Raw genomic sequence first — 82,115 nt, forward strand, 5'->3', positions numbered from 1 at the left:
TTCTTCACGTGTATTTTGGTGGGTTGCGTTTTTTTTGTATTTGTGACTGCTTGTGGGGTGGTGGCGTGGGAGGGGGGCCAGCCCCCCGTCGCCTGCGGCGCCTCCCCCCGGGATATTTGTGAACAGGTGAGGGGGCGGCTATGGGCGTTTTGAGCAGCCGGATCGAGGCAGGGGAGTTCGCGGAGAATGCGGCGCGGATGGCCGAGGCGGTGGCCGGTTTTCGCGCCGTCGAGGCGCAGGTGGAGGCGGCGGCCGAGGCGCAGCGCGAACGGTATGCCAGGCGCAAGATGTTGTTGCCACGCGAGCGGCTGGCGCTGTTGCTGGACCCGGGCGCGCCTTTTCTGGAGCTGTGCGCTCTGGCCGGATACATGCGCTATGGCGACAAGGACGGCACCGGGGCGGGGGCGGGGGCGATTGCCGGGATTGGCTGGGTGAGCGGGGTGCGCTGCGTGGTGGTGGTGGATAACTTCGCCGTCAAGGGTGGCACGGTAACGCCCGACGGGCTGGCCAAGAAGCTGCGGTTGCAGGAGGTTGCGCGGGAAAACCGCTTGCCGCTGGTCTCGCTCAGCCAGTCCGGGGGCGCGAATCTGAGCTATGCGCATGAGGTGTTCATTCCCGGCGGGCGGGGCTTTGCCAATCAGGCGCGGCTGTCGGCGCTGGGGATTCCGCAGATCACGGTGGTGCATGGCTCGGCCACGGCGGGGGGCGCGTATCAGCCGGGCCTGTCGGATTACGTGATCATGGTGCGGGGGCAGGCGACGATGTATCTCGCCGGCCCGCCGCTTCTGAAGGCCGCGACCGGGGAGGTGGCCACCGACGAGGAACTGGGCGGGGCAGAGATGCATTGTGCGGTGGCCGGGACCGGGGATTATCTGGCGGAGGATGATGCCGACGGGATCCGGCTGGCGCGCGAGGTGATGGCCGCGCTGCCCTGGCGTGATGCCGTCCCGCCCGCGCTGGTGCGCGATTTTGCGCCGCCGCTTTACCCGCGCGATGATCTGATGGGTATTGTGCCGGTGGACCCCCGCCAGCCCTATGATTGCCATGAGATCATCGCGCGGCTGGCGGATGGGTCGGCGTTTCTGGCCTTCAAGCCTGAGTATGACGCGCAAACCGTTTGCGGGCATATGAAGGTTGAGGGGATGGCCTGCGCCGTGATCGGCAATAATGGCCCGATCACCGCCGAGGGCGCGGCCAAGGCGGGGCAGTTCATTCAGTTGTGTGATCAGGGGGGCGTGCCGATCCTGTTTCTGCACAACACCACCGGTTTTCTGGTCGGCACCGAGCCCGAGCGCGCCGGGATCATCAAGCATGGCTCCAAGATGATTCAGGCGGTGGCGAATGCGCGGGTGCCGAAGATTTCCATCGTGGTGGGCGGGTCTTATGGCGCCGGGAACTATGCGATGTGTGGGCGCGGGTTCGATCCGCGGTTCATCTTTGCCTGGCCGAACAGCCGCACCTCGGTGATGGGCGGTGCGCAGGCGGGGAAGGTGATGCGCATTGTCTCCGAGGCCAAGATGCGCGCCGCCGGTGCGGTGGATGAGGCGAAGCTGGAGGCGCTGGAGGCGGGCACCGCGCAGATGCTGGAGGCGCAGACCACGGCACTGATGTCCTCGGCCCGGCTGGAGGATGACGGCATCATCGACCCGCGCGACACGCGCGATGTGCTGGCGATGGTGCTGGATATCTGCCGCGAGGGTGAGCCGCGGGCGTTGCGAGGCAATACATTCGGGGTGGCGCGGCTATGAGTTTTGATACGATCCTGATTGCCAACCGGGGTGAGATTGCCTGCCGGATCATCCGCACGGCGCGGGCGATGGGGTATCGCACGGTGGCGGTGTTTACGGACCCGGACGCGGGCGCGCCCCATGTGTTGGCGGCGGACGCGGCGGTGCAGATCGGCCCGGCGCGGGCCTATCTGGAGGGCGCGCGGATCATTGCGGCGGCGAAGCGCATGGGCGCGGGAGCGGTGCATCCGGGCTATGGGTTCCTGTCGGAAAACGCGGGTTTTGCGCGGGCTTGTCAGGAGGCGGGGCTGGTGTTCATCGGCCCCGGCCCGGAGGCGATTGCGCTGATGGGATCAAAGGCCGAAGCAAAGCAGGCGATGGCGCGGGCCGGGGTGCCTTGCCTGCCGGGCTATGCCGGGCGGGACCAGTCGGATGCCGTGCTGTTGGCGGAAGGCGCGCGGCTTGGCTTTCCCCTCATGGTCAAGGCCGCGATGGGCGGCGGCGGCAAGGGGATGCGGCTGGTGCGCGAGGCGGGTGCGCTGGCGGAGGCGCTGGCGCGCGCGCGGTCCGAGGCCGAAAAGGCCTTTGGCGACGGCACACTGATACTTGAGCGCGCGCTGAAGGCGCCGCGCCATGTGGAGATTCAGGTACTGGCTGATGGGCAGGGGAATGTCGTGCATCTGGGGGAGCGCGATTGCTCGGTGCAGCGGCGTCATCAGAAGGTGGTGGAGGAAGCACCCTCGCCCGCCGTGGATGCCGAGCTGCGCGCGGCCATGGGGGCGGCGGCGGTGCAGGCGGCGCGTGCCTGCCGCTATGTCGGGGCGGGAACGGTCGAGTTTTTGCTGGAGGGGGGCGCATTTCATTTTCTGGAGATGAACACGCGCCTTCAGGTGGAGCATCCGGTCACCGAGGCGGTGACGGGGATTGATCTGGTTGAATGGCAGATCAGGGTGGCGCGGGGCGAGGCTTTGCCCTGGCGGCAGGAAGAGATTGCGCTGGAAGGTCATGCCATCGAGGTGCGGCTTTATGCCGAAGACCCGGCGCAGGGGTTCCTGCCACAGGCCGGGCGGCTGCTGCGCTGGCGGCCTGCGCCCGGTTTGCGGGTGGATCATGGGCTGGCCGAGGGGCAGGAGGTCAGCGCTGATTACGACCCGTTGCTGGCCAAGCTGATCGCCCATGGCCCTGACCGTGACACCGCGCGGCGGCGGCTGATCAGGGGGTTGGAAGAGACCGGGGTTCTGGGGCTGCGCACAAACAAGGCGTTCCTGATCAACCTGTTGCGCGATGAGCGTTTCGCGCGGGGAGAGGCGACCACGGCCTTTCTTGAGCGCGAGTTTGCGGGCGATGCGAGCCTGGCGCCTGCGGTGCCCGGGGCGGCGGTGCTGGCGCTGGCCGCACTGGTGTTTGCCGCGCGGCGGGGTGGGGCGAGTGACCCGGCCCACCCGCGTTTCGGCTGGGGCAATGGCTCGCGCCCTAGGGTCCGGTTCAGGCTGGCGGAGGGGGCAGTGGTGCATGAGGTTGGTGTGAGCTTCCGGCGCGGCGCAGCGGGGTTGGCGCTTGATTATGAGGGCGGGGTTCTGGAGGCTGTCACGCTTGAGCCGGGTCTGTGCCGGTATCTCAGCGACGGGCAGGCGGGGCGGCTGATCTGGGCCTTTGAGGGCGATGTACTGCATCTGGAGGGCTTCGCCCTGCGCGATGTCACCCACGCGCCGGCGGAGGCCGCAGATACCCGAGGTGACGGGGTATTGCGGGCGCCAATGGCGGGGACGGTGATTTCGGTTGCTGTCGCGCCCGGTGATGCGGTGGAAAAGGGGCAGGTGCTGGCGGTGCTGGAGGCGATGAAAATGGAGCATCCGTTGCGCGCAGGCCTGTCGGGCCGGGTGGATGTGGTCTCGGTCACTACGGGCAGTCAGGTCAAGGCGCGGCAGGTTTTGCTGGAAATTGAGGGGGATGGGAAATGATCGAACTGTGGCATTGCAAGGATTCGCGCTCGCTCAGGGCGCTTTGGGCGCTGGAGGAACTGGGGCTGCCCCATACCCTTCATCTGTTGAAGTTTCCGCCGCGCCTTGCCGATCCGTCCTATGTTGAGAAGAACCCTCTCGGCACCGTGCCCTTGCTGGTCGATGGCGAGACGCGGATGACGGAATCGAGCGCGATCTGTCACTATCTGGGACAACGCTACGGCGACGGGGCGCTGGCGATTGCCCCGGACCATCCGGAATACGGCGGTTTCCTGAACTGGCTTTACCATTCGGATGCGACGCTGACTTTTCCACAGACGCTGGTGCTGCGCTATGGTCGGTTTGAGTCGAAGGAGCGCCGCCAGCCGAAGGTGGTGGAGGATTACACCCACTGGTTTCTGGCGCGCCTGAAGTTGGTGAATGCGCGTGTCGAGGGGCATGACTGGCTGTGTGACGACCGCTTCACCGTGGCCGATATCGCGGTGGGCTATGCGCTGTATCTGGGCGAGGTGATCGGCCTTGCGCAACATTACAAGCCGCAGACCGCCGCTTATCTGGAACGGCTGAAGGCGCGCCCGGCGTTCGGGCGGGCCAATGCCCATGGCTCCCCCTTGCCCGGAGTGTGACATGCAGTTTGACCTGACCGAGGACCAGCGCGCCATTTACGATGCGGCCTTTCGCTACGGCGAGGCCGAGCTGCATCCGCTGCTGGCGCGGATGGATGACGACGACTGGTATCCGGACCATCTGATCGCCAGGCTGGGGGCGGATGGCTATTGCGGCCTGACCGCACCGCCGGAACAGGGCGGGGCGGGGATGGACCTGATGGCGGCAGGACTGGTGGCGGAGGCGTTCGGTTACTGGAACCTGAACGCCAGCTTCATCTGGGGCCCGCATGAAAACCTGTGCCTGAATAACATTCTGCGCAACGGCAGCGACGAGCAGATCGCGCGTTATGTCCCCGATCTGTGTGCGGGGCGGAAGGTGGGTGCGCTGGCGCTGACTGAACCCGGCGCGGGTTCGGACGCGCTGGGCTCGATGGCGCTAAAGGCGGTGCGCGACGGGGATGACTATGTGCTCAACGGGCGCAAGATGTTCATCTCGAACGGGCCGGTGGCCGATGTGGTGCTGACCTATGCCAAGACCGCGCCTGAGCGTGGTGCCAAGGGGATATCGGCGTTCATTGTCGATACCGACACGCCGGGGTTCACGGTGGCGCAGGTGTTGCGCAAGATGGGCTGGCGCGGCTGCCCGACGGGCGAGCTGGTGTTTGACGACGTGCGCGTGCCCGCGCGCAACCTTCTGGGTGCCGAGAATGGCGGCGTGGGGATCGTCATGAGCGGGCTGGATATCGAGCGGGCGTTTCTGGGCCTGCCTTATATCGGTACGGCGCAGCGGTGCCTTGATCTGTCGCTGGACTATGCCGCCACGCGCAAGCAGTTCGGTCGCCCGATTGGTTCGTTTCAGATGATACAGGCGCAACTAGCGGATATGTATACGGAAATCGAGGCGGCACGGACACTTGCCTATCGCGCTCTGGCGGCTTGCGATGCGATGGCGCGTGGCGAGGGCGGGCGCGGCGAGATCCATAAGCTGTGCGCCGCGACGGTGCTGTTCGGGGCCGAGATGATCGCCTCGGTCACCGACAAGGCGGTGCAGATTCATGGCGGCAGCGGTTTTATCTGGGAGACCGAGGTGAACCGCCATTACCGCAATGCCAAGATTGCCTCGATCGGGGGGGGCACCAGCGAGGTGCGGCGGCTGATCATTGCCGAAGAACTGTTTCGCAGCAGGGGGTTGCGGCTGACCTGATCTGACGGCGCAGCACCAGCGTATCAGGAGGATAGAGAACGGGGAGGATGCAATGCCGCGTACCGTGTCTGTCTTGCTGTTGTCAGGTCTCTTATTGCTGGCCGCGCCGGTTTCCCAGGCGCAGGACGGCGCGCTGATTGAAGGGGTGATCAGTGAGCAGATCACCGCCTTTCAGGCCGATGACATGGAGGCCGCCTTTGCCCTTGCCAGCCCCGCGCTTCGCCGCCTGTTCCGGACGTCTGAGCGCTTCGGTCAGATGGTGCAGCAGGGATATCCGATGGTGCACCGCCCGCAATCGCTGCGCTTTCTCGGGCGCCGTGAGGTGGGCGGATTTGTGCTGCAACGGGTGATGGTTTCGGATGCTGAGGGGCGGTTGCATCTGCTGGAATACCAGATGCTGCAAAGCGGCCCGGGCTTTGTGATCAACGGCGTGCGGCTGATTCCCGCAGCGGGTGCAGGTGTCTGACCGGGCCTGCGAACGCTGCCGCCAAACCCTTTTAACCCTTGGTTGATACCTCTTGTGGCCTGCGCAGGACCGGCAGTTGCCCGGTTACTCTGCTGCGCTTTCAGAAGTTTCATAGACAGGGGTCTTTCATGAACAAGGCAGTCACCGAGGGCTTGATCCTGATGCCGCCACCTTTCGAGGACGGGCTTGATGTCTGGTCCAGCGGCAATGGCACGCCCGGCTCGCCGACCTATGCCGGGGCGGCCAACGCCGCTTTCGTGCCCTCCGATCCCGACTTTGGCGGCTGTCTGGAGCTGATCAAGAACGATGCCACGCAACGGCTGCGCTGGATGGGGCAGGTGCCGGTGCTGCCGGGGTTGTATGTGCGGGTAACGGCGCGGATCAAGGTTCTGAGCGGGGCGCTGCCTGCCGTGCGCATCGCCGGTTTCGCAGCGAACAGCGGCGGCGGGGCGGTGGCGGGTGTCACCACGCAGGGGCCGAGTGTCGCGCTGGACCAGTTCGGCAAGGTGTTCACCATCAGCGCCATCATCGGCACCGGGCCGCGTGGCGGGGTGAACATGAACTGGGCCGGGGTGGCGTATGGTTATCTGGGGCTGGACCTGACCGGGCCCAATGGCGGTGTTGTGCGCATCGACGATCTTCAGATCGAGGATGTGACCGCGTTTTACCTGCGCGACATGATGGACTGGGTGGATGTGCGCGACCATGGCGCGGTGGGCGACGGGGCGCGCGATGACCGCCCGGCTTTTGTGGCCGCGGCAAATGAAGCCGCGCAGAAAGGGTGTTCGCTGCTGGTGCCTGAGGGCGTGTTCTTTATCGGCGCGACCCTGACGATCGAGGTGCCGGTGCGGTTTCAGGGGCGGCTGGTGATGGCTGAATCCAGTCGGTTGCAACTGACGAAATCGTATGACTTTCCGACCTATGCGGCAGCCTTTGGCGACGACGATCTGGGCTTTCGCAAGGGCGTACAGGCGTTGTTCCATTTCACCGAGCATGCCAGCTTTGATCTGCGCGGGCGGCGGGTTCAGATCAACGCGCCAGTCGATGTTTCAGCGCTGTCAGGTCTGACGGCCTATGCGCAGCGTCGCCAGATCTGCAATGGCCAGATTGATGTGGTGACAGGTCCGGCCTGGAACACGCAGGTGGTGACATCGCAGGCAAGCTACAGCACCGGTCAGGCAACCCGGCTGAGCAATGTCACCAATATCGCCAATGTGCCCCCGGGCGCGCGGGTGTCGGGCACCGGCGTGGGGCGCGAAGTTTATGTGCGCTCCAGGAACGTCTCGGCGGGCACGCTGACCCTGAGCCAGCCGTTGCATGGCGGATCAGGCACCCAGAGCTATACCTTCACCAAGTTCCAGCATGTGCTTGACCTGTCCGGCTTTGCCACGCTGCAGCGCTTCGAGGTCGATCAGATCGAATTCCTGTGCAAGGGTGCGGCAAGCACCATCAGCTTGCCCACCGAGGGCGCGATCTTTACCGCCACCTCCTGCACGTTCAACAGCCCGCGCGACAAGGCCATCACCTCAACCGGCGGCGGTTGTCAGGGGATGCTGGTGGACAACTGCCAGTTCCTGTCGAGCGAGATGGCGCTGCCCGCCCAGAACCGCAGCTCGATTGCGATCAACGCCAATGCAAACGATGTTAAGCTGCGCAACAACCGCGTGGTGCGCTTTGCGCATTTCGCCGTGCTGGGCGGAACGGGCAACCTGATCATGGGCAACCACTTCTTTCAGGGCGACAGCGAGCAGAACGCCCCACGCACCGCCGGGCTGGTCTTTACCCGCGTTAACCTGCTGAGCACGGTGACCGGCAATTATGTGGACAACTGCTTCATCGAGCTGACCAACGAGCATACCGCCAATCCGGCGTGGAGCGGGCAGTTCTCGTTCGGCGGGCTGACGGTGACGGGGAACTTCTTTCTGTGTTCCAACGTCGGCACAGGGTTCCGGTTCTTCGTGGTCAAGCCCTATGGTCCGGGCCATTTCCTGCAGGGCCTGCAGGTCAGCGGCAATGTCTTTCGCACCATCAATGGTGGCATCGAGCGGGCGGAGGGGGTTGATACAACCCATGCCGCGCTGGATTTCGCGCGGTTCCGCAATGTGATCTGGGAGAATAACGCCTACAACGGCATCACCAACACCGCCGAAAGTCCGCTGGTGCAGCGCCATGATCAGAACACGGCCTCCAGCAACTGGACCATCTCGACCGGCAACCGGCTGCCGTTTCAGGGCTGGGCGCGCACGGTTCAATCCTTCGTCATGGAGGGTGCGCCGAACGGGCCGGGCAACGAGGTGCGCACCGGCATGCCCTATGCCAACATCCAGCAGGGCACCAACCGTGATCAGGTCAGGCTGACCTGGCCCAGTGCCACCCGGGGGCGGGTGGTGATGACGATCAGGGTGGATAACCCGCTGTGACCGGGCGGCAGCAAGGGTGACGCGGCAGGGCCGGCGCGATGCGCCGGCCCTGTGCGTTCCGCGGGGCGAATCACCTCTGTGGGCGGGATGTCTGGGGCAGGGCCGGCCCCTCTGCGCCAGACTGTCGCGGGCAAGCCGTGCTGAATATTTCTGGTGCCTGCGCGGCGGATGTGACGCAGCGTCAGCAGACTTGACGGTTCCGTGATCGGCATGGGTCTGAAAAGCATGGAGTATTCATCCGCATTGTCACGATATTTACAAAATGCGGCAGTGTAGCGAAAAACATTTACAAAAAAATCCTTTGTAAAAAAAGAGTTACCAAAAAATTGACGAATGCGTTACACTCGCCGCAGGATGGAGGAGGGTGACGCGGGAATGCGCCGTTTGGCAGCGTTCTTCCTGCGCGCCGCACGACAGGAGGAGCAGTCATGTCCGATCAGGCCAATTCCCAGCTTTACAGCGCATCGGCGGAATTCATCGCGAGGGCGCATGTCGATGCGGCGGGTTATGAAAAGCTGTATGCGGAATCGATCAGTGACCCTGACGGTTTCTGGCGTGCTCATGGCAAGCGGATCGACTGGATTAAGCCCTATACCACGGTAAAGAACACCAGCTTTGATTTCGGCAAAGTCGATATCAAATGGTTCGAGGACGGCACGCTGAATGTCTCGGCCAACTGCATCGACCGCCATGTGGTGACGCGCGGCGATCAGACCGCGATCATCTTTGAGCCTGATGACCCCAATGAGCCCGCGCGCCACATCAGCTACAAGGAACTGCTGGAGCAGACCAGCCGCATGGCCAATGTGCTGAAAGAGCACGGCATCGGCAAGGGTGACCGGGTGGTGCTGTATTTGCCGATGATCCCCGAAGCCGCCTATGCGATGCTGGCTTGCGCGCGGATCGGCGCGGTGCATTCGGTGGTCTTTGGCGGCTTCTCGCCCGATGCACTGGCCAACCGGATCAATGACAGCGAGGCCAAGGCCGTCATCACCGCCGATACCGCCCCGCGCGGCGGCAAGCGTACCAAGCTGAAATCCAACACCGACAAGGCGCTGTTCGACTGTTCCGACAAGGTGAAGTGCTTTGTCGTCAAGCACACCGGCGACCAGACCACCTGGGTCGATGGCCGCGATATCGACCTTAAGGCCGAGATGGCCGAGGCGAACGCCTATTGCCCCTATACCGAAGTGGGCGCCGAAGACCCGCTGTTCATCCTTTACACCTCAGGCTCTACCGGGCGGCCCAAGGGCGTGGTGCATACCTCGGGCGGTTATCTGGTCTATGCGGCGATGACGCATCAGTACACGTTTGATTACCATGATGGCGATGTGTTCTGGTGCACCGCTGACGTAGGCTGGGTAACCGGCCACAGCTATATCGTCTATGGCCCGCTGGCCAATGGCGCGACGACGCTGATGTTTGAAGGGGTGCCGACCTGGCCGGATGCCGGGCGCTTCTGGGCGGTCTGCGAGAAGCACAAGGTCAACCAGTTCTATACCGCCCCCACCGCCATCCGCGCGTTGATGGCCTTTGGCCCTGAGCCGGTGCAGAAATATGATCTGTCCAGCCTGCGCCTGCTGGGCACGGTCGGCGAGCCGATCAACCCCGAGGCCTGGACCTGGTATAACGAGCATGTCGGCAAGGGCAGATGCCCGATCGTCGATACATGGTGGCAGACCGAGACCGGCGGCCATCTGATCACGCCTTTGCCCGGCGCCATCGCGGCCAAGCCCGGCAGCGCCTCCAAGCCCTTCTTCGGTGTCAAACCCGTTATTCTGGAGCCCGAAAGCGGCAAGCTGATCGACAGCACCGAGGCCGAGGGGGTGTTGTGCATCGCCGACAGCTGGCCGGGCCAGATGCGCACCGTCTGGCGCGATCATGAGCGCTTTCAGGAAACCTATTTCCAGCAATACAAGGGCTACTACTTCTCGGGCGACGGCTGCCGCCGGGATGCGGATGGGTATTACTGGATCACCGGGCGGGTAGATGACGTGATCAACGTCTCAGGCCACCGGATGGGCACTGCCGAGGTGGAATCGGCGCTCGTGGCCCATGAGGTTGTCGCCGAGGCCGCCGTGGTGGGCTACCCGCATGCCGTGAAGGGGCAGGGCATCTATGCCTATGTCACGCTGATGAACGGGGTGGAGCCCTCGGACGAGCTGCGCAAGGAGCTGGTGAAATGGGTCCGCACCGAGATTGGCCCCATTGCCAGCCCTGACCTGATCCAGTGGGCGCCGGGCCTGCCGAAAACCCGCTCGGGCAAGATCATGCGCCGCATCCTGCGCAAGATCGCCGAGAATGATTACGGCGCGCTGGGCGATACCTCGACACTGGCTGACCCGTCGGTGGTGGAAGACCTGATCGAAAACCGCATGCACCGGGGTTGATCGGATGGATGACCGGATGTCGGAAACAACCACCCGCCCCGCCGTTCTGATCCTGCTGGGCCCGCCGGGCGCGGGCAAGGGCACACAGGCGCGCAAGCTGGAGGAAAGCTTTGGCATGGTCCAGCTTTCAACCGGCGACCTGCTGCGCGCCGCTGTCGCTGCGGGCACCCCTGCCGGAATGGCCGCCAAGGCGGTGATGGAGGCCGGGGGGCTGGTTTCGGACGAGATTGTGCTTGCCATCCTGAAAGACCGGATGGCCGAGCCCGACACCGCGCGCGGCGTCATTCTGGACGGATTTCCGCGCACACCCGGCCAGGCCGAGGCGCTGGATGCGCTGCTCGCTGAGCAGGACCTTGCCATTGGCGCCGCCGTCTCGATGGAGGTCGATGACGCGGCGATGATTCAGCGCGTGTCGGGCCGTTACACCTGCGCGGGCTGTGGCGAAGGCTACCATGACGCGTTCAAGCAACCCCTTGAGGAGGGGGTTTGCGACAAATGTGGCGGCACGGCGTTCAACCGCCGCGCCGACGACAATGCCGAAACTGTCGGGGCCAGACTGAAGGCCTATCACGAACAGACGGCACCGCTGATCGCCTATTACGCCGGGCGCGACGTTCTGAAGACGGTGGACGGGATGGGCCCCATCGCTGCCATCGCGGATGATCTTGGCGCCATCGTGAAACAGGTGACAGCCTGAAAGCGGCCGTCCCGTCTTGCACACGGGACGACCGTACCAAGAAGCAGGCATCCCCTTTGGGGTGCCAGCAGGAGGCAATCCGGGAGGATACACATGTCTGACAAATCCGCCAGCGCCTACTGGGCGGCGAATGTTCGGATCATCACCATCTGCATGGTGATCTGGGCACTCGTCTCGTTCGGTTTCGGCATCATTTTTCGCCCGCTTCTTTCGGGCATTCCCATCGGAGGAACTGATCTTGGCTTCTGGTTCGCCCAGCAAGGCTCGATCCTGACCTTCATTGTTCTGATTTTCTTCTACGCCGCACGCATGAACCGCCTCGACCGCGAGTTCAGCGTCGACGAACAATAAGAGGACGCGGGGACAGATGGATCAATTTACCCTCAACCTGCTGGTGGTGGGCGCGACCTTCGCGCTCTACATCGGCATCGCGATCTGGGCGCGTGCCGGTTCGACGGCGGAGTTCTACGCCGCCAACCGGGGCGTTCACCCGGTTCTCAACGGCATGGCGACGGCGGCTGACTGGATGTCGGCGGCCTCGTTCATCTCGATGGCTGGTCTGATTGCCTTTGTCGGCTATGGCAACTCCACCTACCTCATGGGCTGGACCGGCGGCTATGTGCTGCTGGCGCTGCTGCTTGCACCCTATCTGCGCAAGTTCGGCCGCTTCACCGTGCCCGATTTCATCGGCGACCGCTTCTACAGCCAGACCGCGCGGATCGTTGCCGTGATCGCGCTTCTGGTGATGTCGATCACCTATGTGATCGGCCAGATGACCGGCGCAGGCGTTGCCTTCTCGCGCTTTCTTGAGGTCGAATCCTCGACCGGGCTCTATATCGCGTCAGCAGTGGTTTTCTGCTATGCGGTTCTGGGCGGCATGAAGGGCATCACCTATACGCAGGTCGCGCAGTATATCGTGCTGATCATCGCCTATACTATTCCGGCGGTCTTCATCTCGCTGCAACTGACCGGCCAGTTCCTGCCGCAGATGGGGCTGTTCAGCACCCATACCGAATCCGGCATGCCGCTTCTGGCGCGTCTGGATCAGGTGCTGACCGAGCTGGGTTTCCGTGACTATACGGGCAACCATGGTTCGACCCTGAACATGGTGCTCTTCACCATGTCGCTGATGATCGGCACCGCGGGCCTGCCGCATGTCATCATCCGCTTCTTCACCGTGCCGAAAGTGTCCGATGCCCGCGCCTCGGCTGGCTGGGCGCTGGTGTTCATTGCGCTGCTCTACACCGTGGCTCCGGCTGTGGGTGCCATGGCGCGCCTGAACATCATCACCACGATCTATCCCAACGGCACCGCTGAGGCTCCGATCGCGTATGACGACCGGCCGCAGTGGATGCATAACTGGGAGCAGACGGGCCTTCTGCGCTTTGACGACGTGAACAACGACGGCCTGATCCAGTACTACAACGCCACCCCCGAATTTGCGGCAATCGCCGAAGAGCGGGGCTGGGCCGGCAACGAGATCGTCACCTTCAACCAGGACATTCTGGTGCTGGCGAACCCGGAAATCGCACAGCTTCCGGGCTGGGTGATCGCACTGATCGCCGCAGGTGGTCTGGCGGCTGCATTGTCCACGGCGGCGGGTCTGCTACTGGCCATCTCGTCAGCGGTCAGTCATGACCTGATCAAGTCGGTGTTCAATCCGGGCATCTCGGAAAAAGGGGAGTTGCTGGCGGCGCGGATCTCGATGGGCTTTGCCATTGTGCTGGCGACGTATCTGGGCCTCAACCCGCCGGGATTTGCCGCGCAGGTGGTGGCGCTGGCCTTTGGTCTGGCTGCATCCTCGCTGTTCCCGGCGATCATGATGGGGATCTTCTCGAAGCGCATGAACTCGACCGGCGCTATCGTGGGGATGCTGGTGGGGCTTGGCACGACGGTGTTGTATATCTTCACCTATCTGGGCTGGTTCTTCATCCCGGGCACCAACATGCTGCCCAACACCGCCGACAACTGGCTGTTCGGTATCTCGCCGCTCAGCTTCGGCACGGTAGGCGCGGTCCTGAACTTTGCTGCGGCCTATATCACGCTGTCGATGACCAAGGAGGCCCCTGCAGAAATTCAGGAGCTGGTCGAGTCGATCCGCGTGCCGCGCGGCGCAGCGGGCGCTCAGCTGCACTGACACTGACAATGGGGGAGGGCGCGGTTGCGCCCCCCTCACCCCCAGCAACGGGGTTCGCAAGAGGGCTGGTTTCATGGATATCCCGACCGAGACGGTCAAGGCCTTTCTGGAAAGCGTTCATCCCTATGACAGCCTGCCGCAGGACGAGCTGGTGCGCGTCGCCACCTCCTTCAGCCGCAGGGAATATCCCGCCGGTTCCGGCGTCTATGAGGCCGGAGAGCCGATACGCGGCCTGTTCCTGATCAAGCGCGGCGCGGTCGAGGTGATCGACCGCAACGGCGAGCTGGTCTCGCTTCTGGGGCCGCGCAATTCGTTCGGTGAGCGTGGCCTGCTGCGCGACGGTCTCGCCGTCACCTCGGCCCGCACGACTGAGGACAGCGTGATCCTGATGCTGCCCGAGACCGAACTGCGCCGCCTGATCGAGGGCTCGCCTGCCTTCGCGCGGTTCTTCAACCGCAACCGGGGGGCGGAAACGCGCGGCTCGGATCTGAGCGCGGTCAAGGTCAGCGAACTGATGGCGCGCAGCCCCGTCACCATCAGCCCCGGGGCCAGCGTGACCGAGGCCGCGAAGCTGATGCGCGACAAGCATATCTCAAGCCTTGCGGTGACCGAGGATGGCGCGCTGCGCGGTATCCTCACCACCCGCGATCTGACAGCCCGGGTGCTGGCCGAGGGGTTGCCGGGGGACACGAAAGTATCCGAGGTGATGACCGCCGACCCGCTGGTTCTGACGCCGGATTCCCTTGGCTCCGACATTCTGCACACCATGCTGGAATGCCGCATCGGCCATCTGCCGGTGGTTCAGGACGGGCAGGTCAAGGGCATCATCACCCAGACCGATCTGACCCGCTTTCAGGCCGTCAGCTCGGCGCAACTGGTGCGCGATGCCGCCAGCTGCGAAACGCCCGAGGAAATGGCCGGCGTCACCGCCCGCATCCCGCGCCTGCTGATGCAGCTTGTCGCGGCCAACAACGCCCATGAGGTGGTCACGCGGCTGATCACCGATGTGGCCGATACCGTCACCCGGCGGCTTCTGAAACTGGCCGAGGCCGAACTTGGCCCCGCGCCCGTGCCATGGATGTGGCTGGCCTGCGGCAGTCAGGGGCGGCAGGAACAGACCGGCATTTCCGATCAGGACAACTGCCTGATCCTCGATGACAGCGCCACCGACGATGATCTGGCCTATTTCGCCCGCTTCGCCCGCTATGTTTCTGACGGGCTGAACACCGCCGGTTACTATTACTGCCCCGGCGACATGATGGCGACGAACCCGCGCTGGTGTCAGCCGGTGCGCGTCTGGCGGCGTTATTTCCGTGGCTGGATCGAAGCGCCGGTGCCTGAGGCGCAGATGCTGGCCTCGGTCATGTTCGACCTGCGCCCGATCGGCGGCACGCCCGCCCTGTTCCGTGACCTGCAGGCCGAAACGCTGGCGGCGGCGGCGAAGGATTCGATCTTCGTGGCCCATATGATCGCCAATTCGCTCAAACATCAGCCGCCGCTGGGCCTGTTGCGCGGCTTTGCCACCATCCGCTCGGGCGAGCACAAGAACCATATCGACATGAAGCTGAACGGTGTGGTGCCGGTGGCCGATCTGGCGCGGGTCTATGCGCTTCAGGGCAAGCTGACGCCGGTCAACACCCGCGCGCGGCTTGAGGCGGCGGAACATGCCGGTGTCATCTCGATTTCGGGAGCGCGTGATCTGACCGAGGCTTATGACCTGATCGCCCGTCTGCGGCTGGAAAACCAGGCCGCACTGGTCCGCGCGGGGCGCAAGCCCGACAACTTTCTGGCGCCCTCGGATCTGTCGGATTTCGAACGCAGCCATCTGCGCGACGCCTTCGTGGTGGTGCGTACCATGCAATCGGCGCTCGGCCACAGCCGTGGCGCCCTCGGTTAAGGCGGCGCTGCCGTGAAACAGCGCGTTAACAGGAATACAGAATGATTTTGGAATTCATCGCTGCGCTGACCTCGGGTGTCGCCCTGATGGGCGTGCTGATCATCGCCAACCGCATGACCGGGCGGCGCATGGGGTCATGGGTGTTTCCCGCGGCTGTGGGGCTGGGGATGCTCGCCTATTCGGTCTGGTCGGAATATTCGTGGGCGGGCCGCGCGATCATGCCGGGCTCTCCCTATGTCGAGGTGTCGCGCAACCATAACAGCGTGTGGTTCCGGCCCTGGACCTATCTCTGGCCGCAGGTGAACCGGATCATCGCGCTGGACCGCCGCCATGAACGCACCCACCCCGATCAGCCACAACTGGTGCAGGCGCGCGTGGTCCGGATGGAACGCTGGATACCGGAATCGGCTTTCATGGCCGTGTTCGATTGTGACGCAGCCGCGCTCGCGCCGCTGATCGAGGGGGTGGAACTGATGCCCGACGGCACGCTTTCGGGCGCGGAATGGGTGCCGATGCCCGCCGATGACCCCATCTTGCGGGGCGCCTGCGCATTGAGGGAGGGGTGAATGAACGCTGACACGCCAGACCGCAAGCGGATACTGGTGGTCGAGGACGAGGACAATATCGCCATCGCCCTTGACTATCTGATGACCCGCGAGGGCTATGAACAACACCGCATCGCCACCGGCGCGGGCGCGGTTGAGCTGATCCGCAAGATGCGCCCCGATCTGGTGCTGCTTGATGTCATGCTGCCCGAGGTTTCCGGCTATGAGATCTGTCAGAATGTGCGCATGGACCCGGAACTTGCCGGGGTCAGGATTCTGATGATGACCGCGCGCGGTTCGGCAATGGAGCGGCGCAAGGGGCTGGCGATGGGGGCCGATGGCTTCATCTCCAAACCGTTCGAGCTGAAGGCCCTGCGCGCCGAGGTCCGCCGCATCCTGTCCGGCACGCACGAGGCGCAGCCTGACACCGGAAATGGCACCGGGCCCGGAAACGGCGCCGGCAGCAGCACGGGGCCGGGGACCGCCCGGCATGGCTGAACGCCTCAGCCTGCGGCTGCGCATCCTGCTGTTCTTTGCCGCGCTGGCGGTGGGGGCGGTGATGGCGCTGGGGCTTGGGCTGTGGTTCGCTGTGCGGCGCGTTGATGATCCGGCACTGCTGGCGGGGCTGCGCCCCGTGGTGATGCAGGGCGCCATCATCGGTGCCTTCCTGATCACCGCGCTGGTGGTCTGGGTCTGGTATCTGTTCGACGCCAATGTGGCCCGCGCCATCGACCGGCTGGCAGGCGCGATCCGGGCGCGCACCCATGCCTGGATCGACCGTGATCTGACGCGCGAAGCCGAGGGCGCGCGCTATCTCGGCGATCTGGCCCCCGCGGCGCAGGAGGTGACGCGCTCGCTGGCGCAGACCCGCAACGCGCTGGCCGAGTCGGTGGCGCGCGAAACCACGCGGCTGGCGGCGGAAAAGGCGCGGCTGGAAACGCTGCTGGCCGATGTGCCGGTGGCGGTTCTGTTGTGCACGGCCGAGCATCAGCTGGTGTTTTACAACGGGCAGGCGGTCGATCTGCTGGGCTCAGGCCAGGCACCGGGGCTGGACCGCAATCTGCTGGATTACCTGCGCGAAGGGCCGGTGCGCCACGCCTATCAGCGCCTTTCCGAAGCGGGGGATGCCGATATGGCCTCGGACCTGCTTTGCGCCACGGCCAATGGCGCGCGCATCTTTGCCGGGCGCATGCGGGTGCTGCGGCGGCGCGAAGCGGGGGGCGCGCCGGGCTATGTGCTGACGCTGCGCGATGTCACGCAGGATATCGCCGCCCATACCAGCCGCGACGCGCTGCTGGCCGAGATATTCGAGCGCGTACGCCGCCCGGCGGCGAACCTTCAGACCGTGATCGGCGTGCTGTCGGAACTGCCGGATCACCCCGCCGACAAGCCTGACCTGACGGATGCGATGCTTGACGAGGTTCAGGCGCTGACGCAGGCCATTACTGATCTGGGCGCGCGCTATGACGCCATCCAGACCGACTGGCGCCCGCTCGCACAGACCCGCAGCGCCGATCTGATGGACAGCCTGAAAGCGCGGTTCGGTGCCGCGGGGCTGGAACTGACGGTGGCCGAAGGGCCCGAACTGATCGTGCAGATCGACGGGTTCGAGATTGTCGCGCTGCTGGGCTGGCTGGCCGGGCGCCTTGCGGATGAGAGCGGCGCCCGCGATTTCCACATCGCGCTGATGGAAGAGGACGGGCCGGGCGCGCTGTTGCGGCTGGAATGGACGGGGCCTGCGCTGCCGGTGGGGCGGCTGGACGCATGGCTGACCGGGCAACTGGGCCGCGATACGGGCGAGCTGACGGCGCGCGCGGTGCTGCTGACCCATGGGACCGAGGCCTGGCCGGAACCCGCCGGGCCGGGCCGGGGCGCGCTGGCCATGCCGATCCGCGCCGCGCGCCGCGCCGGGCGCCGCCCTTCGCCCATCGCGCGCGCGGTGGTCTATGATTTTGACCTTCTCTCAAAGGCCCGCAATGCCGCCGTCGCGGATGCGCGGCTGGAAGACCTGACCTATGTGGTCTTTGATACCGAAACCACCGGCCTGTCGCCCGCCAGCGACGCCATCGTGCAGATTGCGGCCGTGCGGCTGGTGAACGGCAGGCGGCTTGAAAGCGAGGTCTTCGATACGCTGGTCGATCCCGGCAGGCCGATTCCGCCGCTGTCGACCGATGTGCACGGCATCACCGATTCCATGGTGCGCGGCGCCCCACGGATCGACGCGGTCGGCGCGCAGTTCCACCGCTTTGCGCGGGGCGCGGTTCTGGTGGCCCATAACGCGCCTTTCGACATGGAATTCCTGCGCCGCAACGAGGCCGGCATCGGCGCGCGTTTTGATCATCCTGTGCTGGATACGGTGCTGCTTTCGGCGGTCGTCTTCGGGCAGCAGGAAGAACATTCGCTCGATGCGCTGACCACGCGGCTGGGCATCACCATCCCCGAAGACGCCCGCCACACCGCCATCGGCGATACGATCGCGACGGCCGATGCCTTCCTCAAGCTGGTGCCGATGCTGAAAGCGCGCGGGCTGAACACCTTTGGCGAGGTGCTGGCTGAGGTGCGCAGGCACGGGCGGCTGCTGAAGGATATTAACGCGGTAGAGACCATCGGCACATCCAGGGGCTGAAAGCGCGCTTCGTGACCTGATTGCCTGCTGGCGCAGAAGCCTTTTGGTTCAGAAAAGGGGGCGCTGCCCCCGCCGCCCTTCGGGCGACTCCCCCGGGATATTTCTGAACAGGTGAAGCAAGGGCCGGGCGTCCCCCATTCATCTTGCCGGAAATACGCTGGGGGTGAATGGGCCGCAGGCCCAGAGGGGGCAACGCCCCCTTTTTCCTGTCAGGGATTTGCGCCGTGCTTTGCCTCAGGGGCCGGGCAGCGTTTTTGCCCGGCCCCTGAGAGGGTGCTGCGCCTGCGTCAGATCAGCGGCTTTCTTCCTCTGCGATCAGCGCCTCGGCGGCGGCGATCAGGGCTGCGCCGTCGATGCCGCGCCCCGCCATTTCTTCGGCCCAGCCGTCGCGCACCGATTGTGCGGCGTCGCGCCAGCGGGTCAGTTCCTCGCCCTCGATGGTGATGATCGTGTTGCCACGTTCAACCGCCGCTGCGCGGCCCGGGGCGTCGCCTGCTTCCTGGATACGCCCGGCCCAGGCCGAGGCCTCGATCCCGGAATTGGCGTCGATCACCGCGCGCAGGTCATCGGGCAGCGCTTCGTAGGAATCGCGGTTCATCGCGAAGAAGAAGAAGGTGGAATAGAGGCCCCGGTCGCCGCCGAATTCGGTATGGGTATCCACCAGCTCCGGCACGCGCAGCACCTGCGTCACCTCCCAGGGGATCACCGCGCCCTCGATCACGTTGCGGGACAGGGATTCGGGCACCTGCGGCACCGGCATGCCCACCGCCGTGGCGCCCAGCGTTTCCAGAAGCCGGGTGGTGATGCGGGTGGGGCCGCGCACGGTGCGCCCTTGCAGGTCTTCGATCCGTTCGACCGCCGGGGCGCGCATGTGGAAAACGCCGGGACCATGGACATGCACGGCCAGCATGTGCACATCGGCGGTCTCTTCCTGCATGTATTCCTCATAGAACCGCCATGCCGCGCGCGAGGTTGCTTCCGCATCGGCCATCATGAAGGGCAGCTCAAAGGTTTCCGATACGGGGAAGCGCCCCGGCGTGTAGCCTGCCACCGTCCAGATGATATCGACCACGCCTTCGCGCGCCTGATCATAGAGCGCGGCCGGGGTGCCACCCAGCGACATGGCCGAATACACCTCGACATTCATCCGCCCGTCCGATTCTGCGCTGACCTTTTCGGCCCAGGGAATGATGAAATCGGCCGGTACAGTGCCGTTAGGCCCGAGGAACTGGTGCACGCGTAGCGTGACGTCCTGCGCCTGTGCGCCCAGAGGTGCCATCAAGGCGCCCAGTGCCACGCTGCCGGCGAGGCCAGCGGTCAGGAATGCTCTTCTCAACATGATTCTTCCTCCCTGAAGATCATAGATGCGACCCGGTGACGGGAGTGTATCACGCTCTCCGGTGCCGGTTGTTCTTTCTGCGACGGCTCGGACAGCGGCTGCCGCCGGGCCTTGGCCTGCCCCTCCTCGGGCCGGGCAGTGATGCAGGGCGAATGTTACGAAATTTTTGCGAATGGGGCAGAATATGTCATGTCTGGCCTGTTCAGCCGAAGGGATCTTCCGGATAGCGCACCCCGGTCAGATAGAGGCCCTGCGGCGGGCTGACCGGGCCGCAGGCCGCGCGCTCGCGGGCCGCAAGCGCCTGCCCGACGCGTTCCGGCGGCCAGGCCCCGGCGCCGACGCGTTCCAGCGTTCCCACCATTGAGCGGACCTGATTGTGCAGGAACGACCGCGCCCTGAGGGTGAAGCGAAACTCGGTGCCGCCTGAAAGCGGGGCCTGCGTGATGCTCAGCTCATCCAGTGTCTTTATGGGTGAGTTCGCCTGACAGAGGCTGGCGCGGAAGGTGGTGAAATCATGTCGCCCGACCAGGGCGCGCGCGGCCTCCTGCATCGGTTCAAGCGTGAGCGGGTTGCGCACCTGCCAGACAAGCCCGGCCTCCAGCACCAGCGGTGCGCGGCGGCTGACGAGGCGGAAAAGATACTGCCGCTCGATCGCGCTGAAGCGGGCGTGGAAATCATCCGCGACTAGCGCGCAGGCGGTGACGGCTACCGGGGCGGGGCGCAGGTGGAAGTTGATCGCCTCAATCAGGCGCCCCGGCGCCCAGTCGCGGGACAGATCGGTATGCGCAACCTGACCCGTCGCATGAACCCCGGTATCGGTGCGCCCGGCCGCCGTGACCGTGGGTTGCGCGGGGTCAAGGCGGGCCAGCGCCACTTCCAGCGCGGCCTGAACCGTGGCATGGCCGGGCTGGCGCTGCCAGCCGCAGAACGGCGCGCCGTGGTATTCGATGCGAAAGGCGTAGCGGGGCATGCGGAGGCGTGACCTTAAAGGGGGGAGTCGTCAGCTTCGGCGGCCAGTATGGCGGCCAGACCGGCGCGGTAGTCAGGATAACGGAGTGTCACACCCAGTTCAGGCCCAACGCGGACCGAGCGCAGGCGCTTGTTCTCTGAATAGAAGCTGCGCGCCATCGGGCTGAGCTTTTGCGGATCAAAGGGCACCTCGGGCGGTGGCGCGATGCCGGTCAGTTCGGCCGCATGGTTTACAACATCCTGCGGGGGGCAGGGCGCGCCATCGCACAGGTTGAAGGGACCCGATGCCCGCGCCTGTGCCGCTGCTGCCACAATCCGCCCCAGATCGGTGACATGAATGCGGTTGAAAACCTGCCCCGGCTTGATCAGCCGATGTGCCCGCCCCTCACGCAGTGCCTCGATGGAAGAGCGTCCGGGGCCATAGATACCGGCGATCCGCAGCCGTGCCACGGTCACGCCGCGCGCCGCGCCCAGTGCCTGCCAGGCCTCTTCGGCCTCAAGGCGCCCTTTTCCGCGCTCCGAGCCCGGCGCCGGGGGCGTGCTCTCGTCAACCCAGCCGCCGCCTGCATCGCCATAGACGCTGGGGGCGGAGAGATAGCCGATCCATTGCAGACGCGGCGTCGCCATCCCCTGCAGGGCGGCCAGCACCGGGTCGCCCGCGCCTGGCGGGACCGAGGTGATCAGATGCGTGGCCTCAGCCGCCGCAGCCGCCAGCGCCGCCTCTGGCCCGCCGGAGTGCCACAGCACGGGGGTCACCCCCCCGCGCGCAAAACCCGCAGCGCGTTCAGGGCTGCGGGTGGTGGCAAAGACGCGCCACCCCGCGCCAAGCGCCTCGATGACCGCGGCGGCGCTGTAACCATGTCCGATGCTGAGGAATGTCGGTTGCATGCGGCTCAATATGCCCTTTCGCCCCGGTTGGGCAAGCCCGCCACCATATGCGCGCGGGCAAAAAGCGCCCGGAAAAACCGCGCTGAGCGCGATTGCCTGAGCATGGTCCTCAAGCGCCTTTTGCCTCAGCGCCGCCAAAGCGCCAGAAGCGGCTTTAATCCTCCTCCTGCCGTGCTTATTCTCTGTGCCTGAGTAACAGGAGGTTCCATGGCGCTTACGGCCTTTACCGACCGGATCGGACAGACGGTCGAGGCCGTGTCGGCGACCGTCTCGGAAGCCTTCTTCGAGCCGGTTCTGCGGTTGGGTGTCACCGGCCTCAGCCGTGCGGGCAAGACGGTGTTCATCACCTCGCTCGTGACCAATCTGATGGAGACCGGGCGCATGACCCAGCTGCGCGCCGCGCAGTCGGGCGGTATTCTGGGTGCGTATCTGCAACCGCAACCGGACCTGATGCTGCCGCGCTTTGACTATGAGGCCCATCTTGCCGCACTGACCGCCGCGCAGCCCCGCTGGCCCGAGGGCACACGCGCGGTGTCGGAGCTGCGGCTGTCATTCCGGCTGGCGCCCTCGGGGCTGTTCGGGGCGCTGGCCGGGCCAAGGCGGATGCATCTGGATATCGTCGATTATCCGGGCGAGTGGCTGCTGGATCTGGCGCTGATGCGCAAAAGCTTTGCGCAATGGTCTCAGGCTACGCTGGAACGGCTGAACACGCGCCCGCAGGCGCAGGGCTTTCTGGCCGCGCTCCGGCAGGTTGACCCCGCTGCGGCGCATGACGAGGGGGTGGCGCGCGCGCTGGCCGATGAATTTGCGGCCTGCCTTGCGGCAGGAAGGGCGGCGGGCTGGTCGGATTGCACGCCGGGCCGTTTCCTGTTGCCCGGCGATCTGGCGGGCTCGCCGGTGCTGACCTTCGCGCCCATGCCGCGCCCTGAAACGCCGCGCCGCGCCAGCCTCTGGACCCAGATGGAGCGCCGGTTCGAAGGGTACAAGCGGCAGGTCGTGCGGCCCTTTTTCGAGAACCATTTCGCGCGGATCGACCGGCAGGTCGTGTTGCTTGACGTGCTGGAGGCCGTGCACCGCGGCCCCGCCGCACTGGAAGAGCAGCGCGCGGCGATGGCCGAGGTGCTGGCGGCCTTCCGCCCGGGCGCGAACAGCTTCCTTTCGGGTATCCTGCGCGGCAAACGGGTGGAGAAAATCCTCTTCGCCGCCACCAAGGCCGACCACCTGCATCACAGCCAGCACCCCCAGCTTACCGCCCTGACCGAGGCCATGCTGCGCGAGGCCCGCGACCGTGCGCGCTTTTCGGGTGCTGAGACCGCCGCCCTGTCCATCGCCGCCCTGCGCGCAACCGTGGAAGAGCGCCACCAGCATCAGGGCGCGCCGCTCGATCTGGTGCGCGGCACCCTGCAGGACGGGCGGCAGGCGGCCTTCCACGCGGGCGCGCTGCCGCAAGATCCCGCGCGCCTGCTGGGCCCGGCGCGCGAAGGGGCGGGGGGCTGGTTGCAGGGTGATTATGGCGTGATGCATTTCGCCCCGCCGGTGCTGGACCGCCGCCCGGGCGACGGCCTGCCGCATATCCGGCTGGACCGCGCGGCGGAGTTCCTTCTGGGCGACAGGCTGTCCTGACCATGATGCATTTTCTGTCCATAAATATCCCGGGGGGAGGCGCGGCACGCGCCGGGGGGCTGGCCCCCCTTCCACTGCGCGCCAGACAACAAAGGGCAGCGCCATGAGCGAGACTGATCAACCGGGCGACCCCGGTCCCCGCCCGCGTCCGTCCGGCCCCGTCCTGATCGAACTGGGCCATGAAACCGCCGCCCCCGATGTCGGCGCGGCGCCGCCCGTTGACCCGGACGAATTTCCGCAGGGCCGCGCCATGCAGGGCGCGATTGCCCGGCTGGGTGGCGGCTTCAGTGCGCGCGCCAAAGCGTTCTGGGGCGCGGCACTGGGTTTTCTGGCGCTGGTTCTGGGGCTGGCGGCATGGGATTTCACGCTGGCACTGCTGGCACGGGTGCCCGCGCTCGGCTGGCTGGCGCTGGTTCTGCTGGCGGTTCTGGCGGTGCTTCTGCTGGGCGCGGCACTGGGGGAGGTGATGGGCTATCGCCGTCTGCGCAGGCTGGACCGGCTGCGCGACCGCGCCGAAGCCATTCTTGCCACACCGGGTCTGGCACCGGATCTGACAGAGCATCTGGCGGCGGCGCGCGCGCTGGCCGGTGATCTGGCCGCGCTCTACGGCGGCACCGGCGCGCGCGACTGGGCCGCCGCGCAGGAAGATCTGGATGCCGATGCCGTCCTTGATGCCGCCGAAACCCACTTCCTGATTGCCCGCGATGCGCGCGCCGTGGCCGAGATTGAACGCGCCGCGCGGCAGGTGGCGCTGGTCACCGCATTGGTGCCGATGGCGCTGGCCGATGTCGCTGCGGCGCTGCTGACAAACCTGCGCATGATCCGCGCCATTGCCGAAATCTACGGCGGGCGCGCCGGCTATTTCGGCAACTGGCGGCTGGCAAAGTCGGTCGTGCTGCATCTGCTGGCCACCGGCGTGGTGGCGGTGGGGGATGACATGATCGGCTCAATGGCCGGGGGCGGGATGGTGTCAAAGGTCTCGCGTCGCTTTGGCGAGGGCGTGGTGAACGGGGCGCTGACCGCCCGTGTGGGGATCAGCGCGACGGAGCTGTGCCGCCCGCTTCCCTTCCGCATGGGCCGCAGGCCTGCGGTGAGTGCGCTGGTGGGCCGGGCGCTGAAAGGGGCGTTCGCGCGCGGCTGAACCCGCGCTTGCGTTGCACAAAAGCAAGGATACCACGGTGTACTGCGCCTGCGGCCCCCATTGCGGCACGCGGGGCTTTTCAGGGCGGGGCGCGACTGGCTAAGCAGGGATATCCTCATAGGTTCGCCCATGCCGCCCCTGACCGATCATCCGCTTCGCTATTCGCTGACCAACGAATTGCACGCCCGCCCCGCGCCCCTCATCCCGGTGCCGGGCACGGCCGTGTTTCTGGCCCTCAAGCCCGAGCAGGACGCCGTGGCCCGTGACCGGGGGCAGGACCGCGCGCATCTGCTGGATCTGCTGGGCCGCACCGGCGCGACCCATCCGCCCCCGGAGGCCACGCATCACGGCTGCCAGATCGGACGGCACGGGCTGAAATGGGAAAACCACACCGAATTCACCACCTTCACTGCCTTTTCCCCCGGCCTGCCGCTGCGCCCCTTTGACCCGGCGCTGTTCGATGTCTTCCCCGCCGACTGGCTAGAGGCCGCGCCGGGGGTGCGGGTGACCTCGGTCCTGCTGATGGTCGATCATCTGCCGGTGGATGAGAACGGGAAGCTGGATGAGGAGGCGGTCGCCGCGCGGCTGGGCGCATGGTTCGTCGCCGAAAGCCTTGCGGTGTCGCTGGTGCTGGACGGCGCCGGGATCGTGGCGTCGGATTTCCGCATCGATCCGGCGGGGCATGTGCGGCTGGCGGTTTTCGTGCACCCTGCCACTGGGCCGCAGCGTGTGGGCCGGATCGTGCAGCGCCTGTGCGAGATCGAAACCTACAAGACCATGTCGATGCTGGGGCTGGCGCGGGCGCGGCAGGTATCAGAGGGGATGGGCGCGCTGGACCGGCGACTGGCGGCGCTGGTGGCGGATATGGCAGCAGGCCTGCCGCGCCCGGAAGAGGCGCTGGAAGCGCTGATGGCGGTCTCGGCTCAGCTTGAACAGCTGGAAATGTCGGCCTCGTTCCGCTTTGGCGCAACGCGGGCCTATGAGGCGCTGGTCCATGCCCGCATCTCGGTGCTGCGCGAGGTGCGGTTTCAGGGCCGCCAGACCCTGGCCGAATTCATGCAGCGCCGGTTTGACCCGGCAATGCGCACGGTCAAGGCCGCCGAGGGGCGGCTGGCAACCCTGTCGGAACGCGCGATGCGGGCCGGGCGGCTTTTGAGCACGCAGGTAGAGGTGGCGCGGTCTGCGCAGAATCAGGCGGTTCTGAAAAGCATGGACCGCCGCGCCGATCTGCAACTGCGGCTGCAACATACGGTTGAGGGGCTGTCGGTTGTGGCGATCAGCTATTACGCGGTGGGGCTGGGGGCCAATCTGGCCTTGCCCCTTGCTGAGCCGCTGGGGATGGGCAAGACCGGACTGATGGCGGTGCTGACGCCGCTGGTGGTGCTGGCGGTCTGGCTGGCGCTGCGCCGCATCCGGCGTGGGCTGGAGTGAGCCGGCGTTCATGAGGAGGCGGCGCGAAGGGGGCGTTGCCCCCTCTGGGCCTGCGGCCCATTCACCCCCAGGATATTTTTGAACAGGTGAATGGCGCGCTAGCTGTTCAATTTTCAATCAATTTTATACGAGATTGGGCGTATCCGGCGCGGATAATGTCACTTTTGCAACAACGCGGCGAGGGCGGCGGCGCGGGCACGGTCGGTGCTATCCTCGGGGCCCTTGTGGCCGGGGCGGAAGCGCAGGCGGAAGGCGGCAAGGCGCAGGTCGGGTGCAACCGCCGGGTAGCCGATCTGTGTCAGGGAGGGGGCGAGCGGGGCGTCGCGGTCACCATCCGGCCCCGGCCAGACCGAGAGGCCGAGGCGGGCGAGTCGGTGCCAGTCAAAGCGCGGGCCCGGGTCGGACTTGCGCTCAGGGGCCATGTCGGAATGCGCAATGACACCTGCGGGCGGGATGGACCAGCGCGCGAGAACGCCGGAGAGAAGCTGTTCAAGCGTCAGCATCTGGGCTGCCGCAAAAGGGCTGTCGCCGTCATTGTCCAGCTCGATCCCGATGGAGCGCGAGTTGATATCCTCCTGCCCGCGCCAGCTTCCCGCCCCCGCATGCCAGGCGCGCATCGCTTCGCTGACCATCTGCCAGACCTGACCATCGGCGCCGATCAGGTAGTGCGCGGAGACCTGTGCCTCAGGCGCACAAAGCCGGGTGAGCGCGGGCAACGCGCCTTGCATCTGGGTGTAATGCAGCACCACCAGTTCAGGGCGCAGACCGTCGCGGCGCGGGCCGGTGTTGGGCGAGGGGTGCCAGAGGGCGCCCGCAGCGTCAGGCCGGGTCATTGTCAGGCCCGGTCATTGTCTGGCGCGCATTGCCTGACGGTATGGCGTGGGGTCCCACCAGCAGGCGAAGCCGTCGCCATCAGGGTCAAGATGGTTGGAGTCGCGTTCGGGGCCGCCTGCAGCGAGGAAGGCTTCCTGCGCGGCGTCCTGATTGTGGTAGCGCAGGCAGTTGTTTTCCCACCGGCTCCAGCGCAGCGGGTTCAGGCGGCGGTATTGCTGCTCGCCGACGCGGTGGGTGGTTCTGAGCGCATAGTCGATGACATTCGGCCCTGAGCTGACCGAGCGGTCCGGCACCGTATCGACCGCGACGATCTGATACTGCGCGCGCTGCTGGTCAAGGCGGGCGCGGTCGCTTTCGATCGTTTCGCGGGCGGCGACGGCCTCAAAATCCTGTTCATCGGAAAGGCCCGGGCGCACGCCCGGCCCGGCGTTGAACGTGGGCGTGGTGCCGAAGGCGGGAGCGTTGCCAGTGGGCGGCTGGGATGACACTGCCGAACCGGCAGCCATCGGCGCGGCCATCGGAGTGCCGGAGGCGGGCATCTGCTGCTGAAGCGGGGCCTGCTGGATGGGCGCCTGCTGGAACCCGGACTGGGGCACGAACGGGGCCGGTGCGCCCCCCTGTGGCGGGACGGAATAGGGCGCGTTGGTGCCCGCACTCTCCCGCTCATGCAGGTAGCGCTGATAATCGCCAAAGCCCACGCCCGCAGAGACGCCGCCATAAGTTGCCACGCCAGTGTCGCCCATGCAGGCAGGCAGGCCAAGAAGGGCGACGGCGCCCGCCAGTGTCAAAAACCGCATTCCAATGCCTCTGCTCGCTTTTTTTCGCGAGATTACCACCATTGGGCGGGTTTGGAAACAAAACCGGCCGCTTTCTCCAAAACGTGAGCGGTGTTCAGAAGCTCCGCCTCACCCCAGGGCTGGCCGATCAGTTGCAGACCCAGCGGCAGGCCCTTGCCGTCCAGCCCGGTGGGCAGGGCAATGCCAGGCAGCCCGGCGAGGTTCACGGTCACCGTAAACACATCGTTGAGATACATTGCCACCGGGTCGGCATGGGCCATTTCGCCCAGCCCGAAGGCCGCCGAGGGGGTGGTCGGGGTAAGAATGGCGTCAATTCCCTGCGCGAAAGCCTCTTCGAAGTCTCGCTTGATCAGGGCGCGGACCTTGCGGGCGCGGTTGTAATAGGCGTCATAAAAGCCCGCCGACAGCACATAGGTGCCGATCATCACCCGGCGCTGAACCTCAGGCCCGAAGCCTTCGGCGCGGGTTTTCTCATACATCTCGGTGATGCCGTCGCCTGCCGCCAGCGTGGCGCGGTGGCCGTAGCGCACCCCGTCATAGCGCGCGAGGTTGCTTGATGCCTCGGCGGGGGCGATGACGTAATAGGTGGGGAGCGCGTATTTGGTGTGCGGCAGCGAGATATCGACGATCTGCGCGCCTGCATCCTTCAGCATGGCCGCCCCGTCAGACCAGAGCTTTTCAATCTCGGCGGGCATGCCCTCCATCCGGTATTCGCGCGGGATGCCGATTTTCTTGCCCCGGATATCGCCGTTCAGTGCGGCCTCGAAATCAGGCACCGGCAGGTCGGCGGAGGTGCTGTCTTTTGCGTCATGCCCGCACATCGCGCCCAGCATGATCGCGGCGTCGCGCACGGTTTTCGTCATCGGCCCGGCCTGATCGAGCGAGCTTGCGAAGGCCACGATCCCCCAGCGCGAACAGCGCCCGTAGGTCGGTTTGATCCCCACGATGCCGGTAAAGGCCGCAGGCTGGCGGATGGAGCCGCCGGTATCGGTGCCGGTTGCACCAAGGCACAGATCGGCCGCCACCGCTGCGGCTGACCCACCAGAGGAGCCACCGGGGGTCAGTTGCCGCTCGTCCACCTTCCAGGGGTTGATCACATCACCATAGCAAGAGGTCTCGTTCGACGAGCCCATGGCGAATTCGTCCATGTTCAGCTTGCCCAGCATCACCGCGCCCGCATCGCGCAGCTGCGCGGAAACGGTCGATTCATACTCGGGCCGGAAGCCTTGCAGGATGCGGCTAGCGGCCTGACTGGGCACGCCCTCGGTGCAGAAGAGGTCCTTGATGCCGACGGGAATGCCGCACATCGCGGGTGCATCGCCCGCTTTCAGGCGCTCATCAGCAGCTTTGGCGCGGTCCATCGCCAGATCGGGCGTTTTGTGCACGAAGGCATTCAGCGCGCCCGCACCCTCGATGGCGTTCAGGCAGGCGCCGGTCAGTTCCACGGCGGTGACATCGCCCTTGCGCAGGGCGTCGCGGGCATCGGCGATTGTCAGGGCGTTCAGCTTGCTCATTCCACCACCTTCGGCACGGCAAAGAAGCCCTCGCGGGCATCGGGGGCGTTGGACAGGATTTTCGCCTGCATATTGCCATCGGTGACGCCATCCTGACGGCGCTTCAGCCGCATCGGCGTGACCGAGGTCATCGGCTCTACCCCGTCCACATTCACCTCGTTGAGCTGTTCCATGAAGTTGATGATATTCGACAGCTCACCGGCAAGGGCGGGCAGGTTTTCTTCCGGCACGGCAATGCGCGCCAGCTTGGCCACACGGCGCGCGGTTTCCAGATCGATGGTGGACATGGGGCTTCCCTTTGCGGGTGTCATCGGACGGTTGCGCCCGGGTTTAGCCGCGCCGGGGCCAAGGTGCAAGCGATGGGCGCGGCGGAAAGCGCGCACTCTTCACCTGCGGCGCGGATTGTTGCATAGGAGGGGCCAGACCATTGCAGGAGTTCCCATGCACGACATCCGCACCATCCGCGAAAACCCTGAACAGTTCGACGCCGCTCTGGCCCGTCGCGGGTTGCCCGGGCTGTCGTCGCAGCTTCTGGCGGTTGATGAGGCGCGGCGCACAAAGATCAACGCCGCCGAGACCGCGCAGGCAGAACAGAACCGCGCCTCCAAAGAGGTGGGGGCGGCAAAGGCGCGCGGCGATGACGCCGAGTTTGAACGCCTGCGCGCGCTGGTGGCCGAGAAGAAGGCCGAGGTTGCGCGCCTGAACGACGAGGCCGGGGCCGAGGATGCGCGCCTGCGCGCCATGCTGGCCGAGATCCCCAACCTGCCGCTCGATGAAGTGCCCGAGGGGCGCGATGAGGGTGACAATGTCGAAATCCGCCGCTGGGGCAACCCGCGCAATTTCGCCTTCACCCCGAAAGAGCATTTCGACATCGGCGGCGTGAAGCCGGTGCTGGACCTTGCGACGGCGGCCAAGCTGTCAGGCTCGCGCTTCATGGTGCTGAAAGGCGCGCTGACCCGGGTGCACCGCGCGCTGGCACAGTTCATGCTGGACACCCACACCACTGAGCATGATCTGACCGAAGTCTGGACCCCGGTTCTGGTGCGCGATGAGGCGATGTATGGCACCGGCAACCTGCCCAAATTCGCCGAAGACAGCTATCAGACCACCAACGGCTGGTGGCTGATCCCCACATCCGAGGTGACGCTGACCAATATTGTCGCCGGTGAGATTGTCGAGGAAAGCACGCTGCCCCTGCGCATGACCGCGCACAGCCAGTGCTTCAGGTCTGAGGCCGGGTCGGCGGGCAAGGATACCACCGGCATTCTGCGCCAGCACCAGTTCGAGAAGGTCGAGATGGTGACGATCTGTGCGCCTGATCAGGCTTTGGCCGAGCATGAGCGCATGACGGGCTGCGCCGAAGCCATTCTGCAAAAGCTGGAGCTGCCCTATCGCACTGTGGTTCTGTGCACAGGCGACATGGGTTTTGGCAGCCAGAAGACCCATGATATCGAGGTCTGGTTGCCGGGGCAGGGCAAATATCGCGAGATCAGCTCATGCTCCACCTGCGGCACCTTTCAGGCGCGGCGGATGAATGCGCGCTACCGGCCTGGCGGCGGCAAGCCTGAGTTTGTCGCCACGCTGAACGGCTCCGGGCTGGCCGTGGGGCGCACGCTGATTGCGGTGCTGGAGAACGGGCAGCAGGAAGATGGCTCGGTTGATCTGCCCAAGGCGCTGCATCCCTGGCTGGGCGGTAAGACCCGCATCTCGCCCGAGGGTGTGCTGGTTTAGCGGCGCCTTACAGCACCAGCGCATCAAGGGTTTGGGCCAGCAGGCTCAGGCATTCAGGGTCGGAAAAGCGGTGATCGGCGCCCTTGGCCAGCGTCAGGCGCAGATCGGGGCTGGTGGCGTGGTCAAACAGACGCAGCGCAACTGCGACCGGCACATCGGTATCCTCTGATCCCTGAAGCAGCCGCACCGGGAAGGGCAGGTTGAGGGGCGCGCGCAGCACCAGCTGGTCGCGCCCGTCCTCGATCAGGCGGCGGGTGATGATATAGGGCTCATCCGCATAGTCCGACGGCAGCGCAACCTGACCGTCGCGCAGCAACGCCGCCTGCTGCGCCGCGTCAAAGCTGCCCCACATGCTGTCTTCGGTGAAGTCGGGCGCGGCGGCAATGCCCACCAGCGCCGCCACCCGCTCAGGCAGGGCGCGGGCTACCAGAAGGGATATCCAGCCCCCCATGCTGGAGCCGACGAGCACCTGCGGCCCCTTGGTCAGGGTGCTGATCGCACTCATGGCATCCCCGGCCCAGTCGCCGATGCAGCCGTCCAGAAAATCACCGCTGCTTTCGCCATGGCCCGAGTAATCGAAGCGCAGAAAGGCTCGGCCGCGCTGTTCGGCCCAGTCCTGCAGGAAGACTGCCTTGGTGCCGCCCATGTCTGACTTGAAACCGCCCAGAAACACCACGCCGGGGCCTTTGCCCGCGCTCTGGTGATAGGCGATGGTCCGGCCATGCGGCGTGATCAGGTGCTGTGCTGCGCTCATGGTGCTTCCTTCCTTTTGCGGCAGGGATAGCAGCCCGCGCCACCCGCGTCACGCCCCGCAGCCGCTTGACACGCCCGCCGCCCACGCGCAGAAGAAGCGCCGACATACCCGCAACCGGGCGTTCCGTGGGCGCCAAAACGACGAGGAGAGGCCTATGAGCCAGATTTCCCTGACATTCCCCGATGGCAATAAACGTGCGTTCAACGCGGGCGTGACACCCGCCGAGGTGGCGAGCGCCCTTTCAACCTCGCTGGGCAAGAAGGCGATCTCCGCCAGCATCGACGGCCAGCACTGGGACCTGCAATGGCCCATCGGGCGTGATGCAGCCATCGCCATTCACACCATGAATGATGATGCGCAGGCGCTGGAACTGATCCGCCATGACCTTGCGCATATCATGGCCCGCGCCGTGCAGGAGATCTGGCCTGAGGTGAAGGTCACGATCGGCCCGGTGATCAAGGACGGCTGGTATTACGATTTCGACCGCGCTGAACCCTTCACACCCGAAGACCTTGGCATCATCGAAAAAAAGATGAGGGAAATCATCAATCTGCGCGACCCGGTGAAAACCGAGGTCTGGGACCGTGCGCGCGCGATTGCACATTACCAACAATCCGGCGAAAACTATAAGATCGAGCTGATTGAGGGTATTCCCGGTGACCAGCCGCTGCGGATGTACTGGCACGGGCACTGGCAGGACCTGTGCCGCGGCCCGCATCTGCAACATACGGGCCAGGTGCCCGCCGATGCCTTCAAGCTGATGTCGGTGGCCGGTGCCTATTGGCGCGGCGACAGCAACCGGCCCATGCTGCAACGGATCTACGGCCTTGCCTTCAAGAACCGCGATGATCTGAAGGCCCATCTGACCATGCTGGAAGAGGCTGCCAAGCGCGACCACCGCCGCCTTGGCCGCGAAATGGACCTGTTCCATTTTCAGGAAGAGGCCCCCGGGCAGGTGTTCTGGCATCCCGCCGGCTGGACGATCTATACGACGCTGCAGGATTACATGCGCCGCCAGCAGCGCCGCGATGGCTATGACGAGGTGAATACCCCGCAGGTTGTTAACCGGGTTTTGTGGGAAAAATCAGGGCATTGGGAGAATTATCAGGAGAATATGTTCATCGTCGAGGTCGAGGAAGACCATGCGCGCGAAAAGACGGTGAACGCGCTCAAGCCGATGAACTGCCCCTGCCATGTGCAGATCTTCAATGTCGGGCTGAAAAGCTACCGTGACCTGCCGTTGCGGCTGGCGGAATTCGGCAGCTGCAACCGCTATGAGCCTTCGGGCGCGTTGCACGGCATCATGCGGGTGCGCGGCTTCACGCAGGATGACGCGCATATTTTCTGCACCGAAGAGCAGATCGAAGCGGAATCGCGCAAGTTCATCAACCTGCTGTCGCGCATCTATGACGATCTGGGCTTCACGAAATGGCGAATCAAACTGTCGACGCGCCCCGAAAAACGCATCGGCACCGAGGAAAGCTGGGACTACGCCGAGGCCGCGCTGGCCAGCGCCGTAAAGGCGGCAGGTTATAGCTATGAGATATTCGAGGGCGAGGGCGCATTCTACGGCCCCAAGCTGGAATTTGTGCTCACCGATGCGATTGGCCGCGACTGGCAATGCGGCACCCTGCAGGTGGACCCCAACCTGCCCGAGCGGCTGGACGCCAGCTATATTGGCGCTGACGGCGCGAAACATCGCCCTATCATGCTGCATCGCGCGGTGCTGGGCTCGTTCGAGCGCTTCATCGGTATGCTGATCGAAAACTATGCAGGCAAGCTGCCGCTGTGGCTGGCCCCCCGTCAGGTGGTGGTGGCCTCGATCGTGTCGGATGCCGATGATTTCGTGCATGAAGTGGTGACGGCGCTGCGTGCCGCCGGTATCCGCGCCGAGGGCGATCTGCGCAATGAGAAGATCAACTACAAGGTCCGCGAGCATTCGCTGGCCAAGGTGCCGGTGATTCTGGCGCTGGGCGCGCGCGAAGTGGCCGAGCGCACGGTGTCGGTGCGCCGTCTGGGCGAAAACCGCACGGAAACCGTGGCGCTTGAGGCGCTGGTGGCTGCGCTGGCCGCCGAGGCCGCCCCGCCCGATCTGCGCTGAGCGGGGAAGGGGGGCTTTGCCCCCCGCCTTCGGCTCCCCCCAGCGTATTTTTGGCAAGATGAAGCGGCGGGCAGGGCAGGTGCCGGAAAACCGGCAAACATTGTCGAGGGCCTGCGGCGCCAAGGCCCTTTCCTCGCCGCCAATTGCGCCGTAAGTCTGCGCCATGCGGATTCTTTTTCTGGGTGATGTAATGGGCCGGTCAGGCCGCAAGGCGGTAGCCGAGCGGCTGGCCGCGCTCAGGCGCGACTGGGGCCTCGATTTCGTGGTGATCAACGGCGAAAACGCGACCTCGGGTGCGGGGCTTTCGCCGGACCATGCGAAGGACCTGTTCGAGGCGGGCGCGGATTGCGTGACGCTGGGGGATCATGCCTTTGATCAGAAGGCGATGATCTCGCATATTGACAAGGAACAGCGCCTGCTGCGCCCGATCAACTTTTCCAAGGTTGCGCCGGGGCAGGGCGCGCGGCTGTTCAATCTGGCAGACGGGCGGCGGGTGCTGGTGGCGCAGGTGCTGGGGCAGGTGTTCATGAAACGCCCCTTCGATGACCCGTTTTCGGCCATTGAGCCGGTGTTGCGCGCCCATCCGCTGGGCGCGCGCGCGCAGGCCGTGCTGGTGGATGTGCATTGCGAGGCGACATCCGAGAAAATGGCCATCGGCCACTGGTGCGACGGGCGCGCGAGCCTTGTGGTGGGCACGCATACCCATGTACCCACGGCCGATACGATGATCCTGCCCGGCGGCACCGCCTATCAGACGGATGCCGGGATGTGCGGCGATTATGACAGCGTGATCGGCATGCAGAAGGATGAACCCCTGCGCCGTTTCATCACTGGCATGCCCTCAAAACGGTTTGAGCCGGCGGTGGGCGAGGCCACGCTGAGCGGGGTGTTCGTGCAGACCGATGACAAGACCGGCAAGGCGCTGAGCGTGACCCCGGTGCGCGTGGGCGGGCGCCTGCAGCCGATCGGGCCGCAGGCGTGATGCGCGCGGCGCTGCCCTATCTGGCCTTGCTGGCCATTGGCGGCGCCTGGGGGATCACGACACCTCTGGTCAAGACCGCGACCCTTGCCGGGCATGGGGCGCTGGGTGTTGCGCTGTGGTCAGGCAGCCTGAGCATTCTTGTGCTTGGCTCCTACCTTGGCCTGCGCGGGCAGTTGCGCCGCCTGCCGCTTGATCCGGCCTCGTTGCGGCTTTACGCGGTGGTGGGCCTGCTGGGGATCGCGCTGCCGCAATGGGCCTCGTTCACCGGCACCACGCATCTGCCCGCCGGGATCATGTCGATCGTGATCTCGTTGGTGCCGGTCTTTTCCTTGCCGCTGGCGCTGGTGGTCCGGGCTGAGGGGTTCAGTGCCGTGCGTCTGGCGGGCGTGATGCTGGGTGCGCTGGCCATCGTGCTGCTGATCGCGCCCGGGGCGGACAGCCTGCCCGCGCCGGGCCTTTGGGTCTGGGTGCTGGTGGGCGCGCTGGCGCCGCTGTTCTATGCGTTCGAGGGAATGTATGTGGCCTCATCACCGGCGCGCGGGGCCAACCCGGTTCAGGTGCTCTGGGCGGGGTCGGTGGTGGCGGTTCTGTTCCTGCTGCCGCTGGCCGGAGTGTTCGGTGGTCTGCGCTCACCGCTGGCGGGTATCGGGCGCGGCGAGATGGCCGTGATTGCCGCCGGGCTTTTGTCGATGGGGGCCTTTGTGGGCTACATCGCCCTTCTGCGCCATGCCGGGGCGGTTTTCGGCGCGCAGGTGGCCTATGTTGTGACCGGCAGCGGGGTGGTCTGGGCCATGCTGTTGCTGGGGGAACGGTATTCGGTATCGGTATGGGCCGCGCTTGCGGCGCTTTTTGTCGGATTGTTCCTGGTGCAGCCGCGGCGCGCGCTGGCACAGACAGAGGTGATCGATGCTCGGATTTGAACTCTGGCCGGGGGCGCAGGCGTTTGCGGCGATCCTGATCGTGGCAGGCATGTTTACGATGTTCATGCGCGAAACCTTCCCGGTGGAGGTTGTGGCGCTGATGGGCGCGGCGCTGATGCTGGTGTTGGGCATCGTGCCCTATGATTCGGCGATGGCGGTCTTTGCCAACCCTGCCCCCTGGACCATTGCGGCGCTGTTCATTGTCGTCGGCGGGCTGGTGCGCACCGGGGCGCTGGACGGCATCTCGCAATTCGCCGCGCGCCACGCCACGCGGCGCCCGCTGGCGACGCTTGCGGCGCTTACCTTCACGGTACTGGGCCTTTCGGCTTTCGTGAACAACACGCCGATTGTGGTGGTGATGATTCCGATCTTCATGCAACTGGCCAAGTCGCTGGGTGTTTCACCCTCCAAGCTGCTGATCCCGCTGAGCTATTTTGCCATTTTTGGCGGCACCATCACGCTTGTCGGCACCTCGACCAACCTGTTGGTCGACGGGGTGGCGCAGCGCGGCGGCATGGAGCCGTTCGGGATTTTTGAAATCTCGGGCGTCGGTGTGGTGATGGCGTTTGTGGGGGTGGCCTATCTGGCGCTTTTTGCCCGCCATCTGCTGCCTGAGCGCGATTCGATGACCGCGCTGCTGGCGGACCGGGCGCCGATGAAGTTCTTCACCGAGGTGGCACTGCCCGAAGGTTCGGCGCTGATCGGCAAGCAGATCGCCGAGATCGACATGTTCAAGCGCGAGGGGGCGCGCGTGATCGACGTGCTGCGCGGCGATGCCTCGCTCAGGCGCGGGCTGGCCGAGGTTGCGCTGCAGGCCGGTGACCGGGTGGTACTGCGTACCCAGATGTCCGAAATTCTGGGCCTGCAGGCCAACCCTGAGGTGCGGCTGGTTGACCAGCTTTCAAGCGTGCGCACCACCACGGTGGAGGTGCTGATTTCGCCGGGTTGCAAGATGGTCGGGCGCTCGCTTGGGCAGTTGCGCTTGCGGCGGCGCTACGGGGTCTATCCGCTGGCGGTGCATCGCCGGAACCACAACATCGGGCGGCAGCTGGATGATCTGGTGGTGCAGGTGGGCGACACGCTGCTGCTGGAAGGCGCGATGGAGGATATCCGGCGTCTGGCCACCGACATGGACATGATCGAGATCGGCGCCCCTTCGGAACGCGCCTACCGGCGGGGCCACGCGCCCATCGTCATCGGTGTGCTGGCGGCGGTGGTGGGGCTGTCGGCGCTCAATCTGGCGCCGATCCACATTCTGGCGTTCCTTGGGGTGGCCGTGGTGCTGGTCACGCGCTGCATTGATGCCGATGAGGCCTTTGGCTTTGTCGATGGCCGGTTGCTGGCGCTGATCTTTGGCATGCTGGTGGTGGGGGCGGGGCTTGAGGCTTCGGGCGCGGTGTCGATGATCGTGGCGCAGGTGAGCCCGCTGATGGTAGGAATGGCGCCCTGGCTGGTGTTGCTGGCGATCTATTCCCTGACCTCGTTCCTGACCGAGGTGGTGACCAATAACGCGGTCGCGGTGATCCTGACGCCCATCGCCATCGGTCTGGCGCAGTCGCTGGGGGTTGATCCGCGCCCGCTGGTGGTGGCGGTGATGCTGGCGGCCTCGGCCTCGTTCGCAACACCGATCGGCTATCAGACCAACACGCTGGTCTATGGCCCCGGCGGCTATCGATTCACCGATTTCCTGCGCATCGGTGTGCCGCTCAATGTGCTGATGGCGCTGACGGCGGCCGTGGTCATCCCGTTCTTCTTCCCGCTCTGAACGTCAGAAAACGCTCATGATCTCGCCCAGCGGCTTCTTGCGCTTGGCGATGGCGGGCACCACGGCGTCCGGGGCGGGGTAGCCCACGGGCAGGATCATGACGGGCTTTTCATGCGCGGGGCGGTTGCACAGGGTATTGAGGAATTTCATCGGGTTGGGCGTATGCGTCAGGCAGACCAGCCCGGCATGGTGCAGCGCCGAAATCAGGAAGCCGGTGGCGATGCCGACGCTTTCGGGCACATAGTAATGCTTGAACCGCTCACCCTCAGACGTCAGGCCGTGGCGCTGGGCAAAGACCACGATCAGCCATGGCGCGGTGGTCAGATGCGGCTTGTCGGCGCCGGTGCCGATGGGTTCGAGCGCGCGCAACCATTCCGCGCCTGCGCCGCCCGCGTAAAACTCGGTTTCCTCGGCCTCAGCCGCCGCGCGGATGCGCGCCTTCATGGCCGGGTCAGCGATGGCCACAAAATGCCAGGGCTGATGGTTGGCGCCTGAGGGGGCGCTTCCGGCGGCTGCGATACAGGCCTCGATCACCGCCTGCGGCACCGGATCAGTGGTGAAATCACGCACCGAATGGCGTTTGCGCATATAGGCCAGATGGCTTTGTGCTGCCTCAAGCGCGGCATCCGGGGCAAGCTGCACGCGGTCAGGCAGGGGCAGGGGGGTGTAGTGCAGCGGGGCCTCGGTGCCGGACATGGGGTTTTCCTTCTGGTTGCGCGGCATGGGTGTGCGGCGTGCAGTTGAACGGATGCGGTGCGTGCCCGTCAAGCCCTTCTGCCAAGGGCCAGTTGCTGGCATTCCGGCCCTGCTTCCCACCCGCCAAATGCCGCAACCGCTTGCAATCGGCGGCAATCCGGGGTCTTCTTTCTGATTATGAACGCGTTAAATACTTTTGAGGTTGCGCCTGCTCGCCCCGTTCTCGGGGTGTTGTGGATGATTCTGGCGGGGCTCTGCTTTGTGGCGGTCACCGCAGCGGTCAAATCTATGGGGAATGCGATGCCGGCCCCGCAATCGGCCTTTCTGCGCTACCTGCTGGGGCTGGTCTTTCTGCTGCCGGTGGTGCCTGCCTTCCGCCAGATGCACCTTGCGCCAAGGGACTGGGGCCTGTTCGGGGTGCGCGGCCTGTTTCATGCCTTTGGCGTGATGCTGTGGTTCTACGCCATGACCCGCATCCCGCTGGCCGAGGTGACTGCCATGGGCTACCTGACGCCGGTCGGTATTGCGCTGGGGGCCGCGCTGTTTCTGGGGGAGCGGCTGCGCCTGCGCCGGATCGCGGCCATCGCGGCGGCCATTCTGGGGGCGCTGATCATCCTGCGCCCCGGCCTGCGCGAGGTTTCGCCGGGGCATCTGGCGATGGTGCTCAATGCGGTGTTCTTTTCCGGCAGCTATCTGATCGCCAAACGCATGACTGGGGTGGTGCCGCCCTCGGTGGTGGTGGGGATGCTGTCTATTTTCGTCACGCTGGGCCTGGCGCCCTTTGCCTTCGTCGTCTGGGTGCCCGTCACCTGGGCCGAGGTGGCATGGCTGGCGATGGTCGCCTGCTTTGCCACGGCCGGGCATTACGCGATGACGATGGCCTTTGCATCGGCGCCGATCTCGGTCACCCAGCCGGTGACGGCGCTGCAACTGGTCTGGGCGGTTGCGCTGGGCGCGCTGTTCTTCGCCGAGCCGGTGGACCTGTATGTCATCATGGGTGGCGGGGTGATCGTGGGCGCGGTAATCTTCATCGCGTTGCGCGAACAGGCGATGGCGCGGGCCGAGGGGCGGGCGCTGAAGGCACGTCCCCCAGAAGTCTGAGGCCAGAGGTCTGCGGGCAGCGGTTCAGAGGGGGGAAGCGGGTGCGGTTGCGGTCGATGCTGATTGCGGTGCTGTTGGTGGCAGGTGCAACGCAGGCACCGGCCTGCACGGTTCCGGCCAATGCCCCGGCCCTGCGCGCTGAGGCGCAGGCGGGCCTGAGCGCAGAGCGCGCGCGCGCTGGGCTAGCGGGCTGGGCGCGTTCGGACCGGCTGGAAAGCGCGGCGCAGGGCCATGCCTGCGCGCTGGCCCGGCGCGGACAGATCAGCCATCGCGGGATTCTGGGCACCGGGCTTCGCACAAGGCTGTGGCGCGCGGGATATCGGGCGGCGCTGGCGGGTGAAAATCTGGCGGCGGGCCTTGAAAGTGCGGCGGCGGTGGTGGCGGCCTGGATGGGTTCACCCGGGCACCGCGACAACATCCTGTCGCCGGGCATGCAGGAGGTGGGGCTGGGCGTTGCCCGTGGCGGTGACGGCATGCTTTACTGGGTGATGATCGCGGCGCGGCCGGGCTGACTGGTGCAGAACTGCCCGCCCGACAGCCCCGCTCCGTCAACCATGCGACTGCGGCGTGTCGCTGCCGCGCGGGGCAACCAGCGCCCGTATCGCGCTGGACTCGGTCAGCATGCCGGTCACCCGACCGCCCTCGGTCAGCAGCACCGGCCCTTTCGCCTTCACCAGCGTCTCCATCGCCAGACGCAGCGGCGTGTCGGCGGGCAGGGTCAGTCCGGCGGGGGCGGGGCGCGGCGGTGGCACGGCGGCATCTGCGGCGCGCAGTACCCCCAGCGGGTTCATATGCGCCACGAAATCGGCGACGTAATCATTGGCCGGGTTGGTGTAAATCTCGGACGGGGTGCCGCACTGGATGATCCGCCCCCCCTCCAGGATGGCGATGCGGTTGCCCAGTTTGAACGCCTCGTCCAGATCGTGGCTGACGAAGATGATCGTGCGTTGCAGGCGTTGTTGCAGGTCCAGAAGTTCGTCCTGCAACCGGGTGCGGATCAACGGGTCAAGCGCCGAGAACGGCTCATCCATCAGCAGGATCGGCGCGCGGGTGGCGAAGGCACGCGCCAGCCCCACGCGCTGCTGCATACCGCCTGAAAGCTCAGCCACGCGGCGGTCAGCCCACTGAGTCAGCCCTACCAGTTCAAGCTGCTCGTTGATGCGCTCGCGCCGCGCGCGCCGCCCCATACCCGCCAGTTCCAGCCCCAGCCCGACATTCTCGCGCACCGAGCGCCAGGGCAGCAGGCCGAATTGCTGGAACACCATCGCCACGCATTCCCGGCGAAGGTGGCGCAGCTCATCGCGGCTGGCATCGCTCAGCGTGCAGTGCCAGTCGCCATCATGAACCTCCACCTCGCCCTGCACGATGGGGTTCAGGCCGTTGACGGCGCGCAGAAGCGTGGATTTGCCGGAACCGGACAGCCCCATCAGCACCAGTATCTCACCCTCGGCCACGTCCAGTGTGCAATCATGCACGCCCAGAATCTGGCCGGTTTGCTTCTGGATATCGGCCCGGCTCTGCCCGGTTTCCATCAGCGGGATGGCCTTCCACGGGTTGTCACCAAAGACAATCGACACATTGCGGAATGAGACCGCGGGTTGTTTCGGGGTTTCTTTCTGCTCGTTCATGCCTTGCGCTCCACCCGCAACATCCGGTCCAGCATGATCGCCACCGCCACGATCACCGCGCCCGATTCAAACCCCAGCGCCGCATTGACCGAGTTGAGCGCGCGCACCACCGGCACGCCCAGCCCCGGCGCCCCCACCAGCCCGGCGATGACCACCATCGACAGCGACAGCATGATCGTCTGGTTCAGCCCCGCCATGATCTGCGGGAAGGCCCAGGGCAGCTCCACCTTGAAGATGCGCTGCATGTTGGTCGCGCCAAAGGCCGTCGCGGCCTCGGACAGCGCGGTGGGGGTAGAGCGGATGCCCAGTTCCGTCAGCCGGATCGCGGCGGGCATCGCAAAGATCACCGTCGCCACCAGCCCCGGCACCATCCCCAGTCCGAAAAGCACCAGCACCGGGATGAGGTAGACAAAGGTGGGCAGCGTCTGCATCAGGTCCAGCACCGGGGTCAGCGCGCGGTAGAAACGCGGGTGATGCGCCGAATAGATGCCCAAAGGCACCCCGATTCCCATGCAGATGACGCAGGAGCCAAGCACCAGTGTCAGCGTCTGCATCGTCAGGCCCCAGTAGCCCTGATTGAGGGCGAAAAGCGCACAGACCACGACAATCGCCACCGGCAGAAGGCGGCGCTGCAGCAGATAGGTGAGGGCGGCGAACACGGCGATGATGATCAACGGATGGGGCGTGGTCAGCACCGCGGAAAGCGTACCGATGCTTTGCCGCAGCCCATATTCGACCGCATCGAAGAAGCCCACGAAATTGTCCTGAAGCCAGGTAAACCCGCTGGCGACCGAGCGCCCCACCGGGATCTTGGCGTCAAGGATCAGCTGAACCAGATCCATATGCTGATATCCGTTCTGATGTTTCTTCCCGGCGCCTCAGGGCGCCAGAAAATCGGTCAGGGCCGCGCCCACGGTTTCGGGCATTTCCCAGAACATGTTGTGGCCATAGCCCTCATAGCTGACGAAACCGGCCTCAGGCAGGGCGGCGCGTAGTGCTTCCTGATCGTCGACACCGAAAAAGCCGTCCTGATCACCCCACAGAACCAGTACCGGCGCCTCGATACGCGGGGCAAGGCCGCGCCAGTCGGCAAGGGTCAGCCCGGTCAGCACCCCCAGCCACGCCTGACGCGGCATCGCGGCTGATTCAGCCCGTTCGCGATCGATGAAATCGGGGTCAACCGGGTTGGGGTTCCAATACCAGTCCAGCATGAACTGGCTGTCAGGGTCGATTGGGTCGGGCAGGGCGGGCAGGTTTTCCCAGAGCCATTCCGCCGCCGGTTGCGGCAGGTTCAGCGCCGTTGAGATCAGCACCAGCCGGTTGACCAGATCAGGGCGCAGAGCGGCGGTGACAGCGGCAGTCATCGAACCCAGCGAATGGCCGACCAGATCGACGCTGCCCAGTTCCAGCGTCTCGATAAAGCCGATCAGGTCATCTGAGAGCGAATCAAGCCCATAGCAGCATGCGGGCGCGTCCGAGCCGCCATGCCCGCGCAGATCGACCGCATAGATCGGCCGCTCACCCAGATGCGGCGCCAGCAGCGACCAAGCGCGGCTGTTGTCGGAATAGCCATGGACCAGAACCAGAGGCCGGCCCGGCCCCTGATCCATCTGCACATAGCTCAGCGTGATGCCGGAAGGCAGCGTGACCTGCTGGCGCGCATCGCGCCACCCGTCCTGACTGGGGATGTCGGCCATGCCAGCGCCCGCCAGAAGGCTGGCCAGCGCGGCGGCTGCCGCTGCAATACGCAGACCGCGCATCAGTTCAGCGCCGCCGTGACTGCTTCCATCGCATCGCCGCCGTCGCGGGTGGTCACCCCTTCCAGCCAGGGGCCCAGCACATCGGGATTGGCGGCCAGCCAGGCGCGCGCGGCCTCGCCCGGCTCGGTCCCGTCATCAAGGATGGTGCCCATGATCTCGTTTTCCAGCGCCAGCGTGAATTCGAGGTTTTCAAGGAACTGGCCGACATTCGGGCATTCCCCGACAAAGCCCGCGCGGGTGTTGGTGTAAACCTCGGCGCCGCCGAAATCGGGGCCGAACCAGTCATCGCCACCGGCAAGATAGGTCATGTCGAAATTGGCGTTCATCGGGTGCGGTTCCCACCCCAGAAAGATCATCGGTTCGTCACGCCGCTCAGAGCGCTGCACCTGCGCCAGCATCCCCTGTTCCGAGCTTTCGACAACCTCAAAGCCCGACAGGCCAAAGGCGTCGGCCTCGATCATGTCAAGGATCAGGCGGTTGCCGTCATTGCCCGGCTCGATGCCATAGATGCGGCCCTGAAGCGCGTCACGATGCGCGTCGATATCAGCGAAATCGGCAATTCCCAGCCCGGCGGCAGCGGCATTGGCGGCCAGCGTGTATTTCGCCCCCGCCAGATTGCGGCGCACGGTATCGACGGTGCCTGCCTCACGGTAGGGCGCGATATCGGCCTCCATCGTGGGCATCCAGTTGCCAAGGAACACGTCGATATCGCCGTTGGCCATCGAGGTATAGGTCACCGGCACCGACAGCAGCAGCACCTCGGTCTGATATCCCAGCGCATCCAGCACCGTGGTGGCGACGGCGGTGGTGGCGGTAATGTCGGTCCAGCCCACATCGGAGAAGCGCACGCTGTCACAATTGGCAAAGGCGGGCGCGGCGGCGAGGGTCAGGGCGGTGGTTGCGGCAAGGGCGGAAAGGCGGCGCATGGCGTTCTCCTGCTGGTTGGTGTTTTTGTTGATTGACGAGTCAATAAACAATCGGTTAGCTCGGTGACAAGGTTTTTCTTGATATTTTACGGTTTGGCGGGCCTGTCCTGCCCTTTCAGACACGGCAGACGGGACAGAAGAATGCCCAAGCTTGGAATGGAACCTATACGACGCTCGGCGCTGATCAAGGCAACAATTGCCGAGATCGGCCATGTCGGCACGCTGGAAGTGACGGTCAGCCGCATCGCCAAGCGCGCGGGCATGTCCTCGGCGCTGGCGCATCATTACTTCGGATCGAAAGAGGCGATGTTTCTGGCCGCCATGCGCCATGTGATGACGCTTTATGGTGCCGAGGTACGCGGTGCGCTGGCTGCCGCCAATGGCCCTGAGGGCCGCGCGCTGGCCGTGATCCGCGCCTCCTTCTCGCCCGGCAGCTTCCGGCGTGAGGTGATTTCGGCCTGGCTGAACTTCTACGTTCTCGCCCAGTCGCAGCCGCATGCGCGCAGGCTGCTGGCGGTGTATCAGTGCCGTATCGTATCGAACCTGCGCCACGCGCTGCGCCCGCTTTTGGGCGATGAAGCGGACAATGTCGCCCATTCCATCGCGGCAATGATCGACGGGGCCTATCTGCATGCCGTTCTGGGCCGCGATACCCCCGATGGCACGGCGGCGGCCCGGCGGGTGGAGGAATATCTGGCGCTGGCGCTGAACAAGGGGGCGCGGGCATGAAGGCACAACCAACGGCCAGCCATTTCATCGACGGCGCCTATGTCGAAGACAACGCAGGTGCGCCGATCGACGTGGTCTATGCGGCAAGCGGCGAAACCATCGCCCGTTTGCATGAGGCCACGCCTGACATCATCGACCGCGCGCTGGCCTCAGCCCGGCGCGCGCAGCGCGACTGGGCGCGGCTGATGCCCGTTGAGCGCGGGCGCATCCTGCAGCGCGCCGCCGCGATCATCCGTGAGCGCAACCGCGAATTGTCGGTGCTGGAGACGCTGGATACCGGCAAGCCCTTGCAGGAAACGCTGGTGGCCGATGCGACATCGGGCGCCGATGCGCTGGAGTATTTCGGCGGCATGGCGGCCACGGTGACGGGCGAATCCATCCCGCTGGGCCGCGATTTCGTCTATACGATCCGTGAGCCGCTGGGCGTTTGCGTCGGTATCGGCGCGTGGAATTACCCCACCCAGATCGCCTGCTGGAAAGCCGCACCCGCGCTGGCCTTTGGCAATGCGATGGTTTTCAAACCCTCCGAAGTGACGCCGCTCTGCGCGCTGAAAGTGGCCGAGATCCTGCACGAGGCCGGGTTGCCTGCCGGGCTTTACAATGTGGTGCAGGGGCGCGGGACGGTCGGTGCCGCGCTGGTGACCGATCCGCGTGTGGCCAAGGTCTCGCTCACCGGGTCGGTGCCGACGGGCCGCAAGGTCTATGCCGCTGCGGCCGAGGGCGTGCGCAATGTCACGATGGAGCTGGGCGGCAAATCCCCCCTGATCATCTTTGATGACGCCGATCTGGAAGATGCCATTGGCGGCGCGATGCTGGGCAATTTCTATTCCGCCGGGCAGGTCTGCTCGAACGGCACACGGGTGTTCGTGCAGCGCGCCATCAAGGAGCGGTTTCTGGAACGGCTGAAGGTGCGGACCGAGGCGATTGTGCTGGGCGATCCGATGGATGAGGCCACGCAGATGGGCCCTCTGGTCAATGCCGCGCAGATGGAAAAGGTGCTGTTCTTTATCGAGGCCGGGCAGAGCGAAGGGGCACGACTGGTCACCGGTGGTGCGCGCCTCAACGGGCCGGGCTGCTATGTGCAGCCCACCGTCTTCGCCGATGTGACCGACGCCATGACCATCGCGCGCGAGGAAATCTTTGGCCCGGTGATGGCGGTGCTGGATTTCGACACCGAGGAAGAGGTGATCGCGCGAGCCAATGACACCGAGTTCGGCCTGTCAGCGGGCGTTTTCACCCGCGATCTGACCCGCGCACACCGGGTTGTCGGCCAGTTGGAGGCCGGAACCTGCTGGATCAACGCCTATAACCTCGCCCCGGTCGAGGCCCCCTTCGGCGGCTCAAAGATGTCCGGCGTGGGGCGTGAGAATTCCAAGGCGGCGGTCGAGCATTATACGCAGATCAAGTCGGTCTATGTGGGCATGGGCCCGGTTGACGCGCCTTACTGAGGGGGCCGTTTCGGAGACAGTGATGGAAGCGGATTTTGTGATCATCGGCGCGGGGTCTGGCGGTTCGGCAGTGGCCTACCGGCTGGCCGAGGCCGGGCATTCGGTGCTGGTGGTCGAATTCGGCGGCTCTGACGCCGGGCCGTTCATCCAGATGCCCGGCGCGCTGTCATACCCGATGAACATGTCACGCTATGACTGGGGCCTGAAAACCGAACCTGAGCCTTATCTGGGCGGGCGGGTGCTGGCCACGCCGCGCGGCAAGGTGGTGGGCGGGTCTTCCTCCATCAACGGGATGGTCTATGTGCGGGGTCATGCCTGCGATTTCGACCATTGGGAAGAGCAGGGCGCGCAGGGCTGGGCCTATGCCGATGTGCTGCCCTATTTCAAACGGATGGAGAACTGGCACGCCGAGGGCGACATGGGCGCCGAGGCCAGCTGGCGCGGCACCAAGGGGCCGGTGCATGTCACGCGCGGCAACCGCCAGAACCCCCTGTTCAACGCCTTCATTCAGGCCGGGGCACAGGCGGGCTATCCGGTGACCGCCGATTACAACGGCGAGCAGCAGGAAGGCTTCGGCGCGATGGAGGCCACGATCTGGCGCGGGACGCGCTGGTCGGCGGCCAAGGCCTATCTGAAACCGGCGCTGCGCACCGGGCGCTGCAAACTGGTGCGCGGACTGGCAGCAAAGGTGATCCTGCGTGAGGGGCGCGCGGAGGGCGTGGAGCTGGCAGACGGGCGGCGCGTGACGGCGCGGCGCGAGGTGGTGCTGGCGGCCTCGTCGATCAACACGCCCAAGCTGTTGATGCTGTCGGGCATCGGCCCTGCCGAACATCTGTCTGAGCATGGGATCGCGGTGGTCGCCGACCGCCCCGGCGTGGGTGCCAACCTGCAGGATCATCTGGAGCTGTATCTGCAATTCGCCGCCAGCCAGCCGATAACCCTTTACAAATACTGGAATATCTGGGGAAAGGCATGGGTGGGCGCGCAATGGCTGTTCGCGGGCACCGGCCCCGGCGCCTCCAACCAGTTTGAGGCTGCGGGCTTTATCCGCTCCGGCGCGGGCAAGGCCTATCCCGATATCCAGTTCCATTTTCTGCCCATTGCCGTGCGCTATGATGGCACCGCCGCCGCCGAGGGTCATGGTTTTCAGACTCATGTCGGCCCGATGCGCTCGAAGAGCCGGGGCACGGTGCGGCTGCGCTCCGGCCGGGCCGAGGATGCGCCGGAAATCCGCTTCAACTACATGAGCCACCCGGATGACTGGGCCGAATTCCGCACCTGCATCCGCCTCACCCGCGAGATCATGGCGCGACCGGCTATGGCGCCCTATGTCAAGCATGAGATTCAGCCGGGCCCGGCGGTGCAGGACGATGCCGCGCTGGATGATTTCATCCGTGCGCATGTTGAGAGCGCCTATCATCCCTGCGGCACGGCGCGGATGGGGCGGCGCGATGACCCGATGGCGGTGGTGGATGCCGAGGGGCGGGTAATCGGCGTGAAGGGGCTGCGGGTGGCTGACAGCTCGGTCTTTCCGCGCATCACCAACGGCAATCTGAATGCGCCCACGATCATGACCGGCGAAAAGATCGCCGACCATATCTTGTGCCGTCAGCCGCTGCCCCGCGCGAATGTGGTGCCATGGACGCACCCTCAGTGGAAAATCGCCCAGCGTTAACTCTTTCGCAGGGTTTGCATTGATCCCCACCGTGCCCCGGCCTAGATCGGGGGCATGTTAACACTTCGTTCTTTCTTGGTTCTTATGGTGGCGCTGGTGATTCCGGCGGCGCAGCCTATGGCGCATCCCTCCGCGGCGGGGATGGTGCTGGCCGGGCAGGCACGGGTGATCGACGGTGACACGCTGGATGTCGGCGGTGAGCGGGTGCGGCTGCACGGCATTGATGCGCCCGAGATGCGGCAGACCTGCGCGGCACCGGCGGGGGACTGGCCCTGCGGTGAATGGGCCCGCGATGCGCTGGTGCAGATGATCGGCGGCGCGGCGCTCAGCTGCACCGGGGTTGAGCGCGACCGCTATGGCAGGCTGGTGGCCGCCTGCAGCGCGGGCGGTCAGGATCTGGGCGCGGCCATGGTGGAAGCGGGGGCTGCGGTGGCCTATCGCCGGTATTCGCACGCCTATACCGGGCAGGAAGACCGCGCCCGGCGGGCGGGGCGGGGGCTGTGGGAACAGGGCGAAGCCGGGCTTGTGCCCCCGGCGCAATGGCGACAGGATCAGGCTGTCGCGCAGGCCTCTGCGCAGACTGCACCGGGGGATTGCACCATCAAGGGAAACATTTCCGCCAACGGGCGTATCTATCACCTGCCGGGCCAGCGCGATTATGACCGGACACAGATTGACACCACACGCGGCGAGCGCTGGTTCTGCACCGAAGAACAGGCCCGCACGGCTGGCTGGCGGAGGGCGCGACGATGAACCCACTTGATCTGGAAACCCGCGCGGGGCTGCCCGATGCGCTGCGCGTCCTGCTGGAGCAGTATCCGCGCGACCTCTGGCAAGCGCACAGCAATTTTGACGGGCTGACCCGCTTCTGGCTGGAACGCCATCTGATGTTCCGGCAGGTTCTGGCTGAGTTGCAAGGCGATACCCGCGCCTTTCTGGACGGAAATATCGCCGCTCAGGCCCATGCCGGGCGCACTGCGCAGCTGGCGGGCTTCCTGATCAATCAGTTGCACGGGCACCATCAGATCGAAGATCACCACTATTTTCCGAAACTTTCTGCCGCCGAAACGCGGCTGGAGCGCGGCTTTGAGATTCTTGATGCCGATCATCACGCGCTGGATGCCCATTTGCAGGGCCTGACCGACGACACCAACGCCCTGCTGCGCGCTATCAGTGAAAAGCGCCCGGCGACGGATGCCGCCGGGGCGCTGGAAACCCGGCTGGGCGGCTTTGGCCGTTTCCTTGACCGGCACCTGACCGATGAAGAGGAACTGGTTGTGCCGGTTATTCTGCATCACGGTTTCAGATTGTGATCCAGATCAAGGGCGCAGCGGGGGCGCGCCGATAGCTTGGGGCCCAGAAACAGGAGGCTCCCATGTCGCATACCCCCCATGATCTTGCCGAAGAGTTTCCCGAACATGCCGGGAAGCTGCACGCGCTGAAGGTCTCGCACCCGCATTTCGCCCGGCTGGCTGAGGAATACCACGAGGTGAACCGCGCGGTTCATCGCGCCGAAAGCAAGATTGAACCGATCACGGAAGAAGCGGAGACCGAGCTGCGCCGCAAGCGCCTTGCGCTGAAGGATGAGATCGCCGGCATTCTGCGTCAGGAAAGCTGAAGTCATATCGCAGGGCGGTGTGAGACGGGGGCATTGCCCCCCGTCTTGCGTTCGCAATGCCGCTAGATATCCTGCGTATTCACGATCGCATAGGGCAGCATGCCGCGCTTGTCCGGGTCGATGCGCAGCGCGGCCTCCAGCGGCGGGACCGAGCGTTGGTGGCAATCCGGCCTTGCGCAGATCCGGCAGGAAATGCCGATCGGCACAAAAGCCTGCGGATGCGTCAGGTCCATGTCATCGGCATAGGTCAGCGCCTCGGCATGGCGGATTTCGCAGCCCAGACCGATCGCATAGCGCTGCACCGGCGCGCGGAACGAGCCGCCGGGTTTGGTGACCTCGCGCGCAAGGCAGAAGTAGCGCACACCGTCGGGTGTTTCAGCGAGCTGGCGCAGAAAACGCCCCGGGGTTTCGAAGGCCTGATGCACATTCCACAGCGGGCAGGCCCCGCCGTAGCGGGCGAATTGCAGCCGCGTGGCGGAATGGCGCTTGGTGATCGTGCCAGCCTGATCGACGCGGACAAAGAAGAACGGCACGCCCTTCGCCCCGGGCCGTTGCAGGGTGGAAAGCCGGTGCGCGACCTGTTCGACCGAGGCCCCGAAGCGATCCGCCAGTTCCTCCAGATCATGGCGCGAGCGCTGCGCTGCCTCCAGAAAGACGCGATAGGGCAGAAGCACCGCCCCGGCAAAATAATTCGCCAGCCCGATCCGGGCGATGGCGCGGGCCTCGTCTGACTGGAAGCGCGCCAGATCAAGCGTGGCATCCAGCAGGTCAGCCTGGGTCAGAAGCGCGATCTGGTGGAGCAACTGGAAGCGCCGGGTCTCGACAGGGGATAAAGTTGATAAAGTGATAGATTTACGCGCCTGATCGTAGTTCCGCAGCATTCTGCTATCCGAAAAGTGCAAGGATATCCCGCGCTTCTCCAGCATCCGGGCGATCTTTTCATCGGTATTTCCCGGCCCCTGCGCGAAATGTTCCGCTGCCCGATCAACCGCATCAATGTAGTTGTCGCAATAATGGAAGAAGTCGCGCACCTCTTCCCAGGGCGAGGCGCGCTGCGGCCGGTCACCCTGACCCAGCGCCTCATCCAGCGAGGCCAGCCGCTCATGGCTTTGCCTGTAGGCGTGATGCAGCGCCAGCAGCGCCCGCGCCACCCCCGGTGCGTTGGAGGCAACAAGCCGCAGGTCAGCCATGCTGGGGCCGGGGCTGGGAAACACCGGGTCCGCCAGCGCCTCGCGCAGGTCAGAGACCATCCGCTCGCTGTCACCGGTGGCAAGCTCGGTGACATCCGTGCCGAATTCCCGCGCCAGCGCCAGCACAACGGCGGTTGAAACGGGGCGGTTGTTATTCTCCATCTGGTTCAGATAGGGCAGCGATACCCCCATCCGGGCCGCAAATTCCTTCTGGGTCAGTTGCAGCCGGGTGCGGATTTCGCGCAGTTTGGAACCGGCATATAGCTTCTGGACAGGCATGGCGGCCTCGGCATTTGCAATACACCGGGGGTAGCTTTGCAAAGCCTGTTTGCCAAGCCCTTTCAGCCGCGGCTGTTGCGCTCACGCCGGATGACCGCGAAAACCGACAGAAGCGAGGCGAGGGCGCTTGCCAGCATGATCAGCACCAGCGGCCAGGCGCCTGAACCGGGCACCAGCAGCATGCCCGCCAGCGCCGAAAGCGCCGCGCCCCCGCCGATCATGATCGCCCCGCCCAGCCCCGATGCCGTGCCGGCCAGATGCGGGCGCACCGACAGCATGCCTGCCGTTGCATTGGGCAGCACCATGCCGTTGCCGATGCCGACAAACAGGAAGCAGCCAAAGAATACAAAGGCCGTCGCCACGCCCGCAGCCAGCACGGCCGCCTGCAGCACCAGCCCCGCAAGGGTGATGAACGCCCCCACCAGGATCATCCGGTTCACCCCCATCCGCATCGAAAAGCGGCCGGACAGGAAGTTGCCCGCCGCATAGCCCAGTGCCGTAAAGGCAAAGAGGCCACCCAGCGCTGTCGGGCTCAGCCCGTAGATTTCGGTGCCGACGAAGGGCGCGCCGCCCAGAAAGGCGAAGAAGACCCCCGAGGCAAAGCTGGAGGACATCACATAACCCCAGAACCGGGGCGAGGCGAAAAGTTCCGGGTAATCGCGCATCTGCGCCATCAGGCTGGTTGGCCGGGTTCCCGCCGTTTCGCCCAGATCAGCCCATGTCAGCGCCATGACCAGAATCCCCGCCAGCAGCAGCAGCGCGAAGTTGCCCTGCCAGCCGAAAATCTCGTCCACCACCCCGCCGACAACCGGCCCCAACATCGGCACGATGGACATGCCCATGGTGACGTAGCCCAGCATCGAGGCCGCCTGCGCCTCATCGACCATGTCGCGCACCACCGCCCGGCTGAGCGCCATGGCGGTGGCGATGACGGCCTGTCCCATACGGAAAACAAGGAAAACTTCTGCGTTCGGGGCCAGCAGCGTGCCGACACTGGCCAGCACGAACAGGCCCATCGCCACCAGCAGCACATTGCGCCGGCCATAGCGGTCTGACAACGGGCCGATCAGGATTTGCAGCACCGCGCTGACGCCCAGATAGAGCGAGACAGAAAGCTGCATCACCCCGTATTCCACGCCGAAATACACCGCCATGTTGGGCAGTGACGGCAGAAAGATGTTCATCGACAGGGCTGAAAGTCCGGCAATCAGGATCAGCGTGGCGATATGCGGGGGCGAAGTGCGGTCCAGAAACCGGCCAGGGGGCTTGCTCATAACTTCACAAGTGTATTTTCGCCCGCTGCGGAAGTCCAGAGGGCTCTCAGTTCCGTTTGCGAAAGATGAACCTTACTCCGCAATGACGGGAACGCCTGAAAGAGCGTTCCACCGGAGCGTCAGGTGGCGGCGGAAATATCGGAAGGCAGCAGCAATCCGTTAGTGACAACGCAGACGGGAAGCGACATTGACGGTGCTCAGGGGAAAAGGGCATCCTGCCAGCCTGTGCCGCCGCTCTGCGAAACCTTCGATGCTTTGCAATTATTCAATTAGCAAGCATCTCTTGCAGATTGGTTTGCAAATTTTCTTATTTCTGCTTTCGCTTCCGGCCCCACACGCCTATTTTGCACCCTGAATCCGAGGAGGGCACCATGAAGGACATTTTGCACGAACTTGAGGCCCGTCGCCAGACGGCGCGCCAGGGCGGCGGTCAGCGCCGGATTGATGCGCAGCACGCCAAGGGCAAACTGACCGCCCGCGAACGCATCGAGCTGTTGCTTGATGAAGGTTCGTTTGAAGAGTTCGGCATGTTCGTGGCGCATCGGTGCACCGATTTCGGCATGGACCAGGAGCGCCCTTCAGGTGACGGGGTGGTAACGGGCTGGGGCACGGTGAACGGGCGGCTGGTCTATGTCTTCAGTCAGGATTTCACGGTCTTCGGCGGCTCGCTCTCGGAAACGCATGCGCAGAAGATCTGTAATATCATGGATATGGCGCTTCAGAACGGCGCGCCGGTTATCGGCCTGAACGATTCAGGCGGCGCGCGTATTCAGGAAGGCGTTGCCAGCCTTGCGGGCTATGCTGATGTGTTCCAGCGCAATATCATGGCCTCGGGCGTTGTGCCGCAAATCTCGGTCATCATGGGGCCGTGCGCGGGCGGGGCGGTTTATAGCCCGGCAATGACCGACTTCATCTTCATGGTGCGCGATTCCAGCTACATGTTCGTCACCGGCCCTGATGTGGTGAAAACTGTCACCAACGAGATCGTCACGGCGGAGGAACTGGGCGGGGCCTCGACCCATACGAAAAAATCCTCGGTTGCTGACGGGGCGTTTGAAAATGATGTCGAGGCGCTGATCGAAGTGCGCCGCCTGATTGATTTCCTGCCGCTCAACAACCGTGAAAAGCCGCCCGTCAGGCCGTTTTTCGATAATCCCGCGCGGATTGATGAAAGCCTCGATACGCTGATCCCGGACAACCCCAACACGCCCTATGACATGAAGGAGCTGATCCTGAAGGTCGCGGATGAGGGGGATTTCTATGAAATCCAGACCGATTTTGCCAAGAACATCATCACCGGCTTTATCCGCCTTGAGGGGCGCACGGTGGGTGTGGTGGCGAACCAGCCGATGGTGCTGGCGGGCTGTCTGGATATCGACAGCTCGCGTAAGGCGGCGCGCTTCGTGCGCTTCTGCGATGCGTTTGAAATTCCGATTCTGACCTTTGTTGACGTGCCCGGCTTCCTGCCCGGCACGGGGCAGGAATATGGTGGGGTGATCAAGCACGGTGCGAAACTGCTGTTCGCCTATGGCGAGGCGACAGTGCCGAAAGTGACGCTCATCACCCGCAAGGCCTATGGCGGGGCCTATGACGTCATGGCATCCAAACACCTGCGGGGTGATTTCAACTATGCATGGCCGACCGCCGAGATTGCGGTGATGGGGGCCAAGGGCGCGGTGGAAATCCTTTACCGCTCAGAACTGGGCGACAAGGAAAAGATCGCGGCGCGCACCAAGGATTACGAAGACCGCTTCGCCAACCCCTTCGTGGCGGCTGAAAAGGGCTTCATTGATGAGGTGATCATGCCGCAGTCAACGCGCAAGCGTCTGTGCCGGGCGTTTGCCTCGCTGCGCAACAAGAAGCTGACAAACCCTTGGAAAAAGCACGATAATATCCCGCTATGACCCATTTTATCCACTCTTCTCTGGCTGTCCTTCTGTGCTGTCTCTCGGTGCCGCTTGCGGCGCAGGAGCGGCTGGTGCTGCCTTCGGGCAATGAAGTGATCGTGCAGGAAATCCTGTGGGATTCTGAGGGAGCGACAAGCCGCTTTCGCTTCGTTGCGCCATGGATCGCGGCGGAGGGGGCTGACAGCGCCAGCATTCTGGAAGACATGACGGTGCTTTGCCGCGATTTTGCCTTGCCGGTGCAACAGGCCCTTCATCCCGGGAGTGAAGAACTGGTGATTTCTTTCGCTTCTGAGCCCGTGGAATTTGGCGTGATGAATTCCGAGGTCGTTCAGTATTTCGAAGGATTCATCGCGGCCGGACAAGACTGCATATGGAGCGAGTTCTGATGCTTTCACTAGATATTGACGACTTCTGCCGCGGTGCGGCACCGGCTGATGCCGGAGCGCCACAGGCAGGTAAAACCACCGATTCGCTCACATCAAAAAACTGGCACAACCCATTGAAACGCGCTAATCTCCGGCACAGCACTGTCAGCAAGGCATGTGTGAATCAAATCAACCGGCGGGGCGCAGTTGCGGCGCGACCGGGGAACGAAGAGAGCAGGAGACCTCAATGTCCAAGACCCTTATCACTGCCGTTGCAGCTGCGTTCAGCCTGGCCATTCTTGCTGGCTGCAACCAGAATCGGCAGGAAGAATTCACCATCGTCGAGCCGGTTCAGCCGATCTACCAGGAGCCGGTTGCCAGCTCGAAATACCGCTGATCGCTATCAGCGGGGCGTGACCCTTCAGGCAGGGCGGGCGACCGCCCTGTCGTTTGTTGTCTGCGCGGTTTCCGGCAGGGAGGCTTTCCCATGCTGAAGCACCGCGGCTTTCCCGGGCGCCTGCCCGGCACCGATTTCCAGTTTGTCATCCGTCGCGGCAACAAGGACGGCGCGTCGCCTCTGATCGAGCGCAAGCGCTTTGCTGACCGGCGCTATGCCGACCGTCGCGCCGATCAGGGCTTCATGGCGGCCCTCTGGGAACACTTCGGAGAAGAACCCTTTGAGCGTGGCAATCTGGATGCCGGGCGCCTGTCATGGCTGTTCGGCCGCGAAGTGGTGCCTGCCGAGCAGCCCTTTGACGCCAAAAGCTACGAGGCGCTGTTGCGTATCAATGTCTCTGTCGCGCAGGTCAGCTTTCCCGAGGTATTCGCAGGTGACGGGGAATTCGCACCCGACGGCGACGCATGGGATGACGGCGACGAGGACGATCGGTGATGGCGTCGGCGGTTTTCCGGCAGTTTCCCGGGGGTTGTGGAACCGGCATGCGTTCTGCGCGTTTTGGCAAGGAACGCAACAACGGAGTCCCGGTCTCATGTGGAAAACCATCCTTCTGCCGCTCGCAACTGTCGCAACGCTCGCCGCATGCGGCAATACGGCCGGTGAACAGGCGCTTATCGGCGGCGGTGCCGGTGCTGTTGGCGGCGCCGTCCTCGGCGGCGATCCGATCGTCGGTGCTGCGGTCGGTGCCGGTGGCAACGTGCTGTTCTGTCAGGCCAATCCGGGCCGCTGCCGCCGCTGACCCCAGCGCCCCACTGCTACCAGTCATGCCGTCCGGCCCCTTGGGGGACCGGGCGGTTTTTCGTTTCCGTCGTTCGAGGGGCCCGCGCGGGCTGAGGGAGAGAGAATGTTCAAGAAGATCCTGATCGCGAACCGTGGCGAAATCGCCTGCCGGGTGATCAAATCGGCGCGCAAGATGGGCATCCGGACGGTGGCGGTTTACTCCGATGCTGACCGCAACGCGCTCCATGTCCGGCTTGCGGATGAGGCCGTGCATATCGGACCGGCGCCCGCCAACCAGTCCTATATCGTGATCGACAGGATCATGGAGGCGGTCCGCACCTCCGGGGCTGAGGCGGTGCATCCGGGTTATGGTTTTCTGTCGGAAAACATGAACTTCGCCGCCGCACTTGAGAAAGAAGGCGTGGTGTTCATTGGCCCGCCCTCGGGCGCGATCGAGGCGATGGGCGACAAGATCACCTCCAAGAAGATCGCCGCCGAGGCCGGGGTCAGCACCGTTCCGGGCTATATGGGCCTGATCTCGGACGCGGAAGAGGCGGTGACGATCTCGCAGCAGGTCGGCTATCCGGTGATGATCAAGGCCTCGGCCGGCGGTGGCGGCAAGGGCATGCGCATCGCGTGGAACGACGACGAGGCGCGCGAGGGTTTCCAGAGCTCAAAGAACGAGGCGGCAAGCAGTTTCGGCGATGACCGCATCTTCATCGAGAAATTCGTGACGCAGCCGCGCCATATCGAAATTCAGGTGCTGGCCGATCAGCACGGAAACTATACCTATCTGTTCGAGCGCGAATGCTCCATCCAGCGGCGCAACCAGAAGGTCATCGAAGAGGCGCCCTCACCGTTTCTGGACGATGCCACGCGCAAGGCCATGGGCGAACAGGCCGTCGCGCTGGCCCGGGCCGTGGGCTACACCAACGCGGGCACGGTTGAGTTCATCGTCGATGGCAACCGCAATTTCTATTTCCTCGAAATGAACACGCGGTTGCAGGTGGAACACCCGGTGACGGAGCTGATCACCGGCGTCGATCTGGTTGAGCAGATGATCCGCGTCGCGGCTGGCGAGAAGCTGCCCTTCACGCAGGAAGACCTGAAAATCAAGGGCTGGGCGATGGAAAGCCGCCTCTATGCCGAAGACCCCTATCGCAACTTCCTGCCCTCGATCGGTCGCCTGACCCGCTACCGCCCGCCGGTTGAGGGCACCACCGCCACCGGCGGGATCGTGCGCAATGATACCGGCGTCTTTGAGGGCGGCGAGATCAGCATGTATTATGACCCTATGATCGCCAAGCTCTGCACCTGGGGTGCCACCCGCGAGGCTGCGATCGAAGAGATGCGGCTGGCGCTGGATACCTTCGAGGTGGAGGGGATCGGCCATAACCTTCCCTTCTGTTCCGCCGTGATGGAGCATCCGCGTTTTGTGTCGGGCAACATCACCACGGCCTTTATCGAAGAAGAATATCCCGAAGGTTTTCAGGGCGTTACCCCTTCAGACAGCATGCTTCTCAGGGTCGCGGCGGCCGCAGCGGCGATGAACCGCGTGGCCGAAATCCGCCGCACGCGCATCTCGGGCCGGATGGATAACCATGAGCGCAAGGTGGGCGATGACTGGGTGGTCAGCCTTCAGGGCAGGAACCTGCCGCTCACGGTCCGCGCCGACAGATCCGGCGCAACCGTCAGCTTTGAGGGCGGCGACACCCTGCGCGTTGAATCCGACTGGGCGCCGGGCCAGCCACTGGCGCGCCTGCTGGTGGAGGGTGAGCCGCTGGTGCTGAAGGTGGCCCGCATCACCGGCGGCTACCGGCTGCGGCTGCGCGGGGCGGATCTGAAGGTGCATATCCGCACGCCCCGCCAATCCGTTCTCGCTGCCCTGATGCCCGAGAAACTGCCGCCTGACACCTCGAAACTGCTGCTCTGCCCCATGCCCGGGCTGATCGTCAAACTGGCGGTGGCTGAGGGGGAGGAAGTGTTCGAGGGGCAGGCGCTCTGCACGGTTGAGGCGATGAAGATGGAAAACATCCTGCGCGCCGAACGCCGCAGCATCGTCAAGAAGATCAACGCCAGTGTCGGTGGCTCACTGGCGGTGGATGATGTGATCATGGAGTTCGAATAAGATGAACCCCGGCGCCCATTCATCTTGCCGCAAATACGCGCGGGGGGAGGCGGCGCAAGCCGACGGGGGGCGGCAGCCCCCTTGCTACCGCCCGGCCGGCCGCCGCTCCATCATCTCCTGCCGCCGCAGCGGGAACCGGTCGATCACCGCGTTCAGCTCCCGCACATCGCGCGGGGCAGGGCGGCGCTGCTTGATCTCGCCATCCTTGTCGATAATCGCCAGCATGAAGCCGCGCGGGCGCAGCCTTTGGCGCAGCGCGCTGCCGGAGTTGCGGTCGGTATCGGTGACCACCACCACATCGCGTTCGAACAGATCGCGCGCGCGCTCGTTGATGTCGCGCATCTGCCGGATGAAGGCGGGGTCGTTCGGGGTGTCGGCCATTACCGCCAGTATCCGCCATTCCCACAGGAACGCCTCTGGGTCCAGCTCGGTGGCATCGATGATGCGCAGCCCCTCAGGCGTTACCACTTCCTCTTCGTCAGGAAGGGGCAATGCTTCGTCAGCGAGGGGCGCCGCGCTCTCCACCGTCGCGCCCGTCTGGGCCACCGCGGTTTCGGGCAGCACATCGGCGGCCAGCATGCCCGAGGGCAGGGCAGCGATGGCGAGGGCAAGCAGAACTGGTTTTATCGGCAAGGTCATATGGCCTCCTGTTGCCATAGATATAGGCAAGTTCGCCGGGAAAACACCATAGATGACGTGGAATTTGCTGCGATGCCTCTGTGCCGTGGCGTGAATGGACAAAGGATGATGCCATGACCGATAAAGCACCCAACCTAGCCGATTGGTCAAAGCTGGTCGAAAAGGAGCTCAAGGGGCGCAGCCCGGACAGCCTGATCTGGGAAACGCTTGAGGGCATTCCGGTCAAACCCCTCTATACTGAGGCCGATCTTGAAGGGCTGGATCATCTGGGCACAATCCCCGGCCATGCGCCGTTCACGCGCGGCGTGCGCGCGACCATGTATGCCGGGCGGCCCTGGACAATCCGGCAGTATGCCGGTTTCTCCACCGCCGAGGAATCGAACGCATTCTACCGCAAGGCGCTGGCGGCGGGGCAGCAGGGCGTATCGGTCGCCTTCGATCTGGCCACCCACCGGGGCTATGACAGCGACCATCCGCGCGTCGAGGGCGATGTCGGCAAGGCGGGTGTTGCGATCGACTCGGTCGAGGACATGAAGATCCTGTTCGACAGTATCCCGCTGGATAAAGTCAGCGTTTCCATGACCATGAACGGTGCGGTTATTCCGATTCTCGCCAGTTTCATTGTTACTGGTGAAGAGCAGGGTGTGGACCGTTCCCTGCTTTCGGGCACCATTCAGAACGATATTCTGAAGGAATTCATGGTGCGCAACACCTATGTCTATCCGCCTGAGCCATCGATGCGGATCATCGCCGATATCATCGAATATACCGCCGCCGAGATGCCGAAATTCAATTCGATCTCGATTTCCGGCTATCATATGCAGGAAGCGGGCGCCAATCTGGTGCAGGAGCTGGCCTTTACGCTGGCCGACGGGCGTGAATATGTCCGTGCGGCGCTGGCGAGGGGCATGGATGTAGACGCCTTTGCCGGGCGGCTGTCGTTCTTTTTCGCCATCGGCATGAATTTCTTCATGGAGATCGCCAAATTGCGCGCCGCGCGGTTGCTGTGGCACCGGATCATGTCTGAGTTCAATCCGAAAAAGCCGGGTTCGCTGATGCTGCGCACCCATTGTCAGACCTCGGGCGTCTCCTTGCAGGAGCAGGACCCGTATAACAATGTGGTGCGCACCGCCTATGAGGCGATGGCGGCGGCGCTTGGCGGCACACAGTCGCTGCACACCAATGCGCTGGATGAGGCGATCGCCCTGCCCACCGAGTTTTCCGCCCGGATCGCGCGGAACACCCAGCTTATCCTTCAGGAAGAGACCGGAGTGGCCAAGGTCGTCGATCCGCTCGCCGGATCGTATTATGTTGAAAAACTGACAGCGGACCTGGCAGAAGCGGCGTGGAAACTGATCGGTGAGGTTGAAGAAGTAGGAGGGATGACCAAGGCTGTCGCCACCGGCATGCCCAAGCTGCGCATCGAGGAATCGGCGGCGCGCCGGCAGGCGATGATTGATCGCGGCGAAGAGGTCATTGTCGGGATGAACAAGTATCGCCTCGCCAAGGAAGACCCGATCGACATTCTGGACATCGACAATGCTCGTGTCCGCGACACCCAGATCGCCCGGCTGGAACGCATCAGGGCCACGCGCGATGCCGCCGCCTGCGAAGCCGCGCTGGCCGAGCTTGAGCGCCGCGCGCGCGAGGGTGGCAACCTTCTGGAAGCGGCGGTGGAAGCGGCGCGCGCGCGCGCCTCGGTCGGGGAGATCAGCATGAGCATGGAGAAAGTCTTTGGCCGCCACCGCGCCGAGGTGAAAACCCTCGCAGGGGTCTATGGCGCCGCTTATGAGGGCGACGATGCCTTCGCCGCGATCCAGCGCGATGTCGAGGATTTCGCCGAAACTGAGGGCCGACGCCCCCGGATGCTGGTGGTCAAGATGGGGCAGGACGGTCATGACCGCGGCGCCAAGGTGATCGCCACGGCCTTTGCCGATATCGGCTTTGATGTCGATGTGGGGCCACTGTTCCAGACCCCGGAAGAGGCCGCGCAGGATGCGGTGGACAACGATGTCCATGTCATCGGCATTTCCAGTCAGGCGGCGGGCCACAAAACCCTTGCGCCCAAGCTGATCGCGGCGCTGAAGGCCGCCGGGGCCGGGGATATTCTGGTAATCTGCGGCGGCGTCATCCCGCATCAGGATTACCAGTATCTCTATGACCACGGGGTCAAGGCGATCTTCGGGCCGGGCACCAACATTCCGGGCGCCGCGCGCGACATCCTGCGGCTGATCCGCGAGACACGAGGTTGAGGGCTGAGGGCTGAGCGCCGCGGGCGGTCTGCTTTCATCTTGCCATAAATACGCTGGGGGTGAATGGGCCGCAGGCCCAGAGGGGGCAACGCCCCCCTCGCCGCCCCCGGGCAGAAACCCGGACGATTACCGCCGACACAGCCATTCCCGCCTTGCCTTGGCGGCTGATCCGGGGTCACATTCGGACCTCTGACAAAGAAGGGGCGGCACCTTGCTGTGTTTTGATCATCTTGCCATAGGGGCGGAGGCGCTGGAAAGCGGTGCGGCTGCAGTCGCCGATGTGCTGGGTGTTCCGTTGGAGCCGGGCGGCGTTCATCCGGCTATGGGCACCCATAACCGGCTTCTGTCGCTGGGGCCGGGCGCATATCTTGAGGTCATCGCGATTGATCCCGGCGCGCCACCGCCGCCCCAGCCGCGCTGGTTCGCGCTGGATGACTTTGCCGGCCCGCCGCGCCCGCGCGCGTGGATCGCCCGCGCCGAAGGCGGGGCGGAGGCCTTGGGCGATGCGCTGGCGCTGGCGCCCCAGGGTGTTGGCCGCCCGATGGACTTTGCGCGCGGCGCGCTGAAATGGTCCATGGCCGTGCCGGAAAGCGGCTGGCTGCCCTATGGCGGGGTGTTTCCCGCGCTGATCGGCTGGCAGGGCGCGGCTCATCCCGCTGACAGCCTGCCGGACCGGGGTGTCCGGCTGCGGCGGCTGGTGGTCAGCCACCCAGATGCCGGGGCCCTGCGCGCGGCGCTGGCGCCGCTGATTGCCGATGAGCGGCTGGTGATCACACTGGGTGCCGAGCCCGCACTGGCCGCCGAATTCGACACGCCGCAGGGGGTACGGATACTCGCATGATCCGCCCTGCGCTTGCGGCCGACGCCGCCGCGATAGCCGCCGTCTGGAACCCGATCATCCGTGACACGGTGGTTACCTTCAACCCGGTTGAAAAGTCCGGGGCCGATATCATCGCCACCCTCGCCGCTCGCGCGGCTGAGGGGAATCCGTTTTTCGTGGCTGAGGCAGAGGGGCAGGTTCTGGGCTTTGCCAGCTATTTCCAGTTCCGCGCCGGTCTGGGCTATGCGCGCACCATGGAGCATTCCATCAACCTCTCGGAACAGGCGCGGGGCAGGGGGCTGGGGCGGCAACTGATGGCGGCGCTGGAAGAGGATGCCCGCGCGCAGGGGCATCGCAGCCTGATCGGCGCGGTCTCGGCCTCGAATCACGAAAGTCTCCGGTTTCATGAACGGCTGGGCTATACCGAGGCGGGCCGTCTGCGCGATGCTGGCTGGAAGTTCGGCCGCTTTCACGATCTGGTGCTGATGCAAAAGCTGCTCTGAAGCGCCTATTTCTTGCCGGCCGGCCTGCCCTTCACGGTGCCCTGTCGTGCTGCACCTGCGAAAGCGTTTCCCTTGGCCCGCGCAGCGGGGTAAACTGGGTGCATGTCGATCTGGTCCCGCATCACCGCCGCGCTTGCGGCCTTGGCCGCAGGCGAGCCCTTCAGCGCGGTGCTTGACCGTCTGCGTCTGGCGCCCGAGCGCTCGGTTGCCTTTACCATCGGTGTCATCGCGCTGGGTGCCAAGCTTGCCAAGGCGGATGGCGAAGTGACGCGGGGCGAGGTTGCGGCCTTTCGCCGGGTTTTCACCATCCCCCCGGAAGAAGAGGCCAATGCTGCGCGCGTGTTCAATCTGGCGCGGCAGGATGTTGCCGGGTTCGATGCCTATGCGCGCAAGATCGCGGCGATGTTCCCCCCGCGCGACCCGGTTCTGCGCGATCTGATGGAGGGGCTTTTCCATGTGGCGATTGCCGATGGCAGCTTTCACCCCAAGGAAGAGGCCTTTCTGCGCGAGGTTGCCACGATCTTTGGTCTGGAAGGGCCGTGCTTTCACGCATTGATGGCGCGGTTCGTGCCCGGCGTCACGCCGGACCCTTTCGCGCTACTGGAAGTGCAACCCGATGCCAGCCTTGAAGACGCGCGCCGCGCTTACCGGCGGATGGTGCGTGAAAGCCACCCAGATGCCCTGCGCGCCCGCGGTGTTCCGGATGAGGCCGTGCGGCTGGCCGAGGCGCGGCTGGCGGCGCTGAACAACGCCTGGGACGAGGTGCAGGCGCTGAAAGCCGCCTGAGCGCGGCTTCAGTTCTGGTCCGGTGCGGGCGCGTCTGCTTCGTTCCGGGGCGCTTCGTATGGGTCCGCTTCGGGTTTTGCCGCATCGCTGGCGGCATCGCGTTTCGTGGCATTCCGCGACACACGGACATTGGTGGCCACACCCAGCGTTTTCGCCAGCGCGGCGAAGCGCTGCTGGGCCACCTCGCCGAAAAGGTCGCGCATTTCCGGCTTCAGCACCATTTCCAGCAGCTTTTTCTTGGGGAAATAGCGCAGCTCCCCCGCCGCATCCGGCCCGCTGATCGAGAACATGGCGCCAAAGCGCATGGCACGGCCCAGCATGATCGCCTGCAGGATATCGGTCTCATCAAGCAGCTTCAGAAGCGGGGTCAGCCGACTGTCGGTGCCCCCGTTCTTGTAGCGGTTCATCAGTGCCAGCCCCAGAAAAACCCGGCCCTTATGATCCAGCCCGCCAAGATTGGCGCGCGTCGCCGTGTCAAAGCAGCTTTCCGAGCGGTAGTCAGGGTGGGCGCGCCAGTTCACGTCATGCAGCAGGCAGGCGGCCTTGATCAACCGCAGTTTTTCAGGCGAAGCATTGCGATAGAGCGGCATGAGGAACTGGAACAAGCGGCGCCCGAACCCCGGCAGGCGGGCGTTCGCGGCCTCGGTATGGCGGCAGGCCTCGATCAGCGGATCGCGGGCGCGCAAGGCATCTGGCATCTGCTCAAACAGCACCCCCTCGCGGATACCGTAGCTGGATACATGGATCTCGCGCGGGCGGAAAATGTGCAGAAGCTGGCGCAGCACCACCGTGGCCAGCGGCACCAGCAGAATGCGCTCCGGCGAGATGCCGGTGCGGTCGCGCAGTTTCTTGAGGTCCTGCCCCTCAAGCCAGTCGATGGTCTTGCGGATGGATTTGGGCGTCATGGCGTATTCATGAAGCACTGTCAGCGGGTAGCCGCGCCGCTCCATGTCCAGCCGCGCCAGCGCGCGCCATGATCCGCCGACCAGATAGAGGGTCTTGTGGTTGGTGCCGATCTGATCGCGCAATTCGGTCAGAATGGTGTTGATATGCGCGTGCAGACCCTTCTTGCCGCCGGGAACCTCCTGCAGGCGGAAGGGGCCAAGCGGGGTGCTGACACGGCGACCGACAGTGTTGTCGCCGATCTCGGCCAGTTCCATTGACGAGCCGCCGATATCGCATACCAGCCCGCTTGCGCCGGGCCAGCCCAGAAGCACCCCCTGCGCCGACAGACGGGCCTCTTCGGTGCCGTCGATGATCTGCATTTCCAGCCCGGTCGCCTCTTCGACCTCGGCCTTGAAATCGGCGCCGTCTTCGGCTTCGCGCACGGCCGCTGTGGCGACCATGGTCAGGCTGGTCAGATGCATCTCGCGCGACAGAAGCGCGAAGCGGCGGATAGCGGACAGGGCGCGCGCGCGCCCCTCAGGGTTCAGCCGCCCGGTTTCGGACATGCCGCGGCCAAGGCCGCAAAGGATTTTCTCGTTGAAGAAATAGGCGGGCGAACGCGCCGCGCCGTCAAACACCACCATCCGCACCGAGTTTGATCCGACATCGATCACCCCCACCCGCTCCAGTGCCCGCGCCAGCGAATCCGGAAACAGGGCCGGGCCATGAAAACCACGGATCGGGGTGGGGTTCGGCTGGGTGGCGGGGGCTTCGGCCTGACCGTCGCCTGTCATACAGCGCTTCCTTTTTGCTCACGCAGGGTCGTTCTACGCATGGGGCCCGCGCAACGTCAACCGCCGTGACCGCATGTCGCGCACCGGCGCGGATCAGTCTTCGCCATGCGCCAGCTCGATCACATCGCCCGCACCCGCCGAACCGCGCCCCGAAAGGGAGGGGTTTTCCATGAAGAAACGGTGGCAGTTGAACAACAGCCGGTCTTCGCTGGAGCCCGGTTCAGGCAGGTTGCGGCTGTAGCGCCCGGTGCCGTCCAGCACCCATGTCTGCGCCTCGTCATGCAGGTTTGCGGCCATGATCTGCTGCACAATCTGCGCCTTGACGGTCTTGTTGTTGATCTCCACCAGCGTTTCGACGCGGCGCAACAGGTTGCGGCCCATCCAGTCCGCCGACGAGATGAAGACCCGCGCCTTTTCCGACGGCAGCCCGTAGCCGGAGCCGAAACAGACAATCCGCGAATGTTCCAGAAACCGCCCGACGATGGATTTGACGCGGATATTCTCGGACAATCCCCTGATACCCGGCCGCACGCCGCAGATGCCCCGGATCACCAGCGAAATCTGCACCCCGGCCTGCGACGCGGCGTAGAGCGCGTCAATCACATCCGGTTCCACCAGCGAATTCATCTTGGCCCAGATCTGTGCCGGGCGCCCGGCGCGGGCATGCGCGGCTTCGGCGTCGATCAGTTCCAGCAGCCTTGATTTCAGCGTCAGGGGCGAAATCGCAAGGTTTTCAAGCTTCTCGGGCTCGGCATAGCCCGACAGGTAGTTGAACACCCGCGCCGCATCGCGCCCCAGCGCCGGGTCGCAGGTGAAAAGCGACAGGTCGGTGTAGATGCGCGCGGTGATCGGGTGGTAATTGCCGGTGCCGAAATGCGTATAGGTGACCAGCCGGTCGCCTTCACGGCGCACCACTGTGCTGATCTTGGCATGGGTCTTGTAATGGATGAACCCATAGACAACATGCGCCCCGGCCCGCTCCAGCCGCCGGGACTGGCGGATATTCGCGGCTTCATCAAAGCGCGCCTTCAGCTCGACAAAAGCGGTGACCAGCTTGCCCGCCTCGGCGGCCTCGCACAGCGCGGCAACGATCGGACTGTCGCGCGAGGTGCGGTAGAGCGTCTGCTTGATGGCCAGCACATTGGGGTCGCGCGCGGCCTGCTCCAGAAAGCGCACCACCATGTCGAAGGTCTCGTAAGGGTGGTGCAGCAGCATGTCCTTTTGCCGGATCGCGGCAAAGATATCGCCGTCATGGTCCTGCACACGCTCAGGAATGCGCGGCGTGAAGACGGGCCATTGCAGATCCCGCCGGCTGTCAAGCACCAGCTCCTTGATATCGGCCATGCCCAGCAGGCCATCCACCTCGATCACCTCGTCCGCATTGACCTCCAGCTCATCCATGATCAGCTTGCGCAGTTCAGGCCGCGCGTCAGTGGTCAGCTTCAGGCGCACCACCTCGCCACGGCGGCGGCGCTTCAGCGCCACCTCGAATTCGCGCACCAGATCCTCGGCCTCTTCCTCGACCTCCATGTCGCTGTCGCGCAGCACCCGGAAGGCGCAGGAATTGCGCGCGCTGTAGCCGGGAAACAGCGCCTGAAGCTGGTCCAGCAACAACTCTTCCAGCGGCAGAAAGCGGTGGGTGCCACCTTCAGACGGCAGCGGAATGAAGCGGTCAATCTGCTGGGGAACCGGCAGAATGGCGTTGCGGCGGAACTTGTCGGCGCGCCGCTCAATCTGCAGTGCAAGGCAGAAACCCGCGTTGGGGATGAACGGGAAGGGATGCGCCGGGTCGATGGCCAGCGGCGAGAGCATGGGGAAAACATTGGCCAGAAAGTATTCGCCCAGAAAGGCGCGGTCCTGCGGGCTGAGGTCGGCGCGGGCGAGGATATGGATATTCTCGGCCTGAAGCTTGCTGATCAGCGTGCCAAAGGTCCGCTGCTGCGCCGCCATCAGCTGGCGCGCATCCTCATTGATCAGCGCCAGCTGGTCTTCCGAGCTGCGCCCGTCAATCGAGGGCAGGATATTGCCAGAGCGTTTCAGCTCGCGCAGACCGGCAACCCGGACCGTATAGAACTCATCCAGATTGGCGGCCGAGATCGACAGGAAGCGCACCTGCTCAAGCAGCGGCACACGCGGGTTCGAGGCCTCTTCCAGCACACGCCAGTTGAAGGCCAGCCATGACAGCTCCCGGTTGAAGAACCGGTCAGGCGAGGCCGGATCGAAACCCTCGGGCGGGTCGATCGATTCAGGAAAAGACGCGTGGAGGAAGTCAGCTTTGTTCATGGGGCGATCATTGCTGCGAATTGTGACGGTTCCGTGAAGGCGTTGGCAGATTTTGCTGATCCTGAGGGGAGTTGGCGGGCAGGTCCGCAGCTTCGGCCAGAATTTCCTGCGCCAGTGCCCGGGTGACAGGCCGGCCAAGCGCCAGTGCCCGCTGGTCCAGCAGGGCGACCAGCGCGCGGGCCTGCGCCAGCGAACGCTCCATGCGCGGCAGAAGATAGTCGATCAGCGCGGGCTGGATGCGGATCTGGCGGTCGTTGAACAGCTTCACCAGGACGGCGGCCAGCAGCGCATCATCGGGCGGGGCAAGCGCCACATGCGCCGCCGCATTCAGCCGTGAGGCGAGGTCGGGCAGCAAAAGTCCCCAGTCGCGCACCGGGGTGCGCGCGGTCAGCAAAAGGCTCTGACCCTGCGCCTGAAGATGGTTGTGCAGGTGAAAAAGCGCCTCTTCGCCAGGGCCGCGCGCCAGCCTGTCGGCGTCATCAAGAACCACCGGCGCCGGGGGCGCATGCAGCAGCGCGGGCAGGGCCTCCGGCAGGGCCTGCGGGTCAATGATCCGCGCCCCCGCTTCGGCGGCCCAGATATGCGCCAGATGGGTCTTTCCGGCACCGGAGGGGCCGGTCAGCACCAGCTTGCCCGCTGGCAGCCCGGCGGGGTTGGCGATCGCCCCCAACGCCAGCGCATTTGACGGCGCCTCCAGAAAATCGGCGCGCCCCCGCGCTGTCCGGGTGGGCAGACCCAGCGGCAATTGGGTGCCTTGCGGGGGGCGTTGGGGCATGGCGGCTCAGATCTGCTTTTCGGGCAGGTTGACAACAAGCCCGTCCAGCGCCTCGGTCACCTTGATCTGGCAGGTCAGGCGCGAGCGGACCGGGTCAGGCTGCCAGGCGAAATCCAGCATGTCCTCTTCCATCGGGTCACGCGCGGGAAGGCGGTCAACCCAGTCCGGGGCGACATAGACATGACAGGTCGAGCAGGCACAGGCGCCGCCGCAATCGGCCTCGATCCCGGGCACGCCATTGTCGCGCGCGCCCTCCATGACCGTCAGGCCCGGTGCGACATCGATAACATGCTCGGTGCCATTGAACTCGACATAGGTAATCTTGGCCATATGGTCCTCGCAGCCATGGGAAATCCGGCTCAGGACATATGCCAGACGCGCGGGTTTTACCAGTGTCCACCGGGAGGGGAACGGGCGTAGGAATGCCCCGGTCTGGCCCCCGGACTGCCCGAAGCGCGCCCGGATTTCGCCTTTTTTGCTGACTAGACTGTTTACCATAGCGCAACAACAAACCGAATCGATACACCATGACCCGCCCCGCCGCCCTCCTGATTCTTCTGGCCACCCTCGCACTGGGCGCCTGCCAGAATGGCCAGTCGCATGACATGGCCCAGCGCGGTGATACGGTTCAGCCCCGGCTGTCGGGTTCTGCGCAGGCCGGATGCTGGGCAACCGACACAATCCCCGCCCGCACCCGGCCGGTTCTGGACGAAGTGGTGATCACCCCCGCGCGCATCGATGCACAGGGGCGCGTGACCGAACCCGCCGTGATCGCCTCGCGCGAGCGCATGGTCGAAACCGGCGCGCCCGAGGAACGCCTCTTCGCCGTGCCCTGCCCGGATCAGATGGACGGCGAATTTGTCTCAGCGCTGCAACGCGCGCTTCAGGTGCGCGGGCTCTATAGCGGCGCAGTCACGGGCACGATGGACAGCGCGACCCGCGACGCCGTGCGCGCCTGGCAGCGCCCGCAGGGGCTGGACAGCGGCGTGCTGTCGCTGGATGGTGCGCGGCAACTGGGCCTTGTGGCACTGGGCCGCGAGGCGTTCTGAGTTCAGCACGGCCAAAACCGCGCCAAGGGGGCTTTGCCCCCGTTTCTTTTTCAGGTGTCAGGGGGCGTTGCCCCCTCTGGGCCTGCGGCCCATTCCCCGGCCCCTCTTTCCAGATCGGGCCACGGGCTCGGCGCTCAAAGCTGGGGCCTTCCACTGGAAGGCCCCCGAGACGCCGCTCACCCCCCGCGTATTTCCGGCAAGATGAAAGGGGCGCCGCGCCCCTGCTTCACCTGTTCAGAAATATCCCGGGGGAGTCCGGCCATCGCAGATGGACGGGCGGGGGCAGCGCCCCCGGCGCCGCGAAGCGGCAGGCAAAGAGGCTTCGGCGAAGCCGGCAATCAGGTCAACGATTGAGACGTAAAGTCAGCGCCAGAGCCCGGCATGCGTGGCCAGCGCGCCCTGAAGCTTGGACAGCAGACGCAGGCCGGGGCGCGGTGCGCCTGTCTGGCCCTGCGCCAGCCGCTCAATCAACAGTTCGGGTGGGCAGGGCTGGCCCGTCAGCGGATCGAGGTATCGGGGATAGGCGATCAGGGTGGCATGGATAAGTGCCGCAAGGCCGGGCCCGGTCTGGCCGGCAGGGCGCATCCGGCGCGCGGGGACCGGGGCGCGGTCCTGCGTCAGGCCCCAGCCCGCGTAGAAGGGCGCCCCAAGACAGGTCACCGGCTTGCCGCGCAACAGCGCCTCGAACCCCAGCCCCGAGGTCAGTGTCCAGACAAGGTCAACCAGCCCCAGCAGGGTGGCGGCGTCGGTCTGCTCAATCACCAGGTCGGCGAGCGCCCCTGCATCCGGCACAGCGCCCGGGCGCAGCCCGGCCTCGACATCCGGGTGGGGTTTGTAGAGCACTATTCCCTGCGGGTGTTCCCGGCGCGCGGCTTCAAGCAGCGCGCGGTTGCTGCGCACGGGGCCGGTAGCACCCTGCCGGATCGAGGCGTCATCCTCCACCTGTCCCGGCACCAGAATCACCGGCGCGCCGGGGTGCGCCTCGCGCAGCGCGCGCAGCTTTTCCGTCAGCCCCGCCGCATCGCTGCCGGTGTTGTATTTCGTCAGCCCCGCGCCGGTTATTGCAGCGACCAACGCCAGCGCCCTTTCTCCCCCGCCGGGAGGAAGCGCCCCGCTGATCAGCCGTTCAAGCCTGCTTTCCCGGCGCGGGTCATAATAGATGCCCAGATCATCCACCACGAGGCTTTGCGCAGGGGTCAGGGCCGCCCCCAGCCCGCGTGAGCGCAGAAAGCCATCCTCAACCCGCAGGCCGGGAAAGTCATCGGGGACGGCGCTGGCCCAGCCGATCAGCCCGCGCCCGGTCGCGCGGGCGCGCGCCGTGGCATCCTCCGGGGTGCGGGCGAAAATGAGCGGTTTCTCGCGCCCGAACATCGCCTGCAGCTGCCGCCGTTTCCACAGCCGCATCCCGCAGGCGACATGGCCGTGCCTGTCCTGACGGAAGGCCTGCAGCCGGGCCTCCATCTGGTCAATCACCTCTTCCAGCGGGCAGAGGCGGTCGCGCAGCGGGTCGTACCACTGCGGATAAAGCAGCATCGCGCCGGCGAAAAGCTGCGCGCGGGTCAGTTTGCGGCGCCGTCGCTGCGGGGGCATCTCGTCCTGCGTCAGCCCCCATCCGGCATAGAAGGGCTGGCCAAAGACGCGCGGGCGGTGCCCGGCCAGAATCGCCTCGAACCCCAGTTGCGATGACACGGTATAGACCGCAACCGCCCCTTCCAGCAGCGACCACGGCGCATGGGGGCTGGTTTCCAGCGAGACAGGGCCAGTGGCATCGGCGGTGGTGAAATGGCCCAGCCGGGCGTTCCCAGCCGTTTCAGGGTGGGTTTTCACAAGGATGCGCGCCCCGGGGTTTTCGATCTGCGCAATCGCCAGCATCTCCCGGAACAGGCCCTCGGGCAGTGGCCCGCTTTCACTGCCATGGCGCAGCGAGGCATCGCCCCTGACCTGATCCACCACCAGAACATAACCCGGCGCGGGCGGAGCCAGGGCGGGGTCATGGGCGTTGTATTTCGACAGTTGCAGGTGGCGCATCCGCGCGATGCAGAGCTTGGCGCGGGCGATCAGGGTGGCGTCATCGAACGGGTGGGTGGCCAGCAGGGTTTCCAGATCGGAGGGGCGCGCGGGGTCATAATGAACGCCGCTGCGGTCGATCAGCAGGCCCATCGGCGGCTCGCCGCGCAGCCTGCCGGGGAAGAGCGAGCGGATAAAGGCATCCTCGATCCGCCAGAGCGCGGCACCGCTGCGCGCGGCCACCGCCTCGGCCCGGGCGGCGCGGGGGCTGTGGCCCCAGGCGGCGACGGCATCATTGGCATCCGGCCAGCCCAGACGGGGCCGGTGGCCGGACAACTCAAGGATACGACGGATGGTACGGGCCTGCGCCGAGGGGCCAAGAAACCCACCGCTATAGGCGAAAAGCCGGGAAGGGGCGGGTCTGGCAGGCATGGTCTGGCCCAGTGAGTTCAGGGCGGTGCGTTGAGAAAGCGGGGTTCCGGGGCAGGGGGCATGGCGTGGTCAAGCCTGCCCCGGAAGGTTGGTTCTACAGATCAGCGGCGGTGCTGACGACCGAGCCGGTCGCGCTGAGCGTGCCCGACAGCGTGGAAATCAGGCGGTTCCAGGAAACTGCCGAAGCCTCGGTCACATAGACTGTGTCGCCATCACGGATCTGGAAGTCGCGCGCCATGAACATGCCGTTGGGCGCCGTCAGGTCCAGCACATAGATCAGCCGCTGGTCGCCCAGAAGATCGGTGCGGCCCAGCACGTTGCGTGCAATTTCAGCCGGTTCATTGCGGAACACAAAGACGCCCGTGGGGTCGGCGCGGGTGGGGTCAAGGCCGCCGACCTGCGCCAGCGCCTCGATCGCGGTGATGGTCGGCGAATCAAAGGTGATCAGCGATTGCGTCCCGGTTGCACCGAGGATGGTGAAGCGGCGCTGGTCCTGATCAACCAGAAGCCGGTCGCCGCCGCGCAGGGCGATATCCAGCTCAGGGTGGCGGAACAGATCCTCCAGCCAGACGCGGTCCGTGACCGAGCCGCGCGCGACTGTGACCTGTGCGCTTTGCACCGGCCCCTCAACGCCACCGGCCTGCGCGAGCATCGCCGTCAGCCGCCGCGTATTGCGCTCGACCGGATAGACGCCCTGCGAGTTCACCCGACCCATGACCGAGACACTCGCCCCGTCGCCGGTGGTGCGGCTGACATAGACCTGCGGGTCCGGCGTCTGTTCATCAAGCTGGCGCGCGATGGTGGAGCGCAGCCCTTCGGGCGACTGGCCCGCCGCGCGGATGCGCCCGGCAAAGGGCACATAGATGAAGCCCGCGTCATCGACCTGAAGCTCCTGCAGCACGGCGCCGCGGGTTTCAAAGTTGGTCATCAGCCCTTCGGGAACGTTTTCATAGACCGTCACGGTGACCGTATCGCCCACGCGGACCGTATCGCCGCCCAGAAGGGCCGCGTTGCGCAGCGCATCAGAGAAGCCAAGGGCGGGCGTGACATTGGCCGCACGGTTCACGCGGTCGCCGACGGCGACCACGAAAGCATCACCTTCGCGCAGGACGGAGCCTGCGAAAATTTCGTTCATTGTTGGCCCTGGGCGCGGCATCGTGCAGGCCCCGACGGCTGCAACGAAAACGGCCAGCGCCAGCCAGCTGGCGCGGCGCGGATATCTGACAATCACTGCTCGGGCTCCTTTATGGATTATGCCTCGGTATTTTTTTCTGCAACTATAGTCAGAACATGCAGATTTTCCAAGCCTGTTGTCGCCGACCCGCTAGTGCACCAGCCGCAACTGTTGCCGAGGTGCCGCTTTTCCGGCGATCAGGGCATCATAGGGGTCTTCGGGGGTGAGCAGCAGATCGACCACCTGACGCAGCAACTGCCGCCGTCCCGGCGTGGAATAAAAACCGCCGGGAAGCTGCGATGTTTCCAGCAGAAAACGGCGGTAATTGCGGTAGGCGCGGTTATCCGGCCGGGTGGGGGCGTTGAAGAATTCGGGCAGCGGCTGGGTGGAGACGAATTCAGGTTTGTCATAGACCGCGCGCCCGAACACCTTCAGCGGCATGCCGCGCCAGAGCACCTGCTGCGCGGCGGTGGAATTCACGGTCACTGCGGAACGCGCGTGGTTCAGCAGCCCCGCCAGCTTGCCGCCGCGCACAAAATGCACCCGGTCAACAATGCCATGCTCACCCGCCAGCCGCAGGATATCGCGCTTCAGTAGCGTGCGCCCGTCTTCCAGCGGATGGGCCTTGAAGACGAGATGGTGATGGCGCGGCGCCCCCTCGGAAAAACCCTTGATGCAGACCTCAAGAAACTCGGTCATGGTGGAAAACGAGCTATGCATCTGAAAGCTTGAATCATGTTCAAGCTGCAAAAGCGCCAGATGATAGGGAAAGCCCCCGGTGCGGATGCGCCAGGTGGCAAGGCGCCGTTCCATCGCGTGAAACGGCATCGACAGCAGGCGGCGCAGATAAAGGCCGAATTCCTGTTTGACCGCCAGCTTGCGATGCGGCCTGAAGCCACGATAACGCCAGTTCGCCAGCAGCACGAAGGCATGATACGCGAAGCCGTAGAACACATGGTGGCGCATATCGCCCCAATGCGCCGGGGCGTCGATCAGGTCGATCTCGGAGTTTTCCAGCGCCTTGCGCATCTGCTTGACCGACAGATCCATCAGCCGCGAATTCCCGTTCGAGCCGCCGCGCTCATAGGTTATCCACCAGGGCCGCAGATAACCCTCTTCAAACACATGCACGGTAATGCCGCGCGCGCGGGCCTGTTTTATGGCCTCGGCATGTACAAAGCGGGTGTCGCCATAGAGCACGATATCGGTGACGCCCTTTTCCGTCAGCAGCGCATCCAGATATGCGGGCCATTCCGGTTGGGGGGCGGTGAAGGGAATAAAGCCCTGCCGGGGCCAGAATGCCTGATCGCCCCGGTTAAAACCCACGCGCCAGACCTGCGCGCCGGTGCGCCCCAGCATTGCGCCCAGATGTTTGAAAAATGGCCCGTGCGGCCCTTGCAGAAACAAAAAGCGGCGGTCATCGCCGGTCACTCGTATCATTGCCCGCGCCTCTCAGGAGGAATAACCCTCTTTTTTTGTATGAAACATGACAGAAGTTACGACTTATATAAAGCCCGTCTTTATCGAAAACCGGGTCAATCCGCGCCTGAATGCACGATTGTTGGCAGCTCAGGGGTGCGGTGCGGCGCAAGGCGGGCGAAACGGTTTTGGCTGGCATCCGCGCGGCACTTGGGGCAGAACGGGGCCGCTGCAGGGTCAGGCGACGGAGAGCACCATGTTCACAGGCATCATCACCGACATCGGCCATATCAAGGCGCTGGAGCGGCGCGGCGATCTGCGCGCGCGGATCGCCACGCGATACGACACCGCCGGTATTGATATCGGCGCCTCGATCGCCTGCGATGGCGTCTGCCTTACCGCCGTGGCGCTGGGCGCAGGCTGGTTCGAGGTGGATATCTCGGCCGAGACCCTGTCCAGGAGCAATTTGAATGGCTGGTCCGAGGGGCGCGCGGTCAATCTTGAGCGCGCGCTGAAGGTGGGGGATGAACTCGGCGGGCATATCGTCTCGGGCCATGTTGACGGGCTGGCCGAGGTGATCGCCCTGCGCGTTGAGGGGGACAGCACGCGGCTGACATTGCGGGCGCCGGATGCGCTGGCGGGTTTCATCGCGCCCAAGGGCTCGGTCGCGCTCAACGGCACGTCGCTGACCGTGAACGAGGTGTCGGGCGCGGAATTCGGCGTGAACCTGATCCCGCATACCAAGGAAGTGACCAACTGGGGCGCGGTTCAGGTCGGCGACAGGGTCAATCTGGAGATAGACACGCTGGCCCGCTACGTTGCGCGGCTGCGCGAATGGGGCGGGGCGGCGTAAGAGGCGGAAAGCACTTTGAGGGCGCTTTCCACGCGGTTTCGGAACCGCGTCTGCTCCGCTTCCCCGTTGCGCGGCGCCTGTCTTGCAGCCGTGCGATTGACGCGCCTGCGCCAAGCCTCTATCCGGGCGGGGCGCGGATGGCCGGACGGCCGCGGGCAGGAGTGATTCGTCATTCCGGTTCGAGGAAAGTCCGGACTCCATGAGACAATGGTGCCGGGTAACGCCCGGCCGGGGCAACCCGAGGGAAAGCGCCACAGAGAAGAGACCGCCCCGGGCCTTCGGGCCTTGGGTAAGGGTGAAACGGTGGGGTAAGAGCCCACCGCGGGACTGGCAACAGGACCGGCACGGCAAGCCCCACCAGGAGCAACGCCGAATAGGGGCCTCGCGCGGGAGTGATCGGTACGCCGATATCCCCGCAGGGACGTCTCAGCCCTGAGGCCCGGGTTGGCAGCTATAGCGCGTCGGTAACGGCGGGCACAGATGAATGGTCGTCAAAGGGGGCAACCCCGGAACAGAATCCGGCTTACAGGCCATCCGCGCAAGGCCATATTTTCGCCCCAACCCGGGGTTAGCTGTTTCCCCGCGCCACCCGGCTTTCCGGCGGCGCAGCTTTGCGTGGTGCGGGATGACCGGAGTTGCCGACAAGTCATTGTTTCGACGCCGCCCAACCGCAGGGCGCAAGGTACTGCCGTTTGGTGCCCTGACGGCAAAGACCAAGCTGCTCAGCGGGCAGGCACAGGCCGAGGCGCAGCGCCTCAGCCAGCCTGCCGTGCGCCCGGCACTGTTTTCCTGCCTGCTGCAATGCATTGATTTGCTGGCGCTGGTGCTGACCGGGCTGCTGGCGCTGCGGCTACTGCCTGCCCTGCCTGCCACCGGCCTGACCGGCGCGCCGGAAGTGCCAGTGGCGTGGCTGGGGGCGATTGCGGTGGTGTTCTCGGTCCGGGCGCTGGGCGGCTACCGTTTCCGCCGGATGCGCGCCCTTGGCGCCGGGCTTGGACGGATGTGGGCGGGCATGGCGCTGGGGATGGCGGCGCTGGCGCTGGTGCTGTGGCTGGGCAGCTGGCTGCAGCCGGGGCTGGGCAAGGCGCTTGGGCTGTGGGTGGTCATGGCCAACCTGCCGCTGACTAGCGCGCGTGCCCTTTGCTGGACGCGCATCCGCTACCTGACAAAGACCGGCCGGATGGAACACAGGATTGTCCTTGTCGGCGGAACCGAATCGCTGGCGCCGCTGATCCGGGAGATCGAGCGCGAAAAGCGGCGCGGCCGGCGGCTGTGCGGCTTTTTTGATGAACGGGGAAAGATGCGCTCGCCCGCCGTGGTCGCAGGCCAGCACAAGATGGGCGATATCGACGATCTGATGGGCTTCGTGCGGCTGGCGCATATCGATACGATTATCGTGGCGATTCCGCAGATATCGCACCGCCGGCTGATGGAGTTGGTGGCAAAGCTCTTTGTGCTGCCGGTCGATATCCGCGTGATGTCTGATGCCGAGATTCCCGAATTTGCGCGCAAGAAGCGCTCCAGCATCGGCACATTCCGCATGATCGACCTGTACAAGCGCCCCATCCATGGCTGGGATGCGGTGCGCAAACGGGTGTTCGATGTCGTGCTGTCGGCACTGGCGATTGTGGCCTTTGCGCCGGTGATGGCCGCTGTGGCGCTGGCGATCCGGCTGGATTCACCCGGGCCGGTGCTGTTCCGCCAGCGCCGCCACGGGTTCAACAACCGCCCCATCGAAGTGCTGAAATTCCGCTCGATGTATACCGACCGCGCCGATCCGACGGCGGTGAAGGCCGTGCAGCGCGATGACGACCGGGTGACAAAGGTCGGCCGCTTCATCCGCCGCACCTCGCTGGATGAGCTGCCGCAGTTCTTCAACGTGCTCAAGGGCGATCTGTCGCTGGTCGGTCCGCGCCCGCATGCCACCGCCGCGCGCACCGGCGATCTGGTCTATGATGCCGTGACCGAGGCCTATTCGGCCCGCCACAAGGTGCGCCCGGGCGTGACCGGCTGGGCGCAGATCAGCGGCTGGCGCGGTGAGATGGACACGCCCGAAAAGATCCGCGCCCGGGTTGAGCATGACCTCTACTATATCGAGAACTGGTCGCTGTGGTTTGACCTGAAAATCCTTGCGATGACACCGATCAGCCTGATTACAACGAAAAACGCCTACTGAAAGGCGGCGCAGGGCGAAGGGCGGTTGACTCTGGCCCGGCTTTGCGTAAAAGGCGGGCCTTATTGGAATTCATGGGCGGCCGCCGTCGCCCTGTTCAGGAGACGACCCATGGCGAAACCGACGACGATCAAGATCCGTCTGAACTCGACGGCGGGCACCGGCCACTTCTATGTGACCAGGAAAAACGCCCGCACGATGACCGAGAAAATGGTCATCCGCAAATTTGACCCGGTCGTGCGTCAGCACGTCGAGTACAAGGAAGGCAAGATCAAGTAAGATCGCGCTTTTCCGGTGGAATGTCAGGCCGTGCCCCATGGGTGCGGCCTCTTCCGTTTGCGCGCGGGTGGCCTGTCCGTTTCATGCATTAATGATATGACTTTTCTCGCTTTTTCCGAATTACCAATCTGTCACCGAACCGACGGAAAACCGACATCGAGACAGTCTAACCGGCCCTGACACAACCATATTCAGGAGCCTATCCATGTCCGACCCCCGCCTTTCGCTCAGCCGCCGCGCCTTTCTTGCCGTGACGGCCGCAGGAATTGCCAGCCTTTCGCCGATGGTCGTGTTCCGCGCCCGCGCGCAGGCCGCACCCGGTGAGTTGCTGATGGTGCCCGCCACCCCGAACCCCGCCGGTGGCGCAGAGCGTCTGTTCCTGCTCAAGGGTGACCCGCTGGCCGGGCCGATCCGCGCGATCGTCACCGAAGAGGGGAATCCGGTGCCCGCGCCGATGCTGGAAGCGGGCGAAAGGCGTGTGCTGCGGCTGATGCATTTCAACGACCTGCACAACAACATCACCGAGATGCACGGTGCACGGGGCGATACGCACCGGCTGTCACAGATGGTCAAACGGGTGCGCGAGACGCGCGCGGCGGCGGACGAGAACGAGGTGGTGCTGTTTGTCTCAGGCGGGGATGATCACACCGGCTCGGTTTTTGATGAACTGCTGGGCTGGGCGCCGGGTGAATTTGTGGCCGATGCGGGCTACCGCGCGGCATCGGCTGCCGGGGTGGATATCGCCGTGCTGGGCAACCATGAATTCGACCGGGGCGCCGAGATGCTGCGTATCGGGATCGAGGCGGATGCGCGCTTTCCTGTGCTCTCTGCCAATGTCCACGGCTCGCGCCACCTGACGCGCGACAGCGATTACGTCGCCGCCGCCGTGCTGGAGGCCAAGGGGCTGCGGGTGGGCTTCATCGGCCTGACCACGCAGATCGACACCCGCACCGGCCAGCCCGAAGACCCCGGCATGCAGGTGGCCAGCCCGGTTGCGGCGGTCAGCAACATCATGCCCGCGCTGGCGGAAATCTGCGATGTGGTGGTGATCCTGTCGCATTGCGGCTACGGCTCGGGCCAGCACCGGACCGGCAAGGCGGGCGCGGCGCGGCTGATCGGCGAGGGTGACTTTGACATTGCCGAGGCGGCGGGCCGTCTGACCGAAAAGCCCGTCGTGCTGATCGGTGGCCATTCGCACACCGCCCTGAATGCCGGGGGGATCGACCCCGACAACATCATGGAAGGCGTGCTGATGACCCAGGCTGAGGCCAATGGCGCGTATCTGGGGGAGGTCGCCATGTCGATCGCCGCGAATGCCGGGCGGCAGGCGTGGTTCACCCATGTCAGCCTGCACCCGGTGAAGCGGCGCGATCAGCGCGTGGCAGCGGATGACCCGCGCTTTGCGACGCTGGAGCAGGAAGAGGATTACGATCAGGGTTTTGAGGCCGAAGTGGTCGCACCCCTGATCGCGGCGCTCGATGAAAAACTGGCCGAGACCATCGGTCAGGTCACTGCGGGCGACGCCGTCTCGCCCGGGGTGGTGATGCGTGAGCGCTACACCGGCGAATGCGCGCTTCTGAACTTCATGAACGACGCGCTGGTGGCGCGCTCGCAGACCTTCGCGGGCGGCCCGGTCGATCTGGCGCTGTTCAACGCCACGGCCATTCTGGCCGGGCTGCAACCGGGCGATCTGAGCTTTGGCGACTGGTATGCGGTGATGCCCTATGCCGATCAGGTGCATGTGGCGCGGATGACCGGCGCGCAGATCGGTGAGATGCTGCAGTCGAATGCGCATCGTCTGGTGCGCCCGGAAGAGGCCGCAGGGCTGGACCTGAACGGTTTCGTGTCGCGCGGGTTTACCCATTTCTCAAGCGGTATCCGCTACGGTATCGCGCTGGGCGCGGATGCGACGCAAGCCCGGGCCGAGGAGATCACCATCCTTGGCCGCCCGCTGGCAGAGGTGGCAGACGAGACCTTCACCATTGCCTTCAACAGCTATATCCAGTTGGGCGCCTTTGCCGAGGCGTGGAACGGGCAGCCGATCGTGGCCGGGGTGCCGGGCGAGATTGCCGGGATGGACCTGCGCGGGCTGGATTTTGCGCATACCGGGCTGGTCTATCGCAACGAGATCATCGCCCATATCCGCGATCAGGGCGGGGTCAGCGCCGAAGGTGGCGCGCGGCTGGACGGGCGACTGATCGTCGGCTGAGCTTTGCCTGCTGACAAAGGAAGGCCCTCGCCTGCGCGGGGGCCTTTTGTTTTCGCGGGGTGTGGGGCGCGCGGGGGCAGGCTGCGCCCGCCCCCGCGCGCCCCACCGGGAAGTTACGCCAGCGGCGGAACCGGGGGGCTGTCTGCCCCCCGCCGCCCGTTCCGGGCGCTTCCCCCCGAGGATATTTGAGAACAGGTGAATGAGACAAAAGAAAAGGGCCGGTGCATGGCACCGGCCCTCTCAAGGTCTGTGGCAGGCAGCTTATTCCTGCTGGCCCATGAACATCAGGAGGAACTGGAACATGTTCAGGAAGCTGATGTAGAGGCTCAGCGCGCCATCGATGGCGGCCTTTTCCAGCCATTCCTGATCGCCCTGGGCGGCATGGGCGACATAGGTGTTCTTGATTTCCTGCGTGTGGAAAGCGGTGAGGCCTGCGAAGACCAGCACACCGATCGCCGAGATGGCGAACATCATGGCGGGCGACTGCAGGAAGATGTTGATCACCATGGCGAGGATGATGCCGATCACGCCCATGATCAGGAAGGTGCCCATGCCCGACAGGTTACGCTTGGTGGTGTAGCCGCAGAGGCTGAGGCCGGCGAAGGCAATGGCCGTCACCAGGAAGGTCTGCACGATCGAATAGCTGGTGAAGACCAGGAAGATCGAGCTGAGCGAGAGGCCGATGGCGGCCGCAAAGACGAAGAAGCCAAGCTGGACCCCGGCTGCCGGTGCGCGGCGCATCAGCGCGCCCCAGCCGAAGAGGATGAAGGCGAGCGGGGCAAACATGATCACCCAGCGCAGCGCCGAGCCGTAGATGGCCGCGCCAAATGCCGTCAGCATGGTGCCGTTGGGCAGTTGTGCCGCTGCCGAAGCGGGATCAGCGGTGGTGGCGAGCCCGGCGATGGCCCAGGCAGCGAGGGCGGTGATGAGCATGCCCACCGACATCGTGCCGTAAACTTTGTTCATATGGGCGCGCAGCCCGGCGTCGATCCGGGCACCAAGCGCTCCGGTGGCGCCCGCGCGCATCGACTGATAGTTGGCCATTGAAGTACCTCCGTTCGATATGACAAGCCGCGCGGCCGCGGGGGGCCGGGCGATTGGGTGTAATATCGGGTTTCGGCGCGGGGTTTTCAAGGAAAACCGGACGATAGGGCGCTCACACCTGCGCCGGTTTTTCCGGTTGCCCGTCTGCCGGGCGTTTGCGGGCCTCCGGGGTGTCAGCCGCGCCAGTGGCGCGGGGCGTCCCAGAAGGGGCGGCCGGCCTCGTGCAGGGCCTGCTCGCGGGTCAGGCCGATGTCGCGCAGCATCGTATCATCGAGCGCGGCCAGCGCATGGCGCTGCCGGGCGAGGGCGGCGGCCTTGCGCAAGCGGCTGAAGAGTCCGGTTGCGCGCGCGGAGGTCATGGGGCGGGTGGTGGCGAGGGTCGTCATGGGGGCACCTGTATCCTTGATGGTGGTTCAGCATGTGCGATGGCTGAGGGTGATTGAATCAATTCTGTTGATCTGATGCCCTATACTAGTGCATAAGTATAACGAATGATTGTCATGAGTAGCATCGAGGATCGTGATATGAGGCGTAATCTGGATCTGACCGCGCTGCGGGCGCTTGTCGCGGTGGCCGAATATGGCGGCGTCACCCGCGCGGCGCATGTGCTGAACCTGACGCAATCGGCGGTTTCCATGCAGATCAAGCGACTGGAGGAGATGCTGGGCCTGCCGCTGCTGGACCGCAGCGGACGCGGCGTGCAGATGTCGGCGGCAGGGGAGCAGATGCTGGCCTATGCGCGGCGGATGCTGGCCCTGAACGACGAGGCTGTGGCGCGGCTGACCGACAAGGAATACGAGGGCGAGATCGTGCTGAGCGTGCCCTATGACATTGTCTATCCCCATATCCCGCAGGTTCTGCAACGCTTTCAGGCAGCCTGGCCGCGCATGAAGGTGCGGCTTCAGGCGGTCAATACGCGCAAGGCCAAAGAGGATTTCGCCGCCGGTGTCTGCGATCTGATCCTGACCACCGAGGACCACTGCGACCCGGGGGGCGAGACGCTGACGCAACTGCCGCTGGTCTGGATCGGCGCGCCGGGCGGGCAGGTGTGGCGCCAGCGCCCCTTGCGGCTGGCGCTGGGACGGCATTGTGCGTTCCGCGCCGGGGTGCTGAGCGCGCTGGACAGCGCCGGGATCGACTGGGAAGCGGCGGTCGAATCCGATTCAGACCGCACGCTGGAGGCTGCGGTCAGTTGCGATATGGCGGTCCATGCGCTGCTGGCCGGGACCGAGCCGCCCTATGCCGAACGCATTGCCCATGGCGGCGCATTGCCCGAGCTGAAGCGGCATTTCATCAACATGTATGTGCGGCCTGGTGTCGAAAACCCCGGCGTGCGCGGGCTTGCCGATCTGTTTCGCGCCGCCTGGCGGGGATGCGAGGGCGAGGTGCTGGATGCGCCGCGCCTGTCGCTGTCGGTGGCGTGAGGGGGCGCGCCGTCAGGTCATGGTGATGACCACCTTGCCGGTCGATTTGCGGGTGCGGATCAGCTCCATCCCCTCGGCGGCCTGATCCAGCGGCAGGGCGTGGCTGACATGCGGATGCAGCCCGCCCTTGGCATACCAGCCCATCAGGGTTTTCAGGGAATCGGTGATCGCCTGCGGCCGGAAGGCAGCGAAACCGCCCCAGTAATGGCCGATCACCTCGATATTCTTGACCAGCAGCAGATTGGCGGGGAACTGCGGCACCTGCCCGCCCGCAAAGCCGATCACCACGAAGCGCCCCTCAGGCCGAAGGGCGCGCAGCGCCGCCGAGGCTGCCGGTTCGCCCACCGCGTCATAGACAACATCCACCCCGCCCAGAGCCTTGAAGGCGGTTTTCAGATCGGCACTGTCGCTGTCAATCAGTTCATCCGCGCCCGCCGCCTTCGCCACCGCCAGCTTGTCGGCTCCGCGCGCCACGGCAACCACCTTTGCGCCCATCCGCTTGCCGATCTCTACCGCAGTCAGGCCCACGCCGCCTGCGGCCCCCAGCACCAGAAGCGTTTCGCCCTCTTTCAGCCGGGCGCGGTGGTCTAGCGCCAGATGCGAGGTGCCATAGGCCACCATGAAGGCCGCAGCATGCTCAAAGGGCATCGCATCGGGCAGGGGGAGGCAGGCGCTGGCGGGGTAGCAGGCATATTCGGCCAGCCCGCCGCTGGAGGCGAAGGCCGCAACCCGCTGGCCCGGCTTCAGCCCGCTGACGCCTTCACCCAGCGCATCAATCTCGCCCGCAACCTCCATGCCCAGAATGAAGGGCAGAGCAGGGCGCTCCTGATATTCGCCGCGGGCCAGCAGCAGATCGGCGAAATTCAGGCCGCAGGCGTGAACCCTGATGCGGACCTCGCCGGGGCCGGGCGCGGGGGTGGCAATTTCGGTGACGGTGGGGGGCGTGT

71 protein-coding genes, 1 other RNA gene and 1 pseudogene are annotated in these 82,115 nt (G+C 65.1%); 47 read left to right on the forward strand and 26 right to left on the reverse strand.

Features of this window, described 5'->3' with window-relative positions; genetic code table 11:
• Nucleotides 1-140 precede the first annotated feature (140 nt).
• The 14 genes and pseudogenes from V7Q53_RS05170 to V7Q53_RS05235 all read left to right on the forward strand — a co-directional run bounded on the left by V7Q53_RS05170 (nt 141) and on the right by V7Q53_RS05235 (nt 18,678).
• Nucleotides 141-1,748, forward strand: a complete 1,608-nt coding sequence (locus V7Q53_RS05170) for an acyl-CoA carboxylase subunit beta (protein ID WP_333827378.1) — start codon at nt 141-143, stop codon at nt 1,746-1,748.
• On the forward strand, nt 1,745-3,688 hold the full coding sequence (locus V7Q53_RS05175) for an acetyl/propionyl/methylcrotonyl-CoA carboxylase subunit alpha (protein WP_333827379.1): 1,944 nt from the start codon (nt 1,745-1,747) through the stop codon (nt 3,686-3,688). Before V7Q53_RS05170 ends, V7Q53_RS05175 begins: the two co-directional genes overlap by 4 nt.
• On the forward strand, nt 3,685-4,314 hold the full coding sequence (locus tag V7Q53_RS05180; RefSeq protein ID WP_333827380.1) for a glutathione S-transferase family protein: 630 nt from the start codon (nt 3,685-3,687) through the stop codon (nt 4,312-4,314). Before V7Q53_RS05175 ends, V7Q53_RS05180 begins: the two co-directional genes overlap by 4 nt.
• 1 nt (nt 4,315) lies before the next feature.
• The gene (locus V7Q53_RS05185) at nt 4,316-5,500 is read left to right on the forward strand and encodes an acyl-CoA dehydrogenase family protein (RefSeq protein ID WP_333827381.1); all 1,185 of its coding nucleotides are present in this window, start codon (nt 4,316-4,318) and stop codon (nt 5,498-5,500) included.
• A gap of 52 nt (nt 5,501-5,552) precedes the next feature.
• A complete protein-coding gene (locus V7Q53_RS05190; protein ID WP_333827382.1) occupies nt 5,553-5,966 on the forward strand; it encodes a DUF4864 domain-containing protein in 414 nt (137 codons plus the stop codon).
• 128 nt (nt 5,967-6,094) lie between these two features.
• Entirely contained in the window at nt 6,095-8,386 is a 2,292-nt protein-coding gene (locus V7Q53_RS05195) for a glycosyl hydrolase family 28-related protein (protein WP_333827384.1), read from the forward strand.
• 428 nt (nt 8,387-8,814) lie between these two features.
• Complete coding sequence (acs, locus tag V7Q53_RS05200) at nt 8,815-10,776, forward strand: acetate--CoA ligase (RefSeq protein ID WP_333827386.1); 1,962 nt, start codon at nt 8,815-8,817, stop codon at nt 10,774-10,776.
• Nucleotides 10,777-10,792: 16 nt separating this feature from the next.
• Entirely contained in the window at nt 10,793-11,473 is a 681-nt protein-coding gene (locus V7Q53_RS05205) for an adenylate kinase (RefSeq protein ID WP_333827388.1), read from the forward strand.
• A 93-nt stretch (nt 11,474-11,566) separates the two neighbouring features.
• Nucleotides 11,567-11,824: a DUF4212 domain-containing protein gene (locus tag V7Q53_RS05210; protein ID WP_333827389.1), complete on the forward strand. Its 258-nt coding sequence runs from the start codon at nt 11,567-11,569 to the stop codon at nt 11,822-11,824.
• A gap of 16 nt (nt 11,825-11,840) precedes the next feature.
• Nucleotides 11,841-13,610 carry a sodium:solute symporter family protein gene (locus tag V7Q53_RS05215; RefSeq protein ID WP_333827390.1) on the forward strand — a complete coding sequence of 590 codons (1,770 nt, stop codon included), beginning with the start codon at nt 11,841-11,843 and terminating at the stop codon, nt 13,608-13,610.
• A 73-nt stretch (nt 13,611-13,683) separates the two neighbouring features.
• A complete protein-coding gene (locus V7Q53_RS05220; RefSeq protein ID WP_333827391.1) occupies nt 13,684-15,507 on the forward strand; it encodes a DUF294 nucleotidyltransferase-like domain-containing protein in 1,824 nt (607 codons plus the stop codon).
• Between the two features lie 41 nt (nt 15,508-15,548).
• Nucleotides 15,549-16,073, forward strand: coding sequence for a hypothetical protein (locus tag V7Q53_RS05225; protein WP_333827392.1), 525 nt, complete (start codon nt 15,549-15,551; stop codon nt 16,071-16,073).
• Nucleotides 16,074-16,451, forward strand: a pseudogene (locus V7Q53_RS05230) (response regulator transcription factor); the annotation flags it as partial.
• A gap of 91 nt (nt 16,452-16,542) precedes the next feature.
• Nucleotides 16,543-18,678: a 3'-5' exonuclease gene (locus V7Q53_RS05235; protein ID WP_333827393.1), complete on the forward strand. Its 2,136-nt coding sequence runs from the start codon at nt 16,543-16,545 to the stop codon at nt 18,676-18,678.
• Between the two features lie 292 nt (nt 18,679-18,970).
• Here V7Q53_RS05235 and V7Q53_RS05240 read toward each other — a convergent pair whose 3' ends face one another.
• From V7Q53_RS05240 to V7Q53_RS05250, 3 genes are all read right to left on the reverse strand, one after another.
• Complete coding sequence (locus V7Q53_RS05240) at nt 18,971-20,017, reverse strand: TRAP transporter substrate-binding protein (RefSeq protein WP_333827394.1); 1,047 nt, start codon at nt 20,015-20,017, stop codon at nt 18,971-18,973.
• Between the two features lie 202 nt (nt 20,018-20,219).
• Nucleotides 20,220-20,987 carry a tRNA pseudouridine(38-40) synthase TruA gene (gene truA / locus V7Q53_RS05245; RefSeq protein WP_333827395.1) on the reverse strand — a complete coding sequence of 256 codons (768 nt, stop codon included), beginning with the start codon at nt 20,985-20,987 and terminating at the stop codon, nt 20,220-20,222.
• 14 nt (nt 20,988-21,001) lie between these two features.
• A complete protein-coding gene (locus V7Q53_RS05250; protein ID WP_333827396.1) occupies nt 21,002-21,874 on the reverse strand; it encodes an SDR family NAD(P)-dependent oxidoreductase in 873 nt (290 codons plus the stop codon).
• Between the two features lie 207 nt (nt 21,875-22,081).
• On the opposite strand from V7Q53_RS05250, the gene V7Q53_RS05255 reads away from it, so the two are divergent.
• From V7Q53_RS05255 to V7Q53_RS05265, 3 genes are all read left to right on the forward strand, one after another.
• Entirely contained in the window at nt 22,082-23,497 is a 1,416-nt protein-coding gene (locus V7Q53_RS05255) for a YcjX family protein (RefSeq protein ID WP_333827397.1), read from the forward strand.
• A gap of 103 nt (nt 23,498-23,600) precedes the next feature.
• The gene (locus V7Q53_RS05260) at nt 23,601-24,638 is read left to right on the forward strand and encodes a YcjF family protein (RefSeq protein ID WP_333827398.1); all 1,038 of its coding nucleotides are present in this window, start codon (nt 23,601-23,603) and stop codon (nt 24,636-24,638) included.
• Between the two features lie 129 nt (nt 24,639-24,767).
• Nucleotides 24,768-26,069 carry a DUF3422 family protein gene (locus V7Q53_RS05265; RefSeq protein ID WP_333827399.1) on the forward strand — a complete coding sequence of 434 codons (1,302 nt, stop codon included), beginning with the start codon at nt 24,768-24,770 and terminating at the stop codon, nt 26,067-26,069.
• A 158-nt stretch (nt 26,070-26,227) separates the two neighbouring features.
• On the opposite strand, the gene V7Q53_RS05270 is transcribed toward V7Q53_RS05265, so the two are convergent.
• The 4 genes from V7Q53_RS05270 to gatC are packed head-to-tail and all read right to left on the reverse strand — an operon-like array spanning nt 26,228 to nt 29,501.
• Nucleotides 26,228-26,902, reverse strand: a complete 675-nt coding sequence (locus V7Q53_RS05270) for an N-acetylmuramoyl-L-alanine amidase (RefSeq protein ID WP_333827400.1) — start codon at nt 26,900-26,902, stop codon at nt 26,228-26,230.
• 12 nt (nt 26,903-26,914) lie between these two features.
• On the reverse strand, nt 26,915-27,700 hold the full coding sequence (locus V7Q53_RS05275) for a hypothetical protein (protein ID WP_333827401.1): 786 nt from the start codon (nt 27,698-27,700) through the stop codon (nt 26,915-26,917).
• 32 nt (nt 27,701-27,732) lie between these two features.
• Nucleotides 27,733-29,214, reverse strand: a complete 1,482-nt coding sequence (gatA, locus tag V7Q53_RS05280) for an Asp-tRNA(Asn)/Glu-tRNA(Gln) amidotransferase subunit GatA (RefSeq protein ID WP_333827402.1) — start codon at nt 29,212-29,214, stop codon at nt 27,733-27,735.
• On the reverse strand, nt 29,211-29,501 hold the full coding sequence (gene gatC / locus V7Q53_RS05285; protein ID WP_333827403.1) for an Asp-tRNA(Asn)/Glu-tRNA(Gln) amidotransferase subunit GatC: 291 nt from the start codon (nt 29,499-29,501) through the stop codon (nt 29,211-29,213). Before gatC ends, gatA begins: the two co-directional genes overlap by 4 nt.
• A 154-nt stretch (nt 29,502-29,655) precedes the next feature.
• Between gatC and serS the strand changes: the two genes are divergently transcribed.
• Nucleotides 29,656-30,945 carry a serine--tRNA ligase gene (gene serS, locus V7Q53_RS05290; protein ID WP_333827404.1) on the forward strand — a complete coding sequence of 430 codons (1,290 nt, stop codon included), beginning with the start codon at nt 29,656-29,658 and terminating at the stop codon, nt 30,943-30,945.
• A 7-nt stretch (nt 30,946-30,952) separates the two neighbouring features.
• Here serS and V7Q53_RS05295 read toward each other — a convergent pair whose 3' ends face one another.
• Nucleotides 30,953-31,699 (reverse strand): alpha/beta hydrolase, encoded by a 747-nt coding sequence (locus tag V7Q53_RS05295; RefSeq protein ID WP_333827405.1) that lies wholly within the window; start codon nt 31,697-31,699, stop codon nt 30,953-30,955.
• A gap of 154 nt (nt 31,700-31,853) precedes the next feature.
• On the opposite strand from V7Q53_RS05295, the gene thrS reads away from it, so the two are divergent.
• The 4 genes from thrS (at nt 31,854) to V7Q53_RS05315 (ending at nt 37,467) form a co-directional block, all read left to right on the forward strand.
• Complete coding sequence (gene thrS, locus V7Q53_RS05300; protein WP_333827407.1) at nt 31,854-33,800, forward strand: threonine--tRNA ligase; 1,947 nt, start codon at nt 31,854-31,856, stop codon at nt 33,798-33,800.
• A gap of 163 nt (nt 33,801-33,963) precedes the next feature.
• The gene (locus V7Q53_RS05305; protein WP_333827408.1) at nt 33,964-34,782 is read left to right on the forward strand and encodes a TIGR00282 family metallophosphoesterase; all 819 of its coding nucleotides are present in this window, start codon (nt 33,964-33,966) and stop codon (nt 34,780-34,782) included.
• Nucleotides 34,782-35,702 carry a DMT family transporter gene (locus V7Q53_RS05310; RefSeq protein WP_333827410.1) on the forward strand — a complete coding sequence of 307 codons (921 nt, stop codon included), beginning with the start codon at nt 34,782-34,784 and terminating at the stop codon, nt 35,700-35,702. Before V7Q53_RS05305 ends, V7Q53_RS05310 begins: the two co-directional genes overlap by 1 nt.
• Complete coding sequence (locus V7Q53_RS05315; protein ID WP_333827411.1) at nt 35,689-37,467, forward strand: SLC13 family permease; 1,779 nt, start codon at nt 35,689-35,691, stop codon at nt 37,465-37,467. Before V7Q53_RS05310 ends, V7Q53_RS05315 begins: the two co-directional genes overlap by 14 nt.
• Nucleotides 37,468-37,470: 3 nt before the next feature.
• On the opposite strand, the gene V7Q53_RS05320 is transcribed toward V7Q53_RS05315, so the two are convergent.
• On the reverse strand, nt 37,471-38,163 hold the full coding sequence (locus V7Q53_RS05320; RefSeq protein WP_333827413.1) for a nitroreductase family protein: 693 nt from the start codon (nt 38,161-38,163) through the stop codon (nt 37,471-37,473).
• A 177-nt stretch (nt 38,164-38,340) separates the two neighbouring features.
• On the opposite strand from V7Q53_RS05320, the gene V7Q53_RS05325 reads away from it, so the two are divergent.
• Together V7Q53_RS05325 and V7Q53_RS05330 are read left to right on the forward strand one after the other, a co-directional pair.
• Nucleotides 38,341-39,264 carry a DMT family transporter gene (locus tag V7Q53_RS05325; protein WP_333827415.1) on the forward strand — a complete coding sequence of 308 codons (924 nt, stop codon included), beginning with the start codon at nt 38,341-38,343 and terminating at the stop codon, nt 39,262-39,264.
• Between the two features lie 41 nt (nt 39,265-39,305).
• Complete coding sequence (locus tag V7Q53_RS05330) at nt 39,306-39,776, forward strand: CAP domain-containing protein (RefSeq protein ID WP_333827417.1); 471 nt, start codon at nt 39,306-39,308, stop codon at nt 39,774-39,776.
• A gap of 36 nt (nt 39,777-39,812) precedes the next feature.
• Here the strand turns inward: V7Q53_RS05330 and choV are convergent, their stop codons facing one another.
• Genes choV through choX form a run of 4 tightly spaced genes read right to left on the reverse strand, consistent with a single transcriptional unit; the run spans nt 39,813 to nt 43,578 of the window.
• Nucleotides 39,813-40,892 (reverse strand): choline ABC transporter ATP-binding protein, encoded by a 1,080-nt coding sequence (gene choV / locus V7Q53_RS05335; protein ID WP_333827418.1) that lies wholly within the window; start codon nt 40,890-40,892, stop codon nt 39,813-39,815.
• A complete protein-coding gene (gene choW / locus V7Q53_RS05340; protein WP_333827419.1) occupies nt 40,889-41,734 on the reverse strand; it encodes a choline ABC transporter permease subunit in 846 nt (281 codons plus the stop codon). The genes choV and choW overlap by 4 nt, the downstream gene beginning before the upstream one ends.
• A gap of 36 nt (nt 41,735-41,770) precedes the next feature.
• Complete coding sequence (locus V7Q53_RS05345) at nt 41,771-42,652, reverse strand: alpha/beta fold hydrolase (protein WP_333827420.1); 882 nt, start codon at nt 42,650-42,652, stop codon at nt 41,771-41,773.
• Nucleotides 42,652-43,578, reverse strand: coding sequence for a choline ABC transporter substrate-binding protein (gene choX / locus V7Q53_RS05350; RefSeq protein WP_333827421.1), 927 nt, complete (start codon nt 43,576-43,578; stop codon nt 42,652-42,654). The genes V7Q53_RS05345 and choX overlap by 1 nt, the downstream gene beginning before the upstream one ends.
• Before the next feature lie 141 nt (nt 43,579-43,719).
• On the opposite strand from choX, the gene betI reads away from it, so the two are divergent.
• The 6 genes from betI (at nt 43,720) to V7Q53_RS05380 (ending at nt 49,048) form a co-directional block, all read left to right on the forward strand.
• Nucleotides 43,720-44,307, forward strand: coding sequence for a choline-binding transcriptional repressor BetI (betI, locus tag V7Q53_RS05355; RefSeq protein ID WP_333827423.1), 588 nt, complete (start codon nt 43,720-43,722; stop codon nt 44,305-44,307).
• Nucleotides 44,304-45,755 (forward strand): betaine-aldehyde dehydrogenase, encoded by a 1,452-nt coding sequence (gene betB, locus V7Q53_RS05360; RefSeq protein ID WP_333827424.1) that lies wholly within the window; start codon nt 44,304-44,306, stop codon nt 45,753-45,755. Before betI ends, betB begins: the two co-directional genes overlap by 4 nt.
• Nucleotides 45,756-45,777: 22 nt before the next feature.
• A complete protein-coding gene (betA, locus tag V7Q53_RS05365; RefSeq protein WP_333827427.1) occupies nt 45,778-47,430 on the forward strand; it encodes a choline dehydrogenase in 1,653 nt (550 codons plus the stop codon).
• Between the two features lie 54 nt (nt 47,431-47,484).
• Entirely contained in the window at nt 47,485-48,183 is a 699-nt protein-coding gene (locus V7Q53_RS05370) for a thermonuclease family protein (RefSeq protein ID WP_442954417.1), read from the forward strand.
• Nucleotides 48,180-48,743: a hemerythrin domain-containing protein gene (locus tag V7Q53_RS05375; RefSeq protein WP_333827429.1), complete on the forward strand. Its 564-nt coding sequence runs from the start codon at nt 48,180-48,182 to the stop codon at nt 48,741-48,743. Before V7Q53_RS05370 ends, V7Q53_RS05375 begins: the two co-directional genes overlap by 4 nt.
• A 62-nt stretch (nt 48,744-48,805) precedes the next feature.
• Nucleotides 48,806-49,048, forward strand: coding sequence for a YdcH family protein (locus tag V7Q53_RS05380; protein WP_333827430.1), 243 nt, complete (start codon nt 48,806-48,808; stop codon nt 49,046-49,048).
• A 62-nt stretch (nt 49,049-49,110) separates the two neighbouring features.
• Here V7Q53_RS05380 and V7Q53_RS05385 read toward each other — a convergent pair whose 3' ends face one another.
• On the reverse strand, nt 49,111-50,517 hold the full coding sequence (locus tag V7Q53_RS05385) for a helix-turn-helix domain-containing protein (RefSeq protein WP_333827432.1): 1,407 nt from the start codon (nt 50,515-50,517) through the stop codon (nt 49,111-49,113).
• Between the two features lie 62 nt (nt 50,518-50,579).
• Entirely contained in the window at nt 50,580-51,791 is a 1,212-nt protein-coding gene (locus V7Q53_RS05390) for a multidrug effflux MFS transporter (RefSeq protein WP_333827434.1), read from the reverse strand.
• A gap of 371 nt (nt 51,792-52,162) precedes the next feature.
• Between V7Q53_RS05390 and V7Q53_RS05395 the strand changes: the two genes are divergently transcribed.
• The 6 genes from V7Q53_RS05395 (at nt 52,163) to V7Q53_RS05420 (ending at nt 57,368) form a co-directional block, all read left to right on the forward strand.
• The gene (locus V7Q53_RS05395) at nt 52,163-53,695 is read left to right on the forward strand and encodes an acyl-CoA carboxylase subunit beta (RefSeq protein WP_333827436.1); all 1,533 of its coding nucleotides are present in this window, start codon (nt 52,163-52,165) and stop codon (nt 53,693-53,695) included.
• A complete protein-coding gene (locus V7Q53_RS05400) occupies nt 53,692-54,084 on the forward strand; it encodes a DUF6497 family protein (protein WP_333827438.1) in 393 nt (130 codons plus the stop codon). The genes V7Q53_RS05395 and V7Q53_RS05400 overlap by 4 nt, the downstream gene beginning before the upstream one ends.
• Before the next feature lie 226 nt (nt 54,085-54,310).
• Nucleotides 54,311-54,460, forward strand: coding sequence for a hypothetical protein (locus V7Q53_RS05405; RefSeq protein ID WP_333827441.1), 150 nt, complete (start codon nt 54,311-54,313; stop codon nt 54,458-54,460).
• Between the two features lie 90 nt (nt 54,461-54,550).
• Nucleotides 54,551-54,955 (forward strand): hypothetical protein, encoded by a 405-nt coding sequence (locus V7Q53_RS05410; protein WP_333827442.1) that lies wholly within the window; start codon nt 54,551-54,553, stop codon nt 54,953-54,955.
• A 97-nt stretch (nt 54,956-55,052) separates the two neighbouring features.
• Nucleotides 55,053-55,259, forward strand: a complete 207-nt coding sequence (locus V7Q53_RS05415; protein WP_333827443.1) for a hypothetical protein — start codon at nt 55,053-55,055, stop codon at nt 55,257-55,259.
• Nucleotides 55,260-55,364: 105 nt separating this feature from the next.
• Nucleotides 55,365-57,368 carry an acetyl/propionyl/methylcrotonyl-CoA carboxylase subunit alpha gene (locus V7Q53_RS05420; protein WP_333827444.1) on the forward strand — a complete coding sequence of 668 codons (2,004 nt, stop codon included), beginning with the start codon at nt 55,365-55,367 and terminating at the stop codon, nt 57,366-57,368.
• Between the two features lie 84 nt (nt 57,369-57,452).
• On the opposite strand, the gene V7Q53_RS05425 is transcribed toward V7Q53_RS05420, so the two are convergent.
• The gene (locus V7Q53_RS05425; RefSeq protein WP_333827445.1) at nt 57,453-58,007 is read right to left on the reverse strand and encodes a DUF4174 domain-containing protein; all 555 of its coding nucleotides are present in this window, start codon (nt 58,005-58,007) and stop codon (nt 57,453-57,455) included.
• Nucleotides 58,008-58,120: 113 nt separating this feature from the next.
• Between V7Q53_RS05425 and scpA the strand changes: the two genes are divergently transcribed.
• The 4 genes from scpA (at nt 58,121) to V7Q53_RS05445 (ending at nt 62,368) form a co-directional block, all read left to right on the forward strand.
• A complete protein-coding gene (gene scpA, locus V7Q53_RS05430) occupies nt 58,121-60,259 on the forward strand; it encodes a methylmalonyl-CoA mutase (protein ID WP_333827446.1) in 2,139 nt (712 codons plus the stop codon).
• A 211-nt stretch (nt 60,260-60,470) separates the two neighbouring features.
• Entirely contained in the window at nt 60,471-61,100 is a 630-nt protein-coding gene (locus tag V7Q53_RS05435) for a VOC family protein (protein ID WP_333827447.1), read from the forward strand.
• The gene (locus V7Q53_RS05440) at nt 61,097-61,582 is read left to right on the forward strand and encodes a GNAT family N-acetyltransferase (protein ID WP_333827448.1); all 486 of its coding nucleotides are present in this window, start codon (nt 61,097-61,099) and stop codon (nt 61,580-61,582) included. Before V7Q53_RS05435 ends, V7Q53_RS05440 begins: the two co-directional genes overlap by 4 nt.
• Nucleotides 61,583-61,684: 102 nt before the next feature.
• On the forward strand, nt 61,685-62,368 hold the full coding sequence (locus V7Q53_RS05445; RefSeq protein WP_333827449.1) for a molecular chaperone DjiA: 684 nt from the start codon (nt 61,685-61,687) through the stop codon (nt 62,366-62,368).
• 8 nt (nt 62,369-62,376) lie between these two features.
• Here V7Q53_RS05445 and V7Q53_RS05450 read toward each other — a convergent pair whose 3' ends face one another.
• From V7Q53_RS05450 to V7Q53_RS05465, 4 genes are all read right to left on the reverse strand, one after another.
• Nucleotides 62,377-64,047: a Ppx/GppA family phosphatase gene (locus V7Q53_RS05450; RefSeq protein WP_333827450.1), complete on the reverse strand. Its 1,671-nt coding sequence runs from the start codon at nt 64,045-64,047 to the stop codon at nt 62,377-62,379.
• A gap of 93 nt (nt 64,048-64,140) precedes the next feature.
• Nucleotides 64,141-66,330, reverse strand: coding sequence for an RNA degradosome polyphosphate kinase (locus V7Q53_RS05455; RefSeq protein WP_333827451.1), 2,190 nt, complete (start codon nt 66,328-66,330; stop codon nt 64,141-64,143).
• A 7-nt stretch (nt 66,331-66,337) separates the two neighbouring features.
• A complete protein-coding gene (locus V7Q53_RS05460) occupies nt 66,338-67,105 on the reverse strand; it encodes a DnaA ATPase domain-containing protein (RefSeq protein ID WP_333827452.1) in 768 nt (255 codons plus the stop codon).
• A gap of 6 nt (nt 67,106-67,111) precedes the next feature.
• On the reverse strand, nt 67,112-67,435 hold the full coding sequence (locus tag V7Q53_RS05465) for a 2Fe-2S iron-sulfur cluster-binding protein (RefSeq protein ID WP_333827453.1): 324 nt from the start codon (nt 67,433-67,435) through the stop codon (nt 67,112-67,114).
• Between the two features lie 197 nt (nt 67,436-67,632).
• Here V7Q53_RS05465 and V7Q53_RS05470 point away from each other — a divergent pair, with 197 nt between their 5' ends.
• A complete protein-coding gene (locus V7Q53_RS05470) occupies nt 67,633-68,154 on the forward strand; it encodes a peptidoglycan-binding domain-containing protein (RefSeq protein ID WP_333827454.1) in 522 nt (173 codons plus the stop codon).
• A 363-nt stretch (nt 68,155-68,517) separates the two neighbouring features.
• Here V7Q53_RS05470 and V7Q53_RS05475 read toward each other — a convergent pair whose 3' ends face one another.
• The 3 genes from V7Q53_RS05475 to V7Q53_RS05485 form a co-directional block, all read right to left on the reverse strand.
• A complete protein-coding gene (locus V7Q53_RS05475; protein WP_333827455.1) occupies nt 68,518-70,593 on the reverse strand; it encodes a capsular polysaccharide biosynthesis protein in 2,076 nt (691 codons plus the stop codon).
• Nucleotides 70,594-70,687: 94 nt separating this feature from the next.
• On the reverse strand, nt 70,688-71,728 hold the full coding sequence (locus V7Q53_RS05480) for a polysaccharide biosynthesis/export family protein (protein ID WP_333827456.1): 1,041 nt from the start codon (nt 71,726-71,728) through the stop codon (nt 70,688-70,690).
• 189 nt (nt 71,729-71,917) lie between these two features.
• Nucleotides 71,918-73,207 carry a capsule biosynthesis protein gene (locus V7Q53_RS05485; RefSeq protein WP_333827457.1) on the reverse strand — a complete coding sequence of 430 codons (1,290 nt, stop codon included), beginning with the start codon at nt 73,205-73,207 and terminating at the stop codon, nt 71,918-71,920.
• A 235-nt stretch (nt 73,208-73,442) separates the two neighbouring features.
• Between V7Q53_RS05485 and V7Q53_RS05490 the strand changes: the two genes are divergently transcribed.
• From V7Q53_RS05490 to V7Q53_RS05510, 5 genes are all read left to right on the forward strand, one after another.
• The gene (locus V7Q53_RS05490; RefSeq protein WP_333827458.1) at nt 73,443-74,039 is read left to right on the forward strand and encodes a riboflavin synthase; all 597 of its coding nucleotides are present in this window, start codon (nt 73,443-73,445) and stop codon (nt 74,037-74,039) included.
• 133 nt (nt 74,040-74,172) lie between these two features.
• Nucleotides 74,173-74,581: RNase P RNA component class A (gene rnpB, locus V7Q53_RS05495), an RNA gene on the forward strand.
• Between the two features lie 83 nt (nt 74,582-74,664).
• Nucleotides 74,665-76,215 carry an undecaprenyl-phosphate glucose phosphotransferase gene (locus tag V7Q53_RS05500; RefSeq protein WP_333827459.1) on the forward strand — a complete coding sequence of 517 codons (1,551 nt, stop codon included), beginning with the start codon at nt 74,665-74,667 and terminating at the stop codon, nt 76,213-76,215.
• Nucleotides 76,216-76,323: 108 nt separating this feature from the next.
• Entirely contained in the window at nt 76,324-76,491 is a 168-nt protein-coding gene (gene rpmG, locus V7Q53_RS05505; protein ID WP_333827460.1) for a 50S ribosomal protein L33, read from the forward strand.
• A gap of 205 nt (nt 76,492-76,696) precedes the next feature.
• Nucleotides 76,697-78,700, forward strand: a complete 2,004-nt coding sequence (locus V7Q53_RS05510) for a bifunctional metallophosphatase/5'-nucleotidase (protein ID WP_333827461.1) — start codon at nt 76,697-76,699, stop codon at nt 78,698-78,700.
• A 261-nt stretch (nt 78,701-78,961) separates the two neighbouring features.
• Here V7Q53_RS05510 and V7Q53_RS05515 read toward each other — a convergent pair whose 3' ends face one another.
• Both V7Q53_RS05515 and V7Q53_RS05520 read right to left on the reverse strand, forming a co-directional pair.
• Complete coding sequence (locus V7Q53_RS05515) at nt 78,962-79,744, reverse strand: Bax inhibitor-1/YccA family protein (RefSeq protein ID WP_333827462.1); 783 nt, start codon at nt 79,742-79,744, stop codon at nt 78,962-78,964.
• A 173-nt stretch (nt 79,745-79,917) separates the two neighbouring features.
• Nucleotides 79,918-80,130, reverse strand: coding sequence for a DUF1127 domain-containing protein (locus tag V7Q53_RS05520; RefSeq protein ID WP_333827463.1), 213 nt, complete (start codon nt 80,128-80,130; stop codon nt 79,918-79,920).
• Between the two features lie 138 nt (nt 80,131-80,268).
• On the opposite strand from V7Q53_RS05520, the gene V7Q53_RS05525 reads away from it, so the two are divergent.
• Nucleotides 80,269-81,168, forward strand: a complete 900-nt coding sequence (locus V7Q53_RS05525) for a LysR family transcriptional regulator (RefSeq protein ID WP_333827464.1) — start codon at nt 80,269-80,271, stop codon at nt 81,166-81,168.
• A 12-nt stretch (nt 81,169-81,180) separates the two neighbouring features.
• On the opposite strand, the gene V7Q53_RS05530 is transcribed toward V7Q53_RS05525, so the two are convergent.
• Nucleotides 81,181-82,115: NADPH:quinone oxidoreductase family protein (locus V7Q53_RS05530; protein ID WP_333827465.1), on the reverse strand; the 935-nt coding region annotated here is incomplete at its 5' end.

It is taken from the genome of Pararhodobacter sp., assembly GCF_036802785.1.
Classification (GTDB): domain Bacteria; phylum Pseudomonadota; class Alphaproteobacteria; order Rhodobacterales; family Rhodobacteraceae; genus Pararhodobacter.

Coding starts and splice junctions, on each gene's coding strand:
- V7Q53_RS05190 (WP_333827382.1), top strand. CDS start 5,553: ATGCCGCGTACCGTGTCTGTCTTGCTGTTGTCAGGTCTCTTATTGCTG.
- V7Q53_RS05395 (WP_333827436.1), top strand. CDS start 52,163: ATGAAGGACATTTTGCACGAACTTGAGGCCCGTCGCCAGACGGCGCGC.
- V7Q53_RS05380 (WP_333827430.1), top strand. CDS start 48,806: ATGTCGCATACCCCCCATGATCTTGCCGAAGAGTTTCCCGAACATGCC.
- V7Q53_RS05320 (WP_333827413.1), bottom strand. CDS start 38,163: ATGTCCGGCACCGAGGCCCCGCTGCACTACACCCCCCTGCCCCTGCCT.
- V7Q53_RS05250 (WP_333827396.1), bottom strand. CDS start 21,874: ATGCAACCGACATTCCTCAGCATCGGACATGGTTACAGCGCCGCCGCG.
- V7Q53_RS05470 (WP_333827454.1), top strand. CDS start 67,633: ATGACCCGCCCCGCCGCCCTCCTGATTCTTCTGGCCACCCTCGCACTG.
- V7Q53_RS05500 (WP_333827459.1), top strand. CDS start 74,665: ATGACCGGAGTTGCCGACAAGTCATTGTTTCGACGCCGCCCAACCGCA.
- V7Q53_RS05390 (WP_333827434.1), bottom strand. CDS start 51,791: ATGAGCAAGCCCCCTGGCCGGTTTCTGGACCGCACTTCGCCCCCGCAT.
- V7Q53_RS05265 (WP_333827399.1), top strand. CDS start 24,768: ATGCCGCCCCTGACCGATCATCCGCTTCGCTATTCGCTGACCAACGAA.
- V7Q53_RS05510 (WP_333827461.1), top strand. CDS start 76,697: ATGTCCGACCCCCGCCTTTCGCTCAGCCGCCGCGCCTTTCTTGCCGTG.
- V7Q53_RS05440 (WP_333827448.1), top strand. CDS start 61,097: ATGATCCGCCCTGCGCTTGCGGCCGACGCCGCCGCGATAGCCGCCGTC.
- V7Q53_RS05225 (WP_333827392.1), top strand. CDS start 15,549: ATGATTTTGGAATTCATCGCTGCGCTGACCTCGGGTGTCGCCCTGATG.
- V7Q53_RS05370 (WP_442954417.1), top strand. CDS start 47,485: ATGTTAACACTTCGTTCTTTCTTGGTTCTTATGGTGGCGCTGGTGATT.
- V7Q53_RS05515 (WP_333827462.1), bottom strand. CDS start 79,744: ATGGCCAACTATCAGTCGATGCGCGCGGGCGCCACCGGAGCGCTTGGT.
- V7Q53_RS05185 (WP_333827381.1), top strand. CDS start 4,316: ATGCAGTTTGACCTGACCGAGGACCAGCGCGCCATTTACGATGCGGCC.
- V7Q53_RS05420 (WP_333827444.1), top strand. CDS start 55,365: ATGTTCAAGAAGATCCTGATCGCGAACCGTGGCGAAATCGCCTGCCGG.
- V7Q53_RS05415 (WP_333827443.1), top strand. CDS start 55,053: ATGTGGAAAACCATCCTTCTGCCGCTCGCAACTGTCGCAACGCTCGCC.
- V7Q53_RS05305 (WP_333827408.1), top strand. CDS start 33,964: ATGCGGATTCTTTTTCTGGGTGATGTAATGGGCCGGTCAGGCCGCAAG.
- V7Q53_RS05450 (WP_333827450.1), bottom strand. CDS start 64,047: ATGACAGGCGACGGTCAGGCCGAAGCCCCCGCCACCCAGCCGAACCCC.
- V7Q53_RS05455 (WP_333827451.1), bottom strand. CDS start 66,330: ATGAACAAAGCTGACTTCCTCCACGCGTCTTTTCCTGAATCGATCGAC.
- V7Q53_RS05215 (WP_333827390.1), top strand. CDS start 11,841: ATGGATCAATTTACCCTCAACCTGCTGGTGGTGGGCGCGACCTTCGCG.
- V7Q53_RS05475 (WP_333827455.1), bottom strand. CDS start 70,593: ATGCCTGCCAGACCCGCCCCTTCCCGGCTTTTCGCCTATAGCGGTGGG.
- V7Q53_RS05170 (WP_333827378.1), top strand. CDS start 141: ATGGGCGTTTTGAGCAGCCGGATCGAGGCAGGGGAGTTCGCGGAGAAT.
- V7Q53_RS05275 (WP_333827401.1), bottom strand. CDS start 27,700: ATGCGGTTTTTGACACTGGCGGGCGCCGTCGCCCTTCTTGGCCTGCCT.
- betA (WP_333827427.1), top strand. CDS start 45,778: ATGGAAGCGGATTTTGTGATCATCGGCGCGGGGTCTGGCGGTTCGGCA.
- scpA (WP_333827446.1), top strand. CDS start 58,121: ATGACCGATAAAGCACCCAACCTAGCCGATTGGTCAAAGCTGGTCGAA.
- V7Q53_RS05445 (WP_333827449.1), top strand. CDS start 61,685: ATGTCGATCTGGTCCCGCATCACCGCCGCGCTTGCGGCCTTGGCCGCA.
- V7Q53_RS05525 (WP_333827464.1), top strand. CDS start 80,269: ATGAGGCGTAATCTGGATCTGACCGCGCTGCGGGCGCTTGTCGCGGTG.
- gatA (WP_333827402.1), bottom strand. CDS start 29,214: ATGAGCAAGCTGAACGCCCTGACAATCGCCGATGCCCGCGACGCCCTG.
- choX (WP_333827421.1), bottom strand. CDS start 43,578: ATGCGCCGCCTTTCCGCCCTTGCCGCAACCACCGCCCTGACCCTCGCC.
- V7Q53_RS05375 (WP_333827429.1), top strand. CDS start 48,180: ATGAACCCACTTGATCTGGAAACCCGCGCGGGGCTGCCCGATGCGCTG.
- V7Q53_RS05385 (WP_333827432.1), bottom strand. CDS start 50,517: ATGCCTGTCCAGAAGCTATATGCCGGTTCCAAACTGCGCGAAATCCGC.
- V7Q53_RS05410 (WP_333827442.1), top strand. CDS start 54,551: ATGCTGAAGCACCGCGGCTTTCCCGGGCGCCTGCCCGGCACCGATTTC.
- V7Q53_RS05295 (WP_333827405.1), bottom strand. CDS start 31,699: ATGAGCGCAGCACAGCACCTGATCACGCCGCATGGCCGGACCATCGCC.
- V7Q53_RS05260 (WP_333827398.1), top strand. CDS start 23,601: ATGAGCGAGACTGATCAACCGGGCGACCCCGGTCCCCGCCCGCGTCCG.
- gatC (WP_333827403.1), bottom strand. CDS start 29,501: ATGTCCACCATCGATCTGGAAACCGCGCGCCGTGTGGCCAAGCTGGCG.
- V7Q53_RS05205 (WP_333827388.1), top strand. CDS start 10,793: ATGTCGGAAACAACCACCCGCCCCGCCGTTCTGATCCTGCTGGGCCCG.
- choV (WP_333827418.1), bottom strand. CDS start 40,892: ATGAACGAGCAGAAAGAAACCCCGAAACAACCCGCGGTCTCATTCCGC.
- V7Q53_RS05240 (WP_333827394.1), bottom strand. CDS start 20,017: ATGTTGAGAAGAGCATTCCTGACCGCTGGCCTCGCCGGCAGCGTGGCA.
- V7Q53_RS05425 (WP_333827445.1), bottom strand. CDS start 58,007: ATGACCTTGCCGATAAAACCAGTTCTGCTTGCCCTCGCCATCGCTGCC.
- V7Q53_RS05400 (WP_333827438.1), top strand. CDS start 53,692: ATGACCCATTTTATCCACTCTTCTCTGGCTGTCCTTCTGTGCTGTCTC.
- V7Q53_RS05235 (WP_333827393.1), top strand. CDS start 16,543: ATGGCTGAACGCCTCAGCCTGCGGCTGCGCATCCTGCTGTTCTTTGCC.
- V7Q53_RS05520 (WP_333827463.1), bottom strand. CDS start 80,130: ATGACGACCCTCGCCACCACCCGCCCCATGACCTCCGCGCGCGCAACC.
- V7Q53_RS05220 (WP_333827391.1), top strand. CDS start 13,684: ATGGATATCCCGACCGAGACGGTCAAGGCCTTTCTGGAAAGCGTTCAT.
- V7Q53_RS05490 (WP_333827458.1), top strand. CDS start 73,443: ATGTTCACAGGCATCATCACCGACATCGGCCATATCAAGGCGCTGGAG.
- truA (WP_333827395.1), bottom strand. CDS start 20,987: ATGCCCCGCTACGCCTTTCGCATCGAATACCACGGCGCGCCGTTCTGC.
- V7Q53_RS05325 (WP_333827415.1), top strand. CDS start 38,341: ATGAACGCGTTAAATACTTTTGAGGTTGCGCCTGCTCGCCCCGTTCTC.
- thrS (WP_333827407.1), top strand. CDS start 31,854: ATGAGCCAGATTTCCCTGACATTCCCCGATGGCAATAAACGTGCGTTC.
- V7Q53_RS05460 (WP_333827452.1), bottom strand. CDS start 67,105: ATGCCCCAACGCCCCCCGCAAGGCACCCAATTGCCGCTGGGTCTGCCC.
- V7Q53_RS05180 (WP_333827380.1), top strand. CDS start 3,685: ATGATCGAACTGTGGCATTGCAAGGATTCGCGCTCGCTCAGGGCGCTT.
- V7Q53_RS05485 (WP_333827457.1), bottom strand. CDS start 73,207: ATGATACGAGTGACCGGCGATGACCGCCGCTTTTTGTTTCTGCAAGGG.
- V7Q53_RS05310 (WP_333827410.1), top strand. CDS start 34,782: ATGCGCGCGGCGCTGCCCTATCTGGCCTTGCTGGCCATTGGCGGCGCC.
- V7Q53_RS05175 (WP_333827379.1), top strand. CDS start 1,745: ATGAGTTTTGATACGATCCTGATTGCCAACCGGGGTGAGATTGCCTGC.
- acs (WP_333827386.1), top strand. CDS start 8,815: ATGTCCGATCAGGCCAATTCCCAGCTTTACAGCGCATCGGCGGAATTC.
- V7Q53_RS05255 (WP_333827397.1), top strand. CDS start 22,082: ATGGCGCTTACGGCCTTTACCGACCGGATCGGACAGACGGTCGAGGCC.
- V7Q53_RS05210 (WP_333827389.1), top strand. CDS start 11,567: ATGTCTGACAAATCCGCCAGCGCCTACTGGGCGGCGAATGTTCGGATC.
- betI (WP_333827423.1), top strand. CDS start 43,720: ATGCCCAAGCTTGGAATGGAACCTATACGACGCTCGGCGCTGATCAAG.
- V7Q53_RS05480 (WP_333827456.1), bottom strand. CDS start 71,728: ATGAACGAAATTTTCGCAGGCTCCGTCCTGCGCGAAGGTGATGCTTTC.
- V7Q53_RS05195 (WP_333827384.1), top strand. CDS start 6,095: ATGAACAAGGCAGTCACCGAGGGCTTGATCCTGATGCCGCCACCTTTC.
- V7Q53_RS05405 (WP_333827441.1), top strand. CDS start 54,311: ATGTCCAAGACCCTTATCACTGCCGTTGCAGCTGCGTTCAGCCTGGCC.
- choW (WP_333827419.1), bottom strand. CDS start 41,734: ATGGATCTGGTTCAGCTGATCCTTGACGCCAAGATCCCGGTGGGGCGC.
- serS (WP_333827404.1), top strand. CDS start 29,656: ATGCACGACATCCGCACCATCCGCGAAAACCCTGAACAGTTCGACGCC.
- betB (WP_333827424.1), top strand. CDS start 44,304: ATGAAGGCACAACCAACGGCCAGCCATTTCATCGACGGCGCCTATGTC.
- V7Q53_RS05345 (WP_333827420.1), bottom strand. CDS start 42,652: ATGCGCGGTCTGCGTATTGCAGCGGCAGCCGCCGCGCTGGCCAGCCTT.
- V7Q53_RS05270 (WP_333827400.1), bottom strand. CDS start 26,902: ATGACCCGGCCTGACGCTGCGGGCGCCCTCTGGCACCCCTCGCCCAAC.
- V7Q53_RS05465 (WP_333827453.1), bottom strand. CDS start 67,435: ATGGCCAAGATTACCTATGTCGAGTTCAATGGCACCGAGCATGTTATC.
- V7Q53_RS05315 (WP_333827411.1), top strand. CDS start 35,689: ATGCTCGGATTTGAACTCTGGCCGGGGGCGCAGGCGTTTGCGGCGATC.
- rpmG (WP_333827460.1), top strand. CDS start 76,324: ATGGCGAAACCGACGACGATCAAGATCCGTCTGAACTCGACGGCGGGC.